104 protein-coding genes (1 of these 104 running past the window's edge) are annotated in these 115,343 nt (G+C 54.5%); 54 read left to right on the top strand and 50 right to left on the bottom strand.

The window, feature by feature from the left end; all coding sequences use genetic code 11:
• From IEW12_RS22990 to IEW12_RS23020, 7 genes are all read right to left on the bottom strand, one after another.
• Positions 1 to 6,530 (bottom strand): SPM autocatalytic domain-containing protein (locus IEW12_RS22990; RefSeq protein ID WP_188568481.1); only part of this gene is annotated, 6,530 nt, incomplete at its 3' end.
• A 1-nt stretch (position 6,531) separates the two neighbouring features.
• A complete protein-coding gene (locus IEW12_RS22995; protein ID WP_188568482.1) occupies positions 6,532 to 7,752 on the bottom strand; it encodes a hypothetical protein in 1,221 nt (406 codons plus the stop codon).
• A gap of 110 nt (positions 7,753 to 7,862) precedes the next feature.
• Positions 7,863 to 8,324 carry a DUF2846 domain-containing protein gene (locus IEW12_RS23000; RefSeq protein ID WP_188568483.1) on the bottom strand — a complete coding sequence of 154 codons (462 nt, stop codon included), beginning with the start codon at positions 8,322 to 8,324 and terminating at the stop codon, positions 7,863 to 7,865.
• Between the two features lie 69 nt (positions 8,325 to 8,393).
• Positions 8,394 to 8,858, bottom strand: a complete 465-nt coding sequence (locus tag IEW12_RS23005; protein WP_188568484.1) for a CC0125/CC1285 family lipoprotein — start codon at positions 8,856 to 8,858, stop codon at positions 8,394 to 8,396.
• 56 nt (positions 8,859 to 8,914) lie between these two features.
• On the bottom strand, positions 8,915 to 10,378 hold the full coding sequence (locus IEW12_RS23010) for an HlyD family type I secretion periplasmic adaptor subunit (RefSeq protein WP_188568485.1): 1,464 nt from the start codon (positions 10,376 to 10,378) through the stop codon (positions 8,915 to 8,917).
• 26 nt (positions 10,379 to 10,404) lie between these two features.
• The gene (locus IEW12_RS23015) at positions 10,405 to 12,645 is read right to left on the bottom strand and encodes a peptidase domain-containing ABC transporter (protein ID WP_188568486.1); all 2,241 of its coding nucleotides are present in this window, start codon (positions 12,643 to 12,645) and stop codon (positions 10,405 to 10,407) included.
• 346 nt (positions 12,646 to 12,991) lie between these two features.
• Positions 12,992 to 13,816, bottom strand: coding sequence for a hypothetical protein (locus IEW12_RS23020; RefSeq protein ID WP_188568487.1), 825 nt, complete (start codon positions 13,814 to 13,816; stop codon positions 12,992 to 12,994).
• Between the two features lie 689 nt (positions 13,817 to 14,505).
• On the opposite strand from IEW12_RS23020, the gene IEW12_RS23025 reads away from it, so the two are divergent.
• The 5 genes from IEW12_RS23025 to IEW12_RS23045 all read left to right on the top strand — a co-directional run bounded on the left by IEW12_RS23025 (position 14,506) and on the right by IEW12_RS23045 (position 19,736).
• Positions 14,506 to 15,027: a hypothetical protein gene (locus tag IEW12_RS23025; protein WP_188568488.1), complete on the top strand. Its 522-nt coding sequence runs from the start codon at positions 14,506 to 14,508 to the stop codon at positions 15,025 to 15,027.
• Entirely contained in the window at positions 15,024 to 16,277 is a 1,254-nt protein-coding gene (locus tag IEW12_RS23030) for a hypothetical protein (protein ID WP_188568489.1), read from the top strand. The genes IEW12_RS23025 and IEW12_RS23030 overlap by 4 nt, the downstream gene beginning before the upstream one ends.
• Positions 16,277 to 17,692 carry a zinc metalloprotease gene (locus tag IEW12_RS23035; RefSeq protein WP_188568490.1) on the top strand — a complete coding sequence of 472 codons (1,416 nt, stop codon included), beginning with the start codon at positions 16,277 to 16,279 and terminating at the stop codon, positions 17,690 to 17,692. Before IEW12_RS23030 ends, IEW12_RS23035 begins: the two co-directional genes overlap by 1 nt.
• Before the next feature lie 188 nt (positions 17,693 to 17,880).
• Positions 17,881 to 18,177, top strand: a complete 297-nt coding sequence (locus IEW12_RS23040; RefSeq protein WP_188568491.1) for a hypothetical protein — start codon at positions 17,881 to 17,883, stop codon at positions 18,175 to 18,177.
• A 215-nt stretch (positions 18,178 to 18,392) separates the two neighbouring features.
• On the top strand, positions 18,393 to 19,736 hold the full coding sequence (locus tag IEW12_RS23045) for an RES family NAD+ phosphorylase (protein WP_188568492.1): 1,344 nt from the start codon (positions 18,393 to 18,395) through the stop codon (positions 19,734 to 19,736).
• Between the two features lie 79 nt (positions 19,737 to 19,815).
• On the opposite strand, the gene IEW12_RS23050 is transcribed toward IEW12_RS23045, so the two are convergent.
• The gene (locus IEW12_RS23050) at positions 19,816 to 20,076 is read right to left on the bottom strand and encodes a helix-turn-helix domain-containing protein (RefSeq protein WP_308789155.1); all 261 of its coding nucleotides are present in this window, start codon (positions 20,074 to 20,076) and stop codon (positions 19,816 to 19,818) included.
• A 236-nt stretch (positions 20,077 to 20,312) separates the two neighbouring features.
• Here IEW12_RS23050 and IEW12_RS23055 point away from each other — a divergent pair, with 236 nt between their 5' ends.
• The 7 genes from IEW12_RS23055 to IEW12_RS28950 all read left to right on the top strand — a co-directional run bounded on the left by IEW12_RS23055 (position 20,313) and on the right by IEW12_RS28950 (position 26,787).
• The gene (locus tag IEW12_RS23055) at positions 20,313 to 21,008 is read left to right on the top strand and encodes a hypothetical protein (protein WP_188568494.1); all 696 of its coding nucleotides are present in this window, start codon (positions 20,313 to 20,315) and stop codon (positions 21,006 to 21,008) included.
• Complete coding sequence (locus IEW12_RS23060) at positions 20,989 to 21,399, top strand: hypothetical protein (protein WP_188568495.1); 411 nt, start codon at positions 20,989 to 20,991, stop codon at positions 21,397 to 21,399. The genes IEW12_RS23055 and IEW12_RS23060 overlap by 20 nt, the downstream gene beginning before the upstream one ends.
• Before the next feature lie 38 nt (positions 21,400 to 21,437).
• Positions 21,438 to 22,232: a metallophosphoesterase gene (locus IEW12_RS23065; protein ID WP_188568496.1), complete on the top strand. Its 795-nt coding sequence runs from the start codon at positions 21,438 to 21,440 to the stop codon at positions 22,230 to 22,232.
• A 160-nt stretch (positions 22,233 to 22,392) separates the two neighbouring features.
• Positions 22,393 to 23,742, top strand: a complete 1,350-nt coding sequence (locus tag IEW12_RS23070; RefSeq protein WP_188568497.1) for a HipA domain-containing protein — start codon at positions 22,393 to 22,395, stop codon at positions 23,740 to 23,742.
• A 288-nt stretch (positions 23,743 to 24,030) separates the two neighbouring features.
• Entirely contained in the window at positions 24,031 to 25,710 is a 1,680-nt protein-coding gene (locus IEW12_RS23075) for a phospholipase D-like domain-containing protein (RefSeq protein ID WP_188568498.1), read from the top strand.
• 168 nt (positions 25,711 to 25,878) lie between these two features.
• A complete protein-coding gene (locus IEW12_RS23080) occupies positions 25,879 to 26,388 on the top strand; it encodes a hypothetical protein (protein WP_188568499.1) in 510 nt (169 codons plus the stop codon).
• A gap of 180 nt (positions 26,389 to 26,568) precedes the next feature.
• On the top strand, positions 26,569 to 26,787 hold the full coding sequence (locus IEW12_RS28950) for a hypothetical protein (protein ID WP_229751302.1): 219 nt from the start codon (positions 26,569 to 26,571) through the stop codon (positions 26,785 to 26,787).
• Positions 26,788 to 27,249: 462 nt separating this feature from the next.
• On the opposite strand, the gene IEW12_RS23090 is transcribed toward IEW12_RS28950, so the two are convergent.
• Positions 27,250 to 27,558 carry a DUF3761 domain-containing protein gene (locus tag IEW12_RS23090; RefSeq protein ID WP_188568500.1) on the bottom strand — a complete coding sequence of 103 codons (309 nt, stop codon included), beginning with the start codon at positions 27,556 to 27,558 and terminating at the stop codon, positions 27,250 to 27,252.
• A 191-nt stretch (positions 27,559 to 27,749) separates the two neighbouring features.
• Here IEW12_RS23090 and imuA point away from each other — a divergent pair, with 191 nt between their 5' ends.
• From imuA to IEW12_RS23115, 5 genes are all read left to right on the top strand, one after another.
• A complete protein-coding gene (imuA, locus tag IEW12_RS23095) occupies positions 27,750 to 28,490 on the top strand; it encodes a translesion DNA synthesis-associated protein ImuA (protein ID WP_188568501.1) in 741 nt (246 codons plus the stop codon).
• Positions 28,423 to 29,892, top strand: coding sequence for a Y-family DNA polymerase (locus IEW12_RS23100; protein WP_188568502.1), 1,470 nt, complete (start codon positions 28,423 to 28,425; stop codon positions 29,890 to 29,892). Before imuA ends, IEW12_RS23100 begins: the two co-directional genes overlap by 68 nt.
• A 6-nt stretch (positions 29,893 to 29,898) precedes the next feature.
• Entirely contained in the window at positions 29,899 to 33,042 is a 3,144-nt protein-coding gene (locus tag IEW12_RS23105) for an error-prone DNA polymerase (protein ID WP_188568503.1), read from the top strand.
• Positions 33,043 to 33,230: 188 nt separating this feature from the next.
• A complete protein-coding gene (locus tag IEW12_RS23110) occupies positions 33,231 to 33,914 on the top strand; it encodes an SOS response-associated peptidase (protein WP_188568504.1) in 684 nt (227 codons plus the stop codon).
• 385 nt (positions 33,915 to 34,299) lie between these two features.
• Positions 34,300 to 35,709, top strand: a complete 1,410-nt coding sequence (locus IEW12_RS23115; RefSeq protein ID WP_188568505.1) for a DUF2130 domain-containing protein — start codon at positions 34,300 to 34,302, stop codon at positions 35,707 to 35,709.
• A gap of 175 nt (positions 35,710 to 35,884) precedes the next feature.
• Here IEW12_RS23115 and IEW12_RS23120 read toward each other — a convergent pair whose 3' ends face one another.
• The 6 genes from IEW12_RS23120 to IEW12_RS23145 form a co-directional block, all read right to left on the bottom strand.
• Positions 35,885 to 37,345, bottom strand: a complete 1,461-nt coding sequence (locus IEW12_RS23120) for a hypothetical protein (RefSeq protein ID WP_188568506.1) — start codon at positions 37,343 to 37,345, stop codon at positions 35,885 to 35,887.
• Positions 37,346 to 37,372: 27 nt separating this feature from the next.
• Positions 37,373 to 38,233 (bottom strand): S1 family peptidase, encoded by an 861-nt coding sequence (locus IEW12_RS23125; protein ID WP_188568507.1) that lies wholly within the window; start codon positions 38,231 to 38,233, stop codon positions 37,373 to 37,375.
• Positions 38,234 to 38,514: 281 nt separating this feature from the next.
• Positions 38,515 to 39,534, bottom strand: coding sequence for a S1/P1 nuclease (locus IEW12_RS23130; protein WP_188568508.1), 1,020 nt, complete (start codon positions 39,532 to 39,534; stop codon positions 38,515 to 38,517).
• Positions 39,535 to 40,127: 593 nt separating this feature from the next.
• A complete protein-coding gene (locus tag IEW12_RS23135) occupies positions 40,128 to 41,594 on the bottom strand; it encodes a UvrD-helicase domain-containing protein (RefSeq protein ID WP_229751303.1) in 1,467 nt (488 codons plus the stop codon).
• Positions 41,539 to 43,275, bottom strand: coding sequence for an ATP-dependent nuclease (locus tag IEW12_RS23140; protein WP_188568509.1), 1,737 nt, complete (start codon positions 43,273 to 43,275; stop codon positions 41,539 to 41,541). The genes IEW12_RS23135 and IEW12_RS23140 overlap by 56 nt, the downstream gene beginning before the upstream one ends.
• A 211-nt stretch (positions 43,276 to 43,486) precedes the next feature.
• Positions 43,487 to 43,816 carry a hypothetical protein gene (locus IEW12_RS23145; protein ID WP_188568510.1) on the bottom strand — a complete coding sequence of 110 codons (330 nt, stop codon included), beginning with the start codon at positions 43,814 to 43,816 and terminating at the stop codon, positions 43,487 to 43,489.
• A gap of 664 nt (positions 43,817 to 44,480) precedes the next feature.
• Here IEW12_RS23145 and IEW12_RS23150 point away from each other — a divergent pair.
• On the top strand, positions 44,481 to 44,795 hold the full coding sequence (locus tag IEW12_RS23150; protein WP_308789156.1) for a magnesium chelatase subunit ChlI family protein: 315 nt from the start codon (positions 44,481 to 44,483) through the stop codon (positions 44,793 to 44,795).
• Positions 44,796 to 44,816: 21 nt separating this feature from the next.
• On the opposite strand, the gene IEW12_RS23155 is transcribed toward IEW12_RS23150, so the two are convergent.
• Positions 44,817 to 45,248 carry a DUF1810 domain-containing protein gene (locus IEW12_RS23155; protein WP_188568512.1) on the bottom strand — a complete coding sequence of 144 codons (432 nt, stop codon included), beginning with the start codon at positions 45,246 to 45,248 and terminating at the stop codon, positions 44,817 to 44,819.
• 152 nt (positions 45,249 to 45,400) lie between these two features.
• Here IEW12_RS23155 and IEW12_RS23160 point away from each other — a divergent pair, with 152 nt between their 5' ends.
• Complete coding sequence (locus IEW12_RS23160) at positions 45,401 to 46,084, top strand: DUF2076 domain-containing protein (protein WP_188568513.1); 684 nt, start codon at positions 45,401 to 45,403, stop codon at positions 46,082 to 46,084.
• Positions 46,085 to 46,096: 12 nt separating this feature from the next.
• Here the strand turns inward: IEW12_RS23160 and IEW12_RS23165 are convergent, their stop codons facing one another.
• Positions 46,097 to 48,265, bottom strand: coding sequence for an ATP-binding protein (locus IEW12_RS23165; RefSeq protein ID WP_188568514.1), 2,169 nt, complete (start codon positions 48,263 to 48,265; stop codon positions 46,097 to 46,099).
• 253 nt (positions 48,266 to 48,518) lie between these two features.
• On the opposite strand from IEW12_RS23165, the gene IEW12_RS23170 reads away from it, so the two are divergent.
• From IEW12_RS23170 to IEW12_RS23185, 4 genes are all read left to right on the top strand, one after another.
• Entirely contained in the window at positions 48,519 to 49,073 is a 555-nt protein-coding gene (locus tag IEW12_RS23170) for a TetR/AcrR family transcriptional regulator (RefSeq protein ID WP_188568515.1), read from the top strand.
• Between the two features lie 5 nt (positions 49,074 to 49,078).
• Entirely contained in the window at positions 49,079 to 49,990 is a 912-nt protein-coding gene (locus IEW12_RS23175) for an MBL fold metallo-hydrolase (protein ID WP_188568516.1), read from the top strand.
• 44 nt (positions 49,991 to 50,034) lie between these two features.
• Positions 50,035 to 51,510, top strand: a complete 1,476-nt coding sequence (locus IEW12_RS23180) for a M20 family peptidase (protein ID WP_188568517.1) — start codon at positions 50,035 to 50,037, stop codon at positions 51,508 to 51,510.
• A 168-nt stretch (positions 51,511 to 51,678) separates the two neighbouring features.
• Positions 51,679 to 51,933, top strand: a complete 255-nt coding sequence (locus tag IEW12_RS23185) for a DUF1161 domain-containing protein (RefSeq protein WP_188568518.1) — start codon at positions 51,679 to 51,681, stop codon at positions 51,931 to 51,933.
• Between the two features lie 79 nt (positions 51,934 to 52,012).
• On the opposite strand, the gene IEW12_RS23190 is transcribed toward IEW12_RS23185, so the two are convergent.
• The gene (locus IEW12_RS23190) at positions 52,013 to 52,483 is read right to left on the bottom strand and encodes a nuclear transport factor 2 family protein (protein ID WP_188568519.1); all 471 of its coding nucleotides are present in this window, start codon (positions 52,481 to 52,483) and stop codon (positions 52,013 to 52,015) included.
• A 146-nt stretch (positions 52,484 to 52,629) separates the two neighbouring features.
• Between IEW12_RS23190 and IEW12_RS23195 the strand changes: the two genes are divergently transcribed.
• Positions 52,630 to 53,670, top strand: coding sequence for a GlxA family transcriptional regulator (locus IEW12_RS23195; protein WP_188568520.1), 1,041 nt, complete (start codon positions 52,630 to 52,632; stop codon positions 53,668 to 53,670).
• A gap of 134 nt (positions 53,671 to 53,804) precedes the next feature.
• On the opposite strand, the gene IEW12_RS23200 is transcribed toward IEW12_RS23195, so the two are convergent.
• Genes IEW12_RS23200 through IEW12_RS23215 form a run of 4 tightly spaced genes read right to left on the bottom strand, consistent with a single transcriptional unit; the run spans position 53,805 to position 56,884 of the window.
• Complete coding sequence (locus IEW12_RS23200; RefSeq protein ID WP_229751304.1) at positions 53,805 to 54,305, bottom strand: GNAT family N-acetyltransferase; 501 nt, start codon at positions 54,303 to 54,305, stop codon at positions 53,805 to 53,807.
• A 35-nt stretch (positions 54,306 to 54,340) separates the two neighbouring features.
• Complete coding sequence (locus IEW12_RS23205) at positions 54,341 to 55,381, bottom strand: FUSC family protein (RefSeq protein WP_188568521.1); 1,041 nt, start codon at positions 55,379 to 55,381, stop codon at positions 54,341 to 54,343.
• 16 nt (positions 55,382 to 55,397) lie between these two features.
• On the bottom strand, positions 55,398 to 56,528 hold the full coding sequence (locus tag IEW12_RS23210) for a DUF2855 family protein (RefSeq protein WP_188568522.1): 1,131 nt from the start codon (positions 56,526 to 56,528) through the stop codon (positions 55,398 to 55,400).
• 20 nt (positions 56,529 to 56,548) lie between these two features.
• Positions 56,549 to 56,884, bottom strand: coding sequence for a winged helix-turn-helix transcriptional regulator (locus tag IEW12_RS23215; protein WP_188568523.1), 336 nt, complete (start codon positions 56,882 to 56,884; stop codon positions 56,549 to 56,551).
• A 114-nt stretch (positions 56,885 to 56,998) separates the two neighbouring features.
• Here IEW12_RS23215 and IEW12_RS23220 point away from each other — a divergent pair, with 114 nt between their 5' ends.
• Positions 56,999 to 57,574: a carboxymuconolactone decarboxylase family protein gene (locus tag IEW12_RS23220; protein WP_188568524.1), complete on the top strand. Its 576-nt coding sequence runs from the start codon at positions 56,999 to 57,001 to the stop codon at positions 57,572 to 57,574.
• 65 nt (positions 57,575 to 57,639) lie between these two features.
• Here the strand turns inward: IEW12_RS23220 and IEW12_RS23225 are convergent, their stop codons facing one another.
• From IEW12_RS23225 to IEW12_RS23235, 3 genes are all read right to left on the bottom strand, one after another.
• Positions 57,640 to 58,044, bottom strand: coding sequence for a hypothetical protein (locus tag IEW12_RS23225; RefSeq protein ID WP_188568525.1), 405 nt, complete (start codon positions 58,042 to 58,044; stop codon positions 57,640 to 57,642).
• Between the two features lie 134 nt (positions 58,045 to 58,178).
• The gene (locus IEW12_RS23230; RefSeq protein ID WP_188568526.1) at positions 58,179 to 59,177 is read right to left on the bottom strand and encodes an MBL fold metallo-hydrolase; all 999 of its coding nucleotides are present in this window, start codon (positions 59,175 to 59,177) and stop codon (positions 58,179 to 58,181) included.
• A 138-nt stretch (positions 59,178 to 59,315) separates the two neighbouring features.
• Complete coding sequence (locus tag IEW12_RS23235) at positions 59,316 to 59,525, bottom strand: hypothetical protein (RefSeq protein ID WP_188568527.1); 210 nt, start codon at positions 59,523 to 59,525, stop codon at positions 59,316 to 59,318.
• A 161-nt stretch (positions 59,526 to 59,686) separates the two neighbouring features.
• On the opposite strand from IEW12_RS23235, the gene IEW12_RS23240 reads away from it, so the two are divergent.
• Positions 59,687 to 60,547, top strand: coding sequence for an AraC family transcriptional regulator (locus IEW12_RS23240; RefSeq protein WP_188568528.1), 861 nt, complete (start codon positions 59,687 to 59,689; stop codon positions 60,545 to 60,547).
• 71 nt (positions 60,548 to 60,618) lie between these two features.
• A complete protein-coding gene (locus tag IEW12_RS23245) occupies positions 60,619 to 61,563 on the top strand; it encodes a DMT family transporter (RefSeq protein ID WP_188568529.1) in 945 nt (314 codons plus the stop codon).
• Between the two features lie 281 nt (positions 61,564 to 61,844).
• On the opposite strand, the gene IEW12_RS23250 is transcribed toward IEW12_RS23245, so the two are convergent.
• The 3 genes from IEW12_RS23250 to IEW12_RS23260 are packed head-to-tail and all read right to left on the bottom strand — an operon-like array spanning position 61,845 to position 63,848.
• A complete protein-coding gene (locus IEW12_RS23250; protein ID WP_188568530.1) occupies positions 61,845 to 62,642 on the bottom strand; it encodes a LytR/AlgR family response regulator transcription factor in 798 nt (265 codons plus the stop codon).
• Entirely contained in the window at positions 62,639 to 63,547 is a 909-nt protein-coding gene (locus IEW12_RS23255; RefSeq protein ID WP_188568531.1) for a sensor histidine kinase, read from the bottom strand. Before IEW12_RS23255 ends, IEW12_RS23250 begins: the two co-directional genes overlap by 4 nt.
• A gap of 1 nt (position 63,548) precedes the next feature.
• The gene (locus IEW12_RS23260) at positions 63,549 to 63,848 is read right to left on the bottom strand and encodes a hypothetical protein (protein ID WP_188568532.1); all 300 of its coding nucleotides are present in this window, start codon (positions 63,846 to 63,848) and stop codon (positions 63,549 to 63,551) included.
• Between the two features lie 202 nt (positions 63,849 to 64,050).
• Between IEW12_RS23260 and IEW12_RS23265 the strand changes: the two genes are divergently transcribed.
• From IEW12_RS23265 to IEW12_RS23310, 10 genes are all read left to right on the top strand, one after another.
• Positions 64,051 to 64,626 (top strand): hypothetical protein, encoded by a 576-nt coding sequence (locus IEW12_RS23265; RefSeq protein WP_229751305.1) that lies wholly within the window; start codon positions 64,051 to 64,053, stop codon positions 64,624 to 64,626.
• A 162-nt stretch (positions 64,627 to 64,788) separates the two neighbouring features.
• On the top strand, positions 64,789 to 64,956 hold the full coding sequence (locus IEW12_RS23270; protein WP_188568533.1) for a hypothetical protein: 168 nt from the start codon (positions 64,789 to 64,791) through the stop codon (positions 64,954 to 64,956).
• A 92-nt stretch (positions 64,957 to 65,048) separates the two neighbouring features.
• Entirely contained in the window at positions 65,049 to 65,393 is a 345-nt protein-coding gene (locus tag IEW12_RS23275) for a DUF1840 domain-containing protein (protein ID WP_188568534.1), read from the top strand.
• Positions 65,393 to 66,319 carry an alpha/beta hydrolase gene (locus tag IEW12_RS23280; RefSeq protein WP_188568535.1) on the top strand — a complete coding sequence of 309 codons (927 nt, stop codon included), beginning with the start codon at positions 65,393 to 65,395 and terminating at the stop codon, positions 66,317 to 66,319. The genes IEW12_RS23275 and IEW12_RS23280 overlap by 1 nt, the downstream gene beginning before the upstream one ends.
• Before the next feature lie 427 nt (positions 66,320 to 66,746).
• Complete coding sequence (gene rsmB, locus IEW12_RS23285; protein WP_188568536.1) at positions 66,747 to 68,105, top strand: 16S rRNA (cytosine(967)-C(5))-methyltransferase RsmB; 1,359 nt, start codon at positions 66,747 to 66,749, stop codon at positions 68,103 to 68,105.
• Positions 68,106 to 68,179: 74 nt separating this feature from the next.
• The gene (locus IEW12_RS23290) at positions 68,180 to 68,755 is read left to right on the top strand and encodes a DUF4390 domain-containing protein (RefSeq protein ID WP_188568537.1); all 576 of its coding nucleotides are present in this window, start codon (positions 68,180 to 68,182) and stop codon (positions 68,753 to 68,755) included.
• A complete protein-coding gene (locus tag IEW12_RS23295; protein ID WP_188568538.1) occupies positions 68,752 to 71,118 on the top strand; it encodes a sensor histidine kinase in 2,367 nt (788 codons plus the stop codon). Before IEW12_RS23290 ends, IEW12_RS23295 begins: the two co-directional genes overlap by 4 nt.
• Positions 71,119 to 71,251: 133 nt before the next feature.
• Positions 71,252 to 71,971 carry a response regulator gene (locus tag IEW12_RS23300; protein ID WP_188568539.1) on the top strand — a complete coding sequence of 240 codons (720 nt, stop codon included), beginning with the start codon at positions 71,252 to 71,254 and terminating at the stop codon, positions 71,969 to 71,971.
• Positions 71,968 to 72,339, top strand: coding sequence for a GTPase (locus IEW12_RS23305; RefSeq protein ID WP_188568540.1), 372 nt, complete (start codon positions 71,968 to 71,970; stop codon positions 72,337 to 72,339). The genes IEW12_RS23300 and IEW12_RS23305 overlap by 4 nt, the downstream gene beginning before the upstream one ends.
• Positions 72,340 to 72,739: 400 nt before the next feature.
• Positions 72,740 to 72,997, top strand: coding sequence for a BTH_I0359 family protein (locus tag IEW12_RS23310; RefSeq protein ID WP_188568541.1), 258 nt, complete (start codon positions 72,740 to 72,742; stop codon positions 72,995 to 72,997).
• A 70-nt stretch (positions 72,998 to 73,067) separates the two neighbouring features.
• On the opposite strand, the gene IEW12_RS23315 is transcribed toward IEW12_RS23310, so the two are convergent.
• Positions 73,068 to 73,988, bottom strand: coding sequence for a hypothetical protein (locus IEW12_RS23315; protein ID WP_188568542.1), 921 nt, complete (start codon positions 73,986 to 73,988; stop codon positions 73,068 to 73,070).
• Positions 73,989 to 74,068: 80 nt separating this feature from the next.
• Positions 74,069 to 74,458 (bottom strand): rhodanese-like domain-containing protein, encoded by a 390-nt coding sequence (locus IEW12_RS23320; protein ID WP_188568543.1) that lies wholly within the window; start codon positions 74,456 to 74,458, stop codon positions 74,069 to 74,071.
• 360 nt (positions 74,459 to 74,818) lie between these two features.
• Here IEW12_RS23320 and xdhC point away from each other — a divergent pair, with 360 nt between their 5' ends.
• A complete protein-coding gene (gene xdhC / locus IEW12_RS23325) occupies positions 74,819 to 75,799 on the top strand; it encodes a xanthine dehydrogenase accessory protein XdhC (protein ID WP_229751306.1) in 981 nt (326 codons plus the stop codon).
• Positions 75,780 to 76,811 carry an adenosine deaminase gene (locus IEW12_RS23330; RefSeq protein WP_188568544.1) on the top strand — a complete coding sequence of 344 codons (1,032 nt, stop codon included), beginning with the start codon at positions 75,780 to 75,782 and terminating at the stop codon, positions 76,809 to 76,811. The genes xdhC and IEW12_RS23330 overlap by 20 nt, the downstream gene beginning before the upstream one ends.
• Positions 76,812 to 76,930: 119 nt before the next feature.
• Here IEW12_RS23330 and IEW12_RS23335 read toward each other — a convergent pair whose 3' ends face one another.
• The 4 genes from IEW12_RS23335 to IEW12_RS23350 all read right to left on the bottom strand — a co-directional run bounded on the left by IEW12_RS23335 (position 76,931) and on the right by IEW12_RS23350 (position 80,392).
• Positions 76,931 to 77,788 (bottom strand): outer envelope protein, encoded by an 858-nt coding sequence (locus tag IEW12_RS23335; protein ID WP_229751307.1) that lies wholly within the window; start codon positions 77,786 to 77,788, stop codon positions 76,931 to 76,933.
• 358 nt (positions 77,789 to 78,146) lie between these two features.
• The gene (gene uraD, locus IEW12_RS23340; RefSeq protein ID WP_188568545.1) at positions 78,147 to 78,665 is read right to left on the bottom strand and encodes a 2-oxo-4-hydroxy-4-carboxy-5-ureidoimidazoline decarboxylase; all 519 of its coding nucleotides are present in this window, start codon (positions 78,663 to 78,665) and stop codon (positions 78,147 to 78,149) included.
• The gene (gene puuE, locus IEW12_RS23345; protein WP_229751308.1) at positions 78,662 to 79,654 is read right to left on the bottom strand and encodes an allantoinase PuuE; all 993 of its coding nucleotides are present in this window, start codon (positions 79,652 to 79,654) and stop codon (positions 78,662 to 78,664) included. The genes uraD and puuE overlap by 4 nt, the downstream gene beginning before the upstream one ends.
• A 15-nt stretch (positions 79,655 to 79,669) precedes the next feature.
• On the bottom strand, positions 79,670 to 80,392 hold the full coding sequence (locus IEW12_RS23350; RefSeq protein WP_188568546.1) for a GntR family transcriptional regulator: 723 nt from the start codon (positions 80,390 to 80,392) through the stop codon (positions 79,670 to 79,672).
• A 593-nt stretch (positions 80,393 to 80,985) separates the two neighbouring features.
• Here IEW12_RS23350 and uraH point away from each other — a divergent pair.
• The 6 genes from uraH (at position 80,986) to IEW12_RS23380 (ending at position 87,647) form a co-directional block, all read left to right on the top strand.
• A complete protein-coding gene (gene uraH, locus IEW12_RS23355; RefSeq protein ID WP_188568547.1) occupies positions 80,986 to 81,339 on the top strand; it encodes a hydroxyisourate hydrolase in 354 nt (117 codons plus the stop codon).
• Between the two features lie 149 nt (positions 81,340 to 81,488).
• Positions 81,489 to 82,742: a urate hydroxylase PuuD gene (locus IEW12_RS23360; protein ID WP_188568548.1), complete on the top strand. Its 1,254-nt coding sequence runs from the start codon at positions 81,489 to 81,491 to the stop codon at positions 82,740 to 82,742.
• An 88-nt stretch (positions 82,743 to 82,830) separates the two neighbouring features.
• Complete coding sequence (gene alc, locus IEW12_RS23365; protein ID WP_188568549.1) at positions 82,831 to 83,841, top strand: allantoicase; 1,011 nt, start codon at positions 82,831 to 82,833, stop codon at positions 83,839 to 83,841.
• 79 nt (positions 83,842 to 83,920) lie between these two features.
• Positions 83,921 to 84,445 carry an ureidoglycolate lyase gene (locus IEW12_RS23370; protein WP_188568550.1) on the top strand — a complete coding sequence of 175 codons (525 nt, stop codon included), beginning with the start codon at positions 83,921 to 83,923 and terminating at the stop codon, positions 84,443 to 84,445.
• Between the two features lie 305 nt (positions 84,446 to 84,750).
• Positions 84,751 to 85,497, top strand: a complete 747-nt coding sequence (locus tag IEW12_RS23375) for a transporter substrate-binding domain-containing protein (RefSeq protein ID WP_188568551.1) — start codon at positions 84,751 to 84,753, stop codon at positions 85,495 to 85,497.
• A gap of 599 nt (positions 85,498 to 86,096) precedes the next feature.
• Complete coding sequence (locus tag IEW12_RS23380; RefSeq protein ID WP_229751309.1) at positions 86,097 to 87,647, top strand: phospholipase D family protein; 1,551 nt, start codon at positions 86,097 to 86,099, stop codon at positions 87,645 to 87,647.
• A 69-nt stretch (positions 87,648 to 87,716) separates the two neighbouring features.
• Here IEW12_RS23380 and IEW12_RS23385 read toward each other — a convergent pair whose 3' ends face one another.
• The gene (locus IEW12_RS23385) at positions 87,717 to 89,060 is read right to left on the bottom strand and encodes an NYN domain-containing protein (RefSeq protein ID WP_188568552.1); all 1,344 of its coding nucleotides are present in this window, start codon (positions 89,058 to 89,060) and stop codon (positions 87,717 to 87,719) included.
• 205 nt (positions 89,061 to 89,265) lie between these two features.
• On the opposite strand from IEW12_RS23385, the gene IEW12_RS23390 reads away from it, so the two are divergent.
• Entirely contained in the window at positions 89,266 to 90,252 is a 987-nt protein-coding gene (locus IEW12_RS23390; protein WP_188568553.1) for an aliphatic sulfonate ABC transporter substrate-binding protein, read from the top strand.
• A 16-nt stretch (positions 90,253 to 90,268) separates the two neighbouring features.
• Here the strand turns inward: IEW12_RS23390 and IEW12_RS23395 are convergent, their stop codons facing one another.
• A complete protein-coding gene (locus IEW12_RS23395) occupies positions 90,269 to 91,738 on the bottom strand; it encodes an MFS transporter (RefSeq protein WP_188568554.1) in 1,470 nt (489 codons plus the stop codon).
• A gap of 143 nt (positions 91,739 to 91,881) precedes the next feature.
• Between IEW12_RS23395 and IEW12_RS23400 the strand changes: the two genes are divergently transcribed.
• Entirely contained in the window at positions 91,882 to 92,793 is a 912-nt protein-coding gene (locus IEW12_RS23400) for a LysR family transcriptional regulator (protein WP_188568555.1), read from the top strand.
• 101 nt (positions 92,794 to 92,894) lie between these two features.
• Here the strand turns inward: IEW12_RS23400 and IEW12_RS23405 are convergent, their stop codons facing one another.
• The 6 genes from IEW12_RS23405 to IEW12_RS23430 form a co-directional block, all read right to left on the bottom strand.
• Entirely contained in the window at positions 92,895 to 93,149 is a 255-nt protein-coding gene (locus IEW12_RS23405; RefSeq protein ID WP_188568556.1) for a hypothetical protein, read from the bottom strand.
• 78 nt (positions 93,150 to 93,227) lie between these two features.
• Complete coding sequence (locus tag IEW12_RS23410) at positions 93,228 to 94,253, bottom strand: ABC transporter ATP-binding protein (protein WP_229751310.1); 1,026 nt, start codon at positions 94,251 to 94,253, stop codon at positions 93,228 to 93,230.
• Positions 94,254 to 94,273: 20 nt separating this feature from the next.
• Positions 94,274 to 95,257 (bottom strand): ABC transporter ATP-binding protein, encoded by a 984-nt coding sequence (locus IEW12_RS23415; protein ID WP_188568558.1) that lies wholly within the window; start codon positions 95,255 to 95,257, stop codon positions 94,274 to 94,276.
• Positions 95,258 to 95,278: 21 nt separating this feature from the next.
• The gene (locus IEW12_RS23420) at positions 95,279 to 96,193 is read right to left on the bottom strand and encodes an ABC transporter permease (RefSeq protein WP_188568559.1); all 915 of its coding nucleotides are present in this window, start codon (positions 96,191 to 96,193) and stop codon (positions 95,279 to 95,281) included.
• A 2-nt stretch (positions 96,194 to 96,195) separates the two neighbouring features.
• Positions 96,196 to 97,173, bottom strand: a complete 978-nt coding sequence (locus IEW12_RS23425) for an ABC transporter permease (RefSeq protein WP_188568560.1) — start codon at positions 97,171 to 97,173, stop codon at positions 96,196 to 96,198.
• A gap of 130 nt (positions 97,174 to 97,303) precedes the next feature.
• Complete coding sequence (locus tag IEW12_RS23430; RefSeq protein ID WP_188568561.1) at positions 97,304 to 98,917, bottom strand: ABC transporter substrate-binding protein; 1,614 nt, start codon at positions 98,915 to 98,917, stop codon at positions 97,304 to 97,306.
• 289 nt (positions 98,918 to 99,206) lie between these two features.
• Between IEW12_RS23430 and IEW12_RS23435 the strand changes: the two genes are divergently transcribed.
• Positions 99,207 to 100,400, top strand: coding sequence for a M20 aminoacylase family protein (locus IEW12_RS23435; protein WP_188568562.1), 1,194 nt, complete (start codon positions 99,207 to 99,209; stop codon positions 100,398 to 100,400).
• Positions 100,401 to 100,460: 60 nt separating this feature from the next.
• Here the strand turns inward: IEW12_RS23435 and IEW12_RS23440 are convergent, their stop codons facing one another.
• Entirely contained in the window at positions 100,461 to 102,218 is a 1,758-nt protein-coding gene (locus IEW12_RS23440) for a methyl-accepting chemotaxis protein (protein WP_188568563.1), read from the bottom strand.
• Positions 102,219 to 102,378: 160 nt separating this feature from the next.
• Entirely contained in the window at positions 102,379 to 102,681 is a 303-nt protein-coding gene (locus IEW12_RS23445; RefSeq protein ID WP_188568564.1) for a hypothetical protein, read from the bottom strand.
• Between the two features lie 43 nt (positions 102,682 to 102,724).
• On the opposite strand from IEW12_RS23445, the gene corA reads away from it, so the two are divergent.
• The 6 genes from corA (at position 102,725) to IEW12_RS23475 (ending at position 107,288) form a co-directional block, all read left to right on the top strand.
• Entirely contained in the window at positions 102,725 to 103,690 is a 966-nt protein-coding gene (corA, locus tag IEW12_RS23450) for a magnesium/cobalt transporter CorA (RefSeq protein ID WP_188568565.1), read from the top strand.
• 154 nt (positions 103,691 to 103,844) lie between these two features.
• Positions 103,845 to 104,276, top strand: coding sequence for a hypothetical protein (locus IEW12_RS28955; protein WP_229751311.1), 432 nt, complete (start codon positions 103,845 to 103,847; stop codon positions 104,274 to 104,276).
• Positions 104,277 to 104,323: 47 nt separating this feature from the next.
• Positions 104,324 to 105,259 (top strand): 4-hydroxy-tetrahydrodipicolinate synthase, encoded by a 936-nt coding sequence (dapA, locus tag IEW12_RS23460; protein WP_188568566.1) that lies wholly within the window; start codon positions 104,324 to 104,326, stop codon positions 105,257 to 105,259.
• A 46-nt stretch (positions 105,260 to 105,305) separates the two neighbouring features.
• A complete protein-coding gene (locus IEW12_RS23465; protein WP_188568567.1) occupies positions 105,306 to 105,950 on the top strand; it encodes an AAA family ATPase in 645 nt (214 codons plus the stop codon).
• Between the two features lie 36 nt (positions 105,951 to 105,986).
• Entirely contained in the window at positions 105,987 to 106,586 is a 600-nt protein-coding gene (locus tag IEW12_RS23470; RefSeq protein WP_188568568.1) for a MarC family protein, read from the top strand.
• A gap of 51 nt (positions 106,587 to 106,637) precedes the next feature.
• Positions 106,638 to 107,288, top strand: coding sequence for a hypothetical protein (locus IEW12_RS23475; RefSeq protein WP_188568569.1), 651 nt, complete (start codon positions 106,638 to 106,640; stop codon positions 107,286 to 107,288).
• Positions 107,289 to 107,424: 136 nt separating this feature from the next.
• Here the strand turns inward: IEW12_RS23475 and IEW12_RS23480 are convergent, their stop codons facing one another.
• From IEW12_RS23480 to kdpA, 6 genes are all read right to left on the bottom strand, one after another.
• Positions 107,425 to 108,171 carry a TorF family putative porin gene (locus IEW12_RS23480; RefSeq protein WP_188568570.1) on the bottom strand — a complete coding sequence of 249 codons (747 nt, stop codon included), beginning with the start codon at positions 108,169 to 108,171 and terminating at the stop codon, positions 107,425 to 107,427.
• 157 nt (positions 108,172 to 108,328) lie between these two features.
• Positions 108,329 to 109,060 carry a two-component system response regulator KdpE gene (kdpE, locus tag IEW12_RS23485; RefSeq protein ID WP_188568571.1) on the bottom strand — a complete coding sequence of 244 codons (732 nt, stop codon included), beginning with the start codon at positions 109,058 to 109,060 and terminating at the stop codon, positions 108,329 to 108,331.
• On the bottom strand, positions 109,057 to 111,870 hold the full coding sequence (gene kdpD, locus IEW12_RS23490) for a two-component system sensor histidine kinase KdpD (protein ID WP_188568572.1): 2,814 nt from the start codon (positions 111,868 to 111,870) through the stop codon (positions 109,057 to 109,059). Before kdpD ends, kdpE begins: the two co-directional genes overlap by 4 nt.
• Positions 111,871 to 112,028: 158 nt before the next feature.
• The gene (kdpC, locus tag IEW12_RS23495; RefSeq protein ID WP_188568573.1) at positions 112,029 to 112,667 is read right to left on the bottom strand and encodes a potassium-transporting ATPase subunit KdpC; all 639 of its coding nucleotides are present in this window, start codon (positions 112,665 to 112,667) and stop codon (positions 112,029 to 112,031) included.
• Between the two features lie 30 nt (positions 112,668 to 112,697).
• The gene (gene kdpB, locus IEW12_RS23500) at positions 112,698 to 114,878 is read right to left on the bottom strand and encodes a potassium-transporting ATPase subunit KdpB (protein ID WP_188568574.1); all 2,181 of its coding nucleotides are present in this window, start codon (positions 114,876 to 114,878) and stop codon (positions 112,698 to 112,700) included.
• A 21-nt stretch (positions 114,879 to 114,899) separates the two neighbouring features.
• On the bottom strand, positions 114,900 to 115,343 hold the 3' end of the coding sequence (gene kdpA / locus IEW12_RS23505; RefSeq protein WP_188568575.1) for a potassium-transporting ATPase subunit KdpA. It continues 1,368 nt past the right edge of the window; the window shows 444 of its 1,812 coding nt (coding positions 1,369-1,812); its start codon lies beyond the right edge, outside the window — the gene reads right to left on this strand; its stop codon occupies positions 114,900 to 114,902.

The raw sequence follows: 115,343 nt of genomic DNA on the forward strand, positions 1-115,343 counted from the left end.
TCACCAGCGTCGCCCTTGAGGACGTCATTGCCTTCCTGCCCATACAGACTGTCGTTGCCGTCGCCTCCGCTCAATATATCGTCGCCGCCATGGCCTTGGATCTGGTCATTTCCGGCCAGGCCGGACAACGTATCAGCCGTTTCGTACCCGATCAGATTGTCATCTCTTGTCGTGCCTTTGATTATTTCAGTCTTGACTTTATCGACATTCCAGATCGTTCCATCGGCAAACTTGATTTGATCTAGCGCATATGTGAATTGACCGTTGCCCGTACCGTCGCCGACAAAATAGCCCGACACTTCGACGTAATCAGACGTCCCATTGATGCTGATATACAGTGTATTCTCGCCCCGAGTAAATGTAACGTCAGCTGGATTCAAACCTACTAGCAACAGAGTATCGACTTTATTGGTGTCGTTATAAGACGCGTTGTCGATAATATCGTGACCGGCGCCGCGGCCAAAGACATAGGTGTCGGATCCCGCACCACCGCTCAGGTGATCCATGCCGGCACCGCCAATGAGGATGTCATTACCGTTCCCGCCGAACAGATAATTATCCTGGCCATTGCCAACAATTAAATCGTCTCGCACCGTTCCAGAAAATTGGGATTCTGTCGCGGCCATGAATCGCACTGTCCAACTGCTTAGCTCTTCATTAAATCCACCTAGGTCTCCAGCCTCCGTCAGCTTCCTTGCCAGGTATGGGATGGGATCCCATCCTATTGCTTGCGCATTCTTTTCTCCCCAGGCGCTCACGATCTCTATGAGTGCTATTGCACCATTGCGCGGATCTTTTTGGAAGGCAGCATCGAAATATTTTTCAATCCCAGAAATTTCGAATTTTCCGTCATTTTTTTGACTGATGGGGATAGTGAGAAAGTCTTTGTATATCGTACTTAGCGCTAGAGATTCGTATATGTCACCCTTGAATCGATCATAGGCGAGCAGAATATTATTTATTTGAGATGACGTTAAAGTGACGTTAAGGCTACCGGAGCTTGCATCAAGCAGAGTCGTTCGTGCCTGGCCCTGCGCGCCGCCATAGGTAAATCCCATGAAACGTTCGACGATACCTAACTTTTTCAGGAATTCGTTGTACTCGGCAGTGCCGGCTGCCAATCCTTCCAGATGATAGGTCAACGATACGCCGCTGGAAGAAAGAGCATCCGCTTGCTGTTTTAAGGTCTTAAACGTGGATGTTCCTGCCCATTTTTCAACAAAACTGTCCAGCATAGGCAGTTGTTCATCACGAGTCTTTTTCTGGGTATATTGCCAAACCCAGCTTCCCAGATCCGGAGACAGGCTAATAGCTTCAGATAAATTTCTGACGCGGCCGGAACCTGCAAGGCTCGGCAAATTCATTGCCTGATCAGTCAGCTTGATGCTATCTGTGAACTCGCTATAGAACGAATTTTGAAGTAAATCTAAATTTGCGATATTCGAGCTGATTTCTCCGGAATTTCCGACGGTTCCATCACCGCGCGTAAAAGTTCCAGCCGCTGTCTGTACATTACCATTGCCAAAGTCGTGGCGGACAGCATTGGCGCCCAATGAAATCGATGTGATGTTATTGGCGGCAAGGGAACTCAGTTCGTTGGCCTGACTGATACCGTCCTGGTTCAAATCACGCCAGATTCGCAACGAGCTGTATGCTGCATCGCTCGCATCAATCTTGCCGTCTCCGTTGTCGTCTAGATCGGCAAGAGCCGCAAATCCGTTTGTTGCGAGTTGGCCATTTTTCAGAACCGTATCTACACCAAAAAGTTCGCGTCCGCTGTCTATCGTGCCGTTTCCATTACGGTCAAGAGCGAGCCATCCGTCATCAGGACTCAGCCACCCCGTTCCAGTCTTGACACCATCTGCATCGTGGTCAAACAGTATAGGCGCACCATGATTATCGATTACGGTTTCAATGCCGTCGCCATCAAGGTCAAGCGCGAGAGGATCCCTGCGTGGAACAACGGTACCGTTTGCAGCTGATACTGCTGCACCAGATCCTATGCCATGGACTGCGCCGGAGTGATTCGAATTATTCGCGCCGACACCCAAACGAACTACTTTCCTAGGAATAATTTCAGACAAGCCGGATTCCGGAATAATAACCTTCAATTGACTGGAGCCTCCCGTTTTATCGGTGACCCTTGCGATGAATGCATCATCCTGATGTAATCCGGTGTTCGCAAACTGATCGATTGTGCGCGTATATGTCCAGGTGCCATCGACCTGATTAATCGCAACGTGGCCGAAGCGAGCATCCTGTGCAACGGAATATGAGACATTCGCACCGTCCTCGACGTCTTCTCCGAGAATTTTTCCACCGAATTTGTCAAGTTCAACAATAGAGTGCCATTCCGTGTGTCCGTTGGTGACGACACCCGCGAACAACATTCCATTCAAAGATCCAAGTTCATAGCTTTTTCCGTTAATGGATATCCCGCCGTTTGCCATGCCCCAAATAGTGGAAATATTGCCAATAGGAGCGGCAATCTTATCGTCTACGCGAACCGTGGTAGGCAGGCTGTAACGCCCGCCTGGGAATTGTTCATCTGCAGAATGTTCAACCAGCCTGGATGAGGCAACCGGTTTTGTAATCGAAGAATTGCTGATGGATGGAAGATCGTTAACTGCTGCAACGTTAACCGTCACTATTCCCTGCGCCGTGCGGCCAGCACCATCCGTCAAAATATAAGTGAAACTGCCGCTGCCATTGAAGTCTAGGTTTGGCCAGAATTTGATTGCCCCTGTCGCTGCGTCATAATCTACTTCCCCGCCAACTCCGTTAATCACTGAAGTGATTTTAAGGGAGGAGTGATCCAAACCGGCGCCAGTGATGGAGTCATTATTCAGCAATTGCGTAGCATTAACCGACACAGAGACGTCTTCCACACCGTCAATGCGGTCAAATCCTGCGCTTAACTTTCCATCGGCACTTGTTGCGCTGTGTAATTTTCCATCTTGCAGCTTGGTCAAATCTTGCACACCGGTTGCATAAGACTCTATCGTCGAATCTTCATGGACCACATGGAGGTTATTGTCGGTGACGCTAGTCAGCACGCCGTCGGTATCTGCGGTCAGGTTCGCCAGACCAACCTGGTGGGTAACTCCGTTAATGGTGAACGAGCCCGCAGCAAAATCGATGACTGTGATGCCAAGATCTGCAAAGGACTTCAGCTCGCTATCCTGGGCTACACCATCCATATTGATATCACGCCACACACGCATGTGTGAGAAGACTGGATCGGCTGCGGTGAGCTTATTATCGTAGTTGGAGTCTATTTCTTTCAATGCGCCCAAACCACGCTTTGCCGTGTCTATGCCGACGTCGTTGAATAATTCATGCCCACCGTTAATGCTGCCGTTGCCGTCCCGATCCAGCACCAGAATGCCGTCACGTGGATTGACCCAGTCGGTTTCTTCTGCAAAGCCATCGTCATCAACATCGAACAACACGCCATTCCCTTGGTCGCGGCTAGTTGTCTTGATCCCATCGCCCTCAAGGTCCAAAACAATAGGGCGTACGGATTGCAGCGGGGCATTCGCTGGAGCGGTAAGCACGTTGCCATCTTCAATGGCCCATTGCATAGCATTCAATCCGACCCGTTCGTTTCTTTGCTTGAAACCACCTGAGATGGCTATCTCGTAAGGATCATTCGAATCGATCGGTTCGAGCGGCAAGGCATCCCAATAGGCATGCTGTTTCTTGATCGTCTCTGTCATCCAATCGGGAGCTACCGCACCTGACTTGATTGCGGCCTCGACGAATATTTCACCAATCGATTTAAAGAAATCATCCGTAGATGCACCATCAATTAGATGTCCAGGAGTTCCCTCTGAGATCAAACCACCGTTACGGTCAAATACAACATTTTTCACTTCACCGCTTATTTGATCACGATAACTGATCGTCCAAGTAAAACCACGGCCGCTGTACGTAAGCGTAGGCATGCGTTCTGCGATGAAACCTTTACCTGGCAAGGCTTTCAAAACCGATTGAGCACCAGCCAGCAGCTGGTTCATCATTTTTACGGACATCTCGTTACCACCATTTCGGCCGTAGCCAGCGGCAAACATAGGTCCAGTCGCATCTTGCCTGAGGATAGCGCCACCCTGCGGAGTATCATCATCCAATATCTGCGAGAGAATTTGAAAACCGGCCCAAATTTGTCCAATTATTGGCACATAGTACGATGCAATGGCAACGATCGCTCCTTCATAGTCACCATTTTTGATATCGATAAATGCCGTGAGGAAGGGTAAGACATCTGCAATTCCCTTGAGCGTATCGGTTACCGATGCCAGATTGGCAGATGCCTCGTTGACCGCATCCGTAGCTGCGTCCACAGAACCGAAGTGACCAAATGCATCGGTCGCAGCGTAGTTCTGAATTACCGATACCTGATTTTCTAGAAGAGTTTTGTAAGTATTGAGAGCTGTGTTTGAAAGTGATAATCCACTACGCAAGGCGCTTAATGTGTCGCCACGGTCCAGCGCTTTTTTGAGGCCGAGGACATCACTTAGAACATTGAGGCCGGTAGATATGTCACCAATTTGCGGAACTTTCCCGTCGCTCCAGATATTCAGTATGTTGAACGATGAGTTCGCAATTGCAAGACTATCGCCGCGCTTTAGCGCCGCCATCAAACCTTGTATGCTGGTTAAGGAGTTTGCCAAGTGCTGGACATTTGGATCTTTCCACCATTGGTCTGGGGCATTTGAGTCCGGCTTAGATAATTCGCCACTGGAAGTTTTACTTTCGGCATATACGATGCTAGCGGCCTCAGCAGAATTCTTTCCGGTCATCGGATCAAAACCTGAGTTGATCAATGCTTCCCGCGTTTGCATTTCATCGATAGGTGGTTGACCGTTAATACTTTCTACCTTCTCCAACTCCCACTCACCCTTTTCATCTGTTGCATAGGTGAGGTGAACTCGGAAGTCTTCAACCAACATCTCTATATCGCGAGTGGCGGCCTCCGTTATTGGGTCATAGGTGGTCGTTATGTTGCTGGCGATATTTCCGTTTGGTTCCTTAGTGATCCATTTCGTTGTATTTCCAACAGTCGTGAATAAACCGTCGAGTATAGCCTGACCGGTAGTCGGATTGAATTGCTTGAAATCAATTTCTGGGCCGTTGATTTGCCCCTTTGTCAACGTCCCTTGCTCTAAGGAGTAAAATTGACCGCCATCCTCCGTTAGATCAATGACATAAATGCCCCCGGTTGAAGTGTGGCCAAAATATCGTTCAGCCCCATCCGGAGCAGTTGTAGGTGCATGTGAAGTACGGATGGCAGTTGCTAAGTCATCACCGGTGGCCATCAATCCACCGCCCTTACCATCGCCTAAATATTTGGCGCCGTTAGCACCGCCAATAGCACCTATACATAGGCTGGCTAGGATGGGTTTTGAAACTGGAGCGAACATAAACAACGCTAAAGTACTGGCACCTACAAACGTCTCAACACCAAACTCTCCCTTCAATGCCCCTTCGGCCGCAGCCAATGGCGACCCGAATATGGAGCAAATAGCCGCTGCACCAATTCGCGCAGTTGCCTCAGTGTTGTTGATTGAATCTCCTTGGCCAATTCCGGCAGCGAAACCTCCAATAGCTTGTAATTCGGCCACAGTCATTTGTAACTGAGGTACCTGAGTCAACCGACCGAAATCCCCGTTAACAGCAGCCATTCCGTCGTAGCCAGAGTACGCCAGACGATGAAGATATACCCAACCATTTGCATTTAATGCGACTTGCGACGCATCAGTTCCTACTCCATTCTTAATTTCATATGCGAGACCGTTGGAACCAATTAGCCTCCCGCCGACTTGCCCTACTATTTCAGTTTCAGAACCGTTCTGCATTTTTGTACTTACATTGTAAGCAGATATACCGGAGTAAGTAGCGCCGTTTGGATCGAAGGAGGAGTCAATCTGAGATTTTATGACGTCTTCTGCACCAGGGGCCGAATGCGTGATAATCGCTATGTCTCCATTGCGGATATTTGCGAGACTATTCAAGCCCAACTCTGTAAGTACTTTTGAGTCTCTATCAGCAATAATGTCATGAAGAACAAAATTGGTAATAGCTCCGCCTTTACTATCGCCTGCAATTGTAAGGGTTCCACCATCCTCCAGCGCTTTATTCAGTGCTTTGTAAACTTGCGTTTTTATGTCATCGCCATTTTCATTTTTCGTTGGAGATGTCCATTGTGATAACCCGAAGTCTTTGAAATTTGTGTACCATCCTTTTTTGTCATCATTTCCGTTGGTACCCATCGGAACGACCATTACCTGATTAGTAACGTCGTTCTTGTATATAACAAATTTACCTCCTAGTGCCGTATCTTCAATAGAATTTTTGATTGTCCAACCTTCAGGCGTAACCCAAGGTTGTTGTCTACCTTGCCCGCTATTGTCGATCGCTTGTAATACGTAACCAGCCGCTGTTTTTCCATAAGTCTGATCCATTGCCGTAAAAGCAGCGCGAACCAGCGCATAATTATCTGCCGCAAGATTTATTTGTCCGTTACTCATTTTATTTAGCTTCACAAAGGTTAATTATGACGATCTGTTTTTTTAAAGCACGCCAATCAGAATAAAGGTTGAACGCAATTTTGCAGCCGTCGGGCGAAAGAGATAATTTGTCCACGCCTTCACGCCCATCTATGCCAAGTAGGCGTGGTCCGCCGAAGACTCTGACTAAATTTTTTTCTTGAAGTAGAAATAGCCCGTATTCGCTTTTCCGCGAATTTGGGGCGACGATCAACAGCCCAGCCCGTGTCGGTAGCAACACACCAAAGTAGCGAATGCCATATTCAAATAAGATCGCCGGATAGGGGATTTGCTCTATGCTGCCGTCCATTCCGAGCAGGCGATAAGGTGTAAGAGAGTACTGTCGATTTTTCCAGGCATCCACCGCTCCAAGGCGGCGATCGGTATCTGAATTTCCTTGACTATCGCGCATATTCAACAAATATTTTTGTTCATGCGCGAGGTACACTGAAGTTGATATTTCAGAGCCTCTCAACGGTAGTTCTTCAACCGTGCCGTCGGCCTTGTGCCAAATTGCCTTGTCTATATATGCGGCGTCAGTGGGCGTACCCTTCTGAACACTTCGAATGTATCCATCTGATTCATGAAGATAGTTCACAATCTGGGAGGGGGGAGGCAACGAGTGTTTGCTTCTACAGTTAAACGGGTCAATGTCCACAGGCTCTGAAATCGCGGCTAAATTCCCATTTTTATCCAAATGAAAAAATGTCCTTTTGGTGTCTTCCGTATACGTAAGTTCAGCAAAATTGGCGATCTCCAACTCTTCGCTCCAGCAAACTAGACGAGAGGCGGTGAATAGAGCTTTCGAAGTTCCCGTACGAGCGTCAACCAGCATGACACGTTGAAGTTTTTTTTCATCCGCATCTGGAGTGTCTTGTTTCGCGTTGACGATGAAAGAATCTTCATTCAACCAGATTGCGCCAGGACCATGGGCCCCTCCCAAAGCCCGGTTCACCATAGGCTCAAGACCTGTCTCAATCGGCACTATTTTTTTATCAAGAATTTTTTTCTTGGTTGCGTCTTCTCTAAAGTATGAATTTTCTTTAGTCGACAAATAAGGGCGCTCATAATAATCGCGGGACTTTGTATTTTGCTGCAAATCGGCCGCATTTCCTGTTGCATCAGCCAAAAGAAACGGCATAGTGATTAGTATCAGTAATGGCCGCTTACAGATTCTCGGAAAATTTATATTTATTGCTGTCATGGTCTGATCATTATTTGGTCGTGTAGACTGTTGCTTTGCTCGAACAACAATCGGCTATCATGAGCCGTTAATTTTTTACAGGGCAGTGGGATTCACCATCGGTATCTTTATTACTTTGACGATCTTAATTCTTTCATTTCCTCGATGGCGAGAGTTCGGTCCTTCTGTACGATGGAGGAGCCGGCAAAAAACAGATTCATCAACGGTCCCGTTGGAAACTCGTATTTATAAAACATAGTCTCCGCAGATTTAATCTCCATTTCCACTTCGCTAGTCTTCGATAACCCGGACGGTTTTACCGTTAATTTGTGCTGACCCGGCTCTATGCGCAAGTGCAAGAATGACCCATTTGCTAAACTACCGATCTTCTTTTCATCGAGCGTTACAGCAAACGAATCCAGGGACGCGGCCATTGCCGCTGAACGATACAGATAAACGTCGCCCTTACCGGGTTCAGGCGATGCAACACCACTGAATTGAGGGCCGGTTGCCGTTACACAGGCAGACAGCAGCGCCGATGCCGTCAATGCCGTTGCCAAATTTGCGTAGTGCTTAAATTTTATGCTTGCCATTTGAAATTCTTTTAATTGAATAATATGAATGCCACAATTAATGCCATGTAAGTACTGGTCATTTTGAAGTCAGTCTTTTCGTATATTTTTTTCGAGCGAAGATTTCACTTCGCTCGCCATATACACAGCTGCTTTGTTAAACTCTTGGGGCCAAAATATTGTTGTCTGTATTTTTTTTCCCATTGGATCTTCTTCTTTATCACGCCTGAACATTTTTATGGTCGCAGTGGCAGTCGATGTGTAGCCATGCTGGCTTCGCACTGAATAGGCTCCGCTGTCGATAATTCGGAAGGCGTCATAACCGCGCTCAATTGCAATGCTCGCGCTACGATACAACACGTACTCTTTTAGAATTTCTGTGCCGGCTACCGCACCGCTGAGATATCTGACTTCGACTGTCGTCGGATCAATATCCCTGCTGGAATAGCCAGCCATTCCAAAACCTGGCGAAGCTGTATAGTTGCTCGCGCAGGCCCCCAAGAAAAGAGTCCCGCTGCTGATTGCCAGAATCTGGAGTAAATTTCTAAGCTTCATTGATGCGTATTTTTCGTTTAAGGTATGTCACCATGGGTTGATACTAACTGCGGACTTTACCTTTCCCTCGCCGCCTCCTGCGTCGCCTTCTGCACCGGCGACAGCAAATACTCCAGCACCGTCCTCTTGCCCTGATTAATCTCCGCCACCACCTGCATGCCCGGCGTGATCAAGAGCTTGTTGCCCTGCGCATCCACCAGTACCTGCTTGTCCAATTGCACCCTTGCCTTGTAGGTGGAAATGGTGCTGGCCGGATTACTGTTGTCAGCAGTGCCGCCGCTACTGCCGTTGCTGTTGGTGTTGTTCTGCTGATTGCTGCTTTTGCCGGTTTCGGTGGCATCTGCGCTCAAGTGCGTCACCTTGCCAGTCAGCATGCCGTAGCGCTGGAAAGGGTAGGTCGCCAGTTTGATCTGTGCTTTTTGTCCGATCTGCACAAAGCCCACGTCTTCGTTCTTGATATTGACGTCGGCATACAGCTTCTCGTCTTTCGGCACCAGGGTCAGGATCACGGTGCCGGGCTGGACGACTGCACCTATGGTAGTGGTGGCCAGGTCCTTGATCACGCCGTCCTGCGGGGCGCGCAGTTCCATCAGGCCTTCTTTGTAGGCGGTCTTGTCCAGGTTGGGTTGCAGTTGCGCGATTTTGGCGCGAATCTCGGCCAGGTCTTTTTGCAGTTCGGCTTTGTAGTTGCTCTGAATCTGGCTGATGCGTTGCTGTTCTGCAGCGATGGTGGCGTTCAATGCGGCGACTGTCGCTAATTGTGCATCCAGGTCCTTGGCTTTTTCCAATGCTTCGCGCTGTTTGTCGGCGCTGGCCAGATTGCCGAAAAAGCCTTCTTTTTCCAGTTTGCTATAAGCGTCGGCGGCTTTTTTGTAGGTGGGCAGCGTTTGTTCCAGCTTGCTCAGGATTTCGGCTGCGCTTTTCTTTTCATGCTCGGCCTTGCTCAGCATGGATTTTTCTTGTTCCAGGCTGTCCAGGTAGGCGCGGCGGTGCGCAGTGTATTGGCTTTGCACTTGCGCATAACGTATTGGGTCATCACCGGACTTACTCAGCATAGGCTTGTCGGCCAGTTCTGCCTCGATGCGGCGTTCTTGCAATTGCTGGATGGAGAGGTCATTGCCTATGCTGGCCTTGTCTGCACTGGCAATGGTGGTGTCCAGCCTTGCCAACACCTGGCCGGCCTTGACATTGTCACCTTCGTCAACCAGCAACTCTTTCACAACGCCGGATTCAGCCGGCTGCACGATCTTGACCAGCGTCTGCGGCACCAGCTTGCCTTCCGCCGTCGCGATGACGTCCAGCTGCCCAAAGGCTGCCCATACGATCATGATCAATACCAGCGCACAGACGGTCAGCAGCACAATGCGGCCAATGTGGCTGGGAGCTTCTGCCTGAATCAAATGGAGGGGGTCATGCCAGCGGCTGGGAGGACGCAGTTGTATGACTTGTGCTGCCGGTGTTGCTGGCTGGGCGCCCTGGATTGGCGCTTCGCCGGAAGGATGAGTTTGTGGCTGGGTCATGGATGGGCTTTTGTCTTGAAGTGGCATCAGGCATTGGCCGAGCTGGCTGCACTGGATGTTGCAGCAGTTGAGGCCAGTGCAGGCGCCGGACTCAGCAACTGCGCGCCTTTGTCGGTCAGGCGAAACACGGCATCGACCTTCAAGCCTTTGGGTAGTCCATGCGTGATGAACAGCATGGTGACCTTGCCTTTTAAGGCATTGACGGTGTGGGCGAACTGCTCTGCGGTATTGGCATCCAGCGCGCTGGTGGCTTCGTCAAAGATCAGGATGCTGGGGCGCTTCAGCAAGGCTCGGGCGATGGCAATGCGCTGTTTCTGCCCGCCGGAAAGGCCGGCACCGCGTTCGCCGATTTCGGTCTGGTAGCCTTTGGGCAGTGCTTCTATCGTGTGATGGATCTCGGCCATCTTGCAGGCGGCAGTGATTTGCTCAAAGCTCGCATTGGGACTGGCCATCTGCAGGTTGTTGTAGATGGTGCCGGAAAATAGGGTCGTTTCTTGAGGCACCACACCAAAGTGGCTGCGCAGCTCATTGGCAGACAGGTAGCGGATATCAACGTTGTCAACCAGGATGCGGCCAGCGCTGGGCTGGTAAAAACCTTGCATCAGTTTGGCCAGCGTGCTTTTACCGCAACCTGACGGCCCCATGATGGCAATGGTCTGGCCGGACTGGATGTTGAGGCTGAGGTTCTCATAGACAAGCGGCAGGTGCTCTGCATATTTGAAGGCAATACCGTCGATCTGTACGCTGCCGTTGCCGCTGGCCTTGTTTTGTTCGCGGGCCGGGATGACCGAATAGGGCTCCACGGGCGCATTCATCAGGTCACCCAGGCGTGCCACCGACAAGCTGGCTTGCTGAAATTGCTGCCACAGGCCGACCAGGCGCAGCATAGGTTGTGACAAGCGGCCGGAGAACATTTGGAAAGCCACCAGCATGCCTATCGTAAAGTCGGTATGGTGCATGACGGTATATGCACCTATGCCAAGCACCAGCAGGCTCATCAACTGTTCCATCAGGTTGGCAATGGTGTTGTAGGTGTTGGCAAGCTGCTTGGTCGCGAAGCCTGCTTGCAGGTAGCTGGCCAGATAGCCGCTGTAGCGGCTGCTGAGTTGCGGTTCCAGTTGCAGTGATTTGACGGTTTCCAGGCCGACGATATATTCAGTCAGGAAGGCCTGGTTACGCGCACCCAGCTGAAATTGTTCTTGCAACCGGGTCTGGAAGATGGGCGCAATGACGATACTGAGGGTGACGATCACCGCCAGGATGGCCAGCACGATCAAGGTCAGCGTCACGCTGTAGTAGAACATGATGGCGACAAAGATCAGCAGGAAGGGAAAATCCAGGACCAGGGTGACAGCAGCGCTGGCAATGAACTCACGGATGGTCTCTACCCCATGCAGGCGGGCGGCGATAACGCCGGTAGCCCGGTGCTGGAAGTACATGGGAGGCAACTTGAACAGGCGCTCGAACACCGATGAGCCGAGTACTGCGTCGACGCGGTTACCGGTGTGTAGCACCAGATATTGGCGCAACCAGGACAGCCCGGCGGAGAACAGCATGAAGACGCCCATGCCGATGGCAATTACCCATAGCGTGCTCTCGGTGCGGTGCACAACCACCTTGTCGATGATGGCTTGGGTAAATAACGGCGTTGCCAGCGCGATCAACTGGATCACCAGCGAAGCCAGCAAGATTTCTTGCCACAGCTTTTTATGTTTTAGCAACTCTGGCACAAACCAGCTGAAGCCGAACTTGCGTTGTTCGCGCGCGGCATTGTCGCTATCGGGATCGGTGGCCGGGTCGGCTTTAGGGGTGATGCTGGCGACGTGGCCGAGGTAGCGTTCTTTGAATTCGGCTAGGGTAATAGTGCGGGGTGTGGTGTCGTTATGCTCGACGATCAGGAAGTTATTGCCGTCTGCTTGCAGGATCAGGGCTAGGGTGCCGCTGTCGGGGCTTGGTCCGGTAGGTAGCGCGGGTTGACCAGCAGCGGTTGCTGCGTCGCTTACGATAGTGGATGCACTAGATAATTCCGCAGGAGCTTCGAGCCAGCAAACTAGCGGGAAGTTCTTTTGATGCAACTTCTCGGCCTTCACCTTGCGTAAGCTTGCCTCAAAACCCAGGGATTCGGCGGCGCTTAATAAAGTGTCCCCGGTATAGGGTGCGGCAAATTGTTGCTGAGCAAGATCAGGAGAAAATGGCTTGCGATGTAGTGCACAGACGCCTTGTAAAACCCAAAAAAAGGCCTGGCCATTAAGCAAGCGGTGATTCATGTTTTCTTAGTGCAATATTGCTCATGGGTTAAGGATATTCGAGCATACACTGCGACACATTGTTTTACAATCTCTTTACAATTGTTTTTTTGTATTTTCTTTTTATTAATTAGATGTGTCACAGGCAGACTTACTTTTTTAAGTTATGCGAATATGGCCGGGAGATGACAGAGTGACGTACAAAGGCAAATGTACTTGCAACGCTACAAAGCAACGGTAGTCGGCGCAGAAAATTCCTATACACAAGGTCGTTAGTCTGAGTAGCCAGACATTTCTTTATTAGGATGACTACTATTCTTAAATAATCCTAATATTTTCCTAAATAAAGATAATTCCACCATTTGGGCTAGGATATCCAGTCGTTGACGCTAAGTCGCTTGCTCTTCTTGCGAGTCATGATAACGGGCTTGCTCCAATTAAAAATTGAAGCGGAAAGGCGCTGCTTCTTCGCACGAAATACGGTCAGAAACATACCCTTAATGTTGTCGATAAGCGTGGGTTCAAAGTCCACGTGCAGCGGGTAACCTGGTGGATACTTCCTTCGCTCCCACCAAATAAAGATGCGAGACTGAATGAACAGGCCGACTAAAACAATGCCCATCGCAAAACATGAACCGAGCAATGGTGGAATTGTAGTGGGCGTTTGGAAGAAGTCCGAAAAGCTATAGTTTCTATAGATAAGCCAGGAACTGATCGGCAACCCCACCAGCATATTTGCTATAGCTAACAGAACAATGAAATTGGCAAGACGTTCGCCGAGTCCTGCTTTGACCTCATCGGCCTGGTGATCGAGGCTTACGGCTTGACCACGAATTCGCCCGAGAATATCGATGTCCACCATGGCCTTTCCGCCGTAGAACAATATGATATTGAGAAAATCTCCTGGATTGATGCAATCAAAATAGATGTCTACGCTTTGCTCATCGACCTGGGCCGCAGAGCATGCGAGTTGATCGTCGTTCGAAAAGGAGTCTGCCTTGATGATATAAGCTTCTTTGCCTACGGCCAGGCGCAGCGGCGCATTGTCGAGAAAGTCAGATGGTGAAATTTCTTGCGTCCCTCGATTCCAGACTAAAACGTTAAGAGCGTACACACCTCGGTGTGTACGGCCAGATGGGTCAGTTATTTGAAAGGGGAAATCCGCGGGTAATTCCGAGACGATTCCACGCATAACAATGTGTGCCTGGAGATGCTTCCCACGAGTGGGCGATTTTCTACCCAGAATAGCTGCGGCGACGCGTAGGAGTCCACTGCCTATTGGTCCAATTGGTTCGCTAGGTATCATTGAGTGTCCTTTCATTAAATGTGATTAGAAAATTTTTGGCTCTTGCTTCCGACCACGACGGGCCGTTATGAAATATGCTGCCGCCCATAGCAGGCGAGAATTTCCATAGGGAAACATCCCATTCTAACAAAACGTTTCTGCGCCCTTTCACCGGGGTGTTTGCGCTAGGCCGCCCCCAGATCTCTCGATCAATAATCGACTTTGGATATGTTTTCGGATAAATATATTCAATGCTTCACTAAAGCAGGTGTCTGGCAGGCGTTAATGAACCAGCGCTCATCCCCATCCCCATCCTCAACGTTTAGATGCATATCGTGACATCGGGGAGCCTCCGATATGCGGGTGCGCGCGACAATCTGTAATAGCAAGCTACCGTTGCTGTTGTGGTTCAATGCGAGCTCCAAGTCCGGCGCCAACAGGCCCCGTTTTCAATAATCTGCGTCCAGGGCCTTTCCAGAAGTGCTCAAGCTGTTGCTCTTTCGACACAACACAAAAATTGTGTTTTTTTATATTCAAATTAACAAAATAAAGGCGCAATATTAGTGCTCTTTGAGGTATTCATTTAGGAGGCGTCGATGAAACCAGGGCCATTGTTATTGTTGTTGACAATATTTGGAGGATTGGCCGGATGCGCTGGACTGGAGGTGACGCCGATTCCACCTGGTGAAGCCGGGAAGACTGAAGACGAAAAGGCAACTGGTTTCCGATATTATGAAACATCCCCATTCCTGCTAATTTATACGGATGGCAAAGGGGGCTTGGTATCGAAACTGCTCTACTTGCCTGATATGACGAAGAAGCGCTCAATCAGGCCTTATGCCTACCTCTCATCAAACAACACAACACTGAAATTCGAAAATGGTACTTTGGTAGAAGCCAAGGCAATCATTGATGAAACGGTCATCCCAACTTCGGTAATTTCTGGTCTCGCAAAGGTAGCCATAGCAGGTGCATCTGCCAATGCTCCCGACAAAACCACACCGACCGACAGCTTGCCGGGTGCATACCTATATCGAATTGTACAAACAAACGATACGTGGACCCTGGTGGGGAATCAAAGCACGCGGATCATGTATCTGCCAAAGGACAAACAATGAAAAATCTCATAAGTTGTCTGATGGTATCGAGTCTCCTACTTTTATCCGGTTGCGTGTCAATCGTGAAGAGCGAGAAAGTGGGAGAGAACTCTAAGGAATCTAAGGAGGCTAAGGAGGCTAAGGGGGCTCAAGGGGCTCAGGCGGCTAAGGGGGCTAAGGGGGCTAAGGGGTTACATTACTTTTTGCCACAGCCGGTAATCCAAATGACACCGAAGATAGACGGCTCGATGGAGGTCGAAGTCGTCTATTGGCCCGATACCAATAACGAATATGTTGTCACTGCGGAGTCGTACCTTGGAAAGTACACGCTTGACCTGAACATAGATAAAAGTGGATTTCTAGGATCGGTTAGCCTTGAAGCAGATAGTTCTGGCATTGCCAAACAAGCCTTAGATAGTGCCACCGAGCTTCGTGTCGCCAAAATGAATGCGACAAAGGAACGAGCCAAGACTGAAGCAGCGGACGCCAAAGCCAAAGAGGAAAAACAGGCGAGCGCAATTGCAGCAGCTGACGCAGCAGTGAAAAAAGCCCAATTGGACCTAGCAATTGCGCAGAGTAAACTGGATTTGTTGATGGATACGAAGGGTGCTCCCACACCACCCACAGACATCAACGCCCAAATTCTAGTTGCGCAAATCGACTTAGCCTCAAAACAAGTCAGTTTAAATCATGCTATAAGCGATAAATCTCAAATCGCAAGCTCGAATGGGGTTGCAAGTAAAGGTGACAACGCAAATGCACCTGGAGATGATCAAGTTGAGAAAACTAAATCCGCTCCTACAGCACCGGAGCCAAGTTTTTTCTTAGTCCGAATGAATGCGAAAAGTGTTTCGCTGGAGCCGGCTTTTACCCAGTCATATCGCGAAACTTGGACACCGCCACTGCCGCCAAAAAAAGCTGATCCGGAACTGATCATCAAGGTCATATCGCCTGTGGCGCGGCTAAAAGGTGGACGGGGACCTGTCTCGGTTGTCACGGCCAACCAACCTCTACGAGACGTGACATTTGACTCATTCACGTTGCCGACAAAGGCTCCTCCGCCAATGATCGCTGTGCAATCCGACGGATTGACAGTAAACATCCACATGTCCGACAAAACACCACGGGGCGATTATTCACTTAAGCTCAACTTTACAACAACCGCCAAATTCGATGAGGTCGAAGCATTCAATGCAAAAGCGGATGGCAAGGGCGTCACTAAAATGAAACTTACTCCTGCCTTGAGAACGGTGACAGTGAGGGTGGAGTGATGAGTATTCAATTGCGCCTTGGTATAGCGGTATTGTCACAGCGGCCCAATGCCGTGAACATTGCCAAACGAATTGCCAACGAAGTGGCCGTTCCTTTTTTGAATGGCTCCAACCACGATATAGTCCTGCGCCCTTTTGTATCCAGGCTAGATCTAGGCAGCGACTACACTGGCCCCTTGGACACCGAATCGCTGCAGCGCGTTTTGTACACTCTTCAACCTGGCGCTCCAGAGTCGCAAGTGGATATAGGTCTGCTGCTGGCAGATTCGTTCCAGCCACGACAGGATTATTTCGGGCTGATGTTCGACACAGATTATTCTCCGCAATCTACTAATCAGTATGAGTGGCGTGCTCGCGAGGGCGCAAGTATATTCTTGGACGGCATTGCAGCGAGGCGTAATGCTGCCGATTTCGAAGATGAGTGTGTATACACGGCCATCCATGAATTGGGACACGTGTTTAATTTATTCCATTCTCCCGCGCCTTCTTATATGGAACGTTCGGCCACATTCCCGACGACATTTCCGCTCAAGAGTTGCGCATTTTCTACCGCTGAGACTCAATTACTACGACAGTGTTCGTCGAGCGAATATATACGCCCCGGTGGATCTGCATTTGGTGTCTTAGGCGGACTAGCTAAAGGTAATGTATACGAAAGCGAGGCAAATGCACCGGACCTTCCTAAACTTCGAATTAAGATGGACCGAACAGCATTTTGGCAGTTCGAGCCTGTGGAACTGGATGTTGAATTTAGCTTGCCGGAAAAAGGAGGGTGGAAATCCAGACCGATTCCAGATCGTCTTGACACAGGATTTGACGACTTTAATATTTGGATCGAAGAACCTAGTGGTGAGAAGCGCCGCTATCGTTCAATCAAACACTTTTGCCAAAGTACTGCCCACCTCGATGTGAGTCCAGATAAGCCATTTCGACGAGATATTAGTATCTTTGGCCAAAGCGGCTCGTTCGCTTTTCAAAAGATTGGCGTTCATCGTGTATACGCCACATTTAAGATTGCCGACAGAGTGACTATTTCGTCCAACTCTATCGAACTCGAAATACTGCCTCCGCGATGGGAGGATTCATACTTCGTAGCAGCACATAAAGTGCTACACGATGTCGACCTAAGTCGGTTACTTTATTACCGCACGCTAGACCGTTCACGCAAGCGAAAACTACGTCAGCTATACGATCTGGCCGCGATCAAAAAACGTCATCCGCTGACCGGTGCAATTCAATATGGCCTTGGGCGCGCGCTGGCACATCAGGTAGAGCATGGAAAAAGCAAGGGAAGCACATTGGCGAATTTTACTAGCCAGGCCCAGTTATATCTCTCTGCAGCCACGAAACGCAAAGATCTAGGCCTTCACAGACGCGAAGTCGCGGAACGGAAACTAGCTAGTATGAAGAAATAAGCAGTGCACGCGCAGTATTAAGAAGTATCTTATGCCTCGCGAGAGGCGACTCTTGAATCGCGATTTACAACCATTCAATCATGCTTAAGTTGCTCAGCATTTATTCGGTGACGCCGAATTGACTCAAACGTAACCAGAGGAAGCTCGCTGAAGTACTGGGCGGATCTAAAACGCAAACGGAGAAAACCATGTATACCGGGACAAAAGCAGCCACAGGTTCTGCAGTTACGGCAGGCGCGGCTGCCGGGATCGCAAATGCCAGTTACGTCTATTTAGGCGCTGTCGCTGCGGCTGAAGCCGCAGGCCTAACTGGTGCGGCTGCAACAACATCAGCCCTTGCGACGCTTGGTGGTGGTGCTGTCGCTGCCGGCGGCGGTGGAATGGCGGCCGGCGTAATGGCTGTCGCAAGCGCTGCTGCCTGGCCCGCAGCAGCCGTTGCAGTCACCGTATTCGGCGGATACAAGCTGTATAAATGGCTCAGGTAGCCCAAGGAAAATCGGGAATATACGCATCAATTTGCCATTTTCATGGTTTGCGAAAATTCTAAATTGACAAACAGAATGCTCGAGCGTGCTTTAGTGCGGTAAGAGCCCTGGGGTTAACTACTTGTTTCGCATGTACAGGGATAAGTGATCCATGCTCAACCGACATAAAGACTATCGCAGGCATGCGCCTACTTGATGTTGATCTGAGGATATTTATGAGCAATTCAACTGCAATTTGTAGTGACTGTGCTGACAATGTCCACTTGAAGCGACGGATTATTAAAGACGGTTGGCCGCAGTTGTGTTCAATTTGCGTACAAGAGAAGCCCCATGTCTTCGATGTAGCCCACCTTGCCGGGGTACTAGCGACTATCATCCAGCAAAATTTTGGAACAGGCGACACCCGGTTTGTACTGAGAAATGACGATCGAGACCACACCGAGCCCTGCGGCGACACTCTGGAAACTATCGTCTCCGAAATACTCAATCAAGATTTGTATTTTTTGGACGAACTTGTTGTAGCCATTGTCGAAAGTGAGGATTGCCGCCCCCAAGATGGTGACGAGTGCTTTTTCGGTAACGATGCACAGTACTCTCGCAATCATGAGAGTGTGTCGCTTGAGTATTTCGATGATCACTGGAATTACTTGATAGGCGAGTTGAAGCATAAGCGTAGATTCTTCAGCGAAGCAGTGCAGCAGTTTTTTAATGGCATATTTGCCGGCATCGAGACCATCAAAACGTTTGGAACGAACGGACAGACCCTTGAAAACGTTGTTCGTGGCATGGCGCAGGGCATGGTGGTATATCGTGCTCGGGTGATCGATGTCAACGGCATTGAGGACATCATGGCGGATCCGTATTCGCAGGTTGGGCCACCTCCCAGGCAAAAGGCAAGAGCGGGACGCATGAGTCCTGATGGCGTAGTGGTTTTGTATTGCGCAATGCAATCCGAGACGGCGATAGCCGAGCTACGACCTGCTATCGGAGAGACCGTAGCAGTTGTCGGACTGGCTTTCAATCAATCATTGCGATTGCTGGACTTTGAGCGATTGGAACGATCATTTGACGATAACTGGAGTTTGCTTCAGGAAGATTTTCGAACAGCTCGGGAGACCAGGCAGTTTTTGAGAAAATTACATAAGCTGATAACCAAACCCATCGTCCCTGGTCATGAGGCTGACTACATTATTACGCAAACAATGGCCGAATACCTCGCGCACGTTCATAAACCAGAAATAGACGGGATCATGTTTAAGTCGGCGCAAAATGCCGGTGGTACGAACGTAGTTCTATTCCCTGTCCGAGATTTGCTGGAGGTCGATAAGGATGTTTTTCCCGTCGAATACGCTCCCAACAGTTTGTTGTTTCATCGCGTCGAAGGTGTCCAGTATAGCTCCAACCGATTAGAGATAATTCCTAAGGACAAGGGTGGTTATGACCTTTACACTGCGCGTGATCTACGGGATGCCGAGGACGCTTACAACGCAGAGCGTGAGCTAAATTTTCCGGATGTTTTTAAGGCACGAGCGGAAATGAGCAGCGATGACGATTCCTAGCGAATACACCAGAAAGAAAGCCACCTCTCTTGCGCCATATAGGGGCGGCAATTAAATAGCGCCCCAAGACTTCATCGTTTCATTCTTTATCAAAGAAATTCAGCATCTCCGCAGGCGCTACATCCAGCGTGCTCGCAAGGATGCAAATGTTGACTAGGGCGATATTTCTTTGCCCCCTCTCTATGCCCCCAATGTAAGACCTACCCAAACCGCTTTCCAGCGCCAATCTCTCTTGGGACCACCCATGCGCCTTTCTTAGCGTTACCAAATGCCGGCCGAACAGCTGTAGTGGGTTGTATTCCATGTTACCGCATTTGTAAGTATTAATACTCCAAAGCATAAATATTTGACCTTTATAAGGCCACGCTCTATAGTGACACGTCCTATGAGTGACAATTTGGTTGAATATTTATCAATACACAAGGCAGTAGCTTCATGCATGCGCATGTCCTTTTGAGGGGCCGTCACCACATAGCTCGGTATAACCCCTCAACTTACGACATTGCTTTTGGCAGTTAAAACACATCCCATTTCGCTGTCTATTACTCACGTATTTGCTCTTTTTTAATTTCACCCATGACCGAAAATACCCAATTCGAAAAAACCTTTTCCGTTGACGGTGACGAATTTCAATTCTATGGCAGCGCTGGCAAGGTGCTTTCTGTTACGTACACCAGCAATACAAAAGTACGCCAAACGAACCAGGTTTTCGCAATTAGTGGCACTGTCTCTGGCACTTCTCACGTCACATCAAGCGTTGAGGAATTTACTGATCTGTGGCTACGTGACGATAACGGCGCCGAGACGAATTTTCGACTTCGCGGCCGTTTGCCTGCCCGTGAAGGGCACACTATTTTCAAAGTAAGGCTAGCCGGAAAAAAAGTAATTGCCGATCCCGAGCAGGTCGGGACGCTGGACTCGGCACGAAACGTTCCATATTCAATGTTCAATCATGACACTGGGAATTACTTGTTTCGGTATCCGACCAAGGTATTTACACAAACCGGCGAATCGGCAGGGTGGGTTCCGAGACCAGATGCGCTCACGTGGATCATTATGATCTTCTGTATTTTGCTGTGGGGCATAGGCCTAATACCTATCGTGTATATCTTGGTTAAAGCTTACAAATTTGGCGACCTGCAAGAGAAGTGCTTGGATATTCAGAAGAGGATTGAGCTGGAGCACCTGGAGTTCTTGAAACATCTGAAAAAGAAGAACCTATCGGTGCCTGTCGAGACGGAGGATACCTTGGATGAACTCAACAGCCAATGATAGCGACGAGCATCAATGGAATCCTGACCTGTTAAATCAGATTCCGGAAGATTTCCCCTATCCTAAGCAAACGCCTGGATCAATCGGCGGCTTTCAGGCCAAAGTATTGATGACCGAGTATGAGGGGCAATTTTATATTTCGGGAACGACTCCGCGCGATCGCTGGGCTCGCTGGGACCGCTGCGAGGACCTGGTCCAGCAGCTAAAAGAAAAGTGCCTTGAATCAAAAGCAGGTAAGCGCGCCCACCTGCAGGAAGTCGACATCCTGGATCAGTACTTTGAACGCCTACTAAAAACAAACTGGACGTCGCCGGAAGAGGCCCAATGGGTAATCCGGCGTATCGCCGGCTTGCTCTCCTGGCCGGTCCCTGAATCGGCGAACGCGCTTTAAGTGCCGGTAATCCAGCAACCTGGGAAGGAGTTTTCCTTATGAGACTGTTAGTAATGTCCGACCTGCATCTAGATCTCTGGGAAGACGACGGTCCCACATGTGATCTAGCGCTTAGCCGGCCCGACGTCGTGCTGCTGGTTGGCGACATCCACAAAGGTGCACGGGGAATCACGTGGACAGCCCGCACTTTCAAGAGCATCCCGGTAATCTACGTCGCCGGCAACCACGAGTTTTACGATGCGAACCTGGAAACCGTATTGGCTGAGATGGCGGAAGCAGCCGGGAAAACAGCCAATGTGCATTTTCTTCATGCGGAAGAGATTGTACTTGGCGGCAATCGCTTCCTCGGTTGCACGCTGTGGACCAACTTTAGGTTGATGTCGGACGAGCCGGCCGACAGGCTGATTGCGATGGAGATCGCGCAAGGCAGCCCTGACTACAAATGCATACGGCTCAAGAGCCAGAAATTTCGCCCATTACGCCCGAGCGATACCGCCCGTTTCCATGCGGAGCAAAAAGCCTGGCTGCAACGGAAGCTGGCGGAACCCTTCGCCGGCAAGACGATAGTAGCGACTCATATGGCGCCCTGCCTGGAAAGCATAGAGCCACAAGATCGGCAAAATCCGCAAGCCGCCGCGTACGCCTCCCGGCTGGATGACTTGGTGGCACAAGCGGATCTCTGGGTGCATGGCCATTTGCATCACCGTTCCGACTATCTACGTGGGCGTGCACGCGTGATATGCAATCCACGTGGATATTGGATTCCCGGTATTGGCACCGAAAATCACCGCTTTGATCCCAATTTCATCGTCGAATTGGGATCGGAGTCGTAATTGGACGCTTGTGGCGCCTGCGCCCTAATCCACCATTGAGATCGTTAGTTACGCTGTAAGCATAAATATGTTGGATATCTCACCCGTTTACGCGTACAGATTGGGAACGTGAAGGGTCGCCGGCGAGCGGGGGAAATTGAACATTCTGTGAGGCGGCACCATGAGGGAAGTGAATGTGTATGACGACCGCCGATTGGTCGGAACGCTTCAGCAGAATGCTGCGAACCAGCAGTATTCGTTTATCTACAGTGCCGAATGGCTGAACGATCCGCGCAATTACCCGTTGTCTCCGTCCATACCCCTGGCGCCAGGCGATGTGCCAGCTACGCTTCATAACTCGGCAGTTTATAACTTTTTCGTCAACCTTCTTCCAGAAGGCCAGGCTTTCGACGAAGCGTCAGCCTTATATCAGGTTTCCAAAACAGACTTGTTCGGTCTTTTGGCCGCCCTTGGTCGAGAAACAGCGGGAGCTCTCTCCATTCGGCCATCGGAACAACAAGACCACCGTACAAACCATAATCCCGTTGTCGATGTGCTTCGTCCGGTCTCTAGCACTGAGTTGGTTGAACGGATCAAATCCCGGCCATCCGATCCGTTTTCTGTCTGGGACCACAGTGTATGGGGCGCGATTGCCGGCTACCAAGACAAATTATCCGTACTTGAAAGCGAAGGTGAATGGTTCTTGGCCAGTGGAGAGCAAGTCGCCAGCACGATCATCTTAAAACCTGAGCCGATCAACACAAATTGGGCGGGACTCACCAGCAATGAGTTTTTCTGCATGCTACTTTCTCGTGCAATTGGCTTGCCAACCGCGCAGGTAGCACTATTGCATTTGCCTGAGCCAGTTCTGGCGATCAGTCGGTTTGACCGTAGAAGAACCCGTGACGGCGTTGTTCGGATCAATGCCATTGACGGTTGCCAGGCATTGGGGCTCGCGCCGATGTTTAAGTATGAACTGCTTTACGGCACTGGATTAGATGTTAGGCATTATCGAGACGGCGCCTCGCTGCCAAAGCTATTTGAACTCCTGAAGGCATTTCCTGATGCGAACGCTCAACGGTTGCAGTTGCTTCGCTGGTGTATTCTGCAGGTTGTAATTGGGAACACCGATGCACATGCCAAAAATGTTTCGTTTTTCAATGACCATAACGGCATGCGCCTAGCGCCAGCCTATGACTTGGTCAGCACATTTGTGTTCAGCGACAATCCGACTAAAGAAGCTTTTTCGATGGCGATTGGTGATGCATTTACAGAAAATGAAATGACTCCGTATGAATGGGCACATTTCGGTTTTTTACTTGGCCTATCCGCCGACTTGATAGCAAGCGAGCTGACTGATGTTGCATCGAGGCTTCAAACGGCATTACCGGATGCCAAAAGACATGCTCTGAACCTTGGAGCAGATTCACTCATGGTTGAAATGGTGAGTGCCATAATCGAACGGACGACGGCTAAATTTTCAAAGATGGCTCGAAGAATTGCAGTGATCGAGCAGGGACTGTTTCTGTAAATGCTTGGCCTCCGAATTCGGACTGGCCGCTGCTAGTGCCTCAGTATATCTGGGGAGATATTTGTGACCAATGCGGAATGTACATACTGCGGTTTTTGTAAGCCTGTAAAAATTGTCAGTAGGAATATTCCTACGAATGAACTAATGTGCCTTGGCAGTTCTTATTTCAAAAAAATATCTCTTAAGATTACTCGGTATCCCGCCAATCGAATGGTTGAGCTCAGGATGTGCCTGAGGCGACCGCCTGTATCCAAAACCAGTATTTGTAAAATCTTTCTCGGAGAAGATATGCGCGCCAAGAAAAGTGGGAATGGTCTAGCCATTCAAGCGATCGCTGGTACACATGTAGTCATACTCGGGTGGGATTTGGTTGATAACACCCTCAAGAAAGGTCTTCTCGGGTTTGCGATACAACGTACCGACCACACCGAAGGCGAGTCCTATTGGCTTAGAGGCATGAAATCATTTCCAGATACGTCCCCTCCGCTGGGACCAGGCGGAGATGCCTCCACTTTTGAGCAACCTCTGCAGGGATTTCAATGGGGTGACTATACCGCGAAACCGGGCCACTCCTACACGTATTTGCTCGTGGCAATGTATGGAAAGCCGGGAAATCTAGACGCAAAAAATTCCATCGCAGTCAAAATACAAACCGAGCCTGAATGGGGCACGCCAGAAAGTGTACACAGCATATTTTTCAATCGAGGTGCCGTCGCCTCACAGGAATATGCAAGGCGATTTCAGAATAAGCGACCTGATGTAGTTGGTGCTCCGGCCTACACTTGGTTATCTCGCGGCCTGGAGGAAGCTATTCTAGCCTTCGTTGACCGGGCCAAGGACCATAGCTTTAGCTTGCGCGGAGCATTTTACGAATATCAATGGGCCGACATCCTAAGAGAGCTAAAAGTTGCCGAAGACCGTGGAGTTGACGTAGAGATCGTCTACGACGCGATACAAAACGCCAAAATGGATCCTGTGTCGAAGAATGAATCTGCAATCGCTTTAACAAAAATAAAAAATTTCTGTACTGGATTCCAAAACGGCAAATTGATGCACAATAAATTTCTTGTGCTGTTAAAAAATGGTAACCCAATTGCAGTTTTAACTGGATCTACTAATCTTACGGAAAACGGTATATTCGGGCATCTCAACTGCGCTCACATCATTGATGATGCCTCCGTTGCACAAGACTATCTCCAGTATTGGTTGGAGTTGAAAAAAGACCCCGGAACCGACGATCTAAGATCTTGGACTGACCAAAATACCCCGGTGCCTACAATTCCCTTGGCGAAGGGCATTTCAAAGGTATTTTCACCGCAAACAGGACTTTCAACACTTCGTTCGTACGGGGATATTGCTGGTCTTGCGAAACGCGGCTTATTTATGACATTTGCTTTCGGCATGAACAAAGTGTTTCAACCTGTCTATCGACGTGATGACGATGTCTTACGTTTTGCGCTAATGGAAAAAGAGGGCAACGGAGCTAGCCTCGAAAAGGGTAAACAAGAAATTGGCGAAATTAGGAAATTGGAAAATGTTCTGGTTGCTGTCGGCCATAACATTTCCGTTAACAGTTTTGATCGATGGCTAAAGGAAGCCAGTTCTGCAGTTGCAAAGGCAAACGTGCATTGGATCCACACAAAATTTATGTTGGTTGATCCACTCGGCAATGACCCCATCGTAATTAGCGGCTCAGCAAATTTCAGCGACCCAAGCACAAACACGAACGAAGAAAACATGCTGCTTATTCGGGGGGATAAACGTGTTGCAGACATCTATCTCGGCGAATTCATGCGATCATTTGCACACTATGCATTTCGCGAGGCACTCTTTATTCACCAGCAGGAAGGTAACAGCACTGCCGACTGGAAACCTCAAAATCTCGCTACGGATAATTCTTGGCTTGGTACCTACTTCAAACCAAATTCGGCTGGCGCATTGAAGAGGCTCTATTTTTCTGGGCAATAGATATTGATCGACGATTGAGCGAGTCAGCAGCATAGAAGTATAGTAACGACGACCTCCCACGGGTCCTGTTAATCCACAACAAATCACTAGCAGAAGCTTTTTCTGATTTGATCTTCGTCCAAGAAAAAAGTAAAGGCATTGCTGCATTCAATCTCCATCGAGGTATATATGTCTGCTCCGGTTGCATTTGATTCCTCGTTTATCGTTGCGGTTGCAACCGAAATTGCAAAGTGGATAGTCCCTCTGGCTGGCGCATTCATAGCCGTATTCTTTACCCCTTTGCTGGACAAAATCAAATTGCGTCTGAATCGCGCAGATCTAAGCGCGAAACAATTTGAGGAGTTTGCGTGCGATTTAAGTGCATTTATATTTAACGCAGAGCTCATGTACGAATTTCGCACCAATGGATGGGATATCGATCAGCTGGTAGATGGTTACAACACCTCAGTAACCACCTTTCGAACAAAAGAATTTGTATATCTTTCATGGGCACGCAGATTTTGGACCGCTGAAGAATACCCAATGTTTGAAAAAGTGATCGCGTCCGTTCGCAAGATAGACGAGGCTGTACATAGATTTAATGACGGGAGGTCAGATAGGGAACGGATTGCCGCAATTGGCGACGAAATAGTCCCTCTGCGAGGCTTTGCAAAAGCACTACTAGTTCCAAATAAATAAGTAGTAGCGGAATTTTTTTTGAGCGAGTTTGAAATTCAATCCCAACGTCTAGTTCACTTTTGAAAGCCTGACTGCATCCAACCCATTTGCGGAGGCCCATTCATCGATCAGAATCGTTTTTAGATTGTATTGTAAAGCCCCGTTTTTATTTTTTTCGTTCGAATATTAAATAGGCATGTTATGAAAAATTTTACTCGACCTTTATTTTTTATGTGCTTGCTGCTCGCCTCAAGTTTTGCCAATGCCGACGACAAAAGCGATTGTTCCGCGGGCCAGGGCACTTTTTTGATTGGCGAAGTAGTGACTGGCCCGACATTTTCTCACGGTCAATTTTTAAAAGGTATTGAGCTTTCTCATACCCATCTAAAAGTAAAAGTGGACGGACCCCGGAATTTATGATGTCGCGATTGATAATGTATTCGCCACAGACTACGAAAAGAACAGTAAAAGTATTCCTGCTTCATTGCGAAAAATTAAGGTCGGTGATCGCGTCGAATTATGTGGACAAAAATACCCCGACGGAGAAACAGGAATTCATTGGGTGCATACTGATTGCGGGAATCCCCCCAGTGAAAGCAAACCAAACGGCTTTATCAAAATTATTGGGAGCAACGGCACAGCGGGCGCTAATTTGGAGAGCGCTCAGACATATTGCCGACTTTGGAAACACTGAAATGATTGCTGGCTGTCCAAGTTAGTTAGGGAAAATTTATATTTTTGATTCGAGCGAATCGCCATACCTGAAGAAGTTCATTTCTTTTTTAAATGTTTTGAGGCCTACGTCGCGGATGGATGGAGTGAAACGGACAGCATTTTGTGTCATACGGTTTTTTAACTGATATCTTTTAGCTTCTCGCAAGTTCATAGCCAACTACTTACCCCGCCATGTCGTGAGCAAGTACCACGATGATTTCGGCTAAAACTATAGGTACCGTCTCCACATTTTGCGGTCGCTCCCTGCGGTGTTTTTCCGTCAGTAGACTTGGCCGGCGAATGCACGGTCTGACCCGCTTTATTGGTGTAGTGATTGTGGGTGGTCAGCTTGCTTTCGTCGGGTTCTGTCTGTTTTGCCGGAACCGATGCAGGCGCCGGCGGCTGGTATTGAGCAAATACTGGCGATGCGGCAAAGCACAGCAGTGCCGCTAGCATTGACGCTATTTTGATCTTCATCTCATCCCCGATTTCTTATTGTGCTGAAACAATACGCCCGGGCATTCTATTTGTCAATTTGGCATTCATTCCTTTCTGCCAAGGGTAGAAATAATTTCTAGCCTCCTCGTTCCATTGCGAATATACTGATTATACATACAGTATTAAGGGTTAATAAAAGCTCCCTGATTCGCCACGCAAGAGGAGAGAAAATGTCATTTAATGCAACACAATCTGCAGGCGCCGCGAGTGTCATCGCCCAGATGCCGCATGCCTTGTGGCGCGCCAACGAGATGGCCGCCTACCGTGCCTCGACGCTACCGTCTGGCTTTCGAGCCCTGGATGATGAGTTGCCAAACGCCGGCTGGCCCAAGTCGACCTTGATTGAATTGCTACTCCAACAACCCGGTATTGGTGAGCTGCAACTCTTGAAACCAGTATTGGCTGCATTGGCGAACACCCAACGTATCGCCTTAATTCAGCCCCCGCACCTGCCGCACGGCGCCGCCTTCCAAGGCTGGGGCCTGCGCTCGGAGAGCCTGTTCTGGATCAAAGCCAAGTCGACGGCCGATGCATTATGGACTACAGAGCAAATCCTCAAAAACGGCAGCTGCGGTGCCGTCATCCTCTGGCAAAACAATATCCGCACTGACGCGCTGCGCCGGCTGAATTTAGCTGCGCAATCGGGCGATACCACCTTCTGGCTGATGCGTCCTATCTCTGCACGCCAGGACACATCACCGGCGCCATTGCGCCTGGCGCTGCGGCCTGCTTTCGGCGGCGTCAGCATCGACATTGTCAAACGTAGGGGACCAACTTCCGAAGAAGCCCTGTTTATCACTCTGCCGGACATGCCTACAACCCGCCACATTCAGGAAAAAGAACATGCGCCTATGGATCAGCGTGCACCTGCCGCTGCTGCCGCTCGAAGCGTTCCGACCCTCTTGGTGTGAACCAGGGCAATATGCGCTCCTGGATCAGGATCGCGTGCTCAGTGTGTCACGGGAAGCTTGGGAGGCCGGTGTTCGTCCCGGCATGCGCCGTGGTGGCGCGGCTACCATCTCTCCCAGCACGTTGCTGCTGGAACGGGATCTGCAAAAGGAAGAAATCGCCTTTGGTGCGATAGCGATGGCGCTATTGCAATTCACCCCAGAAGTCACGATCCAGGACGATTTCAGCATCTTATTGAATGTCACCACCAGCCTGCGGCTGTTCGGTGGCCGCCTCGCGTTGTGTCGACAACTGCAGGCTAATATCAAGGCTCTGGGCTTCACCGCCAGAATCGGTGCCGCCCCAACAGCATTGGGTGCCTGGCTGCTTGCCAGGGCCAAATTCTCCCGCAAGCATCCTGTTCGGCGCCGCGCGATCAAAATGGAGTCCATGGCACGCCGCTTGGATCAGCTACCGTGTCACTTGCTGCCGAACGCAGAAGCCCATGCGAACTGGCTGGCGGGCATAGGCTGCAACACGCTGGGACAGTTGCGAGCGTTGCCGCGCGCGGGCCTGCAGCGCCGCACAAATCAAGGACTCCTGGAATCCCTGGATAAGGCCTACGGTGAAGCCCCAGAGCTATTTGACTGGATCAAGACCCCGCAAGTCTTCTCGGCGCGGGTAGAGACTCACGACCGCATCGAGCATGCGGATGCTTTGTTGATCGGCGCCCAGCGACTGATCTTGCAGCTCGTAGGCTGGCTGGTATCGCTACAGCAAGCGGTGACTCGCTTCGTGCTGTACCTTGAGCACGAGCGCGGCCGCATGGCAGTTCCACCCACCGAGCTGGAAGTGGCGTTGGCCGAGCCCACCTGGCGCGAAGAACACCTGGTCAGGCTACTCAAAGAACGCCTGGGCCGCATAGAGCTGGTGGCTCCAGTCATCGCCTTGCGCTTGGACGCCACCCAGCTGACGGCAATGCTGCCACCCACTGAATCTCTATTTCCCGAGCCCGGCGGCTCCCCGGAAGAATTTCACCGCCTGGTCGAGCTACTGGTCGCCCGCCTCGGAAAAGAAAACGTCCTCACCCTGGTCGGCGAAGCAGATCACCGGCCCGAGGATGCAAACTGCTGGATACCGGCAACTGACAAACGTCCCAAACACTCCGAGCAACCAGACAAGCTTCGACGCCCGGCATTGCTGCTGGACAAACCGCTCCTGCTGATGATGCGCGACGAGCGTCCGTTCTACGGTTCCGCACTGAAGCTGATAAGTGGCCCGGAAAGAATCGAGTCCGGCTGGTTCGACGACAAGTTGGCCGCGCGCGACTACTTCATCGCTCAAGGAACTGACGCGACCTGCTACTGGGTGTACCTGGAGCGGGAAACCGATGCCCGCTGGTTTTTGCACGGACTCTTCGCGTGAACCACCATGGCACCTCCCACCATCCTGCCGGCATATGCCGAACTGCAAACCTTCTCCAATTACTCCTTCCTGCGTGGAGCGTCTTGCCCCGAGGATCTGGTCGAGCGCGCAGTCAAACTGGGTTATACAGCAATGGCCATTACTGACGAATGCAGCGTTGCCGGTGCGGTCAAGGCGCATGTTGAGGCAAAAGATCTGGGTCTACACCTGATCGTTGGCAGCCAGATGATGGTCACACCGGATGATCACAGCCCGCCGTTCAACCTGATCGTGCTGGCGATGAACAAAAACGGTTATGGCAACCTGTGTGAGCTGATCACCGTCGGCCGCATGCGGGGCAAGAAAGGGACCTACCTGGTCAAGCCGGAAGATATCGCCAATCCCGGCGGTGAGCTGTTTCACTTACGTGGCATGCCGGACTGCCAGTTGATCCTGGCGCCGACGTACGGGGCTGATGCGGACACACTATCGAGGCAAGCCGCCTGGCTGGTACACACGGCGCCGGGTCGGGCCAGGATCGCGCTCAGTCTGCACTACCGCTCAAGAGATGACGAACACAAAGCAGTTGTGGCCGCTGTTGGCGAAGAATACGGTTTACCGGTGGTTGCCACTGGCGACGTCTGCATGCATGTGCGTTCGTACAAGCCTATCCAAGACACCATGACCTCTATCCGCCACAAGATGCCGATTGCTAAATGCGGCTTCCGGCTGGCATCGAATGCTGAGCAGCACCTGCGCTCCCGCTTGCGATTGGGTAATTTGTATAGTCGTGAGGCCTTGGAAGAAACGGTTCGGGTCGCTCAGCTGTGTACCTTCAGCCTGGACGAGCTGCGCTACGAATATCCAGAAGAGCTGGCGCCCCCCGGCGAGACTCCGAGCTCCTATCTGCGTAAAGAAACCTACATCGGTGCCAACTGGCGATTCCCGAACGGCATCCCCGCCAACGTACAAAAGCAGCTGGAGTATGAGCTGGACCTGATTGTCCAGCTGAATTACGAAGCGTACTTCCTAACCGTCTACGACATCGTGCGCTTTGCCCGCAGCCAGAAAATACTGTGCCAGGGCCGTGGTTCTGCAGCCAACTCAGCCGTGTGCTTTTGCTTGGGGGTCACAGAAGTGGATCCTGCACGTGGCACCTTGCTGTTTGAACGCTTCATCAGTGCTGAGCGCAATGAGCCGCCCGACATCGATATCGACTTCGAGCACCAGCGTCGGGAAGAAGTCATCCAATACATCTACAACAAGTATGGCCGAGTAAGGGCTGCACTGACGGCGGTGGTGCGTAGCTACCGAACCAAAAGCGTGTTGACCGACGTCGGCAAAGCGCTGGGAGTGGATCAATCGATCATCGACAAGGTGAACGATGCCGGCCGCAACTGGGGGGGCCAGTCCGATCTGTTTGCCAGGCTAACCGCCTGTGGTTTCGATCCTGAATCGACCATCGCGCAGAAATGGGCCAGTATTGCAGACCGTATGATGACTTTCCCGCGCCATATGTCCCAGCATCCCGGCGGCTTTGTGATGTGCCGTGGCAAGCTATCGCGCCTGGTGCCCATTGAACCAGCCAGGATGGCCGACCGCAGTATTGTTCAGTGGGACAAAGATGACCTGGACGCAGTCGGGCTGCTGAAAGTCGACATCCTGGCATTGGGCATGCTCAGTTGCCTGCGCCGAGCACTGGACATCGTATCGGAGCAGCGCGGTGAGCGCTTTGAGCTTTCGGATATCCCTGGAGAAGACCCAGCGACTTATGAAATGATTTCTCAAGGCGATACCGTCGGTGTATTCCAGATCGAAAGCCGGGCACAGATGTCGATGCTGCCGCGGATGCAACCACGTACATTCTACGACCTGGTGATCGAGATCGCGATTATCCGGCCGGGACCGATTGAGGGCGGTATGATCCAGCCTTACCTGCGCCGGCGTACTGGGGAAGAACCGGTCAGCTACCCAAGTCCGGCCATGGAAGCTGTACTGGAGCGCACGCTGGGTGTGCCTATCTTCCAAGAACAGGTCATGCAGATCGCGATGGTCGCCGCCGGCTTCTCTGCGGGCGAGGCAGACCGGCTGCGGCGGGCAATGGCAGCGTGGAAGCGCAAGGGCAACCTTGAACAGTTTGATGCCAAGCTTCGAACCGGTATGGCCGAGCGTGGTTATACGCCGGAATTCGCTGAATCGATCATCGGGCAGATACGCGGGTTCGCGAGTTATGGCTTCCCGGAATCTCACGCGTCCAGCTTTGCCTTGCTGGCCTATGCCAGCAGCTGGCTGAAGTGTCATGAACCGGCTGCTTTTCTGGCTGCTTTACTGAATAGTTGGCCTATGGGCTTTTATCCGCCATCGCAGCTGGTACAGGATGCCAGGCGCCATGGCATCGAGGTCCGGCCGGTGGACGTCAATATCAGCGGCTGGGACGCCGCATTAGAAAAGAGCGACACCCGGCATTCTGCAGTACGGCTGGGGTTCAATAATGTGAAAGGTCTGGAGAAGGATGCCGCCTGGCGCATTGAGGAGGCGCGAGCGATCCAGGCCTTTACCAGTGTCAGCGACCTGGCCGACCGTGCGCGGCTAGACAGACGGGCCTTGCAAGCCCTCGCTGCGGCCGATGCATTGAAACCGCTGGCCGGCAATCGGCGCCAAGCCCAGTGGCAGTCGGCGGTGAGTATCCCGGACAAAGATTTACTGCGGCCGGCCAAGGTCACTGAAGAGCACCTGGAGCTGGAAGCTCCCTCCGAAGGGCAAACGATCGTGGACGACTATCGCAGCACGGGCCTGACACTGCACCGACACCCGCTTGCGCTGCTGCGCGCCACGCTGTTGAAGCAGAGGTTGCTGGCGGCCGAGGTACTGAACGCGCATGGCGATGGTGCGCTGGTGCGAGGCTGTGGCCTGGTCACCGTACGCCAGCAGCCGCAGACAGCCAAGGGCGTGATTTTCCTGACACTTGAAGATGAGACTGGGCCATTGAATGTGATCGTATGGCCGACGGTAAGCGAACAATTCCGGGCCGAGGTATTCCATGCCAAGCTGCTGGCTGTTTATGGGCGCCTACAGAACAAGGGAGGCATCCGGCATTTGATAGCGATGCGCCTGGTGGATATGTCGCACTTGCTGGGAGACCTGATGACGACCAGCCGGGACTTCTGTTGACATGAAGGGTGACAGGTGCCGAACGGTTGTTTGATTAATTTCGAAGAAGCAGAAATTCCGCTTGGGACCTGTCACGAATATTATAACGTTGCCACAAAGATACGTATGAAATTTACAAGCACGCTGGAACAAGGCATGATGGATACGTCAAATTACGGTCAGTTGGCTATCCACGACAGGAGACGACAATGTGCATCAACTACCAGTCAGTAACACGCGAGCTTTTGCACCAGTTGTTCGACGTTACTCTGCCGTCGGAACCAGCCTGGCCGGAGCAGGTGTTCCAGGACTATATGGCGCCCATCATTATTGCCGGCGAGCCTGGCCAGCGGAAGGGTCTGGTGGCGGCCTACAGCATGGTGCCGAAGCAGCACCATAAAAAAGAACGGAAGCGTTATATGACCATGAACGCGAGGGTTGAAACCGTCGGTGAAAAGGTTACCTATGCCGATGCATGGAGGAATAGCCAATTGTGCCTGGTACCTATGCATGCTTTCTACGAACCGAACTGGCAAACCGGAACCGCCGAGCGCTGGAAAATCGGCATGGCCGATGAGGCGCCGTTCGCGGTTGCCGGCTTATATCGCCAATGGAAGGAAGAAGACGAAAGCGTCACCCACGCATTTACGCAATTATCCATCAACGCAAACGATCATCCGCTGATGAAAATCTTCCACCGGCCTGAAGATGAAAAGCGCTCACTCGTGATTATAGAAAGATCTGAATACGACGATTTCTTACATTGCAAAGACCCGGAACGCGCGCGTGCCTATCTGACCCTATTTCCAGCACAACGAATGAGGGCGTCCGCATCACCGCTAATCAGGATTGCCAAGCCCAAGAAGGTAGCGACAGCCAACAATCAAATCTGAGGTTTTTACATAATGGATATACCACTAGAACTTACTGGCCCCGACGTCGAAAACAATGCCCGGACGCGTCTAGTGCAAGACGAGTACTGCGAAATTATTACAATTCATGGTCTGACACGTCGAGCCAAATGGGACAAACGCAACAAGACCTTTTTGTATATTGGTACGCAGTATCCGCAACCGGTTTTGGAGGACGAGATCGCCGAATGGGTCAAGGGATCGGTCAGATTTTGATAATACGAAAGCGACGCAGGAATTTTTTTGTAGACAGCGCTACTAAGCTCGCGAAGAATTAACTTGTGTATCGGATAGCATCTTTCAATGGCAGAGCTGCAGTAGTAGAGGTGCTCAAACAAATAGTAGTGAAAGTGGAGCGAATTTAATTATGCATGAAATCATCTGTCCTCACTGTGGGAAGGCCTTCAAAATCGACGAGGCTGGGTATGCAAACATCCTAAAGCAGGTCCGCGATGTTGAATTCGAGCAGCAGTTACATGAGCGACTCGAGTTGGCTGAGCGGGACAAACAGAATGCCGTCGAGCTCGGCAAGTTTCAGGTCACCAACGAATTGCAGAAAATTGCGGCCATCAAGGACAACGAGATATCGGAGCTGAGAGCCAAGGTCGACGCAGGCGAGGTCGCCCGGAAACTGGCGGTGACCGAGGCCCTAAGTGCCGTAGAAAAAGAGCGTGACATGCTCGCGAACGAACTCGCGCAGTCGAAGCAAGACAAGCAAGCTGCCTCCGAATTAGCTGAGGCAAAGTTAGCGATCGAATTGCAAAAGGCCTTGGCTACGAAGGACACAGAGATTCAGGGCTTGAAAGCAAGGCTTGATGCTATCGAAGTAGCAAAAAAACTAGCGATCAACGAGGCCGTCGGTGCAATCGAGAAGGAGCGTGATGGGCTAAAGAGCGGTCTTGAACGAGCGGAGCTTGAGAAGCAACTCGGCGAAAAGTCACTGAAGGATAAATATGAAACGCAAATCAGGGATCGCGATGATGCGATCGAACGACTTCGCGATATGAAAGCTCGTCTGTCAACCAAGATGGTTGGCGAAACCCTCGAACAGCACTGTGAGACAGAGTTCAACCGCATTCGAGCCACCGCATTTCCAAGAGCGTACTTTGAGAAGGACAACGACGCACGCACTGGGAGTAAAGGAGACTACATCTTTCGCGACTCAGATGAGGCTGGTACCGAAATCGTCTCGATCATGTTCGAAATGAAAAACGAGAGCGATCGCACTGCTACAAAAAGCAAGAACGAGGATTTCTTGAAAGAGCTCGACAAGGATCGCGCCCAGAAAGGTTGCGAGTATGCCGTGTTAGTTTCTTTGCTCGAGCCCGACTGTGAGCTCTACAACACGGGAATCGTCGACATGTTCCATCGTCACCAGAAGATGTACGTTGTTCGCCCACAGTTCTTTATTCCGATCATCACGTTGCTGCGGAACGCGGCAATGAACTCTCTGAAATATAAGTCGGAGCTTGCACTCGTAAAGGCACAGAACGTTGACATAACGAACTTCGAAAACGAACTCGAGACTTTCAAGTCTGGATTCGCAAAGAACTATGACCTCGCCGCAAGGCGCTTCCAAACGGCGATCGAGGAGATAGACAAATCGATCGATCACCTGCAAAAGACAAAGGAGGCCCTACTTGGCACGGATCGGAATCTTCGTTTAGCTAACGACAAGGCGCAAGATGTAACAATCAAGAAGCTAACGCGAGGAAATCCAACGATGGCAGACAAGTTTGCCAACCTTACAAATAATCCGCCCTCGGACGTCGAATGACTATGATTCATCTTGCTGTGGCCCTCCCGCGGAGGGTGGCGGGCGAAATCGAACCGGCATTTTCCGAGGTGTCCCGGCTGCTGGTGGCCCCGCACTACTGTCCTTTGATCGAGCACTCGGCAGCCACGATATAGGAAGCGCCCTGCAATCGTTCGGCGCGTCGCCGGGACGGATGCTAATTAGTTTCCGGTGGTGAGACCGTTTTCGGAGCAATGGAGGTCCAACTGTTACCAATAGCGTTGATCTCCTTACGGTCAAGCCGCACATAGCCGGTATGCGAAGCGAGCACGTCACCGCTAACCAGGACTCCGTCCGTACTGATCAGGGTATAGGCGACAATCGCGCCGCCAGAGTGAAATAATTTAGGTCCCGTCCAAATATTATTTGTGCTTAACGTATTGCCTCCGGCGGAGACCACTTTCACGATCAGCATCGCCATTCCAGCTTGCACCTTGTCCGCCATATAGCCGGCCCGGACAAGGTTTGCGAGGATGCTGACAGGCTTGGTCTCTGACGTTGCAGTGAGGGTGTCGATTGTTCCAGCAACTCGATCGTCAGTTTTTTTGAGATCCGCAACCAGTGTTTTAACCTGCTCAAGATTACCTGTTTTCGCTGACAACGCTTTGGTCTCGGAATCAGCAAGGGTTTTTTTTGCGGCTTTAGCGGCTGCGATCTTAGCGCTCATCGCATCAATTGTCTTCTGCTCCTGGAGCAACCAGTCTGCGGCGCGAACCTGCAGCCGGGACGACCTTTCAAGAAGCTCAGTCAATCGCGACAAATTGGCGCCAATTTCGGTCGTAGAAATTTCCGCAGAGAGGCCAGGATATCGATAAAGCGGAATAGTTCGTAGGACCGGTGACTTACTCCAGGCTTGAGCGAGAGCTGCATTCATCGCCATCTGCTCTATAGAAACGTCGACCGAGTTGACGTGGAATTGAGTTTGAAAGGTCTGCGCCAATGCAGCCAGTGCTTTTACTCCTTCCAGAGCCAAACCCACGACGGCGGCCGATCTGTCGTTCGTTGTCGAGGCACTAATGAGCTGCGCGTATTCGGTCTCCGCCTTGTCGATAACGCTTTTGTAATTTTTTTCTAGGAGAAGAAATTTTTCCTTTGTAGCTTTGTAACTATAAAGACCTTCTATGTCCCCTTCCTGTGCGAGGATGACGCCGGTCTTGTTTGCAAACGTCTCCGGCTTCAAGTCTTGTGTCAATTTCGTTGAAATAACTGAAAGCGCCCTGTAAGACAACATTTGCGTTTCAATCGGAGTGCCGCCCACTGCGAAGTCCTTGATATCCCCCTTTACCTGTAATTCAGAGAGACTCTTAGACGCCGACGTTATGGCCGCCACTTGTTTGTCTTTTGCGTCCTGAGCAGCCTTTTCCGCCGCGGCTTTCGCTGTGGCTACGCCGTCATCGTATTCTTTTTGAGCCTTGGCCGCCGCCAGTTTTTTCGTGGCATCCAGCTGTTGTAGATCATATTGGGCGGTTTTTGCCCGCAATTCAGATTCTAGGGCGTCGGCATTTGCCTTTGCCACAGCTGCGGCGGCTTCCGCCTGATCTTTCGCTGATGTTTGTGCAATGGAAGCTCCAGCGTGACCCAGTAAAACCAGTAATAAACATGCCAGTCCGTTTTTCATGTCTTTTCCCTAGAATTTTATAAAAATTTAGCAAATTCCGTTTTTAACGGCTTTTGCGTCGCATGTAGCGATCACATTGTTATACGGAACTCTTTGACTGCCGGTAACTTGAAGGGTCTGGTCTATCCACTTCAAATAAAATCGCACACTGGAATACAAGCCCGGTTTTACGCCGCATCCGTCTCCAGCAATCGTAATGCCAACCTGGACAATGTTATTGTTCTTGATGGCATATAGTGGTCCGCCGCTGTCACCATGGCATGTATCAGTTCCTTTATTTCCAGCACAAAGTACCCCGGCTGGAATTTCAGGATAAAATTGCTTGCAGTTGGTGTAAGGGTAAGCGTTCATTGTGGCGTAGAGCAAAATATTGGAAACAAAACTCTTCTCGGTCTCGCCCCAACCCACTACGCCCAGCTCTCCCAATTCCAGGTTTTGATCCTGTTGCTCCGCCAGCGGCATAAAATCGGAGCCAAGATCGTCGTCTGTTTGAACCAGGGCGATATCGTTGGCCGGCAGGCCATAAGCATAATTTTGGATATGAACTTTATTTATATGAGCAAACGTTCTTTTTCCATCAAGTGCGACCGAACCGTAGGACACCAGCAATAGATCCTCGGGAAAGCGCTGCTTCGTTGAGCGGTCATAAAAACAGTGGGCGGCCGTCAAGATCCAGCCTCTTGCGATAATGCTTCCCCCACAGACCAATCCGTCGCTTACCTTCTTATTGGTCAAATGAATCGCTGCCTGCCACTTGGCATAATTGCGCGGCACCGGCTTTCCATTGAAAACTTCAATGTTTTGCGTATTTGCGAAGGAATTGACAGACGAAATTCCAAGAAAAATAAAAGCAAAAGTGTAGGCAACCTTACTCAAGATACCTTTCATACAAAGTCCTCACAATTCATCATCAATAAAATGCCCAAACACTTCGGGATCGTGCCAATAATCATGTTGGACTTTGCCTGGTAACCAATAATGGTTGAACCCGAAGTCATACTGCTCAGTGATAAATTCAAATGCCTCGCAATGCCGTTTTGAAAGCAGAACAACAGCAATCTGAAACGATTTCTGTAGCCATCTTAGAAGCATTTTTGATGAACGGACTCGGTGACACTACTCATGTACAACTCTACGTAGTGATCTTTTTATATATTCAGAATGAGGGATTATTTGTATAGTTCAGTGAGCATTGCAGCCAAGCGCGCTCCCGCTTTGACGATCTGCTCTTGCTCAACCTGCTTGTACATAACCAGGTATTTCTTGCGATCTTCGAAATTTGCTTGCCACTTGAAGTCTTTGTTATTCTCTATCCCGACAAAATTCATCCAGGCGAAGACCTTGGCCGAAACTCCCAAAGTTTCTTCAGCCCAGCTTTGTGCCCAGCCGCCAACGTCACCTTTGGTTGGCGGGACATCGACTGCCGCAGCAATAATGTTTTGCGTAGTATTAGCTTTCAAATTCGGAGGAATATGATCCCACTCCGCGTGCAACTTTCCTGAAGCATTCACTCGAATTAAATTTCCTCCCTGTGTAAATGTGCTGGGATCGTATTCGCCATTCAGCAAGCCATTCACCACTGTTCCGTTTTTATCTAGATATACTGAACCCACATGCAGAGGCTGATGAATATCGCCAACGAAATGAGCCAACATTAGTACCGCTTCCTGTTTTGTCTTTATGCTGAATGGCTCATTGACAGACTGGCGTCGCAGCTTGGCGACTGCCGCGTTGACGGCGTTTAAGATGTCGTACTGATGGGCCCCGACATAATTGCTGTTGTAATCTGTGTGTTGAATTGAAATGTCGGTGTAGTGGTAGTCCTTGTGGCATTCCTTCTTTTCGTCGCAGCCATCCCAATTACGTTCAACGTAATCCTCGAAGTGCCGCTTTCCCTCTTCCGTTTCAAATGGTTTGCATTCAGGTGACGGATATTTCGGTGATTTGACGTACTTGAACGCACCTTTTGAAATTTGGACGTTCTTTGCACAATCCATCCACACAGCAGCCTGCTCAAGGGTAGTTCCCAGAGTAGCCTGAATTTTTTTGTAAACTTTCGGATTATCCTGGGCTAGGATTTTGTCGGCGATCGCGCCAATTTCTTCGTGCCCAGGCGGACCGAAAGCGAAAGCGCAAGTGCTAGCGACAAGCAGGGGTAATCCTGCAATTTTGAAGCGCAGACGTGACATGATAAATTTCCACTGAGCTGTGACCGGCTGGCGCCGTCTTTTTGTACCGTTGTATTCACGGTATCGAAGTCAGAATAGATGTAAAAATATAAATATCAAGAGTTATTTATTGACAACAAAATCGATTTGAGAGTTGTCCTGCGTTAGCACGCGTGAAAAGCGTATTTATTTGGTGGCACTTGTTGTTTGCCGTTCCATGTAGACCAACTCGGTGATTTCCGAGTGGAGATAGCGCCGCGCTCTGCTTCGCGAGAATCCCTGCCATCCAAGCCAGTGATGTTTCGTTGTCAATCTCGAGAGTGAGACAGGCATCGGACTCCGGGGGCATCGGACCCTTAGCCAGGAGCAACATTCAAATAAGGCAATCGACACATTGATCGTCGCAACTGGCTTTTCTGCGATAGAGCAGCTTGACCCTGTTGCCGTTGAGTGGATACGTAAGCAAGCTCGAACAGTCAGGCGAGTGTGTTCGATATTCTGAGTCCGTCGAGCTCAGGTGTGATGATGGCGTTCATTTTCAGAGAAGTGCTTTTCGAAATCGGCTAACCAGTTAGCCAGATTTATGTTCGCCGCTATGCTGCGGCTGTGAGATGCTATCGCTCAACGACAAGAGTGTGGGTTGCACTACAAACTACCACCCGCTGCGCCCCTCTGGTGAGTGCTACATATAAGTGCGTCGCATCCATCAACTCTGGGTTAAGCACGACTGCGATGTCCGCTTCGAGTCCTTTGAGCAGTAGCGTGCTTCCTACGGAACGTCTCGCCGTACCGCGGCCAATATGTCGGCATCGCTCCCTTTCCCTTTGAGCGGCTTGTTGAAAAGTGCAACTGCCGTCTGACGCCATCTGCATCGCGTTCATACAGCTTCGAAGTATGTCAGGACGATAGACGCGGACATGCGCCTGCTCTCGAATTTGGATAAGTGCATTGAGTGCGGTATTTAGGTTCGGTGTATTCGCAAAAGTAACGACAGCATGCTCGGCTGGCGTCGCCGGATTGCGAGCTGTTCCGGCGCGGATGCTAGCTACTCTTCTCTGCATCTCTGCGGAGCCAACATTGGTCATTAACTCTCCCGCGAATCCGACTAATTGAGTGACGGCGTCAGGAGCACCGACGTTGAATCGGAGTCCAAAATCGGTTAAATCTCGCAAGTCGGCCGGCTCGACGTTAATAGCGCCGGGGGTCCGACTTGCTATTAGGCGCCGGCCCAGGGTATTTCGGCTATCTCCAATTACCAGTACAGTTCCGTCGCGAGTTAGCGGTTGCGCTTGTGCAGCTACGGCCCGCTGAGCATCTGCCGTGCCCGGCAGAAGGTGAACCCAGCTCACTTCGGGCGGAGCTGTGCGCAAATCGATTGCACCGCCAGCAGCAAGAATAAGCCTTGAATTAAGTAACCAACGACCAAGCCGTTCCGTTCCCGCATTAATCCATCTCCATGGAGTTTGCAGTTCACCAAGCGAGGGGAACTGAGCGAGCACGTTGTTATTCCAGTCGACCAGTTCATTTCCACGAAAGTTGAAGATAGCTTGCATGGGGTCGCCTAATACACAAGTAGGGACCGACGTCGCCGCCCAATCCACAATAGCATGCTGGCTCAACGAACAATCTTGATATTCGTCGACAATCAAGCGCGAGTAGCTTGCAGCCAATATCTCGTTCAAGTGGCCGGCCTGCAGCAAACGCCAGGCCGCCCCGCGAATCGCGTCGTAATCTGTTTGAGGATTTTCGAGTTTAAGAATTTGAGGATTTAATCCGCTTCGAAGCGGAAATGTACCGACCAGGTTCATCGCAAAACCGTCGATAGTCGTTAGACGGTATGCTGAACGTGAAACGCCTGCACGGCTCAATCGTACTTGTAAGGCCGCGACTCCTGCGTTTGTGTGGGTAAGCACAAGGATTGGTTTGGGGCCAACATGCAGCGCTAATGTGTCCGCAATTAGCTGGGTTTTTCCACAACCGGCAGGCGCGGTTACTGAGCACCTGGCCGAGGCAAAAAGATCAAACTCAAGCGGCATGAGCCAACCCGTACAGCCGGAGAACGGGCAGGCTAAAACCAGCATCAGCATCGGCGAAATTGGGAAAGACTATGGTACGGGCTACGTGCTCAAACTTGGTAACGGACTTGAACCAACCGTTCTTCCGATGTCTTGAAGCCACGCCTAGGCAGGTTCTTGTGGCGGGAGAGTAATCGCCAGCCAAGCCTTCCGCAAGAACTGATTGCAAGTTTAATTGATTTTGGGATTGAGTTCGAATGTGCGCATCGACCAACTCATCACCGACATTCTCGATACCTTGTTGAATTAGGAGCCCTACAGCAACTCGATTTAAGCTCGCAAAAAGCTCATCTTCTAATGCACGGCCCTGGCGCCAAGAAACCCATGTACCGCCGTTTGCTTCGAACAGCGCGGTCAATCGTCTTAATTCTGGCGTTGGAGGCTTATCGTTATCGACTAGGACAATTGCTCGATAACCTAAAGTAAGCAATGCATTTCCTCGAATAAAACAGCGATCGGGATCACCGCCACCAACGTTAACATAGGCTACGCCGCGCGCAAGCAGGGAAGTCTGACCTCCACTGACATAGTGTGCATCCATTCCCCGAACAAAACCTACCTCGCTCGCGCCCTCACAGACAATAACGGTACGCGCCAAAAACGCCTCTGGATCCGCCCGAATGGTACTTTGGACGTCATCGTCGACGCCAACGGGTCGAACGGAATGTGTTCTGGCAACCGAACGTACAACAAAGATCTGGTTCCCACTCAACTCGCGGACTGCCACTGGTGAATGAGTCGTCATGAAGACCTGTAGCGGCGGGGCTGGCTCTTTTGCGCCTAACGAATCGAGTAGACGCGTCAGCCGATGGGGCTCCAATCCGTATTCGACTTCGTCTATCAAGATTATCGACGCACTGTCGGCAGCAGCTCGCTGAAGACCAGCGATGAGTAATCTGACCGAGCCTGTCCCCAATGAACGAAGAGGTACGCCGGCTTCACTGTGCAGCGTAATTGCACCGTCACCTATAGAAACTGCATGCGCGTCCAACAGCGCCGTTGCGGAAGCTCCTACCGATACACCTAAAGAATTTGCAGTGGCAGTGACTGTCTGCAGCGTTTGAGCAAACTGAACGCCCGCTTGGTTGCCAAAATTAGCACGAGCTTCGCGAGCGGCACGTGCTAACTCCGCGCCGAGATTGGCTCGCTCTCCCGAAAGTCGATTAAGGACAGATCCGCGGCTCCATGATAGATTTGAATTCGCATAGTTTCCTAGTCTTGCGGGCGCTATGGAACCTCTATCCTTCCAACTGATACCACGCTCAAGCCCCAGTTCGCGTGCGCGCGCTGAAATAAGCGTCCAGACAGGCTCCAAGTCGGCACCGATTTCCAGTCGAAGGGCCAAGACAGTTTCTAGTCCCTGACGGGGCTCTTCCTCAACTTGCCCAGACGCAGGATCAAAAGCACGTAAAAAATCCCCGTAGGTATTAATATTTTTGAGAGCGTCCGGAAGTTCGCCGATCGTGAGTGTAATCGAAATCGGTTGCGTAACGTCTAAACCGAAAAAATCAGTGTCATCCACCGAAATGCTTCGACGCGCGCCGATACACAGATCTATCGCATCGAGAATAGAGGACTTTCCGCTGTCGCCAGGACCGACAAGACAATTGATACCTCCCGATGGAAACCAATCAAGCACTCGAATCGAACGGAAATTTCTGATCTCAACCTTACGAACTCGTGCCACGGTTCCTCCGGAAGTATTAATGTGTCAGTCAGCGGATTCGAGCGAGTCGGGATAGACGGGGCCCTCGCCAGTAGTACTCTATGAGGTATCGCTATAACTGTGCATTCGTCTTCTTTTATTCGTCACGGCAACAGTTATACCAGTTGCCAGTCAGTAGACGATGCACAATTTTGTTGATTTTGTCAAAGAAAAGTAGCAATTTTGGCTACTTTCAGTTTCTTATTCGTCTCGCTTCTGCGCGTCTACGCAGAGACTCAATCTTTTCTCGGTCAACGACAGCTTGGCGAGCTTTTGCACCAGCCGTAGATGAATCACACAAGTATTTCTGCGACGCGGGATTTGCGCTTTCTTTTAGCAACTTTTGGCAAAGCTTCGCGAAGCCATCTCTGTCTGCCAACGCTTCGTCTTTCCTTCTCTGTTCAGCGTGAGCTATATCCTTAAGTTCAGCTACCGTAGCTTCCAAAGCCTTTACTCTGTGCTGGGCTTTTCCAGTAGCAATCATGTTATAGAGTTTCATTCCTTCCATGATTGGGTCCCTCATATATCTCTCCAGAAAATTTATGTATGGCCAGTCTATTCGACAGATCTTCGTAATTAAAGCAAGGCACGATTTTTTTTCTGAGGGATTCTAAGTTGACAAAAGGCGAGTCCACTATCGAATTCGAGCGCATGAAATATAAGAAAGAAGGAATAAGAGAGCTTTTTGACACCGAGAAGAATTTGGTCTGGGGATCTGATGGGAAGTCGCATAAAGCTCAGTAAAGTACTTCTTCGGGCGTGGGCCGACAATTTATGTCTCGTCGTCGCTAAAGCATTGAGAAGAGTTCTGTTGCTTTGCCCTATTTAAGTGCAGGCGCTCACCTCTGCGCTTACACCAGCTGTCCGATGGATTGCCCACATTCAATCCGACGAGGCTGGCCGATGATCAGACGCCTTAGGACCGACGCTGAACCCAGCGTCTGGCGCCAGCGCCTCATGAAGGTAATTCTATTGATTCGACAAAGAGGGCAATTGCCAGCGATAATTCGTTCGCGCAGTCGATAAACGTAAACAAAGCTGCATATTCGTGCCTATGTTTACAATAGTGCGTCGAAATAACCCCGATTTATTGGAGTTGTCCTTTTATACCGGGCTCCATATCGATGTTTACATCTGGGATGGGGGCTCATCGTATACATGTTGGCGCATTACCGCATGAAGATTTGTTGAAGCAGGCCGACGGCGAGGTGAGCGCCACCATCAATGCCAGGGTGGAGCAGGCGTTTGAACGCCAGATAGCGCGCCAGGGCAAAGCCAATAACCAGCTATCCACCACCGACATAGACACGCATTGCCAACCCGACAGCGCAGCGGAACAATTACTGCGCAATGCGATGACCAAGCTGAACTGGTCGGCGCGCGCCTACCACCGGGTGCTGAAGCTGGCCCGTACCATCGCCGATCTGGCGGAGGCGCCGCATATCAGCAAGGCACACGTGGCGGAGGCGATCCAGTACAGGCGGGCACTGAGGGAGCACTAAGCGGCGTATGTATCGTCAGTATCATGGCAGCGCAACCAACAAAGCGCTCGTCAAGGGATCCAGTTCGCCGCCATAGAATTTTTCCAAAGCAACAAGGAAGGGCTGTTTATCTTCTGCAGCGATGGCAAACAGGCTAAGGCTTGACCTCAGTTTCAGATCGTCCGGGCTACCGAAAATCTGGTGTACGGACTTGCCTTTGATCTGTAACAACAGGTGTATGCACTCCAACAGACGTGTGCCGAGGACGGGGTGGCGCAGGTAAGCCTGGGCTTCGTCGATGGAGCTTATTCCATAGAAGCGCGCAGTTTCCGTTCGCCCCAGTCCCTTCAGTTGCGGGAAAATAAACCACATCCAATGCCTGCGCTTTTCCCCCTCCTGCAATTCCTCCAGCACCAGCTCGTAAACTGCTTCTTGTGCGGCGACAAAGCGCTGCAAATCATAAGGATCTGACATGAGTTTGTCTTGTTTGTTGGCCGGCTTGCCTGTTTACATCTCTTAAGGTCCGATCCGCGTATGGTTTTTCATTTTATTCATGCTGCCCTCATCTTGAAAAGGGCAGCTTGATAACAATCTAGCTGGTATCGTTCCAACGCCGGAGAATTACCATGTCGCCACAAGAAAGTCAGGTATTGCAGCAGTTTTTGCAACGGTTGGTGCAGGCCAATGGATTGGTCAAGGATAAAGAAGCGCAAGCCTTGATTGAGAAGGCGGTAGCGCAGCAACCGGATGCGGCCTATCTGCTGGTGCAACGGGTGTTGTTGCAAGATCAGGCGCTGAATGTTGCGCAAGGCCAGATTGCTCAATTGAAAATCGACCTGGAAGAATTGCGTGCCAGCCGTAGTGCACAAGGTTCCGGCGCATTCCTGGATGCCTCCAGTGCCTGGGGCAATAGCGCGAGCAGCCGGCCATTGGCATCCGCCCCTACCTATGCGCCAACCCCGCCGTCCTACTCCGCTGCCCCGCCTGCGGCTTTTGCGGCTGCACCAGCGCAGCCGGGCTTCTTGTCCGGGCAAGGCGGCAGCATGCTGGGAACCATGGCAGCAACGGCCGCCGGCGTTGCTGCGGGTGCATTCCTGTTCCAGGGCATAGGCAGCCTGATGGGACATCATGGCTCAGGCGCCAGTCTGGACAGCAGCGGCGCATCCGCCGCCCCGGCTGGTTCGGCCAATACGGATTCCGGTTTGATCAAGGATTATTTCGCAACGGATACGCTGGCACAGTCCGATGCGGATTCCGGCGGTCTGAGCGATCTGGGCAGTTTTGACGACAGCGGCAGCGACGACGTCTAAGCAGGGGTCTGTTTAGGACTGATCAAGCTCCACAGTATTTTTTTCGCTGACCTGCATGTCGATGGACTCATACGGAAACTCGACGTAGAAGTGGGTTTCCTGGCCCTGCGCTAAGCCGCTGGAGTAGTAGCCTATTTCGCCCCGCATCTGCTTGACGATGGCTTGCGTGATAGACAGACCAAGGCCGGTGCCGCCCTTGGCCCTGGTGTCGGAAGAATCTGCCTGCGAAAATTTCTGGAAAATACGGTGGCGGAATTTTTCCGGAATGCCCTCGCCGCGATCGATCACTTCTATCCTGACCCGGTTTTCTTCAACGATGCTGGTTTCCACTGTCACTTCGCTACCATATGGAGAGTACTTGCAGGCATTGGACAGCAGGTTGGCCATCACTTGCTGGAAGCGGCCGGCATCGACACGGATCTGCGCATTGACACCCGCGTGTTCCAGCGCGATGCTGACGCCCAGGTTCTGCGCAAAAGACTGGTTGGCTGTCACCGCAGCCTCAAGCAGGCGCTGCAGCGGCAATAGCTCGTACTTGAAGTCCATCTTGCCGGCTTCTATTTTTTGTATGTCCAGCAAATCGTTGATGAGGCGCGTCAGGCTCTCGCTGTTCTTGTAGGCGATGCTGATCAGCGGATGGGCTTTTTCCGGCAAATCGCCAACGGCCCCGCCCAGCACCAGACCGAGCGAACCGCGTATTGCCGTCAGCGGTGTACGCAATTCATGGCTGACGGTGGAAATAAATTCGCTCTTGATCCTTTCCATTTTGCGGCGCTCGGTGATGTCGCGCACGATGACGATCAGTTTGCGTTTGCCGGATAGATAATATTCGCTGATGGACAGCTCAGCCGGAAAGGCATCGCCGCCGCTGCGCACTGAATCATCTTCAAGATGGATTTGCCCGGTGTGCACAAACTCATTACGGCTCATCGCCAGTTCCAGCAAATCATATTTACCGGGTGGCGAGAAAATCTTGCTGCTGTCGCCGACGACGTCGGCATTCTTGTAGCCATAGATCGCTTCTGCCGCATGATTGAAAGCCTCGATCTTGCCGTCCTCGTCAATCATGACGATGCCGTCCGCTGCATTCTGGAAGATGGCTTCCATGCGGTCTGAGCTATCCTTCAGCGCAAGCTGCTGCGCCGTCAGGTTTTGCAGCAGTATGGCCTGGGTGCGGTTGATCTCTTCCGCCTGCTGCTTCAGCGCCGTGGTGACCTGCAGATTTTCTTCGCGCCGCTTGAACAGGCTGGCCAGCATACTGAACGAAACGATAATGGCGATGATGGTGCCCACGGCCACCGTGCCTATGATGGCGCTGGTCCGGCGCCAGTCGGCCAGATACAGGGATTCGTCTATCGTGAAATTGGTGATCAGCGGATAGTTCTCGACGACCTGTATACCTTCCATCTGGTTGTCGGCAGTAATCACCACGTCGCTCTTTTTTTGCAGCACTTCCAGCACGCGATAGGTGGCGTCGCTGACATTGCGCTTGCCCATCAGCTCGTCTTTCATCGGCCACCTTGCCAGCAGGGTGAAATCGTTGCGTATCATGCTGATGGTCGCCTGGCCCCGCAGGCTGACGCGCTGGTAAAACTTGCTGTAGAACGCAGGAGATACACCCAGTTGCACGATGCCGATGAACTCGCCGTCGCTGCCGGTCAGGCGGCGGCTGATATAAAAGGTCCAGTCGCCATTTGCCCTGTTGCGTATCGGCGTGCTCAGGTATACACCCTGGCTGGGGTTATCCCTCTGCTCGATGAAGTAGTCCCTGTCCGCCAGGTTACGTTTGGGCGCCGGATACTCGCGGGAATAATTGATGATATCGCCATGGTCGTCGATGACGCCGACCACGTCGATTTGCGGTGAAATAGCAGCCTTCTCCCGTAAGAATTGGAAGAATTCCGGCGTTTTCAGGGCACGCCGCAGGTAATTCGCATCGGATGTCGACGAATCCTGGATGCGCTCTGCAATACTGTCCAGCGCCAGGTAGGCGGTACTCATTTGCTGTGCCGTGGTTTCAGCCAGAATGCGGCTGAATGCGGCTGATTGCTTGCGCCAGTCATCAATTTCCTGCTTGCGCAGCAGCAGGATCGCAGCAATGGCGATGACAGCGATGATCGCGACCAGAAATGTGCCAAGCGCGATAGCTACGCGGCTGGTCTGCATCCTGGTTCGCTTCATGGACACTCCCTGTTAGACCTGAAAGGCATGGAATCTGTTATTCCACCGACTATGTTGTAGGTGACATGGACTCATTATCAGAATAGCAGCAAATGTGAGTTTTTTTGCAGCTATATTCGCAAAACAGACACGGATTTAACTTTAAAACCGATGTTTTCTCAATTTCAAAGCAGGCTGAGTGCAGAAAAAGCGCGATTGACAGCGCTGACCAAAGTCAATAATATCTAGACCAGTCTATATAATTATATATCTTATGAAAACACCCCCTCGCGACCGCCTGACCCAGACCACCGCCCTGTTATTGCAAACCCAGGGTTACAACAACACCGGCCTGAACCAGATTCTGCAGGAAAGCGGCGTGCCCAAGGGTTCGCTCTATCACTACTTCCCAGGGGGCAAAGAGGATCTGGCGATCGCTGCGCTGGAGCAATCAGCGGTAGCGGTGCAATCCGCCCTGCAGGCCGTCGCTGGCGCGCATGCCAGCCTGCCGGCCTGCGTCGCGGCCGCCATCGACTACTTTATCGATCAGCTGGAAACTTCGCAATTCACCAAGGGCTGCCCGGTAGCGACTATCGCGCTGGAACAAGCGGGCATCAACCCGCGCATACAGGCTGCATGCGAACAGGCCTATGCCGCGTGGCACGCAGCATTGGCCGGCTTGTTCCTGGCACACGGCAAAGCCGAGGCTCCACGGCTCGCAGACCGCCTGCTGATGGCGCTGGAAGGCGGCCTGGTATTAAGCCGCGCGCGGCACGATTGCCGCGCCTTGCAGCAGATCAAATCCGACCTTCACCGGTACCTGGACTAAACACGATGACGCTGCTTCGCAAATGCCTTGGCTTATTGACGCTGCTATCCATGCTGGCCCCGGCGGTGATGGCGCAACCCGCGCTGGGCCCTGCACCCGCGCCAACACCTGCAGCACTGGAATTTTCCCTCATCAAGACGTCGGAAGTCAGCACCCTGGAAGGCCTCAGCTACTCCGGCGGCAGCTATTTTGCATCCACCCGCCTGCAGCATATCGCGGTGCTGGTACGCCACCCCCAAGGTGATTTTTTGTTCGACGGCGGCCTGGGTAAAAATATCGATGCCCAGTTTAAGGACATGCCGCTATGGGCGCGCCCCTTCTTTTCCTACGGTCCTGTGACCCCGGCCCGGCAGCAACTGGATGCCGCCGGCCTGACACGCATACCGCGCATCTTCCTGTCGCATGCGCACTGGGACCATGCCAGCGCGCTGGTCGATTTCCCCGAGGCGGAAGTCTGGCTCAGCGAGGCGGAAAAAGCGTATTTGGCAAGCCCGCATGCGGTCTCGGTTTTTCCATCCCAGATCGCGCCGCCCGCCATACGCTGGCACAGCTACGCGTGGTCGGACAAAGCCGTATTGGGATTTTCACACAGTCTGGATATCTTTGGCGATGGCAGTGCAGTACTGCTGCCCTTGCCCGGCCATACTCCGGGTTCGGTGGGCTTGCTGCTGACGACGGCGTCCGGCAGGCAGTATTTCTTCATTGGCGACAGCGTCTGGAAAAGCCGGGCAATTGTAGAAGAGAAGCCGAAAATGTGGATAGCCAGCGCACTGGTCGATGAAGACCAGCCGCGCACCATGGAAACGATCTCGTCGCTGCACCGCGTCCAGCAGCAAAATCCCCTGTTGCTGATCATCCCGGCACACGATGCGCAAGTGCATGATGCCATTGGATATTTTCCGCATTTTGTGAAATGATCATTCTGCCCAAGCTTCTCCACATAAAAAATTAAAGAGACACTATGAAACGAATATTGCTGCGCCTGTTTCAACTCATTCTCGCCATACTGGTGCTGCTGATCGCTGCTGTGGCCATCAATACCTTGCGTTTCCAGTCGCGGCAAATCGATGTTGCGCCGGTTCCCCCTCTTGGCCTGGATGAAAATGCGGCAGCGGCGCGGCTGGCCGGTTCATTGCGCTTCAAGACCATTTCCAGCGATACCGATCCGGAGCAGAATGCCGAGGAATTCGACAAGCTGCATAAATATCTGGAAACATCCTTCCCCAAAGTGCATGCCAGCTTGAAGCGGGAAGAAGTCAACGGCCGCAGCCTGCTGTACACCTGGGAAGGCACGGACAGCAAAGCCAAGCCCATCATGCTGATGGCGCATCAGGACGTGGTGCCGATTGCACCGGGCACCGAAAAGAACTGGCTGCAACAGCCTTTCGACGGCAGCATCAAGGATGGCTTTGTCTGGGGCCGCGGCTCCTGGGATGACAAGGGCAACCTGTTTTCCATCATGGAAGCGACTGAGAAATTGCTCAGTGAAGGTTTCAAGCCGCGCCAGACCATCTACCTGGCTTTCGGCCATGATGAGGAAGTCAGCGGCCTGCGCGGCGCAAAAATGATCGCTGCGCTGCTGCAGTCGCGCGGCGTGAAGCTGGACTATGTACTGGATGAAGGCTTGCTGGTGACCGAGGGCATACTGAAAGGGCTGGACAAGCCTGCCGCACTGGTGGGCGTCGCGGAAAAAGGCTATGCGACAGTATTCCTGAGCCTGGATGCAGTACCGGGGCATTCCTCGATACCGCCGCAAAAGACCGCGATCGGCATGATGAGCGTGGCGCTGGCAAAACTGGAAGACCAGCAGTTCCCGGCCCAGATACGCGGCGTGGCGCTGGATATGTTTGAAACCATAGCACCGGAAATGTCCGGCCTGAACCGGGTCTTGCTATCCAATCTGTGGCTGTTCAAACCGCTGGTACAAAAAGAACTGGCGAAAGGCGCCAGTACCAACGCGATGCTGCGTACTACGACTGCACTGACGATGGTCCATGCCGGCAACAAGGACAATGTGTTGCCCGGCACGATAGACGCCGCCGTCAATTTCCGCCTGCTGCCGGGAGATACACAGGCCACCGTGCTGGAGCACGTCAAGCAGACTGTCGCCAATGACGCGATCAAGCTGAAGCCGTATGCCGCCAATTCCGATCCCTCTCGCGTGACGCCGATCTCAGGCCAGGCCTACCAGACGCTGGCCCGCAGCATACGCGAAACCTTTCCCGGCACCGTTGTTGCGCCGGGGCTGATGCTGGGCGCGACCGATTCGCGCCACTTTGAAGCCATCAGCGACAATATCTTCAAATTTTCGCCGGTGCGCGCCACCTCGGAAGACTTGCCGCGCTTCCATGGCACCAATGAGCGTATATCGATCAAGAATTATGCGGAAATGATCAATTTCTACCACCAGTTGCTGCTGAATAGCACTAAGCCCTGAGCGGCGAGCTTTGTGCGGCAAGACAGCTTTCGTCGTCAGCAAGTCACATTTGTGGAAATAAACCACCATCCCGCTAGCGGGATGGGATACTAATGTGACATGATTCTGCTAAAGCCTGATCCGTCCTCACATCAGGAAGAGCAAGAATACCCCTACACGGAGCGAGATATGAGAAAACTGTTTTTGAGCGCAGGCCTGATACTGGCATCTGCACAGACACTGGCAGCAGCATTGCCGTGCGCCGATCTGCAAACCAAAATCGAAACCAAGCTGGCCGGGAAAGGCGTGAAGAACTACACGCTCGAAATCGTCTCCAAAGACACGGAAACCACCAACCGCGTGGTCGGCAGCTGCGATGCAGACAAAAAGAAGATCATCTACAAGCGCGCCGGCAAGGCAGCCAAAGCAGAAAAATCTGAATAAAAGCCAGGTAAGCTGCATTGGCAGGGCTTAAAAAAACGGGATGCCAGGCATCCCGTTTTTAATTTTGACTGCCGCTATATCATGCAGATTGGGTGCGAAAAATTGCCAGCCCTTTGGCCGCCTGTGCCTGCACTGCATTTCGTACTACCGGCGTCCAGCCCAGTAACAATCCCTTCAGGCCCAGCGCCTGGCGCGCCCATTTCCACAGGTCAAAGCGGTCGATGTGACGGACGATCTTGCCGTCCCTGAATTCAAAGCTGGCGTGGATATCGTTCACCACCGTATTGCCGGTCTGCGAGAACGTATAAGTGGCGACCCAGTGCGCCTTGCCCTGCCTGTCATCCGCCTCTATGCCGTCAAACACCAACGAAAAGTTTTGTGCCTTGGTAGACAGCATGCGCCACATATCGCTCGCCTCCCGTCCGCGCAGCGCGGGGAATACCGGGTCGGTAAACAGCACATCGGACGCATAACAGCTCGCCATGGTCTCGGCATCCAGCTTCTGGAAAGCCTGGTAAAAAGTCTGTATCAGCTGAGCATTAGCGTGCATGAAAACCTCAATCAGGTAAGAAGAAAATGGGAGCTATTGAAACCCGATTATGCACTTCTTATAACATATTGGGTGGTGGCGATTTTACCTATTTTGTGTCTATAATGGACAAACCTCTTCGTCAGCTTTTTTGCATTTCCCACTCCATGCTCACCGTCATAGTCGCGCTTTACGTCTGCCGCCAGACCATCACATCCAGCCTGTGCATGGCGATAGACGCATTCCAGTTGGCCAACCAGTTTCACGGCAGCAGGCTTTTCCAGTTGCAACGTGTCAGCACCGACGGCCGGTCCGTGGAAAATACGCTGGGCAGCATACAAGTTGACAGCGGACTGCAGCATCTGGCGACGCCGGATATCTTTATCGTGCCGGCCGTAGGGCGGGATGTCGATCTGGCGATCGCTGAAAACCTGGAGCTGCAAGCCTATATGCAAGCATCATCAAAAGCGCCGGCCAAAAAATCTGCAACCCAGTTTGCCAGCCTGTGCAGCGGCGCCTTTCTGCTGGCAGCCGCCGGCCTGCTGGATGGCAGGCGCGCAACCACGCACTGGGCGCTGGAACAGGGGTTCCGCCAGCGCTTTCCCAAGGTGAAATTGTCCATAGAAGCGCTAATGACGCAGGACGGTAATGTGCTGTGCTCCGGCGGCGCGCAAGCCGGGCTGGACTTGTGCCTGTTCCTGATACGCCAGCATGGAGGAGAAGCATTGGCACGGCAGGTGGCCAATGCCATGGTGGTGGAACTAGGCCGTAGCAGCCAGTTGCCGTACGCATCTGCAGCGCTATCTGGGTTTGCGTCCGAGGTTGCATCCGGCTTTGCATCAGCACCGGCAGCGCTCGCTCACGGCGACAGCCTGATCGGTAAATTGCAATTGTGGATGGACGTGCACTATGCGCAAGAACTGACGCTGGAAAACCTCGCCGAGGTCGCTCATTGCTCGCCGCGCACGCTACTGCGGCGCTTCAACAAGGCAACCGGATATAGTCCGGCGACTTATCTGCAAAGACTGAGGGTGAGCGCCGCCTGTGACCAACTGGCCAGGGGCAATCCGCAGGTGGCCGAAGTCGCTGCCGCCGTGGGCTACCAGGACAGGCCGGCCTTTGCAAAAATGTTCAAACGTATCACTGGACAGACGCCCGCCGCGTACAAGCGGCAGCAGCAACTGGCCAGAAGCGGATACGCAAACTAGGAGGCTTAGAAGCTGTTGCGAAATTAGGCTGGCCAGGCACGGCGACGAGGCAGGGGGGCGCCTAGCCGGGGACGCCGAGTCTACGAGTAGTACGACGAGGAGCAACAACGCCAGCGTAATTTCACAACAGCTTCTTAAAGCTTTCTGGCCATATACCAGGCTGGGCCGGTATATGTCTGCAGGCTGGCTTGCTGCACCGGATCAGCCAGCTCCTGCTGCAGATACCCTAGCCGGCTCCAAAACACCGTGGAACTTTGCACCGATACCAGGCAGGAATGGCGCAAACCCTGGGCTACCGCCTGCTGCAAAGCCAGCCGCACCAGCAAGGCCCCCACGCCCTGCCCGCCTACTCGCTGCGACACCGCAAGATCATGCAGGTACAGGCTATCTGCACCGGCCACATGCTTAAACTGATAGCCCAGCGGGCTGACCTTACCCAGCACTGAACGATAGCCGAACAAATAGGCGCACAGCCCGTATTCATCTTCAGCCACCCAGCTGGTTTCTGCGCAGGCCAGCAGCCGCTCACGCAACACCTCGCCGTCCTCCACCATGTCCGGCACATAGGCTTCCTGCTGTATCGCGCAAACGTCTTCAATATCCGTACTGCGCATTAATCTTAAATTGACTGCCATATTCTTTCCCTGCCACTACGACCATTGCCGCCATTTTACTTTGGAGTGGCATCGTAGCGCAGCAGTCCCGATACCGTATCCAGCTGACGCTTCAATGAAGACAGCGCATAGCGCAGCACCGCGCGCAAATCGCCGCCTGCCGGTCTTTCTGCATTGGGTGCAAGTGATTCCAGCAAACTTTCCAATACCGGCCTGCCTGTCTCCGGTCCACCTTCCGCTAATTGCCTTAGCTCCTGCTGCAAAGCCTCTTGCAAACCCGACCCTAACTGTTCCAGCAACGGGTGCAACCCCGGTGCACGGCGACGGGCCTGGGCTGCAACACGCTTGATCAGCGCCAGGTCTTCATACAGGCGGCGCAGGCTGGTAGCCAGCTCTTGCGCATGCTCATGCACCAGCTTGCCCTCATGCCGCGCATCACGGGCGATCACCGCCGCTTCGCGCAAATAGCTACGTATCCTGGCGGCCCTTTCCTCTGCCTGTTCTTCCGTCAGCTCCTGGCCCTTGTCGGGGGCACGCCCTATGCCTGCCGCGTAATCGCATAATTGCTCGAGCAGATGCACGGCATCCAGCTGCATGCGCGCCTGGGTAGGCACGGGCAAGAACCAGCGCGAAACGGCGATACCGATGACGGCGCCCAAAGAAATTTCTGCGACACGCAGCAACGCGGCGCCTACCGGCGACACATGGGAGGAAATGGATGAGATAACTATCATGGCCGCGATAGGCGCAGTGCGGAAGTCGCGCCGCATGCTGGCCAATAAGACCGCTGGCCCCAATGCGGCGATCAACAGCACCGGCATAGGCCAACTCCAGCTATGCGCCAGGCTGGCCAGCGTGCCCGCTGCCGCGCCAAAAGCAGTTGCCAGCACACGGTCGCGCCCGGCCCTAACTGTCGTGCCCAGCGTGCCCTGCACGACTACCAGTGTAGAAATGACCGCCCAGTGCGCTTGCGGCAAATGCAGGGCGTCCGCCGCCACCCACGCCAGCGCGGCGGCTACCAGCGCTTTCAACACCTGGCGCAAGGTCGCCGGCAATTGCTGCCGGAAGCCGGGCTTGTTCCAGAAGGATGACGACATTCCTGCTATTCCGTGATCAAGCCTGCTTTTCTACCAGCGCCAGCACATGCCCCTCTACCGGCTGCGTGCCGCCGTCCAGCATCTGCAGATAGACACGCTGCAGATCTTCACGGCCATACCCGTGCACTACCTGCAGCCAGGGATTGTCTTTGCGCATCACCGGCTGCATCAACTGTTGCCAAGCCTGCGCAAGTCTGGCCTGCACGCCACCCGGCCCCCAGTCGCCCATGCGCTTCTTGATCTGTGCCGGGGCAAAGAACAGCGCCGGCCGCGCGCCCGGCAAATTGGATGCGCCGCCCAACTCATCCCAGTGGGTGCCGCCTACCGCACAGCTATACTTCATATTGTCCTGGTAATGATGGTGCAGCTTGCTGCGCAATTGGCCATTCCCCGCCATGTCCACATACACCACCGGCTGATCTACCGGTAGGGATGCCAGTTCGTCATACGCAAGCACCTGGTCGTAGCAGCCCAGCCCTTCTACAAATGCAATATTTGACTGCGAGGTCAAACCTATCACCTTGCACTGACTCTTGTCCCTCTGCGACAACATGAAGGCCAGGCCGTAGGCGGTCTTGCTGGAAGCGCTGGACAGCAGCACAGTTTTCGCGCCGAAGAAATCATTGTCGGCCAGGAAATCATCAATCATGAAGGACGTGATGAACAGCGGCCGCAGCAATACCTGCTGGTCTTCGCTGCCGGCGGTATAGGCCGGGTCGGTACTGGTGCGCAGATACTGGTTATACAAGCCGTGCATGGCTTGCCGGTGTTCGGCGGCATCGGTAAATCCGTGCTCGCTGCAACGTGACGGTTGCAGCACGACATGGGATGACATGGGATAGTAGCCGTAAAAACGCTCACCGACTTTTACATCAGCCTGGCGCGACAGCACCACTTCGGCAAAACCCCAGACCGGAATCTTGCCCCAGCCTTCAGGCGCAGGAAAGAAATTCCAGTACGACATCGCCTTTCCGAAAGCCGCATAAGTCACATTATTGGAGGTGAAGGCGAATCGGTCTATCCGCATCAGCACCTGCCCATCCTGCAAAGTGTCGGCAGTAGGTAGAGCGGATTCGATAAACTTGCTGCTGCGCAGATTGTCGCGCTCGACGATGAATTCCAGATTGGTGATATTTGTTACCGGCATGGATATGTCTCCGTTTGAAATTATTTTTGGTATAGGTTCTTGCCCCATTTGTCCGACCATTTTTGCAAAGGCATCAGGGCTTCCAGCAACTGTACACCGGATTTGCTCAGCGAGTAACCGCCCTCGTCCGCCAGCATGACAATTTCTGCATCGCGCAACTCGCGCAAGCGCTGGTTCAGCACCGTAGGCGACATTTCATCGCAGCGGCCCTGCAATTCACGGAAGGTCAGCGCCGTGTCGCGCAGCTCCCAGATCACCCTCAGCATCCAGCGCCGGCCCAGGATATCCAGCAAGGCCATCACAGGGCGTCCGGTGCGGGAACCGCGCACCGGGGTTCCCGGTTTGGGTAAGCTCATTTTTCACTTCCTGCATGATCAAAATACGCATGCTACACTATTCATAGCATGCTACTGTTTTAGTAGCAATGCATGAAAAAACGGCCTAGGAAAATAATTACCCGGAGATATGCAATGGAAAAAACTGTCCAAAGCGCCGCACCCCGTATTGCGCCGGTGCTGCCACCCTATGAAGCTGCGATTGCAGACACTTTCACCAAGGTCATGCCGCCCGGCATGGAGCCGCTGAGCCTGTTCAGCACGATGGCGCGTAATCCGCGCGTGCTGCACAAGATGTTCGCCGGCGGCCTGCTGGATCGCGGCGCCATCAGCCTGCGCGAGAGGGAAATCCTGATCTTGCGCACTACCGCTGCCTGCGGATCGGAGTATGAATGGGGAGTGCATGTGGCACTGTTTGCCACACACGCCAAGTTGACGGAAGCTGAAGTGCGCGCCACGCTGGAATTTCCGTCCACTGCGGACGGCTGGACAGAACAGGAGGCGCTCTTGCTGCAACTGGCAGACACGCTACACCAGCACAGCACGGTGCCGGACGCCATCTGGGACAAGCTGGCAACGCACTATTCCGACGAGCAACTGCTGGAAATGCTGGCGATCGTAGGTTATTACCATACGATCTCCTTCATGACCAATGCGATCAGGCTGGCGCCGGAAAAATTTGCGGCGCGTTTTGCAAAGGCCTCTGAGTAAAACTGCTCAGCCAGGCCTTACTTGGCAAGACTTACTTAGTGGAAGCTTACTCAGTAAAAGCTTCCTCAGTGAGATCCTGATTTCTTGGGCGCCTTTGCCGATTTTTCTTCTGCACTGGCGCTGGCACTCGCTTCCGCCGATGCGCTGGAGCCGGCTTCGCCTTCGGCTGCCGGCTTGGGCGGCGGCGCAGTCGGAGCCAGCTCGGGCTTGACGACTTCAATCTTGTTTTCGCGCATGTAGTCGTTCATTTCTTTCCAGCCTGCATACACTGCGGCGCGCGACGCATCAGGATTGATCGCGTAGCAGTCTTCTATCGCACGACCGGCATGGCGGCAGGCGCTACCGGTTGCGCGGGAATCGGCTTCCTTGTTGGCGGCGTCCTTGACCGGATCGGAGATACCTAGCCGATCACAGCCGCATAGCAGCGCAAGGGCCGACAAACCAACACATGCTGAAGATCGAAATGACATAAGGCTCCGGGATGAAAAAATAAACTGGCAGGACAGACATGCTTATTCTAGCCTCTAGTGCTGCAATATGTCAGCTTTACGGACGGCTCAGCGCACTATCGGCGACGATTTGTGAAAACCTCGCCACATAGCTGCTACAAGCCGGCAAAGGGATCTATGCGCCGCCATGCCGGCGCCATCCTGATTTCCACCTTGTCCTGCTTGCCATTTTTGATAATGAAATTCATCGAAGTCGTGAAATCATCAAATGGAAAAGGCAACGCAACCAGATCCTGAGCCAGCGGGCGGGTAAAATCATCCCAGTGGATAGGAAATACCCGGCGCGCGCCCACGGTTTGCACGACCTGTTTCCAATAGGCTTGCCGGAAAGCCTCAGGCTGCATACCCAGCGTGCCGACACCGAGGAAAACCGCGTCCGCGTGCACGCCCTTCAGCGCGCCTTCCACAAAGCCGGCGCTAGTCTGAACCAGCAGGCTGTACTGCCCATGCTGCACCAGGATGGAATAGCTATCCCCTTCCTTGTAGTCGGTAGCGCGGGCCGGCGGCGTCAGCGGCTTGCCTATCTCGCCGCCGGTAAAGCCGGTGGGCGCATGCTGGCTTTTGATGAATTTCAGGTGGAAACGCCCAAAGTCCAGCTCATCTCCTCCGTGCACTGTGCGGATGCTTTGCTCCGGCAGACCCCAGCCCCGGCCTATGTTCGCAGTAGATCCTGAACCGACCAGCAGCGCGCCAGTCTGCTTTGCCACCTCGGGCGAATCCAGCGCATGATCATAATGCGAGTGTCCGGTGATCACTGCCGCCAGTTGATGCACACCGGCGCGTTTCAGCGTCTGCGCTATCAGCGCGGGATCTGGAGCGACTTCACCGGTTAATACCGTCATCCGGCCTGGGCGCGTGAAAAATCCATCCGTCATGATGGCGGTTTCACCATCGTCTATCAGCAGGGTCGCGACGCCGAGAAATGTCACCCGCACTTGCTGTCCTGCGGCCTCGGGAGCCGCAGCCTCAGGCATCGCCAGCGAGGTATACGGACTGAGTTCGGGTGGATGCTCGAACTGATAAAACAGCCAGGCAGCGCCGGATACCAGAATCAGCACTAACAAGATGCCTATGTACTTGAGAACTCGCTTCACACTCACTCCCTTTGTTGTCAGACCAAAAGCAACATAAGGGAGACAAAAGAATAAGTAAAGCAATGATTGAGACAGGTGTGCAGACCGACACTACGACAGCGGACCACTGAATCGGCGCTTGCTTATCTGCTGCGCGGTCTATTTTCCTTCTTCCTGCATTTTTTGCGGATAGTTGACCCAGCGTACATCGATGCCGGATGCTCTCGCGGCCTTCTCTATCGCCTGCACTTTTTGCGCATCATAGCGGGCATTATTGTCCGCCGCATTCTGGCTGGCTTCGGGGGTGCTCGCACAGGCGCTTAGCAGCAGGCAGGCAGCAATCGCAGCGGCTGAAAAATTAGGATGCATACGCCTCCCCTTTCACTTTCTTATTCCTGATCAATAAAATATAGGCCTGCTACTACAAATAGCAAGAATTAATGGCAACTATGGCAATAGTTACAGGTAAACCGCAGCCGCAACCTGCCATAGCGGGGAAAATCCTCTATGATGGGACACCTTATCTGTAGATGGCCGCCATTGTGTTCCACCACCCGAATGAATTCGTGACCTTCAAGACCAGCCCGCATCTGCCGGGCGTGGAATTGTATTCGGCACGCCTGGTGGACCATGCGTTTGCACCGCATGTGCATGACGGCTATTCGATAGGGGCGATAGAAGCAGGCGTGGAACGCTTCCGCTACCAGGGGGAAGACCATATCGCGCCGGCCGGCACCGTGGTCTTGCTGAACCCGGATGAAATGCATACCGGCCAGGCGGAAGTGGACGGCGGCTGGACCTACCAGATGCTGTACATAGAACCGCAGACCCTGTTGGAAATGACAGGCACCGAGGCCTTCTTCCCGAATGCCGCCGTGCATGACCCTGCCCTGGCCGATGCTTACCAGCAAGCCTTCAAGACCATGTGGGATGCGGGTGACGACATCGCTTTCGTGTCCACGTTCACGCAATTGATAGACGGCGTAGTCAGCCGTTACGGCAAGAATGCGCAAGTGGCGTCAGCGGCGACCAGCCATCAGCAAAGGCGGACGCTGGCCATGCAGCGCGTGCTGGAGTGCATAGAAGATAATCTGGACCAAAGCCTGCGGTTAGAGCAACTGGCTGCGGAAGCCGGGCTGTCGATGTTCCACTTTGTACGCAGTTTTGCCGCTGTTTACCATGTAACGCCGCACCAGTACATACAGGCGCGCCGCACAGCCCGGGCCAAGCACTTGCTGGCGCAGCGCAATACACCGTCAGACGCCGCAGCCGCCGTGGGCCTGACCGATCAGAGCCACCTGAACCGCTGGTTCAAACGCGCGTATGGCGTCACTCCTGCACAATATCAACAGCAAATTGGTACAAGACCAGGCTTGCCCACACGCGGATAATCGGTACATCCTGTACTGAAAGCCTGCACTACGATGACCATCAAAATCTGTACCAGCCCCGTTAGCACTCTATGTTAGGCGGCATCCTCGCTGCACTGGGCGCTGGCCTACTGTGGGGCCTGGTATTCATTACGCCCTTACTGCTGCCCGATTATCCCGGCGCCATCCTGTCTTTCGGCCGCTACATCGCCTTCGGCCTGATTGCGCTAGTACCGGCTTGGCTGGATAGGAGACGTATTGCCAAACTACGCCGGCAAGACTGGTTCGCCGCCGCCAAGCTGGTCCTGATCGGCAATATCATCTACTACGCGGCACTGGCCAGCGCCATCCAATTGGCAGACGCACCGCTACCGACGATGCTGATAGGCACGCTGCCGGTCATCATTGCCATTTGCAGCAACTGGTCGCCGCACCACACCAGCGAATCCATCGCCTGGAAAAAGCTGGCATTGCCGTTGCTGATCATCTTCATCGGCCTGATGCTGGTCAACGCCAGCGAACTGGCGCATATGGACGGCAAGCGCAGCCTGGCGGAATACGCCAAAGGCGGCCTGGTCGCGCTGATCGCGGTCGCCGCCTGGACCTGGTACCCGATCATGAATGGCCGCTATATGAAGGTACACCCCCATATCAGTTCCTCCACCTGGGCCACCGCGCAAGGCCTGTCCACACTGCCCATGGCCGCCGCCGGCTTTATCGCCTACGGACTCTGGCTGCACTTCAACGGCGGCAGCTACGACTACCCTTTGGGTCCTACCCCATGGATATTCATCGGCCTGATGCTGACCCTGGGCCTCCTGGCTTCCTGGCTGGGCACGCTATTGTGGAACTACGCCAGCCAAAAACTCCCCACCAGCCTGGCCGGCCAACTGATCGTGTTCGAAACCCTATCCGCACTGCTATACGCCTTCATCCTGCGCGGCAACCCGCCGGCACCACAGATTTTGATGGGGATAGTGATGTTGTGTGCAGGAGTAGCATTTGCAGTACGGGCATTCAAGCCGGCAAGCCACTGATCCATGAATCTCTGCAATCTGACTTTGAATTGCTTTTGACGTAGATGTTGTAGTTGTTCTTGAAGTACCTCCGCTCGGGACGAAGCATTTTGTGACGCACAAAATGTGATGGCGCTCGGCGCCATCACCCGTAGGGCAAGTCTGCGGTCGCCTTTCTTTTGCTTACTTTTCTTTGGCGAAGAAAAGAAAAGTAAGTGGCCGCCGGGCCACCCCCGGCCTAAATCAACGAAGTAAAATATCTTTATTAAGAGGCAAGGTCAGCAAGCACATCAATCCGCAGCCTACATCTGCTGAAACAGATGCGAGTGATTCCTGCTAACCTCCAACCTCTCAGCATGATTGCGCAAAGTAATCATCTGCCTGCCCCGCATATCCCTGGCGACAGCCACAATCGCATCCACCCGCACCAGCGTAGAACGATGGATACGCCAGAATTCGCTGGGGTCAAGCTCGTCTTCCAGTTCCTTCAGTGTCTTGCGTATCAAGACCTCGGAGTGCTCGGTCTGTACCCGCGTATATTTTTCATCGGACTGGAAAAACAGTACCTCCCTGGTACTGATCATACGCAGGCTGGTACCGCTGCTGGCCTGTATCCAGCGCAAATAATCACGCTTGCCCGTGCCTCCTTGTGCATGCTGTACCAGTTGCTGCAATAGTTGCTCTATATTTTCCGGCACCGCGCTGGCGCGCTGCAGATGCGCGATCCTTTCCTGCAACCGGCCACAGGTGCGGCGCAGGCGTTCCGCATCGATGGGTTTTAACAGGTAATCCAGCGCGCCCTGCTCAAATGCATGCACCGCATACTCGTCGTAGGCAGTCACAAAGACGATATGGCATTGCTGCATCAGAAAACGCGCCGCTTCCAGCCCGGTTTGTCCCGGCATGCGTATGTCCAGGAACACAATATCGGGCCGCAGCATGCCTGCCTGCGTGACGGCTTCCAGGCCATTGCCGGCTTCGCCAACGATCATCAGTTCCGGCCACACTTCGCGCAAACGCGCGCGCAATTGTTCGCGCATCGGCGGCTCGTCATCGACAATCAGCGCAGTTATGGTTTTATAGTTAGCTCCACCATTCATCGTTCTGCAGCTCCCGTTTTCTTATCAGGCGTCTGTATGGGCACACGTATGCAGGTGTAGGCACCACCCTGCGCCGGTATTTCTATGATCAATTGAGCGGTGCCACCGAACAGCATTTTCAGGCGCTCGCGTATATTGGCCAGACCTATGCCGTCGCCCGCATGCAGGTTGAAGCCGACGCCATTGTCTATCACTTCCACATGCAGGAATTTCTCGCGCACGCTGGCGCGGATATCGATATGGCCGCCTTGCGTCTTGGGCTCCAGCCCATGCTTGATCGCGTTCTCCACCAGCGTCTGTATCATCATCGGCGGAAAAGGCGTTTCGGCCAGGCTTTCGGGCAGTTCGATGGCAACCGTCAGCCGGTCGCGCATGCGCGCCTGCATGATGGTCAGGTAGGCGCGCGCCAGTTCGATTTGTCGCCCCAGCGTGCCGCCGCCCTTGTCGCGCATCTGCGGCAGAGCCGAACGCAGGTACTGGATCAGATGGGTATGGATGCGCGCGGCCTGCGGCGGATCGGTTTCTATCAATTGGCCTATCAGCGCCAGCGTATTGAACAGGAAGTGCGGCTCTATCTGAGCCTGCAGCGTCGCCATCTGCGCTTCCATCAGGCGCCGCTCCAGCGCCTCCACATTGGCGCGGGTGGTTGCCGCATCGGCAGCCAGATCGGCACGGCGCTTACCGCCGGCCAGCACCTTGACGCCAATGGAGACGAATGCAAACATCGCTGCCGGTTGCGGCATATTCAGCATGCCGCCGAAAATCAGCGCCGCAAAGCAGATAATGAGCAGGTTGCGCCAGGATACAACGGCCAGCCAGTCAAAAAACGCCCACCATAGCACCGAAATTGTCTCGCCAACCTCGCGCAACAAGGGCAGCAGGCGGTTGCTATCGTTTTGATTCATATCACTCGTCCGCGTGCTTGCCGGGGTTGCCAAGCAACAGGGGCCGCCGGCGTGCCTTCCTGACGGCAAGAACCGACAGCAGCAACACCAGTTTTATGCCCAGGAAGAGTACGAACAGCATGAAAGCCAGCGGCAGGATAGTCAGCATAAAGGCCAATCCTATGCACAGCAGCATTAGCCGCGGCAAAGGCAGGCGCATCAAGGTGCGGCCGCCGTGAGTAACCAATCCGGTGAAAGCCTCTGCCACATCGCGCAGTAATTCCATGATGCTGTCGCCCGACATGCCTGTGTGGTTTTTCATCGTTTTCTCCGTAAGTCTGTTGATGCCTGCACTGTAACAAGTGCTCATACGCCGCGCCATGACGCTCCGATGAATCGCCAAATCGAGGGGCCAACCGGTGTTTGCAGGCGATGAAAAGAAACGTTGCAAGCACCGGCACAGCATCCAAGCCTGCCCGCATCGCTTACAATATCTATTAATTTTGATAATAAATGAAGTATTTGTGAAAAATACCACTTTCAGCCCTGATTTAGTCCGCCGCGTCCCTCTGCTGCGCGCCGCGGCGCTGGCAGGCGTGATAGCACTCGCAGCCTGTAGCCCGAAGCTGGACTGGCGCGAAGTCCATGGCGAAAACGCACCTTATACCGCCCTGCTGCCGGCCAAGCCTTCGTCATTTTCACGCGAGATGGATTTGCACGGCATCAAAATGACCATGCATATGATGGCAGCCGACGTCGACGGCACCAGCTTTGCGATAGGCAGCGCCAAGCTGCCTGACAACGCGCAGGCACTGGCAGCGCTGGAAGGCATTAAAGACGGCATGCTGAAAAACATCGATGGCCAGGTCAGCAGTGAAAAATCTGCCGGCGCCTCCGCTTCCACCACCAACGGCAGCAAGCAAACCCGCTCCTACGATGTAGAAGCGCACGGCAAACTGCAGAACGGCCAGCCGGTCGTGCTGGCTGCCAGATTTGTAGCCAGCGACCAGTGGGTGTATCAGGCTGTCATCATTGGCAACGAAAAGCTGATGACCAGGGATGCGATCGATACCTTCATGACTGCGTTCAAGACGCAATAGGCAAGGCTTTGCCGCTGCCGGGCAATCTTAATAGCCTCGCGGCAAAGTTTTTCAAGCGAAAAATATTGAAAAAACCGGTTTCGGCGCACAGCTATGTTGCATCCGCAAATGATTCGCGGATGCAAGGGTTCGTTGCTGATGAAAGGCCATCAGAGGGTATAAATGACGGTATTATTGCTGTTTTCGCGCATACCGCGCGGCAAAACCGCATTTTTTGCAGCAATTTGTATCGTAAAGAAAAAAATCTTTAGTTTGTACGCTGCCGCTCTGCGGCGAACGTTTTTTAGGATTATCATTAAAGTGACCCCGCTGGCTGATGCCGCAGTGTAAACAGGCGAAGTCCTTGCACTGCAGCATACGGGAACTTCCAGCGGAACAGGTCTTGCATTTGCGCAAACAACGAAAAATAAGGAGTTGGTTTCATGTTAATCACTTTCAAATCGAAAGCCGCCGCCGAAGTCACGATGTATAAAGAGCATGCGCGTCGAATTTTGGAGCTACTCCACAAGGATGTCGACATCGGCGTCATCACTTCCGAAGAAACCGGAAATGCCATCAAGATCATTGAAGCTGCGGTCAATGAGAGCAAGGTTCATCCTGTATCCGAGATCGTGCAAAGGGATATCGACGTTCACCACAATGACACCGTTGATGACAATGAACACGAGAAGATAGAAACGGTCAGCTTTTCCGCTCGCGCCTATCCGCTGCTGGAAATGCTGCATGCAGCCCACAAGATGCAGCGTGATGTGATGTGGGGAGTCTGATGACATCCCATATAGAGGATACGTCTGAATTTCATCTTAAAACCATAGACGGCACGTCCCTGTTTGTCAGGGACTGGCCTTTGCCCGGACAAATCTCCGGTGAAAAGGCCGCGCCGGTGCGTGATGGCATCGTCATCATGCACGGACTGGGCGAGCATTGCGGCCGTTATGCGCATGTGGCGCGTTTTTTCAACGCGCTGGGCTTTGTCGTCCGTACCTACGACCACCGCGGCCACGGAAAATCCGGCGGCCCGCGTGGCGATGTGCCCGATGAAGAAGCAATGCTGCGCGACGCCCGGCTGGTCATGAACGACTTTGCGCGGCAGCTATCGGCCCCGCCCATCTTGCTCGGGCATAGCATGGGAGGCTTGTTTGCTGCACGCTTTGCCGCTGCAGGACTGGCGCCTTTGCGTGCGCTGATATTGTCGTCACCGGCGCTGGCGCTGCGCATGTCGCCTGTCCAGAAGCTGATGCTGAAAGCCGCCACCGCGCTGATACCCGGCGTGGGCATTTCCAATGGCCTGAAGACCCGCTACCTGTCGCATGACAAGGAAGTCGTCATCGCCTATCAAAACGATGTGCTGGTGCACTCCAAGATCAGTGCGCGGCTGCTTGGCAGCATGCTGAAGTCCATGGGCTATGTTGCCGGCCATGCGGCGCAACTGAAGATACCGACACTACTGGTGGTCGCCGTCGAAGACCGTCTGGTAGACCCTGCGGGCAGCCGCAACCTGTTCGCGCACCTGGCGCCATCGCTAGCAAGCGCCCACTTCTATGATGGTTTTTACCATGAGATTTTCAATGAAGTGGACGCCTCGCGGGTATTTGACGATGTTCACAACTGGCTGCAAAAACAGCAGTTGATGCCGGAATCCGCACCTATCGTACCTACCGCTACAGCCGCAACCGCTATTCACGCAATGTAAGTCTTACGGCCGGTAGTGGCATGCTCGCCGGCTGGGCCGTGCTTGCTTTTTCAGCAAGCTTCCCGGCCTTGGTAACCAGCAGTATCGCAAAATTATTGTTTTTACCTGAAAAACCGGCTTTTGCCCTCTCCGGCAATGCACGACTCAGCGTAACTACGGTATAGGCTGGTACACTAGCGCGCCGTGCAGATCGAAACCTCAGCCCGCACCGCTGCCTGATTTAGCCGGCAAGCGCTGATGTCATGCATATCAGGAAGGTATGATCTGCACGAAAACCAGACTGACGTAAGCCTGTGCTACTGATGCAGGCTTACAACGCGGCCTTGGATTAGCATCCAAAAAACGGACCTGGACGGGCCACGCGTAGTATTGTGGTGTTTCCGGTTCGCCGACAGTCCCGAATATCTAGTATCAAATCCGTAGCCCTATGTTGCCTCCATCCAGAAAAACCATCACCAAACCCGCTCCCGCCGACTTCAAGGCGGTCGAGGTCAAGCCCGATTCCCTCGCCTTCAGCCTGCTGGGCGCGGCGCAAGCCGTTGCCTATGTATTAGAGGGGACCGCCTTGCCGCAGGCGCTGGCCAAGGTTTTTGCCCAAAATAATGCTTCACCGCAAGCACGCGGCGCGATCCAGGATATTTCCTACCGTACCATGCGCCAGGTCGGCCAGGCTGATGCCTTGCTGACGGCGATGACCAGCAAGGCGCCGGAACCGGCACTGCTGTACGGCCTGCTGTGCTGCGCGCTGACGCTGATCATCAAGGTCGGCGATGAAGACTTGCCGTATGAGCCTTTTGTCGTGGTGGACCAGGCGGTGACCGCCGCATCTTCCAACCCGCACATGGCACATGCGAAGGGCATGGTCAATGCGATACTGCGCCGCTTCCTGCGCGAACAGGATGAACTGACAATTACGGTATTAAAACAGCCGGCTGCCTTGTGGAATTATCCGCAATGGTGGGTGGACCAATGCAAGGCCGCTTATCCCAAGGATTGGCAGGCAATCTTGCGTTCCGGCAATTTACCTCCCCCGCTGACACTACGGGTGAACCGGCGCCAGAACAGCGTTGCCGATTATCTGCGCGTGCTGGAAGCGCAGCAAGTTGCAGCCACCCAGATCGGCCCGGACGCCATACGCCTGGCCAAGCCGGTGCCGGTGCACCAGATCCCGGGTTTTGACCGCGGCCACGCGTCGGTGCAGGATGCCGCCGCGCAGATGGCTGCGCCGCTGCTGGATGTGGCCAACGGCATGCGGGTACTGGATGCCTGTGCAGCCCCCGGCGGCAAGACCGGACATTTGCTGGAAAGCGCGGATCTGCAACTGACTGCGCTGGACTCCGATCCAAAGCGCCTGACCCGCATCCAGGAAAACCTGGACCGGCTGGGACTATCTGCCACACTGAAGACCGGCGACGCCAGCAAGACCAACTGGTGGGACGGCCAGCTCTTCGACCGCATCCTGGCGGATGTGCCGTGTACCGCGTCCGGCATAGTCCGACGCCACCCGGACATACGCTGGCTGCGCCGCAAGTCGGACGCAACGCAACTGGCGGCCTTGTCAGCCAGAATCCTGGACAATTTGTGGGCCATGCTGAAACCGGAAGGAAAACTGTTGCTGGTGACCTGCTCCATCTGGCCCATGGAGTCGGAAGGCCAGGCCGCCGCCTTCGCCAAACGCCACCAGGCCATCCGGCTGGACGCACCCGGACAGTTGCTGCCCACGTCGGATGGCAACAACGATCATGACGGTTTGTTCTATGCCTTGTTCCAAAAACCGGCGGCCTGACGCAACTTTCAAGATATGATGGCGGTCATATCAATCCTTTTCTTACTCTGGATACAACGCCTTTTCATTATCACATGATCAGACGCCCTGTTTATTTGCTGATGCACTGCCTGCTGGCCCTGCTGCTTTTGTTGCAAGCACCGGCACAGGCCGCCAATGCAGAAGTGACAACAGCCCGGATAGAGTCCAGCGAAGAGGGCTACCGGATATTTGCCGGTTTTTCCTTTGAACTCAGCCACGCACTGGAAGACGCCATCACGCGCGGCATCCCCATGTATTTCATGACCGAGGTCGAACTGACCCGGCCGCGCTGGTACTGGTTCGACGAAAAAGCAATCAACTCCACGCAAACAGTCAAGATCAGCTACAACGTGTGGACCCGGCAATATACCTCGTCCAGCAGCGGCAGCCTGCCGCAGAACTTCACCACGCTGGAAGAAGCAATGAATACCGTACTCAGACCGCGCCGCTGGGTGGTGGCTGAGAAATCCGACCTGACCAGTGGCGCCACCTACAATGTCGCAGTGCGCCTGAAGCTGGACCTCGGCCAGGTTCCCAAGCAACCCTTGTTGATCAATGCACTGAATAATAGTGACTGGCGCCTGTCGTCCGAGTGGAAGCGATTTACCTTCAAGGCGGACGAGAAGTGACAAGAATTTTGCGGTATGCGCTGATTATCGGCGGCGGGGTGATGGGTATCCTGCTATTCCTGCTGATGTCGGCATCGGAAAACTCCTCCCGGCTGGAACAGTATTATGTATGGCTGGTCGGTGCCAATGCGCTGATTGCGTGCGCGCTGCTGTTCATGGTCAGCACCTTGCTGTGGCGCCTGTTCAAGCGTTACCGCGCCGGCGAATTCGGCTCGCGCCTGATGACCCGGCTGGTACTACTGTTTGCGCTGGTCGGCATCGTGCCGGGTGCAGTGATTTATGTGGTATCAGTACAGTTTGTCAGCCGCTCCATCGAATCCTGGTTTGACGTAAAGATAGAATCGGCGCTGGAATCGGGTTTCAACCTGGGCCGTAGTGCACTGGAGCTGTCACTGGCGGATTTGCAGAGCCGGGCCCGCAATATGGCGTCGCAATTGTCGGAACCGTCCGAAGCGTCGATGGCGATCCACCTGTCGCGGCTGCGCGAACAGATGCAGGTGCAGGATGCGATCATCGTCAACAGCCGCGGCCGGGTAATTGCATCCGCCAGCGGCAATGTACGCGCCTTGTTGCCGGAAATACCCAGCCCGGCGATGATCAGGCAAGCCAGTATTTCGCGCATTTATGCGGCCACCGAAGGCAATCCTGAAGCCTCGGCACGAGCAGCCAGCAATGGCGACGGTAACAGCAATGCGCAAGCCGGGGCCAGCGCCTCTGCTGCAATCACCGAGGAGCCTACCGTTTTGCGCTCGCGGGTGGTCATCGCCTTGCAGACTTCCAATGCCGGCCTGTCGCTGCAAAATGATAATTTCTACCTGCAACTGATACACCCGGTGCCCAAGGAACTGGCCGCCAATGCCGAATCGCTGCAAAACGCCGCCAGCGAATATGAAATCCGCTCGCGCAGTCGTGCCAGCCTGCGCAAGATGTATCTGTATACGCTGACGCTGACCCTGCTGCTGGCGATTTTCGCCGCGATAGGCAGTGCCTTCATGATTTCCGGCGAGCTGGCCCGGCCCCTGCTGCTGCTGGCGGAAGGAACCAAGGCGGTGGCCGAAGGCAATCTGTCGCCGCGCCCCATCGTGACCACCTCCGACGAACTGGGCACGCTGACCAAGTCCTTCAATACGATGACCCGGCAATTATCCGATGCGCGGGCCACGGTGGAAAAAAACCGCAGCGAGCTGGAAACCGCCAAAGCCTATCTGGAATCGGTACTGGCCAATATGTCGGCCGGCGTGATGGTGCTGGACCAGAGCCGCAACCTGGTGACCTGCAATGAATCGGTAGAGCGCATATTGCAGCGCAGCCTGGAAGGCGATATAGGCAAGAGCCTGACCGACATCGAAGGCATGCATGCATTTGCGGCAGCGATAGACAAGGCTTTTTCAGAGCAGCATGCACAATCAGCGGCCGGCGGCGAGAATGAAAACGAGCAGCACTGGCAACAGCAGATAGAAATTCCGCGCATGCAGGCAGCCGGCAGCGCCAATGCCGCACCCGACCATACCGGCGACAAGAACAATACCGAAGAGCAGAACATTACGCTGCTGGCGCGCGGCTCCCACCTGCCGGTGGCCTCCGGTACCGGCTATGTCGTGGTATTCGATGACATCAGCAACATCATCTCGGCGCAAAGGTCCATCGCCTGGGGCGAAGTGGCCCGCCGCCTCGCGCATGAAATCAAGAATCCGCTGACGCCGATACAATTGTCAGCCGAGCGCCTGCAAATGAAGCTGCAGGACAGGCTGGGCGAAGCGGATGCGGCGATCCTGAACAAGAGCACCACCACCATCGTGAACCAGGTGACGTCAATGAAACGCATGGTGGATGACTTCCGCGACTATGCCAGGACGCCGCCTGCCGTGCTGAAGCAACTGAACCTGAGCGGCCTGATAGATGAAGTGCTGCACCTGTATGTTGCCGGCGATGACAGGGACGCGATACGCGTGAGCCTGGCGCCCGACCTGCCTTTGGTGATGGGCGACGCGACCCAGATGCGGCAAGTGATCCATAATCTGCTGCAAAATGCGCAGGATGCGGTCGCCGACAATGCCAAACCCGGCTTTGTGCCGCAAATCGACGTGAAGACGGAAGTGGTCAGGTATACCGGCGCGGACAAAGAGGGGCGCTCGGCAGTGCGTTTGTCGATTACCGACAATGGACCCGGTTTCAGCAGTAAAATCCTGGCGCGCGCGTTTGAACCTTATGCGACATCCAAGCCGCGCGGTACCGGTTTGGGATTGCCTATGGTCAAAAAAATCATAGATGAACACGGCGGTAGAATCGATATTCAAAATCGTAGCGATACAAACGGTGCAAAAGTATCGATTTTGCTGTTAAAGTTAGCACCGGATTCATGATGTGCCAGTTATTGTGATTTTCTGGCGGATTACGTGTCTCTGAATCCTGCTGCTGTCAAAACAAGAATACCAGTCTAACGTCCGGGAGAGACGCAGACTTTGACACTGGCGATGAATTTAATAGGGTAGATTTATGGCAAACATATTGGTCGTCGATGACGAAATGGGAATCCGGGAATTGCTCTCGGAGATTTTGGGCGATGAAGGACACGTAGTGCAGTTGGCGGAAAACGCCCAGCAGGCGCGCGAGGCGCGCCTCGAGTCACGCCCTGATCTGGTGCTGCTGGATATCTGGATGCCGGATACCGACGGCGTCACTCTGCTGAAAGAATGGCAGCGTGACGGCGTGCTGACCATGCCCGTCATCATGATGTCAGGTCATGCAACGATAGATACCGCGGTCGAAGCGACCCGCATAGGCGCCCTCAACTTCCTTGAAAAGCCTATCGCCTTGCAAAAATTATTGAAAGCCGTGCAGCAGGGCCTGACCCGCAGCGTGGAAGCCCCGCGTCCGGCCAATCCCGGTTTGCGCGCTGTGCCCAATGAAGTGCTGATCGCGACCAATCCAGGTTTTGCCGCAGCGCCGGTTGCCTATGAGAGCCGGCATTTTGCGCCTATGCAGAATGTTGCGCCGACTACCGCTAACAACCATATTTCCAACCTGTCTTTCGACTTGCCTTTGCGCGAAGCCAGGGATGCATTTGAGCGCATCTATTTTGAATACCATCTGCACCGGGAAGGCGGCAGCATGACCCGCGTTGCCGAAAAAACCGGCCTTGAGCGTACTCACCTGTACCGCAAACTGAAACAACTCGGCGTAGAGTCGATGAAATACGCCAAGCGCGGCGAATGATCCCCACCCTGCTGGTCAGCGGGGGCGATTACCTGGCCAGGGAAATCGCCATCGCTAGCCAGCTTTCGTCCAGGCCGGATTCCGCCGCTGAGCCGGCTGTGGTTGAAGTCATACTAGAAGGCTTGCCCAGCGGGCAGGCCGTATTGACCCCCTCCCCTGTTTTGCAAATCCAGCGTATCGCGCCCGGCTGCATGTGCTGCATAGGCAATCTCGCAATGCGCGTCACGCTCAATCGCGTGATACGGCGCAAACCCGGCCTGCTGGTGATCAGCCTCGCCAGTAGTGAGCATCTGGACAATATCCGCCAATTCCTGAGCCAGGAGCCCTACGACGGCTTGTTGCAGCTGATGCAAGAAGTCCAGCTATAACGCATATGTCATCGCCGCATGGCGAGCCGGCGCACTGAAAATACCGGACGCACGCGCCTGACATGCACTAAGCTGAAAGCATATGGTCAGCATGTAGCCATTACCGCATCACCGTATCACCGTATCACCAAACGCAAACAGCCCTCTTCCAGCAAGCATTGTGAAGCAGCAAACTCCTTGATAAATGCATATCAGAAATCATCGCCAGATCATTTTTAAATCGCAGTCAAACGTCAAATACTGCAAATAGTCACTCAAGTTGAGTGATTGCCCTACCGTAATTATTGCTGAAGGGAAGTGTTTCCCGACCTCGGGAACACTTGAAATTCCTTCTCGTCAGCACCATGTCTGGGTTAGAACTAATTAGCGAGACCCTGTTTGGTATCGGAAAGGATAGAAAATGAACCTCATCTACAATAGCGAGCAATATAGCGTGGTGGAATACGGTGCCGACGCTGACCATGACGCACTGCGTTTTGGCGGATATGAAATTACCGACAAGTCGGTGCGCCGCGAATGGTTTATCGGCGGCCCGCTGGCGCTGAATTTCCGCAAGGATGTCACCGATCTGATCGCCACTGAACCCAGCATGGAAGAAATCGACGACTTCCTGGGCCAGTTTGATTCCTATATGGCGCAATCGGTGCTGCTGCACTGAGTTCATGCGCTTGAACCGGGTTCAAGCGCATCAGTAAATCAGTAAGCATCATTTGAGGGAAGCCTGCAGCTTAGCCTGCAGGATTTTCCAGCGTGGCAAAATCGGCAATGATATGCACGCCCTTGTCAAAAACCCTGCCGACCAGCTTCTTCAATTCCGCATGGTCGGCTGGATAAGGGTAATTCTGTATTCCCATCACACCATACTTTTCCAGGGTTGCGCGGCTGGGAAAATATGCGGTATTGGGCGCGGTGCCGGGCCGCTCTATTTCTCCCTGCACTGTGTAGCGGACCTTTTTCCTGTCCAGCGCCGCCATCTTCAGCGCCAGCTTATCCAGTTCCGCATCGCTGACGCCATAATCCCACTGGTGCCGACCGGTTTTCAGCGTCAGTTTTCCTTGCAGCGGCGCTGCCTTGTTTTTACCGGCAACTGAATCAAGTATCAGCTTGTCCACGTCACGGTACAAGCCGCGGTCTACGCCGATTTCAGCAAAAAACTCCAGCTCCCGGATCGCCAGCTTGTCCAGGTAATTTTGCATGCCCTCGCCCTTCATCGATTTGCTGCTAAGCCGCCCTTGCTGGAATTGCCTTTCCTTTTCTTCGGAAAGACTGCCCAGCGGCGCGCCATGAAAACCGATCAGGCTGCCGGGATTCACTGATTTTTGCCGCGCAGCCAGAAACAGGTAATTGGCGCAACTGGACATGCAGTATTTGTCGACCACCAGGCGGATATGCCGCTTGCGCAACTCCTCTGCGAGCCGCATGCCCTCGTCGGCGCTGCCGCCTGCCGAGGTGACGACCAGCGTATCGGTGCCGGCATCCAGGAAGGGTAATAAATGGCGGGTACTGCCTTTGCCGATGACCCCGTGATAAGCAACGGTGCTGCTATCGATACGGCGGATCTGGTAAGGCGGCGTTTCTGCAAGCGCCAGTTGGCACAACGCAGATAACAGCAACAGGCAGCAGGCTTGTTTCATGGAGGTGTGTTTCATGGCTCACCTTTCTAAAAACCAGTTGGGCATATTCAGCCGCAAATTTGATACGGGCGACAGGATGATGCAGGCTTAGCCCCTCAACACTGGCTCCAGGGGAGGCCGTCGTGGCGCCAGCCATTCACGGTACTGCGCTGGTGTTCGGCATCCAGGTCGCCCTCAAACCCATGCAGGACATTGATGATATTTTTAAAACCTTCGGCTTCCAGCGCCTCGCCCGCCGTCACCGAGCGGCTGCCGCTGCGGCAGATCAGCAAAATGGGACGGTCGCCGTTACCGACAATTTTTTTCACATCCGGTACGAAGCGCGGATTAACTGCCCAGTCCGGCCCATCGTTCCAGGCTACGTGGATGGCGCCGGTAGGGTGGCCGACAAACAGGAACTCGATTTCGCTACGGCAGTCTATCAACAACGCGGAAGGGTGGGCTTGCAGGTAGTCTGCGGCTTGCTGGGGGCTGAAGTGTTCCATCTGTAATCCGTGAGGCAATTTGCTTGGGTTGCAGCAATGATCTGGGGCTGTGACCAATATACCGCGTTTTACTTACCTAGGTGCCTTTCCGAATATCAGGTGTGGCGTAAATGGATCAGTTCCGCGCAATCACCGCATTTCGCAAAGCCCGGAGCAAAGCAGACGCAGGCAGCCACTTGCGCCGGACCCAATGCTGATAGGGTTCTTTACCCGTCATTGTCAGCAAAAAAAACCTGTAAAACCGGCAATAAACGCATAAAATCGACAATAGCAGGCAACACTATAGATGACCGTAAATAATCGACATCATTCAGACCGTATGCGTTCCTTGCAAGCGAATGCTATCGTCCTTGCATCAAAATGCTAGCCCTCATCATGGCCTATTCCGACACTACATGCTGTGCATCTCCCGGTTCGCAAGCCATTACGCCGCTAGACTGGTATAACGGCCTGATGCAATTGCCGCGCGAGCGCCATGCCGTATTGGTATCGATCACCGATGCTGCCGGTTCCACGCCGCGCACTACGGGCAGCCGCATGCTGGTCACGCCGCATTCGCAATGCGACACGATAGGCGGCGGCCACCTGGAATGGAAAGCGCTGGCGATGGCCCGCCTGTGGCTGGCCGAGCCGGTGGTGGCCAGCGTGGCCGGCGCAGCTTGCATTGCGCGCACGGAAAGACTGGCGCTCGGCCCTAGCCTGGGGCAATGCTGCGGCGGCGTAGTGCATATCGCACTGGAACGACTGGACCAGATGAGCGATGCAGAATACGCGGCAAAGCTGCTGCAATTTCAGCAACTCCAGCCGAAACTACCGCATCTGTACCTGTTTGGCGCCGGCCACGTCGGTGCGGCGCTGGTGCAGGTGCTGGCGCAGGTACCTTGCCGCATCAGCTGGGTGGACGAGCGCGATCACCTGTTCCCCGCCTCCCTGCCGGGCAACGTAGAAACCGAAGATACCGATGTGCCGGAAGCGGTCATTGCCAACGCCGAAGCAGGCAGCTACTTCCTGGTGATGACACACCATCACGGGCTGGATTTGATTCTTTCCGAGCATATCCTGCGCCGCACAGATGCAGCCTGGTTCGGCCTGATAGGTTCCAAGACCAAGCGCGTCAACTTTGAGCGCCGCTTGCAGGAACGTGGCATCGCCGCCGGCAGGCTGCAAGACATGGTCTGCCCTATAGGCATGCCGGGCATCAGCGGCAAGGAGCCCGGCGTGATCGCGGTCGCAGTCGCGGCACAATTATTGCAACTGTGGTCCGAGGCACGTACACTAGGCACACCGGTCGATACACGACTACGCAAAGAATTGAGCTCCCATGACCACGTCTCACCATGACTTCATCAACAAGCTGCCAAAGGCCGAACTGCATCTGCACATAGAGGGCTCGCTGGAGCCTGAGCTGATGTTTGCGCTGGCACAGCGCAACAAGGTCACGCTGCCTTACGCGTCGGTAGAGGAAATCCGCACTGCCTACAACTTCACGGATCTGCAATCTTTTCTCGATCTGTATTACGCAGGCGCAGCAGTGCTGCTGACGGAACAGGACTTTTACGACCTGACCATGGCCTATGTGCAGCGCGCACTGGCAGACAGCGTGCGCCACGTAGAGCTGTTCTTCGATCCGCAAACCCATACCGCGCGCGGCGTCAGCACGGAAACAGTATTCGCCGGCATCGCCCGCGCTTTGCGCCAGGCCAGGCAGGAGCACGGTTTTTCCAGCAGCATGATCCTGTGCTTCCTGCGCCATCTGAGCGAGGAAGATGCCGTGGAAACACTGAAGCTGGCACTGCCCTTGAGAGAGCAGTATGCGGATCTGTGGAATGGTGTGGGGCTGGATTCGGCCGAGGTAGATAATCCGCCGGAAAAATTCAGCAAGGTCTTCGCGCAGGCGCGGGAACTGGGCTTCCACCTGGTGGCGCATGCCGGCGAAGAAGGCCCTCCGGCCTATATCCACAGCGCACTGGATGTGCTGCAGGTAGAACGCATAGACCACGGTGTGCGCGCAGAAGAAGACCCGGCGCTGATGCAAAAACTGGCCAAGACCCAGATGCCGCTGACCGTATGCCCGTTATCCAACCTGAAATTATGCGTGGTGGATGACCTGAGTGAACACAACCTGGCACGCATGCTGCGCGCGGGCCTGTGCGTCACCATCAATTCAGATGACCCTGCCTATTTCGGCGGCTACATGAACGCCAACTTCATCGCCTCCGCCGACGCCCTGGATCTGAGCCGCGTCGAACTGGTGCAGCTTGCCAAGAACGGTTTCTGTGCGTCGTTTGCCGCGCCGGAGCAAAAACAGTTGTGGCTGGATGAGCTGGCCGCCTACGCACAGCAGGCACACTGAGGCGAACAGATACGTTTGCTGCATCGTACAAGGCCGTCCCGGCCTATGCCATAAAGTTCACTATATGCAGGTAGCGTGCGTTCGCGGATATCCCGAGCGCACGCTTCAACCCCGCTTGCTTAGAAGTGGTACTCAGCCCTGACCATAGGCGTCTTGGCGGTTTGCCCCTTGTTGCCGGTAGTCGCTGAAGAATTGCCGAACTTGTTCTTCCAGTATTGGTATTCCACACCGATGCGGAAAGTATTCTTGCCTGCTCCCACGATGGAGCCGACGTCATACATCACCTGCATATCGATGTTGGTTTCGGCAGCAGTATCATTGCCTACTTCATCCTTGCCCTTGCTGGCGATGAAGTTGGCATAGCCTTCAAACGAGAATTTCTCGCCCAATGGAATACCCCAGTCAGCGGTCAGCATGGGATGGGTTTTATAGGTATAGCGGCTGGGGATGAAGGAAGGCGCATTGCTCTCGCGCAGCAGCACGATGCTGGTGTTCAGGTGGCCCGGCACATCCCACATCAGCGTAGGACCGGCAACCAGCATGCGCTTGCGGGAATTGTAGCCTACGTCATTCTTGGTATTCCAGTCAAAACCCAGGGTCACGCCCACGCCGCGGATGGGGCCGAACTTGATGTCCTTGCCCTGTATCTTGCCTATGTCCAGCGTATTGCGGTACACCAGGTAAGCTTCCTGCGCACCGGCGCTGGAACCTACTGCACCGGGGTCCTTGCTATCGGATTGCAGGAAATCCAGGTTGAAGAAATTGGTGCCGTATTTGTAGCCGCTGACATGGGTCAGCGCAAAGATATTCTTGCCGATATCTTGCGGATTGAAAGGCTCCGCAAAGGAATTTCCGTGGCGCCAGCTAATCGCCGTATCGCTCCATTCCGCAGCCTGGGACTGGGATTGCAATAGCCCCAGTGCCGTGATGCCGAACAATGCAGCCTGCACCAGGCTTTTTTTCGTAGTGATGCTCATAAATCTCCCCAAAGGTTGGACAAAATTTTGCCTGAGCCACAAGCTGCAAAACTGTACCGTGGTTCAGGCTTTTGAAATAGCTGTAATATTTTTCTACTGTTTTTTCTACTATTTTTGCTGCTGTGAGGCTATTCAGGGTTAAGCGGAAACAGCCCCTGCGTGAAGATCATTCCTGTGACCAGAACGCATTTCATTCATGCCATTGAGATGCTTTCTGTCAGCGGGCACCATGGTTGAAGTCGCCCGAATTTTTAAATCACTGCGCATTTTTGACACGCTGGACTTATCAATCCCATCCTATTTAGCAAGACGTTGCCGAGACAGCAGGCACAACCCGAATCTCCAAATTTCTTTTTTTTTACTGCGCCACCAAGTCCGCCAGGCGGAAGCCGCCTATCTTGATAATCTGCTCCAGGCATTCATGCATCTCGGTCGCGCGGTCGGATGACAGGCGGCGAGTGAAATGCTGGATGATGCTGTGCCTGTCATGGCCGCGTACCGCGATCACGAAGGGAAAACTGAATTTCTCGTTATAGTCCGCATTCAATTTTTGCAGCAGATTGAATTCTTCCGCACTGCATTGGTTCAGGCCCGCACCACTTTGCTCGCGCGTCGATTCTGCAGTCAGTTCGCCCCTTACGGCCGCCTTGCCCGCCAATTCCGGGTGGGCACGTATCAAGGCAAGTTGCGTTACCTCATCGGCGTGGCGCACTGCTTCTGCCATTGCGGTATGCAAGTCCTGTACCAATGCAAAGGGCCGGTTCGCCAGCGCGCGCTCTGCGACCCAGGGGGAATGTTCAAAAATACCGCCGAGGACTTCAACGAAGCGGGCTGGGCTGGCCGTATTCAATTCAGCCAGGGAAACGGTGTGATTCATGCGGAGGCTTTCTTGTCTTGGCGGTCGGAGCTATTCGGGTAAGGATGTTTTTCCATCCAGTGATTGGCGATATCGATGCGGCGGCAGATCCAGACCTTGTCATGCGACTGCACGTAATCAAGGAAGCGTTGCAGCGCACGGAAACGGCCCGGGCGCCCCAGCAGCCGGCAATGCATGCCTATCGACAGCATCTTCGGCTGGTTCAACCCGGCCGGATCGCCTTCTGCGTACAGCACATCGAAGCTGTCCTTCAGGTATTGACAGAACTGTTCGCCGGTATTGAAGCCCTGCGGTGTCGCGAAGCGCATGTCATTGCTGTCCAGCGTATACGGCACTACCAGGTGCGGCTTGCTACTGCCATCGGACAGGCCGACCTCGGTCCAGAACGGCAGGTCATCGCCGTAATAGTCGGAATCATAGGCAAAGCCGCCATGCTCGACGACCAGCTTGCGGGTATTCGGCGAATCGCGGCCGGTATACCAGCCCAAAGGTGCGCTACCGGTCAGCTCACGGAAAATCTGCACTGCCTGCTGCATGTGTTCGCGCTCCAGGGCTTCTTCCATGCTCTGGTAATGGATCCAGCGCAGGCCATGGCAGGCGATTTCATGCCCCAGTTCGCCAAAGGCGCTGGTCAGTTCAGGATGGCGCTGCAACGCCATCGCCACGCCGAAAATAGTCAACGGCAGGCCGCGTTGCTCAAACTCGCGCAAGATGCGCCACACGCCTGCGCGTGAACCGTATTCGTAGATGGACTCCATCGACATGTGGCGCGCTTCATAGGCCGCTGCGCCGACGATCTCGGACAGAAATTGCTCGGAAGCCTTGTCGCCGTGCAGCACATTGTTTTCAGCGCCTTCTTCATAATTCAGCACGAATTGCAAAGCGATGCGCGCCTGCTGCGGCCACTCGGCGTGAGGTACATCGCGGCCGTAGCCGATCAGGTCCCTGGGATAATTATTGATGTTGCTGCCGTCTGTTGTCATGCTCATGCTAGCCTTTTCATGCTATTTGGAAGGCCGCGGCTTACCCAGCGCGGCACGCAAATCGAAACCCTTGTCGCTCTTTTGCGGCGTACGGCAAGAACACTGTTGCAAATGATGTGCCATCTCCTGCAGCGCGCCGGCCTTGTCTTTTTGTTCCATCGCCTGCAGCACCTTCAGGTGCTCGTCAAACGAGCATGGCTGGTTGCCGGGCGCATCGGTGGTTGAAATCAGCAAGGTCGTGCGTGACACCAGGCGGCGCAGCATCTCTACCAGCAAGTCGTTACCGCTGAGTTTGGCCAGTTCGATATGGAAATCCGCCGACAGCCGTATCCACAGCGAACGGTCGCCCTGCATATAGGCAGCGCGCTCGCGCTCCACCAGTGCGCGCAGGGCCTTGGTATCGACGGCACCCGCCATCGCTTTTTCTATCACCATCTGTTCCAGCGTGTAGCGCAGGTCAAACATGTCCTGCGCCTCCTTGTCGCTGGGGCTGGCAATGAAAGCGCCGCGATTCGGTTCCAGATCTACCAGCCCATCGGCAGCCAACTGATTCAGTACCTTGCGCACGCCGTGGCGGGCCAGCTTGTAGATTTCGCCCAGGGATTGCTCGGCCAGCTTGGTGCGCGCCGGAAGCCTGTGCTCCATGATGGCATCGTAAATTTCGCGGTACATGCGCTCTTCCGCCTGCGCGCCGCTGTCTGCGGGAGGCGCCTGCACGACGGCTAATTTGACTGGTTCATTCATTTTGTCAGCATTTTCGGTTTAACTTTGTTGACCATTAAAATTCAAATTGTCGACAATTGCAAGCATATTGCGATATGGGCTTTATCATATAAACCACATAATTGGCCTGTCTCTCTCACAAAATTGCGCTCGGCGAGGGTTTCATTATCAATTTTGGACATTTTCTTCAAAAATCTATTTGACACAGTGCTTTTAGCAGGCATAAGATTGTCAACAATATTGATTTATCTTTGTCGTCAATATTTTTAAGGCAAAGCGCAAGTTTTGCCCTAAAAACACTCCGATAATAGAAGGCAGCTCTACCCGTATCTCAGATCGGTTCCCCATGTACAGGCGGCCCGGCAGCAGATGGGTGAGATACCCCAAAGCTAGTGTTTTCTTTTTGATTTGTATTGATCAGGAACATATAGCGAGGGGATACTTTGCTTGCTCTCCTCCTTTGTTTTTTCCTGCTCATACAAATTTGTTTAAGAGGCTGCTGCGAAATTAATCCGGCCAGGCTCCGCCGACGATGAAAGCGCGTCTGGCACGGTCAAGGGGCGCAACCGCGCCAGGGTTTTTCGCAGCAGACTCCAAATCATGAGGGAATCAGGATGGGACGTATAACTACACACGTACTGGACACTGCCCACGGCAAACCCGGCCAGGGTATCGCCGTGCAGCTGTACCAGGTCAAGGATGGACAAAGGCTGGCGCTGCGTTCGGTATTGACGAATGCCGACGGCCGCTGCGACCAGCCGCTGCTGGAAGGCGACTCCATGAGCGCCGGCATCTATGAGCTGGACTTTGATATCGGCAGCTACTTCACAAAACTGGGCGTCAAACTGCCCGAGCCCAACTTCCTGGGCGTGGTGACACTGCGTTTCGGCGTGTCAGACGCGGCCCAGCACTACCATGTGCCGCTGGTGGCCACGCCGTGGAGCTATTCCACTTACCGCGGCAGCTGATCAGCACGCCGCTCAAGCAACGGCATACACACTGGATCGTTAAGCCCTTACCTAAAAGACGGGGATGGCGCGTATTTTGCTGCGGCTGATATCGGCATCGCAGCAAGCAGCGCGCATTTAACCGGTAAAAAGTTTTTTGGAGCATATGAATGGAAGCATATTTGTTGGATTGGGCCAATCTGCTATTGCGCTGGCTGCACGTGATCGTGGCCATCGCCTGGATAGGCTCGTCGTTTTACTTCGTCTGGCTGGACAACAGCCTGAAACCGCCTGTCGATGACAAGCTGAAACAGCAAGGCGTGGGCGGTGAACTGTGGGCCGTGCACGGCGGCGGCTTTTACAACCCGCAAAAATACCTGGGCGCGCCGCCCAAACTACCGGAAGACCTGCACTGGTTTTACTGGGAATCGTATAGCACCTGGCTATCCGGTTTCAGCCTGTTTTCGCTGGTCTATCTGTTTAATGCAAAAACCTATCTGATCGATCCCAGCGTCGCCAACCTGACCCCGACGATTGCCGTCGTGCTGGCGCTGGCCTTCCTGATCGTAGGCTGGATAGTGTACGACCTGCTGTGCCGCCTGTTTGGCAAGAATGAAAAACTGTTGTCGGTATTGGTCGTGGCCTATGTGATTGCCGCCGCCTGGGGCGCCTGCCATTTGTTTTCCGGCCGTGCCGCCTTCCTGATCATCGGTGCGATGATCGCAACCATCATGAGCGCCAACGTATTCTTCTGGATCATCCCCGGCCAGCGCAAGGTGGTCGCTTCGATGAAGGCCGGCGAGCCTGTCGATCCTATCCACGGCAAAAACGGCAAGCAGCGCAGCGTGCATAATACCTATTTCACGCTGCCCGTGCTGTTTGCAATGCTGTCCAACCACTACAGCATGACCTATACCCATCCGCATAACTGGCTGGTGCTGGTGATGATCATGGTGGCAGCAGTCTTCATACGCCAGTTCTTCATCCTGCGCCACAAGGGCAATACCAATTTTGCCTACCCAGCGATTGCGGTGGTGATACTGGCGGCAGTAGCAGCATGGATTGCGCCCAGGCCGGTTGAGCCTGTCGCTGCTGTACCAGCTACAACGACCACGGCGGCTACAGCAACGGCGGCAGCCAGTGCAAGCACTGCAGCCCCTGCCGCCGGTACAGGCGCCGACCTGGCGCAGGTACAGCAAGTGGTGCAGGCGCGCTGTATACAGTGTCATTCATCCAAACCGACACTGATGCCGACGCCGGCCAAGGGCCTGATACTGGAGCAGCCTGAGCAGGTGAAAGCCAAGGCGCAACTGATCTACCAGCAAGTGGTACAGCAAAAGCTGATGCCTCTGGGGAACCTGACCAATATCACCGATGCAGAACGCGCCATCATCGCCCAGTGGTATGAAGGCGGCGCCAAGTAAACCCGAATAAGAAACCATAAAGAAATTGCAGCGCCGCCACAGTGGCGGCACTGCAGGATACTAAAACCTGACAAGAAAGAGACCCATCATGGCTATCATTGCACTCGATCCTAACGCTCCTGAATTCACCCGCCGCTATCCCAACCTGGCCGATCCGCGCCTGGGCGCTGCTACGCTGGCCACCAGTGACGATTTTTTTGCAGAAATGTCGCGCATGCTGAATCCGGAACCGGCGGTGTTCATCCCCGGTAAATACGACACCAACGGCAAATGGATGGACGGCTGGGAGTCACGCCGCAAGCGCGTCAACGGCTATGACTGGTGTGTGCTGAAGCTGGCGCGTGCCGGCGTCATCAAAGGTGTGGATATCGATACCAGCCATTTCACCGGCAACTACCCACCCGCAGCATCGCTGGAAGGCGCGTATGTCGCCGACGGCGCACCGGATGCGCAAACCCAATGGACCGAGATCCTGCCTTCGGTGAACCTGCAAGGCAATAGCCATCACTACCATGAAGTAGGCAGCGAGCAGGCTTACACGCATCTGCGCCTGAACATCTATCCGGACGGCGGCGTAGCCCGCCTGCGCGTGTACGGGCAGCCGCAAGCCAACTGGGCCGAGGCAGATCGCAAGCAATTGTTTGACCTGATCGCAATGGAAAACGGCGGTTATGTGGTTGCCGCCAATAACCAGCACTTCGGGCTGGCGTCCAATATGCTGATGCCGGGCCGTGGCGTGAACATGGGCGACGGCTGGGAAACGCGCCGCCGACGCGAACCGGGCAATGACTGGTGCATCATCGCACTGGCGCAGCCAGGTATTGTGGAAAAGATCGAGGTCGATACCTGCCACTTCAAGGGCAACTACCCGGACGGCTGCATGATACAGGCCGCCAATGTGGTCGGCGGCACCGACAGCTCGCTGATTACTCAATCGATGTTCTGGCCGGTACTGCTGGGTGAGCAAAAACTGCAGATGGATCACCAGCACTACTATGCAGAACAAATCGCCAAGCTCGGACCGGTCACGCATATCCGGTTTAATATGTTCCCTGACGGCGGCGTTTCCCGCCTGCGCCTGTGGAGCCGCTTAGCTTAGTTTTGGTTTAACATCAGTGAGCGCGGGCTTTGCCGCCTGCGCTTGCTCAGCCCCTGTCATTTCAGTCCAGAGTACATTTATGCCAGCCCTGACCATCAGCCCCCTTACACGCGACAGCTTTGCCCTCTTCGGCGAAGTAGTGATGCTGGAAGGCGCCCGCCACTATCCCATCAACCAGGGCACGACCGAGCGTTACCATGCGCTGGCGACTGCCGATACCGCTGCCGAAGGTGGCCAGCCCATCATCAGCTTGTTCCGCGGCCAGCCGCGCAGCCTGCCGCTGGAAATCGGCATCATGGAAAGGCATCCGCTGGGCAGCCAGGCCTTTGTGCCGCTGACGCAGAATGAAGAGGATGAATACCTGGTGGTGGTCGCGCCCGCCGGCGAGTTCAAGCTGGAGAATTTGCGTGCATTTCTCGGCAAGGGCTTCCAGGGCGTGAACTATGCGAAAGGGGTATGGCACCATCCGTTGATTGCACTGCACAAGGTCAGCGACTTCCTGGTGGTGGACAGGATAGGCCAGGGCCATAATTGCGATGAGATCCAGCTGCAAACCGATCTGTGGCTGACACAGGACGCGCTGGATAAAGCACGCACAGCCTGAAGCCGGCAATACGTTTGGAAAAAAAGGGGGCGGAAAAAAGAAAGCCCGCTCACCTTGCGGTTGCGGGCTAAATCCAAACCTAGGAGGTGTTGGAGGAGACAGGTGTAACTTTACCGCAGCGCAACAACGAAGTATGCTTTATTTTCCTTATATCAGATATTTCCTCAGAGCATAACTTCATCGGCTCATCCCAGCTTCAACTCTACCCTCCATTTCACCAAAAACCAGTGTAACATCCAGACTCTGTTGTATCACAGGCAAGCCCCACCGGAATTCTCAGCACTAGGGCGTTGATATTTACCGCGATGAACAAACGACTGTGTCTATTCCTGAGCCTGGCCGGGTTGCTGGGCGTATCCCACGCAAACAGCAGCGACGAGGTGACGCTGCTGTATGTCGAGCATCCTGCTTTCCATAGCGACAAGCAGCATGACGGCAATATCGAAGGCCTGATTGCCAATCCGGTCAAACAGGCGTTTTTACAGGCTGGTGTAACGTATAAATGGCAGGAAATCCCTGTCGCGCGACAGTACCAGATCCTGCAGGACAGCCAGGAGAGTGCCTGCATCGTCGGCGCGGTAAAAATAGCGGAACGTGAAAAGGTCGGCCAGTTCAGCCACCCCATCTATCAGTCCCGCCCCATCATCGCGCTCAGCCGGGCCGATAACCAGGCGATGACAGACGGCGGCAAGCTGGAGGACACCCTGCGCAATCCCAAGCTGGTAATGCTGGCCAAGCAAGGCTATTCCTTCGGCAAATTTGTTGATGATTCCATCGCCAGGTTCAAACCGAAAACCGAGCCCACCAGCGCCGGCATGCCCAGCATGATGAATATGCTGCTGTATAAACGGGCAGACTATTTTTTTATGGCGGAAGATGCCTTCGGTCCGCTGACCAGCAGCCCCGGCTATGAGCCTGCACAATTCAAGTTAAGCCATTTTTCAGATATGCCAGCCGGGAATATGCGCTACCTGTGGTGTACCCGTAAAGTACCGGAAGCGACGCTGAAGAAACTGAATATCGAACTCGACAAGCTATTCAGAAAGGGCTGAACAAAAGGGCTGAAATCGCCTGGGCCGTGTAAAATCACAGGAAGAAATAGGCAAAAAAAAGCCCGCTATTCGCGGGCTTAAATCCAAACCTAGAAGGTGTTGGAGGAGACAGGTGTAACTTTATCGCAGCGCAACAAATAAATGAAATTTATTATGCGAATATCTGTTATTAACCAAACGCATATCTTCGGGTAGGCTGATTCACATTATGCAAAAAGGCTTTCATTCGGGATAACAGCTTATCTGTCGCCAAAAGCCGGCGATTGCAGCAGTTCATCCAATTTGGACGGCCTTGAAAAAGCGCGTAAAATCTGAGGGCAAAAAAAAGCCCGCGACCTTGCGGTTGCGGGCTAAATCCAAACCTTAGGAGGTGTTGGAGGAGACAGGTGTAACTATATCGCAGTGCAACAAATAAATCCTCTTTATTTTGCGCATATCAGACATTCATCGTTTGCATAACTTGGCGGCATGCCTATGCTCTGCGTGATGAGGTAGCTGCCAGCGACTATGGCGCCTGCACTTCCGGCTCGCCTGCCACACAGCCGGGCCCGCCCTTGGCTTGTTGGCGGGTTCAAAGCACTACAACGAGGCTTGAGTTCATGCATACCGTGCTGAGACTGATGCTCCTGCTGGCCATACTGTCCTTAGGCGGATGCGCTGCGCTTCCGCCCCGCCCTCCCGTGCCATCCAGTTTCGCCATACCAGATTTCAACAGCACTCCGCTAGCCGCAGCAACTGCGGCAGCACTGCCGGCAGACGGCCGCTCCGGCTTCCGGCTGATGCCGGTGGCCTCGGTCTCTTTTGCAACCCGCATCCGCCTGGCGCAGCAGGCAAAGCAGACGCTGGACGTACAATATTATGTATTCCAGCATGACGACACCGGCCTGGCGCTACTGAAAGCATTGCGGGACGCGGCCCGGCGCGGCGTGCGGGTGCGCATACTCATCGACGATTTATATGCCGCGGGGCAGGACACGGTATGGTCGCAACTGGCCGCGCTGCCGAATATGGAAGTCAGACTCTTTAATCCTTTCCCGGCGGCGCGTTCTTCTTTCTTGCTGCGCTTTGTCGCGGCGGCCAGCGACTTCGACCGGGTCAACCACCGCATGCACAACAAGCTGTTCATTGCCGACAATGTTGCGGCCGTCTTTGGCGGGCGCAATATTGCAGATGAATATTTCATGCGCGCAGGCGCCAGCAATTTTGTCGATATTGATGCCTTTGCCGCCGGGCCGGTTGTGCGCCAGCTATCCGGCCTGTTCGATACCTACTGGAATAGCCCGCAGGTCTATCCGCTTGCCGATATCAGCGGCCAGCGGCCGGACCCGCAAGCAGCAGATGCTGCACTGGAAACGCTGCTGGCTCCCGCTGCAGGCCCACCGTACGACCATTTGCCGCCGGAACTTGCGGCTTACGGCACGCTGCCGCAAGAACTGGCTGACGGCCATGTGCAGCAACTGACGGCGGCGCATGCCGAAGCCTATGCAGATCCGCCGGCCAAGGTCAGCGGACTAAGTGCCGAGCAGGCGAAAACTACTGTCACCCAGCGGGTGCTGGTTATGCTGAACTCTGCACGCCAGCAAGCCTTGATCGTGTCGCCTTATTTCATCCCCGGCGATAGCGGGGTAGCCATGATGCGGCAGGCCAAGGAGCATGACGTGCAGATCATATTGACCACCAATTCACTGGGCTCTACCGACGAACCGCTGGCCCAGTATGGCTACCTGCATTACCGCAAGGAGATGCTGAAAGCCGGCGTGGAGATCCATGAACTCAGCCCCACGCTGAGCCGCGTGCGCCGCAGGCTGGGACCTTTCGGCAGTTCGCAAGGCAGCCTGCATGCGAAAACCGCGGTCGTCGACAATAAAAAAGTGTATATGGGTTCTATGAACCTGGATGCGCGCTCGGCATCCAAGAATACCGAGATAGGCGTGTTCATCGACAGCCCGGAACTGTGCGCGCAAATAGAAGGCCTGATGGACAGGGGCAGCCTGTACCGGCTCAGGCTCGCTGCCAACGGCGAAGACATAGAATGGCTGGTCAGGAATGAGGACGGCGAAGTGGTCCACACCGAAGAGCCGGAGGTGAACTGGTGGCGCCGCCTCAAAATCCAGTTGCTGGGGCCGCTGGTGCCGGAGGGCGAGCTGTAGCAGGTCGCTTGGAAAACAAGAACCACTGCCAGGCCGATATGGGCGGCCCGGCAGCGGCGAGTAGCAGGACTATTCGTCCGCTGCCTTGGTTTTACGCGGACGGCGGGCTCGGGTGGCCGGCTTGGCTTCCGTGCTGGTGTCAGTGGCTACGTTAGTGACTTCCGCAGGCTCGGCCTTGTTATCAGCCTTGCTATCAACCTTATTATCGGCCTTTCTGCTGCGGCCTGTCCTGCCTGCACCGGTACTGCTGCCGGTAGTTTTACGCGCAGGCTTCTTCGCCGCTTTTTCTGCCTTCTCTTCAGAGACATGGATAGCCTGTTCCACTGCTTCGCGGGCCAAGCTTGCCGCTTGATCGCCGGCAGGTGGACGAGCGGACTCCGCCGCCGTTTCCACGTCATTCCTGCTTGCCGCCGCTGCCTGTGCATCGTTACGCTTAGCGCCGGACTTGCGTCCGCCACGGCTTCTGCGGCGTTCCGGCTTGGCCTGGACTTCTTCCGTCGCTACTACGGTTGCCGCCACCGCTGAGGTTTGCTGCGCATCCTGATCCGCCGGCTTGTCAGCCAAGGCCACAACAGCATGGCCCGCACCGCTACTCTTATACACATAGGTGCCGGATTTTTCATCACGGCCAAATTCCAGCAAGCCGCGCGCCTGCGCCTCTTCCAGCAGATTGCCGAAAGTACGGAAGCCATAGTAAGACTCGCTGAAATCCGGTTTGCGGCGCTTGATTGCCTCTTTCAGCAGCGAAGCCCAGATCTTGCCGCTGTCGCCACGCTCGGAGACCAGTGCATCGAAGGTATGCACCGCAATCTCGATTGCCTGGTTGCGGCGCGCATCCTTTTCTTCGCGGCGGCGTTGTTCTTCCTCGGGCGTGCGCCGGGTGGCGGGTTGCGCCTCGCGCGCGCCGCGGCCATTAGCAGCAATCGCCCGCCTGCTTTCGCGCACCAGGTCATCGTAAAAGATAAATTCGTCGCAATTGGCAACCAGCAGATCCGATGTCGATTGCTTGATGCCTACGCCTATCACCTGCTTGGCGTTTTCGCGCAGCTTGGATACCAGCGGCGAAAAATCCGAATCGCCGCTGATGATGACAAAGGTGTTCACATGCGATTTGGTGTAACACAAGTCCAATGCATCCACTACCAGGCGGATATCGGCCGAGTTTTTGCCTGACTGGCGCACGTGCGGTATTTCTATCAATTCAAAATTGGCTTCATGCATAGGCGCTTTAAAACTTTTATAGCGATCCCAGTCGCAATAAGCCTTTTTGACGACGATGCTGCCCTTCAGCAACAAACGCTCCAGCACAGGTTTGATGTCGAATTTATCGTATTTGGCGTCGCGCACGCCGAGAGCGACATTCTCAAAGTCGCAAAACACAGCCATGCTGAGATTGTCGGGGGATGAAGCCATGTTGTTTTTCCAATAAAGCGGTGAATACGTCCGTCCGTTAAAGACGGACTGCTAAGGCGTGATTATACGTAACTATGGCCGGCATCCCCGATTTGCTGCTTTTACCCCTTATACGCTAAAGCTATATCCAACCACGAAAAGATTCGTTCAACCGGAACAGCGGCCTGCCTACAATCGGAAAATTCCCTCTTTGCCGGACACTGCCATGCCTATCAGCCGCCGCACCCTTCTTGTCTTGCTAACGACGGCGACGTTTGCCGCCATTCCCGCCCATGCAGAAAAGCCTCTGGAGTCTATACGCATCGGCTACCAGAAATCATCCACACTGATCACCATCATCAAGGCACAAGGGCTGCTGGAAAAACGGCTGGCCCAGCAAGGCGTCAAGATCAGCTGGAGTGAATTTTCCAGCGGCTTGCCGTTGCTGGAGGCGCTGAATGTAGGCGGCATCGACGTCAGTGCGGACGTGGCAGACACGGTGCCTGTGTTTGCGCAGGCTGCGGGTGCCAAGCTCACCTACTTTGCGCAGGAAGCGCCATCACCTTCGGCGCAGGCGATCCTGGTCAAGGCCAATGCCCCCTACCAGACCGTGGCTGAACTGAAGGGAAAGAAAATCGCCGTGACCAAGGCCGCAGGCAGCCACTATCTGCTGATCGCCGCGCTGAACAAGGCCGGCCTCAGCTTTAAAGACATAGAACCCGCCTACCTGACCCCGGCAGACGGCCGCGCTGCCTTTGAACGCGGCAGCGTGGATGCCTGGGTAACCTGGGACCCGTTCCTGGCCGGCGCGCAACGCCAGGCGCAGGTACGCGTCCTGGCCGATGGCCGCAATATTGCCGACTATCAAAGGTATTACCTGGCCTCCAGCAGTTTTGCCGAGGCCCATCCCGACATCCTGAACCTGATTTTTGAAGAACTAAGAAAAACCGGCCGCTGGGTGAAACAAAGCCCGAAGGAAGCAGCAGCCTTCCTGGCTCCGCTATGGGGCCTGGATAGCGCAACGGTGGAACAGGCCAACAACCGTCGCAGCTATGAAGTGCGCGCGGTAGTGACAACTGCGCTGGCAGAACAGCAGCGTATTGCCGATGCCTTCCACGCCGCGGGCCTGCTGCCGCAAAAAATCAATGCCACCGCCGTGCCTCTATGGGTACCGCCTCAGACATCCGGTATTTCGCTACTGGCAAAGCCCTGATCAAGCTACCCTGCCTCTAAACACGCTCTAAATGCTCTCTAGGCGCTTGGCGGCTGGCATATCTGCGGCTTGCCAGCGCGATGGCCAGGGCACCCACCACCACCAGCGCCGCAACAGCGTAGCTAATCTGCATGCCCGTGGCCACGGCCTCCGGCTGCGCAGTTGCGATATCGGGCGCCGCCGATGCCGCCGCAAATACCGCACCCAGCACCGATGCACCAGTAATCAGCCCCAGATTGCGCGACAGGCTGAGCATGCCGGAAACGACACCCCGCTGATCAGGCTTCACATCCATCATGATGCCGGTATTATTGGCCGCCTGGAATAATTGATAGCCCGGAGTCAGCATGACTATCGCAGCGATATAACCCGCCAAGCCGAATAGCGCAGGAAGCGCCACCAACGCCGACAAACCCATCACCATTACCGCAAGCCCGACCATCAGTATGCGCGGAGCGCCCCAGCGGTCGACAATGCGGCCAGCCGGAATACCGCTGAGCGCGGATATCACCGGGCCGATAGACAGGATGAATCCGACCATAACAGCATTCAAGCCGAGCGCGCGCGACAAGTAGAAGGGGCCGACCACCAGGGTTGCCATCATCACGCTGGAGACCAGCATGCTCATCGCCAGGCCAGCACTCAGCAGCGGATCGCGAAATATCGCCAGGCGTAATAAAGGCGAAGCGGCTTTTCTCTCCGCCAGTACAAACAAGCTGCCACCGGCGATGGCCATCAGCAACAGGGCCATGTTGAGCGAACCGAAATGGCCTTGCCCTGCCCCTGCAGTCACCGCCAGTGCATAGGCGGCGAGCGTCAGCGCAAGCAATAGCGTACCGGCATAGTCGAAGTTTGCCCGCTTGGCATCGGCATCGCGGCTCCCGGCGGGCAAAAAGCGATGCGCGAGGAAAAGATTCAGCAAGCCCAGCGGTACATTGACGAGAAAGATGCTGCGCCAGCCGAGCCCCGCCATCAGCAAGCCGCCGAGGGAAGGACCTAGCGTGGTGCCGACCGCCGACATCGTACCCAGCAGCCCCATCGCGCTACCGGTTTTTGCCTTAGGCACCGTCTCGCCGACAAAAGCCACAGTCAGCGCCATCATGATTGCCGCCCCCAGGCCCTGCATCGCGCGGGCCGCAATCAGCAGCCATAGCGTGGGCGCGACACCGCATAACAGCGACGCCAAAGTGAACAGAGCTATGCCGCCCAGCAATAAGCGCTTGCGGCCTATGATGTCTCCCAGGCGGCCGGCGCTGACAATCAGGCTGGTGATCGCCAGCAGATAAGCCAGAACCACCCACTGTATGTGCTGAAAAGAGGCGGAAAACGCATGCGCCAGCGCAGGCAAACCGGCATTGGCAATACTGGTGTCCAGCGAAGCCATCACCATGGAAAGTGAAAGACCGGCCAGTGCCCATTTCACCGACGGCGCCAGTTCAACGCTGGCGGCCGCAGCATCAATCTGTACTGCACTACTTGTTTTCACGGTATCAACCCCTTATTGGCAACGCCCGCAACGGGAGTTTTCCAACATGCTAGCCTTTGCGCTGATATGGCGGAAGGCGCAGCATTTGCAGTTTATTCATGCACCGGACGCCATACCACTATCTGCTATGCTAAGCTGCACCCATGTCCAGACCTGACTTCAACCTGCTGCTTACCCTAGACGTGCTGCTCGCGGAAGGCAATGTCGCGCGCGCCGCCCAGCGGCTGCGGCTTAGCCCTTCGGCAATGAGCCGGGCGCTGGCTCGCTTGCGCGAGACCACCGGCGATCCCTTGCTGGTGCGGGCCGGGCGCGGCCTGGTTCCTACCCCGCGCGCGCTGGAACTGCGCGAGAAGGTCAGCCAACTGGTGCAGGAAACAGAAGCGGTACTGCGCCCTGTGGAAAGGCTCGACCTGAAACAACTGGCCAGGACCTTTACGCTGCGGACCAGCGAGGGCTTCGTAGAAAATTTCGGCCCGGCCCTGATTGCACGCATCAGCGAAGAAGCCCCCGGCGTGCGGCTTTGCTTCGTGCAAAAACCGAGCAAGGACAGCACGCCGCTGCGCGACGGCACGGTCGATCTGGAAACAGGAGTAATAGGCAAGGCCACCGGCCCGGAAGTGCGCGTGCAAGCCTTATTCCGTGATCGCTTTATCGGCGTAGTGCGCTCAGACCACCCGCTGAGCAAGGGTAAGATCACGCCATCCCGCTATGCATCGGGCCGGCATGTGTCAGTTTCCCGGCGCGGGCTGAGCAAGGGGCCGATTGATGAAGCGCTGGAATTGCTGGATCTGCAACGCAACATCATCACGATAGTAGGCGGCTTCTCAAGCGCGCTATCCCTGGCTCGCAGTTCCGACCTGATCGCCAGCGTCCCAGAAAGGCACACCGGCAAGCTGCGCGACGGCATGCACAGCTTCCCGCTGCCTTTTTCGGTGCCGGAAATCACGGTTTCCCTGCTGTGGCATCCACGCCTGCATGCTGATGCGGCGCACCGCTGGCTGCGGGGGTGTGTGCGGGAGGTTTGCGCGGACGGGCACTACGCACATGACCCGTAGCATCATTTAATCAATCGGTGTCCGTTGCCAAGAGCACTTCTATAATCTTATCACCCGGTCGAGTGTATTCAATTGGCGGTCAGTGGTTCGCCGGCCTATTGTTATGCGGAGCAATTAAGCTGCGCTGGCATTGGTAGAGGCGTTCCATCTTCAAAAGCAACTAGTTCGTCGCGTGCAATTAGAACTAATTTTTCGACCATCGCAAACGGCAAATTTTCAGCAAACATTGAAATTTTCAGCGAGTTATCGGCATCGCACCGGAAAACCTCAGCAAGTACGTCGCCGTTTGAGTCCGTCAACTCCACACCCAAGCCATCGCGGATCACATCTGAAGCCACCTGAAATCGGTATTCCATATTATTCCCTCAAAACTCTCAATGCGCGTGGTTGGCTAATAACAGTCGCCCCCAAAGGCCCCCCTCCTCACCTGCGCATCACTCATTCAAATGACAAGAAGAAAAATGTCCCGTCGCGATCTCTTTCAATAGCGGCTTCTCCTGCTTGCAGCGTTCCATCGCCTGCGGGCAGCGTGGATGGAAGTAGCAGCCGGATGGCGGGTTTAGTGGTGATGGGATTTCTCCCTTGACGGCAAAAAACTCTATCTTCCTCACTTCCAGCTTCGGTGCGGAAGCCAGCAACGCCTGTGTGTAAGGGTGATTGGGCCTTGCGAATACTTCGGCGGTAGGTGCCGACTCCACGACCTGGCCCAGGTACATGATGACGACCCGGTCTGATAAATGGCGCACTACGCCCAGGTCGTGGCTGATGAAGAGATAGGTGAGGTTCAGCTCGTCGCGCAGGCGGATGAACAGGTTCAGCACCTGCGCCTGTATTGATACGTCCAGCGCGGCAACAGCTTCATCGCAAACCAGGAACTCCGGCTTGACGGCCAGCGCGCGGGCGATGCCTACCCTGGCCCGCTGCCCGCCGGAAAACTGGTGCGGGAAGCGGCGCAGCACTGCTGGATCCAGGCCCACCCGCTGCAACAGGCTTTCTACATAGTCTTTTTGCTCGGTGCTGCTGATGATCTTGTGCACGACCGGCGCTTCGCCGACGATGTCTTGCACCCGCATGCGCGGGTTCAGCGATGCATACGGGTCCTGGAAGATCATCTGTATGCCCAGTTGCAGGCGGCGCTTTTCCGCCAGCGGCAGCTCATCGATGGCCAGCCCTTTCCAGTGGCGAGTGCCGGAAGTCAGGCTGTGCAGGCCGACCGCCATGCGGCCCAGTGTGGATTTGCCGCAGCCGGATTCACCGACCAGGCCGACCACCTCGCCCGCCTGTATTGTCAGCGATACGTCATCCACCGCATGCACGACCTGCTCTTTCAGGCCGGCGCCGAAGCCGTTGGCGATCTTGGCGGCGATATCCAGCGATTTGACAAAGCGCTTGCTAACCGAGCGCAATTCCAGGATGGGTGGTGTGCCGCTTTGGCTTACCGGTGATTCTTGTGTAGTCATGCTTGCTTCTGTCATTGCGTTCATGCTGCGGCTCCCTGTTCTGCAACAGGATGGAAGCAGCGCAGCGCGTGTCCGGAGGCGTTTTCCAACAGGGGTGTTTGCTTGCATTCTGCGGTGGCGCGCTCGCAGCGTTCGCGGAAGGCGCAGCCGGACGGCAGGTTCAGCAGCGACGGCGTCATGCCAGGTATCTGCTTCAACGGTTGCCCATGCGGATTGCGCGACGGCGCCGATGCGATCAGGCCATGTGTATAAGGATGGCGCGGGTGTTCCAATACCTGCTGCACGTCACCGCTCTCGACAATCTTGCCTGCATACATCACGGATACCGTATCGGCCAGGCCCGCCACCACCGACAGATCATGCGTGATCCAGATCAGCGCGGTGCCGGATTCCCTGCACAGCTTTTGCATCTCATACAGGATCTGCCCCTGTATCGTCACATCCAGCGCCGTGGTCGGCTCATCGCAGATGATCAGGTCGGGCTTGTTCAGCAGCGCAGTTGCTATCGCCACCCGCTGCCGCATGCCGCCGGAAAACTGGTGCGGGTAAGCCAGCAGCCGCTCTTCCGGCGACGGTATGCCTACCCTGCCCAATGCATCCCTGGCCATTTCACGCGCCGCCTGCTTGCTGACCTTGTTGTGCGCGAACACGGCTTCCATCATTTGCGTATCGATGCGCAGCACCGGGTTGAGCGTCATCATCGGGTCCTGGAAGATCATCGCGATGCGGTTGCCGCGTATCTTGCGCATCTCTTCTGCGGAGATGCCGCGTAACTCCCTGCCCTTCAGCCGTATGCTGCCGCCTGTGACCTTGCCCGGCGCATCGATCAGGCCCATGATGGAATAGCCGGTCATGGATTTGCCCGAGCCGGATTCGCCAACCAGGCCCATGATCTGGCCCGGCTCCACCTTAAAGGAAACTTCATCCACGGCGGTAACGGTGCCGGCCCGGCTGAAGAACTGGGTCTTCAGGTTTTCTACGACGAGGGTCGCTGTCTGTGTCATCGGTATGCTCTCGTCTTTTCTCTATTGCGTCTGCAGGCGCGGGTTCAGCACATCGCGTAACTGGTCTGCCACCAGGTTGATTGCAACCACCGTCACCAACAACGCAATACCCGGGAAGAAGCTGATCCAGTATTTGCCGGATAGCAGGTACTGGAAGCCGTTGGCGATCAGCAAGCCCAAAGAAGGCTCGGTCACCGGCAGGCCCAGGCCCAGGAAGGACAAGGTGGCTTCCAGCGAAATCGCCGAAGCCACCTGCAAGGCCGCGATCACGATCAGCGGCGGCAGGCAGTTGGGCAGCAGATGGCGCAGCACGATACGGGTTGGCGACAGGCCAAGGCAGGTTGCGGCTTCTATATATTCCTTCTTGCGCTCCACCAGAGCCGCACTGCGCGCGGTGCGCGCATAGTAGGCCCACTGTACTGCCACCAGGGCGATGATGATCTTGCCCACGCCTTGCCCGGTCAGGGCCAGCAAGATCAGCGCGATCAATATAGGCGGGAAGGACAATTGTATATCCGCCACCCGCATGATGAAGGCTTCCACCCTGCCGCCTGCGTAGCCGGCGCACAGACCAAGGCTGAGGCCGATGATCAGCGCGATCACGGTGCTGGATACGCCGACGATGACGGAGATGCGCACGCCGTAGATGATGGCAGACAGCATGTCGCGGCCCTGCTCGTCGGTGCCCATCAGAAAAGTCATCTTGCCGTCTGCCGATGGCTGGCCCGGTTCCAGCCGGGAATCCATCACATCCAGCGTGGACAGGTCGTAGGGATTTTGCGGCGAAATGAAAGGTGCAAAGATCGCTGCCAGCAAGATGATGACCAGCATGATGAAGCCTACGGTGGCAATCTTGCTGGAAAAGAAGTTGCGTGCAAAACGGCGGAAAGGTGTTTCCGGAGTATGCGGTCTGGCCGGATTTTTATTGTTTGCCATGATCACCCCTTGGCTTCTGAAAGACGTACACGCGGATCAAGCAGGGAATAGATCACATCAACCACCAGATTAATCAGGATAAACAGGGTTACGATCAGCAGCAGGTAGGCCACGATCACCGGGCGATCCAGCACGCGTATCGAATCGATGATCAGCTTGCCCATTCCCGGCCATGCAAACACCGATTCGGTGACGATGGCAAACGCGATGATGGAGCCGAACTGCAGGGCGATAACGGTGACGATGGGGATCAGGATATTTTTCAGCACATGCACACCGATGATGCGGGAATTGCTCAAGCCCTTGGCGCGGGCAAATTTGACGTAGTCCTGCAGCAGCGCTTCCTGCGCGCCGGCGCGGGTCAGCCTTATCACCAGGGCCACATTGAACAAGGCCAGGTTAAAGGCCGGCATCAGGATGTGCTTGAGGCCGTCCAGGCTCAGGAAGCTGACCGGTATGCCCCACAGCAGCGTGGTTTCGCCGCGCCCGCTGGACGGCAGCCAGCCCAGTTGCACCGCAAATACCATGATCAGCATCAGCCCCACCCAGAAGCTGGGCAGTGAAAACCCGAGTATGGAAATACTCATGATGCTCTTGCCCAGGATGCCATTGGGGCGCAGGCCCGCCAGCAGGCCCAGCGGTATGCCCAGCACAATCGAAATCAAGATCGCAAAGACGGCCAGCTCCATCGTCGCCGGCATGCGTTCAAAGATCAGTTGCAGCGCCGGGGTGGAGAAAGCGAAAGAACGCCCCAGGTCGCCGCTCAGCGCGCTTTTCAGGAAAATGAAGTATTGCTCATACAGCGGTTTGTCCAGGCCGAAGGCGGCGATGGTGCGGGCGCGTTCTATCTGGTCGGCGTCCGGGCTGATTAACACATCGATAGGATTGCCTATCGCATACACGCCGGCAAACACCAGCAGCGACATGATCAGCAGCACCACCACACTCTGCATCAGGCGCCGGATAATAAAAACAAGCATAAAACTCCTGCAAAATACCGGGTAAATCCCAAGATTGGACTCTATAGGGCGCCGTCCAAAGCGTCAAACACACAGTGGACGGCAAACCCTGGTTCAGCGGAAAAATTCAGCAAAACATCAGGCGGGCGCACTATTTCTGGCTGAACTCATACGCATGCGTGCGTTCGTCGGTACGCGGAATATACGTGATTCCCTTTTTCATCGCCCAGGTAGTGACTTGCTGGTGAATGGGGATCAGGCCATAGTCGTTGACGGTAATCGCGGTCGCTTCCTGCAGCAATTTCAAGCGCGCCTTGTCGTCCACTTCATTCATGGCCTTGCTGAGTATGACATCCATCTTCGGATTGCAGAACTTGGTCCAGTTGGTGACGCCAAAACCCTTTACTGGATCATCGCAGGCGGCTATCGCGCGCAAAGGCGATGATACTTCACCGGTCTGCGCGCCCCAGCCCAGCAAGCCCATGGAAAATTCCTGCTTGATGCCGCGTGCCGAGTAGATGGACATCGGCATGCCTTCCACCTTGGCCGTGATGCCTATGCGCGACAGCATCTGCGCGATGGTCTGCGTGATTTTTTCATCGTTCACGTAGCGGTTGTTAGGCGTATGCACGGTGATACCGAAGCCGTTTGGATAACCGGCTTCGGCCAGCAGTTTTTTTGCGGCTTCCGGGTCGTATTTGACGACCTTCAGGTCGGGGTTATGGCCGAACAGCGTCAGCGGCACCAGATTATTCGTCGGCTGCGACAAGCCTTCCATCACACGGTCGCGGATGGCATCGCGGTTCACGGCCATGGAGATCGCCTTGCGCACGCGGATATCTTTCAACGGATTCTTGTCCAGCGGCTTGCCGTCCTTGTCGGTGACAAAAGGCGATTTGTCGCGCAGACCATCCAGGTATAGATAAATCAGCCTGTGCGATACCTTGGACACCATGGTCAGGCTGGCGTCATTGCGCACCCTGGCCACGTCCGGCGTCGGCACGTTTTCCAGCGCCTGTACATCGCCTGCCAGCAAGGCCGCCAGCCGGGTAGCGCCGTTGGGGATGAAGCGCAGCGTTACCTTGCTCCAGCTAGCCGGTTTCTTGTCCCAGTAAGCGGCAAACCTGTCCATTTCTATGCGGTCATCACGCAGGTATTTGGAAAATTTGTAGGGCCCGGTGCCGACCATGCCCTTGCCGCTGGAGAAATCGTCGCTGCTCAGGCCCTGGGTCGCCTTCTTGGATACCATGTACACCGAAGTCAGGTCGGCCAGCATCAGCGGGTACGGTTCCTTGGTCGTCAGGCGTATCGTGTAGGGGTCTATTATCTTCTTGTTGATGATGGCCTTGGTATACACGTCAAACTTGCCTGGGCTATTGACGATGGTGGCGGTCCTGTCCAGCGACCACACCACGTCTTCGGCTGTGAATTCGCTGCCGTCATGGAACTTGACGCCCTTGCGCAGCTTGAATTCCCAGGTCAGGTTATTGACCAGGGTCCAGGATTCTGCCAGGCCGGGTATCAGGCGGCTGTCGGCATCCATCTTGACCAGGGTCTCGAACATGTGGTCGGACACGTTCAGGTTGGAAAACAGATTATAGAAATGCGGATCCAGCGAAGTGGGCGGCGAACTCATCGCCAGCTTGAATTCCTGCGCGAGAGCAGCCGGCGCGGCGGCGACCAGCAGGGCGGTGCCTGCGGCAAGCAATAGGTGGCGAGATGCATTGCGCGGCTGGCGAACGATTCCCCGGAACAAAGACAGCATGGAAACTCCTTAAAGTGAGGGAGATAGGTCTACAATCATTAATAACTTAAAGAAGACGGCCACTTGCTTGCGTTGCAACAACATACACTGTGCGCTATTTCGGTGCAACCAAATCAAGCCTGGGCAAACCCGCATAGCGTCGTGTTTTGCCTACAAATTGCCTGCCGCCATTCTTTGAGGCAAAATAAATCGTTCAATCCTTCTTACAAAAATCATCGCCCTGGCTACGGCGGACCTAACAGGCCCCTCCGGCAAACCAGGCAACAGGGAAACCAATACGGAGACCATCATGAAGCTGATCGACCCCATCATCCAGTTCCATGCAGAACTGCAAAAGATACGACGGGATATCCACGCCCACCCCGAACTGTGCTACGAAGAACACCGCACGTCGGAAGTGGTTGCCCAAAAACTGCAGGAGTGGGATATCCCCGTGATCCGCGGTTTGGGCGGCACCGGCGTGGTCGGCGTCATCAAGAACGGCAGCAGTTCACGGGCAATTGGCTTGCGGGCCGATATCGATGCACTACCCATGCAGGAAATCAATACTTTCCCACACGCATCCAAAAATGAAGGCAAGATGCATGCCTGCGGCCATGACGGCCATACGGCAATGCTGCTGGGCGCCGCGCATTATCTGTCCCAGCACCGGCAGTTTGACGGCACCGTGTATGTGATCTTCCAGCCGGCCGAAGAAGGCGGCGGCGGCGCGCGCCGCATGATAGAGGACGGCCTGTTCGACCAGTGCCCGATGGAGGCCGTGTTCGGCATGCATAACTGGCCGGGCGCCGAGGTAGGCACTTTCGGCGTGACGCCGGGCCCGATGATGGCTTCCAGTAATGAGTTCTTCGTAACGGTAAAAGGCAAGGGTTCGCATGCGGCGCAACCGCACAAGAGCGTGGACCCCATCATGGTGGCGGTGCAGATCGCGCAAAGCTGGCAAACCATCATCAGCCGCAACAAGAGCCCGCTGGATACCGCCGTGCTGTCGATCACGCAGATCCATGCCGGCAGCGCTACCAACGTGATCGCCGACGATGCAAAATTGGTAGGCACGGTGCGCGGCTTTACTACCGAAGTGATAGACCTGGTGGAATCCCGCATGCGCGCGATTGCCGAACATACTGCCGCCGCTTTCGGTGCCGAGGTGGAATTCAAGTTCAAGCGCAATTACCCGCCGCTGGTCAACCATGCGAAGGAAACAGCTTTCTGCGTCGACGTGATGCGCGGCGTGGTCGGCGATGCCAAGGTAGATGCGCAGGTGGAACCGACCATGGGTGCGGAAGACTTTGCCTTCATGCTGCAAGCAAAGCCCGGCTGCTATGTGTTTATCGGCAACGGTGAGGGCGAGCACCGCGACATTGGCCACGGCCTGGGGCCATGCAACCTGCACAACCCCAGCTATGACTTTAATGACGACCTGCTGCCCATAGGCGCGACCTATTGGGTCAGGCTGGCAGAAAGCTATCTGGCAAAATCCTGAGCAGCCTTGCAGTGCTGCAAGGCCACGCTGTAAAGCCAGAATGGAATGTAAAGCCTGAATTTAAAACTCTTCCCAATCGTCGGTGCCGGGCGTGGTCATGGCCTTGCGTACCGGCGCCTTGGGTGCGGCTGCTTTGGCAGGGATACGCTGCGTGGCCGATGTGGTCGGCTTAGCCGATTTGGCCACAGCTTGCGTCACCGCCGGCCTCTTGATTGCCGTACTGGTATTTGACGGTTTTACGGCTGGCGCAAGGGTTGATGCGAGATGCGCATCGCTGAGCTTGAACACGCCGACTACGCGGCTCAGATTGCTGGCCTGTTCCTGCAAGGCGCCCGCCGCTGCCGCTGCCTGCTCTACCAAAGCCGCATTTTGCTGCGTGACCTGGTCCATCTGCACGATCGCATCATTGATCTGCTCTATGCCCGTACTCTGCTCCTGGCTCGCTGCGGTGATCTCGCTGATGATATCCGTCACCCGCCGCACGCTGGCCACCACTTCATCCATCGTGATACCCGCCTGATCCACCAGCCGGGTACCCAAATCAACCTGCTCTACAGAGTCATTGATCAACTGCTTGATTTCCTTGGCGGCACTGGCGGAGCGCTGCGCCAGGTTGCGTACTTCAGACGCAACCACCGCAAAACCCCTACCCTGTTCGCCTGCGCGAGCCGCTTCCACCGCCGCATTCAATGCCAGGATATTGGTCTGGAAGGCGATACCGTCGATGACACCGATGATATCGACGATTTTCTTCGATGATTCATTGATGGAGCCCATGGTCTGCACCACTTGCGACACCACGCTGCCGCCTTTTTGCGCCACTTCGGAAGCCGAATGCGATAGCTGGTTCGCCTGCTTGGCGTTGTCACCGTTCTGCCGCACCGTTGAAGTCAGCTCTTCCATCGACGATGCGGTTTCTTCCAGCGAGCTGGCCTGGGTTTCGGTGCGGGTAGACAGATCCATATTGCCGCTGGCGATTTCCGATGAAGCCGTGTTAATCATGTCGGTGCCGGTGCGGACTTCACTCACCACCCTGAGCAGGCTGGCGTTCATCTCCTTCAGCGCATCCAGCAACTGGCCGGTTTCATCCTTGCTGTCGGATACGATGTGGCTGGTCAGGTCACCCGAGGCCACTGTCTGCGCCACTCGCAGCGCCTGCTGCAAAGGACGCGCAACGACGCGCGCAATGAAGTAGGCGAGCACCATGCCCAGCGCAATGCTGACAACGAGAACCCCAATGATCATCGTGCGCGAGTTGGCATAGATGTCTTCTCCCAGGCGATAGGCAGCCACACCACCATCTACATTCACCTTGACGATATTGTCCATGCGCTTCAGCATTTCGCCATTCAACCGTGAAGATTCTCCGCGCAGGATATCGCGCGCTTCCTTGGGCTTGCCCTCCTTGGCCAAGGCCACCAGCTTGCCATTCTCTGCCGCATAGGCTTCCCACAGCGACGTATATTCGGCAAACAGTTTTTTCTCAGCTGGCTCGGAAATCAAGGCGGCGTATTCGGATTCATATTTTTTCAGCTCGCCGACATAGTCCTTGAAGCGGCCCAGGTATTTGTTGATGTCTTCCTCGTTGTCAGACAAGACGATCTGCATTTCCTGCGTGCGGATGCGCGAGATTCTTTCCTTGATACCCATCGCCGCATTCACCGACGGCATCCAGTTAGTGCCCAGATCAAAAGTGGAGTTGTTCACCCTGGCCAACTGGATGATGGAAAACACGCCAAGGAAGGTAGTCAGCAGCAATAGCGCGATAAAGCCGGTGAACAATTTTGCTGAAATTTTCAGGTCGTAAAACAGTTTCATATTCCATCCTCTCGATTGGCTGCGACAGCGATCTATGCGGACTTACGGACTCTATTTATACTTTTATGCTTGCTGTAAACGATATTACGCTCCCTTTACCCGTAGACATGGTCAAATTAACAATAATTAGCAATATAAGCGACGATAGCCGCAATTAACTTCAAGATAAAGTGACAGCGCCGGAGTAGGTGTTGTACAAAAAGAGGATTAAATTGCCTCGGGAGAAATGATCATGGCCATATGTTTGATGTCCAGACAGCTTCGTTAGACTGAATGCATGAAAATAGCCGCCGTAATTCACAATCCCTATCTCTTGTGGAGGAGGCTCTTCATTGATTTTGTTGTTTTCAGCCACAGCCCGCTGCTCCCGGCAAGATAAAATTTTCAAACAAATCACATAGTTGCCATGTTTAAACGCTGTATCGGCAAAATCAGCTTTGCTGATTTTTAGATGCAATTGCATTACAGTGGGCTTTTTCGGCAATAACGGGCTAGAGACACTTATCATGTTGATCAATTGCGTGACTTATCAGGAAGGCCGGAAGCTATCCGACATCCCGATTGAACAAATCAGTAACTATGTAGAGAAAAAAGACTGCTTCGTCTGGGTCGCGTTGCGCGATGCGTCCGAAGGCGAACTACGGCAGATGAAGCACGAGTTCAATCTGCATGAACTCGCGGTGGAAGATGCGCAGCATGGGCACCAGCGGCCAAAGATAGAGGAATACGGCGACTCCCTGTTTGCCGTCATCCACACGGTAGAACTGGTGGACGGCGAGGTCAGCATAGGCGAGCTGAACCTGTTCGTCGGTGAAAACTATGTGCTGTCGGTGCGCAATCGCTGCCAGCAAAATTTCCTCGGCGTGCGTGCCCGCTGCGAACACGAACCGCATTTGCTTAAACACGGCTCGGCCTTCGTCTTTTACGCATTGATCGATGCCGTGGTGGACCGCTATTTCCCGGTGGTCGAAGCACTGGAAGAAGAGCTGGAACTGGTGGAAGAGCAGATTTTCGCCTCCGGCAGCGAACGCGCAAATATCCAGCGCCTGTACCAGTTGAAGCGCAAGATCATGATGGTCAAACATGCCGTCACGCCGCTGATGGAAGCCACCAGCAAGCTGTATGGCGGCCGGGTACCGCCTATTTGCGCCAATACGCAGGAATACTTCCGCGACGTCTATGATCACCTGTACCGCATCAATACCACGATAGAAACCATACGCGATACGATCAGCACGGCGATCCAGGTCAACCTGTCCATGGTGGCCATAGACGAGAGCGAAGTGAACAAGCGCCTGGCAGCCTGGGCGGCGATCTTCGCGGCGGCAACCGCCTTTGCCGGTATCTGGGGCATGAACTTCAAGGCCATGCCGGAACTGGAATGGCGCTACGGCTACCCGTTTGCGCTGGCAGTGATGGGCAGCGTGTGCGGCTACCTGTATTACCGTTTCAAGAAAACCGGCTGGCTGTAGCAGTAAACCCAATTTTCAAGACGTACAGGCTGCTTACTATGCTAAAACGCGGCGCGTAATTTTTATGCGCCGTTTACATTTTGCATTACCCTTTTTAGAGAATCTTTATGTCGCGGCTGCTAATCTGAAAGCACCAAAACGACTGAAGATTTTCATGAACCACAACATCAGCAGTGCATCGGCAATCGCCTTTCCCGTACCGCCCGATGAATTCTCGGCAGAGCTGCAATCCTGCAAACACGAAAAATTCCTGTTTGAAGATACGCCAGCCGCCGCGCGCAGCAAAACCGCAGAGATAGCACCGCTACCCCACATCAGCTATCGCAGCAAACCCAGGGTCGAGCAAAACGATTTCATCATGCGCATCACTGTCGATGCCGCTGCGGTGACCGAGCTCAGGCATGTCATCGTCGGCACCTGCGGCGAGCTTGTCAACTACATGCGCGTAAAGCCGGTGGACCATGCGACAAAAATGAAAGTCTGGCTCTGCCTCAGCAAATCTTCGGTTGACACCATCATCCGCAATGTGATGCGCGCGCTGCCGCAGGCGGAGTTCGGCAAGATCACGCCGCTGCTGCCGGTTTGATCCCGGTCTGACCCTCGCCTCAACCTATCCAATTTATCGAGAATATCATGCGCAATATCGAAGGCATCTGGGTTCCGCTCGTCACGCCGTTCAGAAACGGCCAGCTTGATCTGGACAAGGCACAGCGGCTGGCCCGCAAGCTTATCAGCGCCGGCGTACACGGCCTGGTCGTCTGCGGCACCACCGGCGAAGCCGCAACGCTGAGCGAACAGGAGCAGCAACTGCTGCTGGCGGCAGTTGCCGAGGCAGCGCAAGACAGTTGCCCGGTGCTGATGGGCATCAGCGGCAGCGACACACGGGCGCTTGCAGAAAAAGTGAAGCGCCTGAATAGCAGCCGCTGCGCTGGTTTTCTGGTGTCAGCACCCTCCTATGTACGTCCATCACAAGAAGGCATTCGCCTGCATTTTGAAGCGATTGCGCAGGCCAGCGACGCACCCGTCGTGCTGTACAACATACCATCCCGCACGGGGGTCAATATTGAACTGGCAACTGTCGTTGCCTTACAGGCTCAGCCGAATATCGTCGCGATCAAGGAGTGCGGCGGCAATCTGGCACAAATGCTGGAGCTGGTCCATCACACCCGGCTGCAAGTGCTGTGCGGCGACGATGCGCTGCTGTTCCATTCCCTTTGCCTGGGCGGGCACGGTGCTATTTCTGCCGCCGCACATATACGGCCTGAATTGTTCGTGCAACTGTATGAGCTAGCGCGCGCGGGCCGGATGGACTCGGCACGCGTCTTGTTCGGCCAAATGCTGCCATTGATACAGCTAATGTTCTCAGAACCCAATCCGGCACCGGTGAAGGCAGCCCTCGCTATGCAAGGCCAGTTACAGGAAGAACTACGGCTGCCGATGACACCGATGTCCAAACCCGGCAGGGCCAGACTTGCAGCCGCGCTGGAAAAGCTGATGGCAGTCGATGGCATGGAGATACCCGCTGCCATTGCCCACCACAAAACCGCTCATTTGAATCTAGTGCGCTAAACATCTCAGTCTTAATGAACATCCAAACAGGAAAGTCACGGAATTTATGATCATCACCATTGCCAACGAATCCGGCGGCGCCAGCAAATCCATGTTGGCAGATAATCTGGCTGCCCTGCGCGCCATCGCCGGACGCAAGGTCTTGTTGCTGGACAACGATCCCCAGCATGCCTCAGTCAACTGGTGTGCCGAGCGGCAGGCCAGCGGCAAGCGTCCGCAAGTCGCTGCGCGGCCCATCAGCGGCAAGGGCTTGCAACCGGAGCTGGAAAACCTTGCTTATCGCTATAACGACATCGTTATCGATACCGAATCGCGCGATTCCCTGGGCAGCCGCTCAGCGCTGATCGCAGCCCACGTCGCGATCATTCCTGTCGATCTGGAATGCCTGGAACAATTGAACGAAGCAAAACTGCTGGCACGCATAGATACGGCACGTCTTTTCAATCCAGGGCTACGCATACTGGTAGTGGCAATCTGTGCAGAAGAACCGCCTTGCGCTGAAAAAATGGCAGTCGTCCGCAATTTCGTCGCCAGCATACCTGCGGCGCAGCTATTCCATACGGCTATACATTCTGGCAGCGCATTGCGCCTGGCTTTTCAGGATGGACTTTCGGTATGTGAATACCAGCCCGCAGACCGTGAGGCCATCAGCGAAATGAAAGAATTGTGCAGCGAGATATTCGGCCGTTGATCGTCATACGCACTGGATCATGCTGAACAAGGCAACATGAACGCGCATTTTTTCCCCGTTTTTGTCATTCTGCTGCTGGTACTGAATCCACTGGCTTGTACCTATGCACTACGGCAAGGTACGGCCGGCAAGAGTGCCGGGGACGCACAATGGCTGATCCTCAAAACCTGCGGCTGCTCGCTGTGCATGCTGCTGGCCATCAGTATTCTGGGGCAGACCGTCATCCGCTGGTTTTCTTTGTCCACCGCCAGCGTGCAAGTCAGCTCCGGCCTGATCCTGTTCCTGCTGGCCGTCAGCATGATTTTTTCCGGCGTGCGGCCCGTAGCGCAACTATCAGCTTCCACCATTGGCCCAGACGCCTTCGGCGCCATGCTGGCCTACCTGGCCGGCCCCACTGCCATGGCCAACGTGCTGTTGCTGAGTGCAACGCAAACCGGCCACTGGCCGGCAATGGCTTTGGCACTCGCTTGCGCGGTAGCGGCGTCGGCCGCCCTGATGCAGTTGTGCTACCGCTTGCAGCACCATTTCGGTTTTTCCATGGCCGCCAGCGGCATCCAGAAATTAATGGGCCTGCTGCTGACCGCTGTTGCAGTGGACAGGATATTGCTCGGATCCCAACAATACTTTTCTGCCTAGCACCTGCGCCTGGCGGGCTTTACCTACAGGACTTCCCCGATTGGATATCTGATGATACTGACTATCGCCTCACAAGAGGCCTCCTCTCTTCCACCGTTAAGCGCCTATGCGCAAGACCTGGCGTCCACCACATCAATAGCATCCTCGATTGCCGCGGCACTGGCGCGGCGTAGGGCCAACGCCGGCCGCAACGTGTTGCTGATCTGCCAGAAACCGGCGGACAAACAAGCCAGGCAGCATGCGCATGAAAGCGAAGAATCCGCGTGGCTGGCAACCGAGATGAAAGCCGGCGCCAGGGTACGAAAATTAGCCATGGAAGAGATAGCCAGTGAACTGAGTACCGCGAAGGATTTGTATCATGATGTAGTGATCGACATGCCCAGGCTGCAGCATGGGGATTCACTCTATGTCCTCGCCGCTACCGGCCTGGCCGTATTTGAAATACAGGTATCCAGCTGGAACCCTGACCGGCAAAAGCGTCTGGTGCAGCGCATCAGCGCCGCCCGCTCGTGGAACCCGGGCCTGCCTGTACTTGTGATGGTCGATGATATGGACAGCCTGGCCGCCCACTCAATTATCTCCAAACTCTCTGAACGGGTGCCGAATATACGCTTCATCCACCAGCATGCGATGCCGCAGCAGGGGCAGGCGAACAACGACGCATCGCTGACGGCCTTGTATCAGGCCATCTATAGGTGCTGAGCTGCGTCTTCGATACTCCGCTTGCATAAGAAAAGGCCCGTATCACGCAGATACGGGCCTTTTTTGCATGACTTTTACACGAATTTTGCAAAATATCTGCGGGCGACTGTAGTACGCCGCCCGCCACATAGCAGGATCAGAAAGTCTTGCTGATCGTTGCTACCAGAGCCTTCTTGCCCAGGAATTTACCATTTGCAGGGGAAGCATAGGCGGCTTCGCCGGCATTGGTGCCGATGAATGCCAGTGCGCCCGTTACTACGCCGAAGTCCTTGGTGACACCGATTTTCCAGTCTGTATAGCTGTAGACATCATTGTTTTTCACTTTTTGATGACCTGCATGCAGGTTCAGCACCAGTCCCTCGGCAACGTCAATATTCGCACCCAGGTCCAGGTAGCCGCTGTTCTTGCTATTGGCAAAGCCGAACAGGTTGGTGAAGGAATAAGAATATTTTGCATAAGCCGGGCCATAGCCGACCTGGCCATAAACTTCTGTCGTATCGGCGCTGGTAGGCAGGCCGTTGGAAGGATAGACATAGCTCAATACGCCGACGTCGTAGCTGACATCCTTGACGATCTCGCCGCGCTTGCCGGCATACAGATCCCATTCTATATCGCCGCTACCGCCTGCATCCTTGGTCCACTTGATCGTGGACAGCCAGGTGCCTGCATAGAAGCCGCTGGGGTTGTGCGTGTAATCGGCACCGCCCTGCAAGGCTGGCTGCAGGCGAGTCTGCGAAATGCCGCGATAGCGGTAATCCGATGTCAATGCTGCATTGAAGCTGACTTCATTGTCCGGCTTGGCTTCTTCCGCATGGGCAAAACCTGCTGGAATAACTGCAGAAAAGATGCCGCCGACTGCGGCTGCCAGGATCAATTTTTTCATACTACTTCCTTTCGATGATTAACGACTCAGGTCGTTCTGTGGGGCACTGCTGCATCAAACTATGGCAAATTGCAGCAGTGCGAAAAATTTTGGGCGTGCAGAAGCCCTGCCGGCGAGCGGACGGCTTGCCGGTTTCTTGAATTAATTAAGGGTAAAGCTAGCTGGGTAGCAGTAGCCGGTAACCCACTGCCGTCTCTGTCAGCAGGTAGCGCGGCTGGGTGGGATCATCTTCCAGCTTCTGTCGCAGATGCCCCATGTAGATCCTCAGGTAATGGCCGCTCTCGGAATGGGATGGCCCCCACACCTCGCGCAGCAGTTGCGGATTGCTGACCACCCTACCGGCATTGGTTACCAGCACTGTCAGCAGCCGGTATTCGGTCGGCGTCAGGTGTACCATCTGGCCGGACTTGGTCACCAGCCTGGCCTTCATGTCCACCTTCACTTCACCGAACTGCACCACGCCATCCAGGCCTATGCCCGGCTGGCGCTGGCGCCGGAAAGTAGCTCTGACCCGCGCCAGCAATTCGCCGACGCCGAAGGGCTTGGTCAGGTAATCGTCGGCGCCGGCATCCAGTGCCCTGATCTTGTCGGCCTCGCTGACCCGGGCAGACAGCACGATGATGGGTATGCTGGACCACTTGCGCACATCCAGGATGAAGTCGACGCCGTCCCCATCCGGCAAGCCCAGGTCCAGAATAATCAGGTCAGGCTGGCGGGTACCGGCATCAATCAGGCCGCGCTGCAAGCTGCCGGACTCAAAGATCTGCCAGCCCTCTTCTTCCAGCGCGCTGCGCACAAAGCGGCGTATCTGCGGTTCGTCTTCAACCAGCAGCGCCGTCGGTGCTGTGGCAGCCGTATTGCTTGTCGTTGTCAAATTGGCTTGTGTCATAGTGTTGCTTGTAAATGGGGGTTGGCGCCTGCTTGGCGGCTATCCGGGTCTTCCAGCTTGTCCAGCTCGGCGGGCTCATCCATATCCGGCATCGCGGGGGGCGTGCCCAGCGGCAGCGTGAAGACGATGCAGGCGCCGCCATCCGGCGATTTCCCAGCCTGGATAAGGCCATGATGCGCTTCGACGATGGCGCGGCATATGGCCAGTCCCAGGCCCACACCCGGTTTGGCCGATTCGCGCTCGCCGCGGGTAAATTTTTCAAAAATGGCTTCCTCGCGTCCGCTGGGCAGGCCGGGGCCGTTGTCGTACACCATCACATCCATGTGGCTGCCATTGGTTGCGGCGCTGATGGTGATGCGCGATCCGGCAGGCGTATATTTGGCGGCATTTTCCAGCAGATTGCACAGCACCCTTTCTATCAGCACCGCATCAAAACTGACCAGTGGCAGGTCGCGATCCAGCCTGGTCACAATCTGGTGCTGTACCAGTTGCGAGCCGCTGGCGCGCAAGGCGCTGCCGACCACTTCTTCAAACGGCTGCCACTGCAAGTTCAACTTGACTTCGCCGCTCTGTATCCTGGCCATATCGAGCAGATTGGACACCAGAGCACTCATGCGTAGCGTCTCGTCATGCAGCGCTTGCGCCATCTGCTGCTGCACCGTGCTCAAGGGCGGCTTGGACATGGCCAGTGATTCCGAAATACCGACCAGCGAAGTCAGCGGCGTGCGCAAGTCGTGCGACAGGGCCGCCAGCAAGGAGTTTCGCAGGCGCTCGGATTCCATATGGATCAGCGCGTCCTGTGCCACTTCGATATAGTGCACGCGTTCCAGCGCGATCGCGGCCAGTGCGGCGAAGGTATCCAGTTGCTGCCTTTGCTCGGGAATCAGTATCCAGCGGCGGCTTTCCGGCTGTATCGCCAGCAGGCCGCGGGTGCGCATCGGTGCTACCAGCGGCAGGTAAAAGAAATTGCTGGCCGGCAGGGTATCGGTGCCTATGCCGGCGGTTTCCACGCGGTCGAAGGCCCACTGGGCGATTCCCATGTCCAGACCTGGAATCGCCGGTACCGGCGCCTGCAGGCGGCCGTTTTCATCCGGCAGCAACAGCGTGGCTGTCGCGCGGAAAGCGCGCTGTATGATCGCCTGCGTGGTTTCTGAAATTTGCTCCGCCTGCAGCACGCCGGACAGATCGCGCGCAAATTCGTACAGCGCGCGCGAGCGGGATTCGCGGTGCGAGGCTACCCTGGCCTGGTAGCGCAGGCCGGCAGTCAGGTGGCCGGTGATCAGGCCCACCACCAGCATCACGGCAAAGGTCAGCCCGTATTGCAGATCACTAATCGCAAAGGAAAAACGGGGCGGCACAAAAAAGAAATCGAAGGCGGAAACGCCGACGACGGTTGCCAATACCGATGGCCCGCGGCCAAACCTCACTGCGACCAGCACCACGGTCAGCAGGAATAGCATCGCAATGTTGACCAGGTTGAAGACCTGTATCAGCGGTGTTGCCAGCAAGGCGGTGCCCAGGCTGGCCAATCCGGCAAACACATAGCGCAGATAGCGCGGCGGCACCCGGGTGCTGGCGGCTTTTTCAGCGATGGTCTTGATCTTGTCGCCGGAACGGGACCCCGAATCGCCATCCTGCCCGGATAAGTCGCTTTGCGACGTGGCCCGCCCAATTTCTATCAGGTCGATATCCGGCGCATACATCGCTATGCGCTTCATATGGGAGTCTCGCCATGGCAGGTTCAGCGAACTGCGGCCCATGACGATGCGGGAAAAATTCTGGCCGCGCGCATAATCGACTATCGCCTGGGCGATGTCGCTGCCGGACAATACTGCGGTACTGGCGCCCAGGTCCTGCGCCAGCTTCAGGCTTTTCAGGATGCGTTCACGCTGTGCCGAAGGCAGCCGCTGCAACGCGGGGGTTTCTATATACACCGCATGCCAGACTGCGTTCATCTGGCTGGCCAGCCTGGCAGCGCTACGTATCAGGTGATCCGCATCGGCCCGCGGCCCCACGCACGCCAGCAAGGCTGCATCAGTCTTCCATACTGCACTAATGGATTTTTCTATGCGGTAAGCCTGGACATCATCTTCCACCCGGTCCGCCGTGCGGCGCAAGGCCAGCTCACGCAAGGCGATCAGGTTGCCCTTGCGAAAAAAATTCCGCGCCGCGCGTTCTGCCTGCTGTGCCTTGTACACGCGCCCGGTTTTCAGCCTGGCCAACAATTCATCGGCGGGAATGTCCACCAGCACCACTTCATCGGCTTCATCAAACACAGTGTCAGGCAGGGTCTCCGCCACGCGTATGCCGGTGATGCCGCCGACTACATCGTTCAGGCTCTCCAGATGCTGCACATTGACGGTGGTAAATACGTCTATGCCCGCGTCCAGCAGTTCTTCCACATCCTGCCAGCGCTTGGGATGGCGCGATCCGGGCGCATTGGAATGCGCCAGCTCATCCATCAGTATCAGCGCCGGCTTTCTTTCCAGCGCGGTATCGATGTCGAACTCGGACAAGGTCTTTTCGCGGTAGGTAATCTGCCTGAGCGGCAGAATTTCCAGGCCATCCAGCAAGGCCGCCGTTTCATTGCGGCCGTGGGTTTCTATCACGCCTATCAATACCTGCTGGCCATCCGCCAGCATTTTGCGCGCAGCGGTCAGCATCGCATAGGTCTTGCCGACGCCGGCCGACGCGCCGAAATAGATTCTCAGCTTGCCGCGCGCAGCCCGGCGCTCCTGCGCCTGCACATGGGCGAGCAAGACATCGGGGTCGGGACGCAAATCGGAGCGTAGATCGCTGCTGGTGGCCATAATTCCTTATAGTATTGCAAATTCTTTAAGAGACTGAAGAGACTGTTGCGAAATTAGCCTGGCCCACCTACCCGCCAAGCTAATTTAGCAAGAGACCTTGGAGTACCGGCCTCTCCTCACCAGTTGCGGTTGAGAGAGACCGGCGCTGCCATTAACTGCTAGTGCTTCTTGTCCAAAGCCAGGTTCAGTGCCAGCACATTCACCCGGGGTTCTCCGAAAAAGCCCAGAGCCGGATGCTCGCCCAACTGGTCTACCAGGCTGCGAACCTCTTCGACTGTCATTTTACGCTCACGCGCTATCCTTGGTGCCTGGTAATACGCGGCAGCCAGGCTGATTTCCGGGTCCAGTCCGCTACCCGAGGCAGTCACCAGGTCTACCGGAATTTTCGCGGTGTTGGCCGGATCGGCAGCTTTCAAAGCGTCTATCCTGCCCTTGACCGCATCTATCTGGGCCGGATTGGTCGGGCCCAGGTTGGAGCCGCTGGAATTGGCAGCATTGTTGGGCATAGGCCCGGTGGCCGATGGCCTGCCCCAGAAATACTTAGGGGAAGAAAAAGCCTGGCCTATCAGCGATGACCCGACCGGCTTGCCGTCACGCATGACGATGCTGCCGTCTGCCTGGTCGGCAAAGGCCAGCTTGCCTATGCCTGTAACCGCGTATGGGTAGACGACGCCAACCAGCAGCGTCAGGCTGGCAAACAGCACCAGCGCGGGGCGCAGGATGGAGCCGCCTGCAGGCACTGAAGGTTCTATAGGTGCCGATGGCCTGCTTATAGCTCTTGCATTGAGTGAACTCATGATAATTTCCTTAATCTTTCTTCGCTTCTATTAAGCCAGGTGCAATACAGTCAGTATCACGTCGATCAGCTTGATGCCGACGAAAGGCAGGATGATGCCGCCCACGCCATAAATCAGCAGATTGCGGCGCAGCAGCAGCGCTGCGCCAATAGCCCGGTATTTCACGCCCTTAAGAGCCAGCGGGATCAGGAATACGATGATCAGCGCATTGAAGATCACTGCCGACATGATCGCCGACGATGGGCTGGTCAGGTGCATGATGTCCAGCGCCTTCAATTGCGGATAGGTGCCGACAAAGGCCGCCGGAATGATCGCAAAATACTTGGCGATATCATTTGCAATCGAGAAAGTGGTCAACGAGCCGCGCGTCATCAGCATCTGCTTGCCGATTTCCACGATCTCCAGCAATTTGGTCGGATTGGAATCCAGATCCACCATATTGCCGGCCTCTTTGGCCGCCTGGGTGCCGGAGCTCATCGCCACGGCGACGTCGGCCTGGGCCAGCGCCGGTGCGTCATTGGTGCCGTCGCCGGTCATCGCCACCAGCCTGCCTTCGGTTTGATGGCTGCGGATCAGCTTCAGCTTGTCTTCCGGTGTTGCTTCCGCCAGGAAGTCGTCGACCCCTGCTTCTGCAGCGATGGCGGCAGCGGTCAGCTTATTGTCGCCGGTGATCATGATGGTCTTGATACCCATGCGGCGCAGTTCCGCAAAACGCTCCTTGATGCCGCCCTTGACGATATCTTTAAGCTCTATCGTGCCCATCACCCTGCCGTCGTCGACCACGACCAACGGTGTGCTGCCGCGGCGCGAAATGTCGTCCACAGTCTTGGAGACTTCTGCCGGGAAAGGACGGCCCAGGGTTTCTACATATTTCTTGACGGAATCGGCGGCACCCTTGCGGATGATGCGCTCGGCGATATCCACGCCGCTCATGCGGGTCTGTGCAGTGAACTGCACGAAGTGCGCATTCAGCGAGGCCATCTCACGTTCACGCAAATTGAAACGCTGTTTTGCCAGCACCACGATACTGCGGCCTTCCGGTGTTTCATCAGCCAGCGACGCAAGCTGTGCGGAATCGGCCAATTGCGGCTGGGTCACGCCGGGTGCAGGGAAGAACTCGGATGCCTGGCGATTGCCCAGCGTGATGGTGCCGGTCTTGTCCAGCATCAGCACATCGACGTCGCCGGCAGCTTCCACCGCACGGCCGGAGGTGGCGATCACATTGGCTTGCATCATACGGCTCATGCCTGCCACGCCGATTGCGGACAGCAAACCGCCTATCGTTGTAGGAATCAGGCAGACCAGCAGCGCGATCAGCACGGTGATGGATATCGGCGAGCTGACTATGCCTGCGGCTTTTGCAGCATCCACGCTGAACAGCGAGTAAGGCAGCAAAGTCACTGTCACCAGCAGGAAGATGATGGTCAGCGCGATCAGCAAGATGGTCAGCGCAACTTCATTCGGGGTTTTCTGGCGCTTGGCACCTTCCACCATGGCGATCATGCGGTCGATAAAGGCTTCGCCGGGATTCGACGTGACCCGCACGACCAGCCAGTCGGACAATACGCGGGTGCCGCCAGTCACGGCAGAAAAATCGCCGCCGGATTCACGGATCACCGGTGCGGACTCGCCTGTGATGGCGCTTTCATCCACGGTAGCAACGCCTTCTATGACTTCACCGTCGATAGGAATGACGTCATTCGCTTCCACCAGTACCACGTCACCCTTGCGCAAGTCTGCAGCGGAGGCTGGCAGCCAGGTCGTGCCGTGTTTAGGCGTGGCCAGTTTCTTGGCGATTACGGTTTGCTTCAGAGCACGCAGCGACGCCGCCTGCGCCTTGCTTCGGCCTTCGGCCAGTGCTTCGGCAAAGTTGGCAAACAGCACCGTGAACCACAGCCAGATGGAGATGGCCAGGATGAAGCCGGAGCTGGCCTCGCCCTTGCCGAGCAGCGACTGCACGAACAGCATGCTGGTGATGATGCTGCCGATATACACGACGAACATCACCGGGCTGCGCAATTGCGTGCGGGGGCTCAGTTTTCTGAACGAATCGATAATAGCCGGTACGATCAGGCTGGAATCAAACAGCGACAGGCGAGCCTTGCCGCTTTTTTGCAATGCATCTTCGGCGTTATCGGTGCTACCGGCGCTTTTATTCGCGGCAGCATCGACTTTCCCGGCTATGCTTTTTTGTACACTTGTAGTAGACATGAAATTTCCTTTGCTGTTGGCTTAGTGCGTAGCAATGAGTTGCAGGTGCTCGACTATCGGACCCAGCGCGAGCGCAGGCACATAGTTGAGTACACTGATCAGGACTACGGTACCGATCAACAGGCTGATGAACATAGGACCGTGGGTAGGCATGGTTCCGGCATTGGCTTCCAGGCGTTTCTTGGATGCCAGCGAACCGGCAATCGCCAGGATGGGCACGATCATCGCAAAACGGCCAAACCACATCGCAATCGCCAGCATGATGTTGTAAAACGGTGTATTCGCAGTGAGGCCGGCAAACGCACTGCCGTTGTTATTGGCGGCCGAAGTGAACGCATACAGCACTTCGGAGAAGCCATGCGCACCGGGATTCAGAATACCGGCCTTGCCGGCTTCCGCCATCACGGCAATCGCGGTACCTGCCAGCACCAGTGCCGGTGTCACCAGGATAGTGATCGACGTCAT

This window comes from Parundibacterium terreum (genome assembly GCF_014636315.1).
In the GTDB taxonomy this organism is placed as follows: Bacteria; Pseudomonadota; Gammaproteobacteria; order Burkholderiales; family Burkholderiaceae_D; genus Undibacterium; species Undibacterium terreum.

Bases quoted from the DNA above. Each gene is read 5' to 3' on its own strand.
- IEW12_RS23480 (WP_188568570.1), bottom strand. From the start codon at position 108,171: ATGAAAAAATTGATCCTGGCAGCCGCAGTCGGCGGCATCTTTTCTGCA.
- IEW12_RS23010 (WP_188568485.1), bottom strand. From the start codon at position 10,378: ATGACCCAGCCACAAACTCATCCTTCCGGCGAAGCGCCAATCCAGGGC.
- puuE (WP_229751308.1), bottom strand. From the start codon at position 79,654: ATGAGCATGACAACAGACGGCAGCAACATCAATAATTATCCCAGGGAC.
- IEW12_RS23215 (WP_188568523.1), bottom strand. From the start codon at position 56,884: ATGAGCTTACCCAAACCGGGAACCCCGGTGCGCGGTTCCCGCACCGGA.
- IEW12_RS23175 (WP_188568516.1), top strand. From the start codon at position 49,079: ATGACGCTGCTTCGCAAATGCCTTGGCTTATTGACGCTGCTATCCATG.
- IEW12_RS23380 (WP_229751309.1), top strand. From the start codon at position 86,097: ATGCATACCGTGCTGAGACTGATGCTCCTGCTGGCCATACTGTCCTTA.
- IEW12_RS23020 (WP_188568487.1), bottom strand. From the start codon at position 13,816: ATGCGTGGAATCGTCTCGGAATTACCCGCGGATTTCCCCTTTCAAATA.
- IEW12_RS23390 (WP_188568553.1), top strand. From the start codon at position 89,266: ATGCCTATCAGCCGCCGCACCCTTCTTGTCTTGCTAACGACGGCGACG.
- IEW12_RS23410 (WP_229751310.1), bottom strand. From the start codon at position 94,253: ATGACTACACAAGAATCACCGGTAAGCCAAAGCGGCACACCACCCATC.
- kdpC (WP_188568573.1), bottom strand. From the start codon at position 112,667: ATGAGTTCACTCAATGCAAGAGCTATAAGCAGGCCATCGGCACCTATA.
- IEW12_RS23110 (WP_188568504.1), top strand. From the start codon at position 33,231: ATGTGCATCAACTACCAGTCAGTAACACGCGAGCTTTTGCACCAGTTG.
- kdpB (WP_188568574.1), bottom strand. From the start codon at position 114,878: ATGTCTACTACAAGTGTACAAAAAAGCATAGCCGGGAAAGTCGATGCT.
- IEW12_RS23315 (WP_188568542.1), bottom strand. From the start codon at position 73,988: ATGAAACACACCTCCATGAAACAAGCCTGCTGCCTGTTGCTGTTATCT.
- IEW12_RS23000 (WP_188568483.1), bottom strand. From the start codon at position 8,324: ATGGCAAGCATAAAATTTAAGCACTACGCAAATTTGGCAACGGCATTG.
- IEW12_RS23250 (WP_188568530.1), bottom strand. From the start codon at position 62,642: ATGAATGGTGGAGCTAACTATAAAACCATAACTGCGCTGATTGTCGAT.
- IEW12_RS23445 (WP_188568564.1), bottom strand. From the start codon at position 102,681: ATGCAATTGCATCTAAAAATCAGCAAAGCTGATTTTGCCGATACAGCG.
- IEW12_RS23065 (WP_188568496.1), top strand. From the start codon at position 21,438: ATGAGACTGTTAGTAATGTCCGACCTGCATCTAGATCTCTGGGAAGAC.
- corA (WP_188568565.1), top strand. From the start codon at position 102,725: ATGTTGATCAATTGCGTGACTTATCAGGAAGGCCGGAAGCTATCCGAC.
- IEW12_RS23335 (WP_229751307.1), bottom strand. From the start codon at position 77,788: ATGAGCATCACTACGAAAAAAAGCCTGGTGCAGGCTGCATTGTTCGGC.
- IEW12_RS23270 (WP_188568533.1), top strand. From the start codon at position 64,789: ATGACGGTATTATTGCTGTTTTCGCGCATACCGCGCGGCAAAACCGCA.
- IEW12_RS28955 (WP_229751311.1), top strand. From the start codon at position 103,845: ATGAACCACAACATCAGCAGTGCATCGGCAATCGCCTTTCCCGTACCG.
- IEW12_RS23305 (WP_188568540.1), top strand. From the start codon at position 71,968: ATGATCCCCACCCTGCTGGTCAGCGGGGGCGATTACCTGGCCAGGGAA.
- IEW12_RS23220 (WP_188568524.1), top strand. From the start codon at position 56,999: ATGGAAAAAACTGTCCAAAGCGCCGCACCCCGTATTGCGCCGGTGCTG.
- IEW12_RS23260 (WP_188568532.1), bottom strand. From the start codon at position 63,848: ATGAAAAACCACACAGGCATGTCGGGCGACAGCATCATGGAATTACTG.
- IEW12_RS23235 (WP_188568527.1), bottom strand. From the start codon at position 59,525: ATGCATCCTAATTTTTCAGCCGCTGCGATTGCTGCCTGCCTGCTGCTA.
- IEW12_RS23055 (WP_188568494.1), top strand. From the start codon at position 20,313: ATGACCGAAAATACCCAATTCGAAAAAACCTTTTCCGTTGACGGTGAC.
- IEW12_RS23075 (WP_188568498.1), top strand. From the start codon at position 24,031: ATGCGCGCCAAGAAAAGTGGGAATGGTCTAGCCATTCAAGCGATCGCT.
- IEW12_RS23195 (WP_188568520.1), top strand. From the start codon at position 52,630: ATGCTCACCGTCATAGTCGCGCTTTACGTCTGCCGCCAGACCATCACA.
- IEW12_RS23135 (WP_229751303.1), bottom strand. From the start codon at position 41,594: ATGCTGGTTTTAGCCTGCCCGTTCTCCGGCTGTACGGGTTGGCTCATG.
- IEW12_RS23430 (WP_188568561.1), bottom strand. From the start codon at position 98,917: ATGCTGTCTTTGTTCCGGGGAATCGTTCGCCAGCCGCGCAATGCATCT.
- IEW12_RS23125 (WP_188568507.1), bottom strand. From the start codon at position 38,233: ATGAAAGGTATCTTGAGTAAGGTTGCCTACACTTTTGCTTTTATTTTT.
- IEW12_RS23145 (WP_188568510.1), bottom strand. From the start codon at position 43,816: ATGAGGGACCCAATCATGGAAGGAATGAAACTCTATAACATGATTGCT.
- IEW12_RS23005 (WP_188568484.1), bottom strand. From the start codon at position 8,858: ATGAAGCTTAGAAATTTACTCCAGATTCTGGCAATCAGCAGCGGGACT.
- IEW12_RS23180 (WP_188568517.1), top strand. From the start codon at position 50,035: ATGAAACGAATATTGCTGCGCCTGTTTCAACTCATTCTCGCCATACTG.
- kdpE (WP_188568571.1), bottom strand. From the start codon at position 109,060: ATGACACAAGCCAATTTGACAACGACAAGCAATACGGCTGCCACAGCA.
- IEW12_RS23465 (WP_188568567.1), top strand. From the start codon at position 105,306: ATGATCATCACCATTGCCAACGAATCCGGCGGCGCCAGCAAATCCATG.
- uraH (WP_188568547.1), top strand. From the start codon at position 80,986: ATGGGACGTATAACTACACACGTACTGGACACTGCCCACGGCAAACCC.
- imuA (WP_188568501.1), top strand. From the start codon at position 27,750: ATGTCATTTAATGCAACACAATCTGCAGGCGCCGCGAGTGTCATCGCC.
- IEW12_RS23170 (WP_188568515.1), top strand. From the start codon at position 48,519: ATGAAAACACCCCCTCGCGACCGCCTGACCCAGACCACCGCCCTGTTA.
- IEW12_RS23405 (WP_188568556.1), bottom strand. From the start codon at position 93,149: ATGGAATACCGATTTCAGGTGGCTTCAGATGTGATCCGCGATGGCTTG.
- IEW12_RS23160 (WP_188568513.1), top strand. From the start codon at position 45,401: ATGTCGCCACAAGAAAGTCAGGTATTGCAGCAGTTTTTGCAACGGTTG.
- IEW12_RS23205 (WP_188568521.1), bottom strand. From the start codon at position 55,381: ATGTCGTCATCCTTCTGGAACAAGCCCGGCTTCCGGCAGCAATTGCCG.
- IEW12_RS23060 (WP_188568495.1), top strand. From the start codon at position 20,989: ATGAACTCAACAGCCAATGATAGCGACGAGCATCAATGGAATCCTGAC.
- IEW12_RS23045 (WP_188568492.1), top strand. From the start codon at position 18,393: ATGAGCAATTCAACTGCAATTTGTAGTGACTGTGCTGACAATGTCCAC.
- IEW12_RS23330 (WP_188568544.1), top strand. From the start codon at position 75,780: ATGACCACGTCTCACCATGACTTCATCAACAAGCTGCCAAAGGCCGAA.
- IEW12_RS23245 (WP_188568529.1), top strand. From the start codon at position 60,619: ATGTTAGGCGGCATCCTCGCTGCACTGGGCGCTGGCCTACTGTGGGGC.
- IEW12_RS22995 (WP_188568482.1), bottom strand. From the start codon at position 7,752: ATGACAGCAATAAATATAAATTTTCCGAGAATCTGTAAGCGGCCATTA.
- IEW12_RS23350 (WP_188568546.1), bottom strand. From the start codon at position 80,392: ATGAATGAACCAGTCAAATTAGCCGTCGTGCAGGCGCCTCCCGCAGAC.
- IEW12_RS23475 (WP_188568569.1), top strand. From the start codon at position 106,638: ATGATACTGACTATCGCCTCACAAGAGGCCTCCTCTCTTCCACCGTTA.
- IEW12_RS23185 (WP_188568518.1), top strand. From the start codon at position 51,679: ATGAGAAAACTGTTTTTGAGCGCAGGCCTGATACTGGCATCTGCACAG.
- IEW12_RS28950 (WP_229751302.1), top strand. From the start codon at position 26,569: ATGAAAAATTTTACTCGACCTTTATTTTTTATGTGCTTGCTGCTCGCC.
- IEW12_RS23165 (WP_188568514.1), bottom strand. From the start codon at position 48,265: ATGAAGCGAACCAGGATGCAGACCAGCCGCGTAGCTATCGCGCTTGGC.
- IEW12_RS23080 (WP_188568499.1), top strand. From the start codon at position 25,879: ATGTCTGCTCCGGTTGCATTTGATTCCTCGTTTATCGTTGCGGTTGCA.
- IEW12_RS23030 (WP_188568489.1), top strand. From the start codon at position 15,024: ATGAAAAATCTCATAAGTTGTCTGATGGTATCGAGTCTCCTACTTTTA.
- IEW12_RS23360 (WP_188568548.1), top strand. From the start codon at position 81,489: ATGGAAGCATATTTGTTGGATTGGGCCAATCTGCTATTGCGCTGGCTG.
- rsmB (WP_188568536.1), top strand. From the start codon at position 66,747: ATGTTGCCTCCATCCAGAAAAACCATCACCAAACCCGCTCCCGCCGAC.
- IEW12_RS23050 (WP_308789155.1), bottom strand. From the start codon at position 20,076: ATGCTTTGGAGTATTAATACTTACAAATGCGGTAACATGGAATACAAC.
- IEW12_RS23470 (WP_188568568.1), top strand. From the start codon at position 105,987: ATGAACGCGCATTTTTTCCCCGTTTTTGTCATTCTGCTGCTGGTACTG.
- IEW12_RS23240 (WP_188568528.1), top strand. From the start codon at position 59,687: ATGGCCGCCATTGTGTTCCACCACCCGAATGAATTCGTGACCTTCAAG.
- IEW12_RS23025 (WP_188568488.1), top strand. From the start codon at position 14,506: ATGAAACCAGGGCCATTGTTATTGTTGTTGACAATATTTGGAGGATTG.
- IEW12_RS23300 (WP_188568539.1), top strand. From the start codon at position 71,252: ATGGCAAACATATTGGTCGTCGATGACGAAATGGGAATCCGGGAATTG.
- IEW12_RS23190 (WP_188568519.1), bottom strand. From the start codon at position 52,483: ATGCACGCTAATGCTCAGCTGATACAGACTTTTTACCAGGCTTTCCAG.
- IEW12_RS23130 (WP_188568508.1), bottom strand. From the start codon at position 39,534: ATGTCACGTCTGCGCTTCAAAATTGCAGGATTACCCCTGCTTGTCGCT.
- IEW12_RS23440 (WP_188568563.1), bottom strand. From the start codon at position 102,218: ATGAAACTGTTTTACGACCTGAAAATTTCAGCAAAATTGTTCACCGGC.
- xdhC (WP_229751306.1), top strand. From the start codon at position 74,819: ATGCTAGCCCTCATCATGGCCTATTCCGACACTACATGCTGTGCATCT.
- IEW12_RS23370 (WP_188568550.1), top strand. From the start codon at position 83,921: ATGCCAGCCCTGACCATCAGCCCCCTTACACGCGACAGCTTTGCCCTC.
- IEW12_RS23290 (WP_188568537.1), top strand. From the start codon at position 68,180: ATGATCAGACGCCCTGTTTATTTGCTGATGCACTGCCTGCTGGCCCTG.
- IEW12_RS23385 (WP_188568552.1), bottom strand. From the start codon at position 89,060: ATGGCTTCATCCCCCGACAATCTCAGCATGGCTGTGTTTTGCGACTTT.
- IEW12_RS23280 (WP_188568535.1), top strand. From the start codon at position 65,393: ATGACATCCCATATAGAGGATACGTCTGAATTTCATCTTAAAACCATA.
- IEW12_RS23255 (WP_188568531.1), bottom strand. From the start codon at position 63,547: ATGAATCAAAACGATAGCAACCGCCTGCTGCCCTTGTTGCGCGAGGTT.
- IEW12_RS23275 (WP_188568534.1), top strand. From the start codon at position 65,049: ATGTTAATCACTTTCAAATCGAAAGCCGCCGCCGAAGTCACGATGTAT.
- IEW12_RS23015 (WP_188568486.1), bottom strand. From the start codon at position 12,645: ATGAATCACCGCTTGCTTAATGGCCAGGCCTTTTTTTGGGTTTTACAA.
- IEW12_RS23105 (WP_188568503.1), top strand. From the start codon at position 29,899: ATGGCACCTCCCACCATCCTGCCGGCATATGCCGAACTGCAAACCTTC.
- IEW12_RS23435 (WP_188568562.1), top strand. From the start codon at position 99,207: ATGAAGCTGATCGACCCCATCATCCAGTTCCATGCAGAACTGCAAAAG.
- IEW12_RS23120 (WP_188568506.1), bottom strand. From the start codon at position 37,345: ATGAAAAACGGACTGGCATGTTTATTACTGGTTTTACTGGGTCACGCT.
- IEW12_RS23210 (WP_188568522.1), bottom strand. From the start codon at position 56,528: ATGCCGGTAACAAATATCACCAATCTGGAATTCATCGTCGAGCGCGAC.
- IEW12_RS23115 (WP_188568505.1), top strand. From the start codon at position 34,300: ATGCATGAAATCATCTGTCCTCACTGTGGGAAGGCCTTCAAAATCGAC.
- dapA (WP_188568566.1), top strand. From the start codon at position 104,324: ATGCGCAATATCGAAGGCATCTGGGTTCCGCTCGTCACGCCGTTCAGA.
- IEW12_RS23320 (WP_188568543.1), bottom strand. From the start codon at position 74,458: ATGGAACACTTCAGCCCCCAGCAAGCCGCAGACTACCTGCAAGCCCAC.
- IEW12_RS23400 (WP_188568555.1), top strand. From the start codon at position 91,882: ATGTCCAGACCTGACTTCAACCTGCTGCTTACCCTAGACGTGCTGCTC.
- IEW12_RS23310 (WP_188568541.1), top strand. From the start codon at position 72,740: ATGAACCTCATCTACAATAGCGAGCAATATAGCGTGGTGGAATACGGT.
- IEW12_RS23415 (WP_188568558.1), bottom strand. From the start codon at position 95,257: ATGACACAGACAGCGACCCTCGTCGTAGAAAACCTGAAGACCCAGTTC.
- kdpD (WP_188568572.1), bottom strand. From the start codon at position 111,870: ATGGCCACCAGCAGCGATCTACGCTCCGATTTGCGTCCCGACCCCGAT.
- IEW12_RS23070 (WP_188568497.1), top strand. From the start codon at position 22,393: ATGAGGGAAGTGAATGTGTATGACGACCGCCGATTGGTCGGAACGCTT.
- uraD (WP_188568545.1), bottom strand. From the start codon at position 78,665: ATGAATCACACCGTTTCCCTGGCTGAATTGAATACGGCCAGCCCAGCC.
- IEW12_RS23035 (WP_188568490.1), top strand. From the start codon at position 16,277: ATGAGTATTCAATTGCGCCTTGGTATAGCGGTATTGTCACAGCGGCCC.
- IEW12_RS23425 (WP_188568560.1), bottom strand. From the start codon at position 97,173: ATGCTTGTTTTTATTATCCGGCGCCTGATGCAGAGTGTGGTGGTGCTG.
- alc (WP_188568549.1), top strand. From the start codon at position 82,831: ATGGCTATCATTGCACTCGATCCTAACGCTCCTGAATTCACCCGCCGC.
- IEW12_RS23200 (WP_229751304.1), bottom strand. From the start codon at position 54,305: ATGGCAGTCAATTTAAGATTAATGCGCAGTACGGATATTGAAGACGTT.
- IEW12_RS23420 (WP_188568559.1), bottom strand. From the start codon at position 96,193: ATGGCAAACAATAAAAATCCGGCCAGACCGCATACTCCGGAAACACCT.
- IEW12_RS23090 (WP_188568500.1), bottom strand. From the start codon at position 27,558: ATGAAGATCAAAATAGCGTCAATGCTAGCGGCACTGCTGTGCTTTGCC.
- IEW12_RS23100 (WP_188568502.1), top strand. From the start codon at position 28,423: ATGCGCCTATGGATCAGCGTGCACCTGCCGCTGCTGCCGCTCGAAGCG.
- IEW12_RS23225 (WP_188568525.1), bottom strand. From the start codon at position 58,044: ATGTCATTTCGATCTTCAGCATGTGTTGGTTTGTCGGCCCTTGCGCTG.
- IEW12_RS23040 (WP_188568491.1), top strand. From the start codon at position 17,881: ATGTATACCGGGACAAAAGCAGCCACAGGTTCTGCAGTTACGGCAGGC.
- IEW12_RS23375 (WP_188568551.1), top strand. From the start codon at position 84,751: ATGAACAAACGACTGTGTCTATTCCTGAGCCTGGCCGGGTTGCTGGGC.
- IEW12_RS23155 (WP_188568512.1), bottom strand. From the start codon at position 45,248: ATGTCAGATCCTTATGATTTGCAGCGCTTTGTCGCCGCACAAGAAGCA.